We start from the raw sequence: 115,343 nt of genomic DNA, 5'->3' as shown, positions 1-115,343 counted from the left end.
CTTGTTGGCGGCAACGGCAGCAGTCACGGCGTCCAGATCGGACATGTCCACCGGTGTGTTGCCGATGCCCCAATCACCCAGCACACGGTTGATCAGGCGGTAGGTGCCGCCGTAGGCGTCGTTGCCCAGCACAATGTGATCTCCGGGCCGAGCAACTGCGCGGATCAGTGAATCCTCAGCTGCCAAGCCTGAGCCGAAGGAGAACGCAGCCGTGCCACCTTCGAGGGCGGCGAGCTGCTCCTGAAGGGCGTCGCGGGTGGGATTGCCGCCCCGGCCGTACTCGTATCCTGAGCGAAGGTTGCCGATGCCGTCTTGGGCATACGTGGTGCTGAAGTGCAGCGGAGGCACCACAGCGCCGGTCACAGGTTCAAAAGCCTGTCCGGCGTGGACAGCGCGCGTGTTGAACCCGGCGTTGTTGGTGGCAGACATGGAAGCTCCTCTAGGTTCGTTCAACGGGTAGGCTCGTTCAGAAATTCTAGTGATTGGATCAGCGCGGGACGCTTAGCTGCTCAGGTAGGCCAGGAGGTCATGGCGAGTCAGGATGCCCACCGGCGCGCCAACAAAGGTCACCATCACGGTATCGACGTCGGATAGCAGCTCGCGCGCGGCGGAAATGGTCTCCAGTGAGCCGATCACGGGCAGTCGGTCCCCCATGTGCTCGGAGATCTTGTCCGTCAGCTTCGCTTCTCCGCGGAAGAGCTTGCTGGTAAGGCTGCGCTCGTCCACGGCACCCATGACCTCACCCATGACCACCGGTGGCTCCTGAGAAAGCACCGGGATGTGGGAGACGCCGAACTCGTTCATGATGTTGATGACATCGCGGACAGTTTCGTTCGGGTGGATGTGGACCAGGTCCGGCATCTCGCCCGTCTTGGATTTGAGCACCTCGCCCACGGACGCTTCTTCGCCCCCGGCAAGGAAGCCGTAGGAGCGCATCCATTGGTCGTTGAAGATCTTGGCAAGGTAGCCACGCCCGGAGTCGGGCAGGATCACCACCACCACAGCGGACTCGTCCAGGTCCCTGGCAGCGTGCAGCGCCGCAACCACGGCCATGCCGGAGGAACCGCCCACCAGGAGACCCTCCTCACGGGCAAGGCGGCGGGTCATGGAGAAGGAGTCGGCGTCAGACACAGCGATCACGTCATCCGGCACGGCGGGATCGTAGTTGCCGGGCCACATGTCCTCGCCCACGCCCTCCACGAAATAGGGCCGGCCGGTTCCGCCTGAGTAGACCGAACCTTCCGGGTCCGCGCCGATGACCTTGACCTGGCCGCCGTCGGACTCCGCGCGGTCCGCCGAGACCTGCTTCAGGTAGCGGCCCGTGCCGGTGATGGTGCCGCCGGTTCCGGCGCCGATAACCACGTGAGTGACCCGGCCGTCAGTGTCCTGCCAGATTTCCGGGCCAGTGGACTCGAAGTGGCTGCCGGGGGCGGCGGGATTGGAGAACTGATCCGGCTTGAAGGCGCCCGGGATCTCCTTGACCAAGCGGTCGGAGACGCCGTAGTAGCTCTGCGGGCTGTCGGGCGCAACGGCGGTGGGCGTCACCACAACTTCGGCGCCATACGCCTGAAGCACCGCGCGCTTGTCCTCGCCCACCTTGTCCGGAACCACAAAGACGCACTTGTAGCCCTTTTGCTGGGCAACAAGCGCCAGTCCCACTCCGGTGTTGCCCGACGTCGGCTCAACGATGGTTCCGCCCGGCTTGAGCCGGCCGTCCTTTTCCGCGTCTTCGATCATCTTCACGGCGATGCGGTCCTTGATGGATCCGCCGGGATTGATGTATTCGAGCTTCACGAGGACGGTGGCTTTGATGCCCTCGGTGACGTGGTTGAGCTTGATGAGCGGCGTGTTGCCGATGAGGTCCAACACGGACTGGGCGTACTTCATAGGTACAAAGTTACCGTCTGGTCGCTTCGGGGTTGACCCGAGGCAGTTCGGACCCACCCGTCGGCAGGCCTCAGGTCAGGTGCCGGCGGAGGTGTCGTTCTGCCACACGCCCAAAACGTTGCCTTCCGTGTCTTTGAAGTAGGCGTACCAACCCATGGTCGGTATGGCATCCTTGGCCTGCACCACTGAGCCGCCAGCAGACTCCACCCGTTCGAGCGCGGTGTCGAGGTTGTCCACGTCGATGGTCAGGATGGGGGTCTTCAGGGCGTCGGTCCGCGGGAAGAGCGCGCCGTTGATGGCTCCCGGCTCGTTGGGGGCACCCGTGTCCTCGTTGGTGGGCGCCGTGATCGCCGCCGTGTATTCCATCCCCTCCATGGGCCTCAGGGTCCAGCCGAAGGCACTCTGATAGAAGGTATTGGCCCGCTCATTGTTGTCCGCGGGGATCTCAAAATGCACCACTCCACCCATAATTCGCGCTCCTTGATTCTGGGATAGGTTTTGCTCGGACATGGCGCGTCACACCCGCGCCACATCAGGGAGTCTAGACCCGGGTGGTTGCCGCCGTAAGGGGTCAGGCTGCAGATTGTCAGTCGGGCGTGGGACCATAAAAACATGACCATAGCAGACGCCCCGCCCGTTGTTGCGGCCGCGGCTGATGCGGCCGTCCGGTGGCATCCGGGTAGTTCATTCCGCCTGGACCAGACCATGTTTCCGCTCATGCGAGGCAACGCTGACCCTTCCTTCGCCGTGCAGTCCAGCGGTTTTTGGATGGCTTTCACAACCCCCTCCGGCCCGGTGTCGCTGCGCCTCTCGGGTGGCGGGCTGGGGGCCGGGTCCTTCGTGGATGCCCAGGCTTGGGGACCGGGGGCAGAGGACGCGGTGGCCGGTGTGCCCAGGATGCTGGGCGCTCACGACGATTGGTCCGGTTTCGACGAACCCGATTTCCACGCCACTCTCCCGCGGCTGGTCACAGAATCACGACGCCGGAACCTGGCTCTCCGGCTGCCTTCCACCGGGCGGATGGTTGACTCCCTGGTGCCCACCATTTTGGAGCAAAAGGTCACCACTTTGGAGGCCAGGCGAGGCTACCGGTACTTGATGTATCGCTATGGAACGCCGGCTCCGGGTAAAGCCCCTGCCGGGCTGTTGGTCCCTCCTACTGCGATTCAGTGGCTGGCCGTCCCCTCATGGGAGTGGCACAAGGCCGGGGTTGGCCCACAGCGTTCGGCCACAGTGATGCGGGCGCTGCAGTCCGCCGTCGCGCTTGAACGTCTGGCGGAGCTGGACTCGGCGGAGGCCGGTGCCAAACTGCAGACCATACCGGGCATCGGCATATGGACTGCTGCAGAAGTAGTCCAACGCACCCACGGGTGTCCGGACTCAATTTCTGTAGGCGACTACCATTTGGCCGCTTATGTGGGGTACGCCCTGACAGGTCAAAAGACCGACGACGCCGGGATGATCGAGCTCCTTGAACCATGGCGCGGACAGAGGCAGCGGTTGGTCCGGATGCTGTACCTCAGTGGCTTCCGTAAGCCCACTTTCGGGCCCCGGATGACGGTCCAGGATCACCGCAGGCACTGACTCTTTAAGCAACGCGGGGTCACTTATGGCCCCCTAGAAGGCGCTGAAAGGGCCACAAGTGACCCCGCGTTTGTTTTATGCGGCGCGCAGTTTCGCTTTCTTGATTCTCCCGATCGCTCCGGCAAATCCATCAGCCAGGTCGTCCGCGTTGAGCTTGAAATAGCTCCAACCGGCGCTGAGAAACGCCTCATCCCGCCGATTGTCGCGCGACTGTTGCTGTCTCGTCAGGTGATGAGCGCCGTCATACTGGATAGCTATGCGGTAGCGCCGATATCCAAGATCCGCTGTCGGAGACCAAGGGTCTTCGGGATTCAATTGCACTTGTAATTCCGGTTCGGGGAGCCCGGCATCGCACATAGCTAACCGCAAGAAGGTTTCAGGGTACGAGTCAGCCCCAACGCGCATCTCATCCAAAGCAAGGCGGGCTTTCTCCACGCCCTGAAGGTTGGGGTGCTGACGGATCAATAGCCTAAGACCGGACGGGTAGGCGTATGGCTCAATACGTAACTCCAAAGCTGGCCTGGGCTTGCGGATCAGTTGGTCTCCCATGGCGATCACGTACGGAAGTGGCAGTGACTTCGCCAAATCCAGCCAGGTGCGTGGACGCACAGAAATCGGGATGCCGTCGAAGTCCATGACTTCCCCTGGAATGACGTGAACCCTGTGCCCCGTGACGCCTGCCCTGCGGACACGCGGCAGATGGTGTGGCTTGCTCAGATGAACAGTTTGCTGGTCCGCCATCCACGGTGGGAGCCCCAACCCCGTCAGGAGAGCGGCCGTTTGGTGTGATACCCAGGCGGAGGGTGTCGCTGCTGCAAGTATTCGTGCCCGTTCACCCAGCTCCAGGTCGCGTGCTCTTGGCACATAGATCAGCCGGCCACCGGTGTCCAGGTCATTAGCCCTCAGACGCTTTCGCGGCACGCCCTCAGCGCGGGATTCGTAGATGGTGAATGGCCTGTTCTCGAGCCCTTCCGGCAACGATGTGTAACGAACCATGCCCTCAAGTCTGCAGGTAAAACGTGTGCTGCATGGAGTTATCCACAGGTCAGCCGGCATCCAGAGCAACGCGGGGTCACTTACGGCCCCCTCAGCCGCGGTTAGGGGGCCATAAGTGACCCCGCGTTGCTTTAGAGGTGCAGGCGGGAGACCGCGTCCCGCCGCATGTCCACTTTCCGTACCTTGCCCGAGACGGTCATGGGGAACGACTCGCGGATGTCGACGTAGCGCGGAATCTTGTAACGGGCCAGCTTCCCGTGGCAGTACTCAGCCAGATCCTCGGCGGTCAGGGACGGAGCGCCCGGCTTGAGGATGATGCACGCCATCAGCTCTTCACCGTACTTCTCGTCAGGCACCCCAATGACCTGCACGTCCTGGACGGAGGGGTGCCGGTAGAGGAATTCCTCGATCTCGCGCGGGTAGATATTCTCGCCTCCCCGGATCACCATGTCCTTGATCCGCCCCTCGATCACCAGGTAGCCGTCCGCATCCATGCGGGCGAGGTCACCGGTGTGCATCCACCCCTCTGCGCCGATTGCCTCCGCAGTCTTATCCGACTGGCCCCAATAGCCCTGCATCACTGAGTAACCCCGCGTGCAGAGCTCGCCGATCACGCCACGCTCCACAACGTCCCCCGAACCCGGGTCAATGATGCGGCTCTCCAGGTGCGGCATGGTCCTGCCCACGGTGCCGGTCCGCTGTTCCAAGGTGTCGCCCGCCCGGGTCATAGTGGACACGGGCGAAGTCTCGGTCATGCCGTAGCAAATGGCAACGTCCACCATGTGCATCTCATCGATCACGCGGCGCATCACTTCGATGGGACATAAGGACCCCGCCATCACTCCTGTCCGCAGCGAGGAAAGATCATAGGAATCGAAGTCCTCCAGCGCGAGCTCTGCGATGAACATGGTGGGGACCCCGTACAGGGACGTCCCGCCGAAGTCCTGCACCGCTTCCAACGCCGCCGAGGCATTGAAGCCGCGGCCAGGAATGATGGTGGCCGCGCCGAAGCTCAGCGCATTCAGATTCCCGATCACCATGCCGAAGCAGTGGTAGAACGGCACGGGAATCACCACCCGATCATGCTCGGTGTAGTTCAGGAGCCGGCCGATCGAATGCCCGTTATTGAGGATGTTGTGGTGCGTCAATGTGGCGCCCTTGGGGAATCCCGTGGTGCCTGAGGTGTACTGCAGGTTGATGGGATCGTGCGGGTCCAGTTCCGCCATGCGGTCCCGTAGCGCTGAAGGCCCGACGCCGTCTGCCCGGGTCAGGAGTTGGCCGTAGGTGAGTTCATGGTTGGCTTCCGGAACGCCCACGGTGAGCCCCAGCTCCGGCGCTCCCGGAAGGAAGACGACTTCCCGGAGATCGGGACAGCTGCGGGCGGCATCCCTGGCCATGCCCACGTAGTCGCTGTTCTTATCCGAGGGCGCTGTCACCAGCGTCCGCATGCCGTTCTGTTTCACCACGAACTCCAGCTCGTGGCTCCGGTAAGCCGGGTTCACGTTCACCAGCACCGCGCCGATCTTGGCGGTGGCGTACTGAAGGATGGTCCACTCGGCGCAGTTGGGACTCCATATGCCGATCCGTTCGCCTTTGGCCACGCCCATGGCGAGCAACGCGCGGGCAAGGTGATCGACGTCGTCGTTCAGCTTTTGGTAGCTCCACCGGCGGGCGTCACCGCCTGGTGAAGCAGCGGCCTCGATCAGCGCATCCCGCAAGGGGAACTGCGCCGCGATGCGCTCAAAATTAGCACCAATGGTCTCTTCGAGCAGCGGGACGTCAGTGTCTCCGGCGGTGTAGGACAACATGACGGAACGCTACCAAGGGACTGCCCGCAACAGAACCGTAACCACCTCCAGCGGTGCCGTGTCCTGCCGGTAGGGTTGGAACCATGAGTGAACCCATCGACCTGCAGGCCACGTTCATCCCCAACGAAGGCGAGTTCTTCCGTGTGAAGCTCGCCTTGGAAATCGCGATCGACGAGGTGGTCAACGAGCCCGGCTGCATCCGTTACGAATTGACCGAAGCCACCGAGGAAAAGCTCGTCCTCACTGAGCGTTGGGAATCCGAGGAGCTTCTGGAGAAGCACTCCAAGGGCATCGCTGTCCAGGACTTGAACGAGTCCCTCAGCGCACTGCTCGCCGAGCCGGCCAAGCTCGAACGGCTCTAGTTACCGTCGTCAGGCGAAATCGCCGCAGGACAGCGAGAACGCCTTAAAAGCTTCGAGGTCGCCGGAATTCTCCGGCGACCTCGAAGCTTTTCCGGCGGTTTCGATTTTTCGAAGCCGCCGGGTGGTCTTAGTTTTCCTGAGCCTCGGCACGTGCCTTGGCAACGTGGGCGTGGACCTCTTCCATGTCCAGGCCCTTCACGGCCTCGATGACCTGCTCCAGCTGCGGGCCATTCAGGGCTCCCGGCTGCGAGAAGACAAGGACCTTTTCGCGGAAGGCCATGAGCGTTGGGATGGACGTAATCCCGGCTTCGGCGGCGAGCTGCTGCTCAGCCTCGGTATCTACCTTCGCGAACACCACGTCAGCGTGCTTCTCTGAAGCGGCCCCATAGGTGGGGGCAAACTGACGGCACGGGGCGCACCAGGCTGCCCAGAAATCCACCAGGACAATGTCATTGTCCTCGATGGTCGATGCGAACTGTTCTCCAGTGATGTCAACTGTAGCCATGCTTCCACGGTACGCGACCCCGCCCGCGAAGTCCCGTGGAGGGGTCCCCTGTTCGCTGTCTGCGTCACCGGGAATAAACGCTCATGAGGTGATTTTCGAGCACCCCTTGTCCCGGATTGAACAAGTGTTTAATGTGTGAAACATGCGTTCAATCGCAGAGGATTTGACCACACGGGCCCGCATTCGCGACGCCGCCATAGGGCTTTTCGGTCGCGATGGATTCGCCCGCGCCACCGTCCGGGCTGTGGCCTCCGCCGCCGGTGTAAGTCCCGGCCTGGTCATCCATCACTTCGGCAGCAAAGCCGGGCTCCGCGATGCTTGCGATCAACATGTCCTCTGGCAAACAGCAACACAGGGCCGGGAAAAGACAGATCCGGGATCTACGCGGCAGCTGATCCAGGACTACTTGAACCACCCGGACCAGTACGCCGACGAAATCACCTACATCCGACGCGCCCTCAGCGATGAGTCCGAGGCGGGCGACGCATTCTTTGACGCCGTCGTGAAGCAAACCCAGGACATCATCCTTGCCGGAATGGAAGCCGGAACCATCCGGAAGTTCGACGACGTCCCGTCCACCGCCGTCGTCATCGCTTCCAACAGCCTGTCGATCCTCATGCTGGGCCGGCACCTCTCACGGACGCTGGGGACTGTGGGCCCGGAGCCCCACGGCATCGGCCCCGAACTCCTCCGGCAACTGACCCTGCCCGCCCTGGAAATCTACACGCACGGCTTCTACACCGACGCGCGGTTCCTGGACGCAGCCAGCGAAGCCATCAACCACAACACCAACTCCGGAAGGGAGCATGCCCCGTGACCCAGGCAATCGTCGTCGAGGGTTTACGAAAGAAGTTCGGGTCCCGGGAAGTCCTGCACGGACTTGATTTCGCGGTGGAACCCGGCAAGGTATTCGGCGTCATCGGGCCGAACGGAGCGGGCAAAACCACTACCATGCGCTGTCTGCTGGATATTATTCGGCCCAGCGCGGGGTCCATCTCCGTCCTGGGACAGGATCCGCGTACGGCCGGCACGAGTCTTCGCCGCAGGATCGGCTACCTTCCCGGGGAGCTGCATTTGGAGAACAGGACAACGGGCCGCCGCATGGTGGAGCACTTCGCGGCGATCAGCGGGCCCGTGCCGCCCAAGCACGTCAACGAACTCGCCGAACGGCTGAACCTCGATCTGGATCGCCAGACCCGGAAACTCTCCAAGGGCAACAAGCAGAAACTGGGGCTGCTGCAGGCCTTCATGCACAAGCCTGAACTCCTGGTGCTGGACGAACCCACCAGCGGCCTGGATCCCTTGGTTCAGCAGGTGTTCCATGCGATGGTTCGCGAAGCCGTAGATGATGGCGCCACCGTGTTCCTCAGTTCGCACGTCCTCAGTGAAGTACAGCAAGCCGCCGATGCCGTAGCCATTCTCCGCGACGGCGAAATCGTCACCGTCTCCACCGTGGAGACGCTCAGGACCGCAGCAGTCCGGCGGCTACGGTTCAACAGCAGCGGGACGGAAGCGCACGACGTCGGCGCGCTGCTGGCCCGGGTGCCCGGGGTCGCCAACGTAGCGGTGCGGGAGCTCAAAGCCGACGGTCACACTGCCGGAACAGTGGAGGCCACAGCGACGCTCTCCGGCCAGGTTCAGCCCTTGGTCCAGGAACTGGCCAGGCTGAACCTGACGGATCTGGTCCTGGAAGAACCCGATCTGGAGGAAGCCGTGCTCACGCTCTACACAGCCCCATCTCCTCGGATTGGCCAGTCTCCGGGGCCCGGCCAACCTGCGGGAAATGGTCCTGAAGTTGGTCAGGCAACTGGCCGGCACGCGGAAGGAGCACACCGTGCCTAAGATCCTCCCCTTGTTCACCAAGGCCCTGACCGACTCGTGGCGTTCTACGCTGGCCTGGGCAGTGGGTTTGTCAGCGGCATGCATGCTGTACCTGCCGCTCTATCCCTCCATTGGAGGCAGCGCTCAGATGCAGGACCTGATCAATGCGCTTCCGCCCGAAATGACCAAAGCCCTGAACTACGACCAAATCGCTTCAGGACCCGGCTATACCCAGGCCACCATGTTCGGGCTGATTGGTTTCCTGCTGATGTCCATGGCGTCGGTCGGCTGGGGTGCCGCAGCCGTGGGTGGGGACGAAGAATCCGGCTTGCTCGAACTCACACTCGCCCATAGCGTCACCCGCGTACAGGTAGTCCTCGAGCGTGCCCTGGCAATCGTGGTTCGTATCGCGCTGCTGTCTCTGCTCGTCTTCCTGTTGGTGCTGGGACTGAACGGGCCCTCCCAGCTAGGCATCGACGTCGGGCATCTCGCGGGAGCGGTGCTGCTGTTTGCCGCCTTGGCGCTGCTCAGCGGGACTGCTGCGCTCTTCGCCGGCGCGCTGAGCGGAAGGAAGGTGTACGGGATCGCTGCGGGCGCCGCAGTGGCTGTCCTGGGGTACGTGTTCAATGCAGTGGGACGGCAAAGTCCCGACGTCGAGTGGTTGCTGAACCTTTCGCCGTACCACTGGGCGTACGGCAATTCTCCGGTAGCCAACGGCGCTGATTGGGGAGCTACGGCGGGTCTCTACGGCATCTCGGCGGTACTTATTGTGCTGGGAGCAGTGGCGCTGCAGCGACGCGATGTGGGCGTTTAGCGCCAAACGTGCGGCGCTGGACGCCGCGCTCCGGGAAGGGCATTGTTTTCGCGCCACTCGTGGATCCACTCGGGGAGCTCGAGGTCAACCGGTGGCGTTCCGAACTCAGCGATGATTTCTTCCTGAGTGACCGGCCTGCCCTTGTTGACCAGGCGGGTGGCGATATGTGCCCGCGCATAAATTTCACCGTCCACCACCATGCGCTGTTCAAAGTAGATGGCCTTGGTGTCCAGCCCGATGATGCGCGTCTCGATGGTGTACCGCTGCCAAAGTTGCAGGGACTTGCGGAAGGCAATGGTTTCACCGGCTGCCACTGGAGTCCAACCCCGCTTGCGCATCCTGGTCCAGATGCCGCTGCGGACCATGAGGTCGAAACGGCCGAGGTCCATCAGCGAGAAATACATGCCGTTATTGACGTGCATCGCGATGTCGATGTCAGTGGGCAGAACCCGCAGGGGCAGCGACGATTCCTCCCAGACACCGAGCGGCGAGCGCTTGGATGACGTGAACAGCAGCATGAGGGTGCGCAGAAGCAGATGCATGGCTCAATGTTACCCGCCAGTAACTACAGGGGGAATATGGGGACCGCATAGTGGACCCGGTTCTTGGGGACGCCGGTTTATGTCCAACGTTTGCACTAACGTTTACCGCCGGTTCATCAAAGACGTGCACAATATCTGAAACTCATATTGATGAAACACACAAGGGGGACCCCTTTGAGCACGCTGCAAACCACCAGGCCACAAGGCGACGTTTGGCCTGAACTATCCCGCCACCAGCACGTGGTCCTCCAGGATGCCCGCGGCAACCGGATCGAGGGAACCATCGACGGCATGACCGACGATCGCAGCACGCTGTGGATCCAGCTCAAGGGTGGCCTGGGGCGCCAGCTGATTCACCACCTGGACGGTTACTGGCTGGAATCGCCGGCCTCCTGAGCGCTTCAGTCTGACAGGGTCCAGGCCTGACCGGTCCCGTCCTTGGACTGTCCGGTCCTGTTCTTGTACTGTCAGGGCTTTCGCTGTGGCTAGTATTCCCGTATGACTCAAGCGCGATACAGGGACCTGGTTGAATGGCCCCTCATGGCCACGGCATTGATATTCCTCACGGCCTACGCGTGGCAGGTCATCGGTCGCGTCAGCGGGGCAGAGGCAATCCCCTTCGAAGTGGTTCTTTGGATCACATGGGGAATCTTTGCGTTGGATTACTTCGTCAATCTCTGGCTTGCCGAGAACCGCATGCGGTGGTTCCTCTGGAATCTTCACGAACTCCTGATCGTGGTGCTCCCGTTCTTCCGGCCACTACGGCTGCTGCGCCTGGTCACGTTGCTCTCCGTCCTGCAGCGGACGGTGGGCGAAACGCTGCGCGGACGCGTGGCCACCTATGTTGCCGGTGCCGCTGCAATGCTGATCCTCATCGGGGCACTGGGCGTGCTGGACGTGGAGCAGAACGCTCCTGACGCCAAAATCCTCACCTTCGGGGACGCTGCCTGGTGGGCCATCACCACCATCACCACCGTGGGGTACGGAGACCTATACCCTGTGACACCCATCGGCAGGATGGTAGCCGCCGCCTTGATGATGAGCGGGATCGCAGTCCTGGGTATTGTCACAGCCTCCATTGCCTCCTGGCTCCTGCAACGCATTGAGGAGAACGCCGAGGGCGTGGCCGCGGCAGCGGAAGTCAAGGCTGCCGCGGCCGAGGAGCCGGTTCGCGCCGAGATGGCTGACCTCGTGACGGAGATCGCGGCCCTGCGGATGGAGATCGCGGAACTCCGGCAAGCCACGGAGCATCAACAAGCCACGGAACTGAGGCAGGGACGCGAGGCGTAGCCCGGCCTCCCGTTCCAGCCCGTACCCTCACCACCCACTTTGAACACTCGGGGGTGATGACACGCCCTGGATTGCGGCGCGCCACTCAGCTCGCTGGTTCAAAGTGGGTGGTAGCCGCACACCTGAGGCCTGGGCCTACCCACTCGCACCAGTACGAAACCCCCGCCGCACAGGGGTGAGCCGGACGAACTACTGCGGGGATCCGTCGGCAGGAAGTTGCCGGGGCAGGAAAGTTTGCCGGGGCACACGAAAAAATCCCCGGAACCAGTGGTTCCGGGGATTTTCCTTGGGTGGCAGATGAGGGATTCGAACCCCCGTAGGCGTTGCCAGCTGATTTACAGTCAGCCCCCTTTGGCCGCTCGGGTAATCTGCCGAACTTCAAAAGAAGATCACTTCCGGAGACCGTTTCTTTTAGATCCGGTAACCGAAGGCAGAGACAACCTTACAGAACTTTCTGCGAAGAATCTAATCGGCGTGGGACGCTTGGGATTGCGCGGGATTTCAGGCTTCGCCGAGGATCCTGCCAGCCAGTTTGGCCTCGAACTTTTCGGCCTGCTCGGCAGTGATCTGGTTTAGCTGCACGGCTCGCAGCAAGTCCGCGTGCACGCCATCCATCCGGGAGGCAGCGTCGGGAACCGGGCTCAGGACGATCGACGCCGCAACAGCCGCGGCAGCTACAGCACTTGCTGCGGCAACTGCAGCCGTACCAATGGAGCCTGCCGCTGCGGAAGCGGATTTGCTGATGGACTGGACGGCCTTGCTGCTCATGCTGATCCTCCGTGGATGCGTTCTTCCAACTGGTACAACTCTCAACCGGCAGCCTCAGTTCCAGCCCTGCATGCGCTGTGAGCGAACTGTGAAAGAACTCCCCGGCCCCAACCCACGCCTTCCGTACTAGGCTGGATGGCAGACCAACCCGCCCTCACAGGGCCCCCAACCTAAGGAGAGTCATGGCAGGCGAATCCACATTCGACGTCGTAAGCAAAGTAGACAAGCAAGAGGTTGCCAACGCGCTCAACCAGTCCCAGAAGGAAATCGCCCAGCGGTACGACTTCAAGGGCGTTGGTGCGGAGATCGACTTCAGCGGCGAAAAGATCCTCATGAAGGCCAACTCCGAGGACCGCGTCCTGGCTGTACTGGATGTCTTCCAGTCCAAGCTCATCAAGCGCGGCATCTCCCTGAAGTCCCTGGACCAGGGCGAACCCTTCCCCTCCGGTAAGGAATTCCGCCTGGAGTGCACCATCAAGGAGGGCATCGCCCAGGACATCGCCAAGAAGATCAACAAGATCATCCGCGATGAAGCTCCCAAGTCGGTCAAGTCCCAGATCCAGGGCGACGAGCTCCGCGTCACCTCCAAGTCCCGTGATGACCTCCAGGAGACCATGAACATCCTGAAGAAGTTCGAAGAGGCCGATCTGCAGTTCGTGAACTTCCGCAGCTAGCACCCTCGCACAAAGCGCCGAGGCGCCAAGAGCTGCAAAGCCGGGACGCACCCCTGAAAGGGGCACCTGCGTCCCGGCTTTTTGCTGTCCTCAACTACATCGATTGTCGTAATGAGCGAGCGCATTAGCGCATGATTAGTTTGCGTAATAGTCAAGTCAAAGTATCCTTTTTCCTTAGGTGAGCCTAAGTACGGTTCCCTTAGCGAAAGAAAACCATGACCGCCAATTACCTGATCGGCCTGCGCGAAGGCCTTGAGGCATCACTGATTGTGGTGCTGCTGATGGCCTATCTCATCAAGACTGGCAGGCGTCACCTGATCCCTCGAGTGTGGATGGGCGTCGGCCTCGCAGTTGCGATATCGCTTGGCTTCGGCGCAGTGCTGACTTTTGGCCCCCGCGGCCTGACGTTCGAGGCCCAGGAAGCGATCGGCGGCAGCTTGTCCATTGTGGCCGTTGCGCTGGTGACCTGGATGGTTTTCTGGATGGCGCGCACCGCCCGCAGCCTCGGCGGCGAACTCCGCTCGCAGGTGGATAAAGCGGCCGACGGGGCCGCTTGGGGCCTTGTGGTGGTGGCGGCACTCGCCGTGGGCCGGGAAGGCCTCGAAACCGCACTGTTTATCTGGGCCGCAGCCCAAGCAACGGGTGAAACCACGCTCCCCCTGCTCGGCGCACTTCTTGGCCTGTTGACGGCAGCCGGTCTGGGATACCTGTTGCACAGGGGTGTCCTCAAAGTGAACCTGGGCCGCTTCTTCACTTGGACCGGAGTAGGACTGATCATCATTGCCGGCGGAGTTCTGGCCTACGGAATCCACGACCTCCAAGAAGCCGGCATCCTGCCGGGCCTGAACAACCTGGCCTTCGACGTCTCCGCCGCCATACCGCCGTCGTCCTGGTACGGCACCTTACTCAAGGGCACCCTGAACCTTTCCCCCGCCACTACCTGGCTCGAGGCCGCCGCGTGGCTGCTTTACGTAGTCCCGGTGCTGTTCCTCTACATCCGGGCCAACCGTTCTGCGCCGCCCAAGGTTTCCAGTACCGCTACAGCCCCGGCCGTCGCAACACAGGCCTAGGCCACCAAAGTCTCGCCGGGTAACTCCGGTCTCGCCACCCCTTCAACATAAGGACCCATCATGCTCGGATCCCCCAAACTTCGCAGGACCCTTGCCGTCATCGGCGCTGCAGCAGCCGTGCCCCTGGTGCTTGCAGGCTGCACTGACAACGCAAAGGCCACGGATGCGGCAGATGGTCCCATCCAGGTCAGCAGCACAGCCAACGAGTGCAAGGTGTCCACGGGCACAGCGCCGAGCGGCAACCTCACCTTCGCTGTGAAGAACGAAGGCACGGAGGTCACCGAGTTCTACCTGCTGGCTGAGGACGGCCTGCGGATCCTGGGCGAAGTGGAGAACATCGGTCCCGGCATCACCCGCAACCTGGTGGTCACCGCTCCGGCCGGCAAGTACAACACCGCCTGCAAGCCGGGTATGCAGGGCGAAGGCATCCGCGCCTCTTTCGAGGTCACCGAATCCGGCAACAAGCCCAGCGTTGACGCTGACTTCCAGAAGCTCCTGGACAACGGATCCCAGCAGTACGCGGCCTACGTGAAAGACCAGACGGAGCAGCTGATCGTGGGCACCAAAGCCTTCGCCGAGGCATTCGCTGCCGGGGACGCCGCCAAGGCCCGTGAGCTCTACGCCTCCACCCGCATGCACTGGGAACGGATCGAACCCGTAGCTGAGTCCTTCGGCGACCTCGACCCCAAGTTGGATGCCCGCGAGGCAGACCTTGAGCCCGGACAGGAATGGACCGGCTGGCACCGCGCCGAGAAGGACCTCTTCCCGCCGGCAGAGTACACAGCCTTGACGCCGGCCGAGCGCACCGCCATCTCCACGCAGCTGGTAGCAGACACCGAAGACCTCGTCACCCGAACCCGCACGGTTGAAATCACCCCGGACAAGCTCGGCAACGGCGCCAAAGAACTCCTGGACGAGGTGGCCACCGGCAAGGTCACCGGAGAAGAGGAAATCTGGTCCCACACGGATCTTTGGGATTTCCAAGCCAACGTGGACGGTGCACGCATCGCCTTCGAGAACCTGAAGCCTGCGCTTGAGCAGAAGGATCCTGAGCTCGCCAAGTCCTTGGATGAGAAGTTCACGGCGCTCCAATCAGAGCTCAAGAAGCACGCCAAGGGCGACGGCTTCGTTTACTATAACGAGCTGAGCCAGGATCAGGTCCAGCAGCTCGCTGCCTTGGTGGATTCGCTGGGTGAGCCCCTCTCCAAGCTCACCGCAGCCGTGGTGCTATGAGCGGCTGCCCCTTCGGGCACACCGGCGATCCCGCTGATCACGACCTTGGCCGGGTGGGCACTGCCGGTGACACTGCCGCCGTCGTGACCTCCCGGGAAGCGGCCGACGGCGGTACAGCAGCTGCCGCCGAAAGCCGCCGCAAAGGCGTCTCCCGCCGTGGCCTGCTCTCGCTCGCGGGAGTAGGCGGCGCGGGCGCGGTGGCTGGCCTGGCTGCCGGATTCCTGGGACATGACGCACTATCCGCTGCTGCTGCTTCCACCACGGACACCAGCGCCGGCGAAGCAGTGGTTCCGTTCTTTGGCGACCACCAGGCCGGTATCACTACCCCGGCCCAGGATCGCCTGCACATGGCCGCTTTTGACGTCACCACCGAGGACCGCAAGGAACTCATCAAGCTCCTCAAGGACTGGACTTCCGCGGCTGAGGCCATGACAACCGGCATCCCGACGGGTAAGACGGGCGCCGTGGACGGTCCGTACGATGCCCCGCCGGAAGACACCGGCGAGGCATTGGATTTGGCTGCCGCAAAGCTGACGCTGACGTTCGGTTTTGGCGCGGGGCTGTTCGAGAAGGATGGGAAAGTCCGCTTTGGTCTGGAGGGGCGCCGCCCGGAAGCCCTGATCGATCTTCCGCATTTCCCTGGAGACGATCTTCAACCGGGCCGCACGGGCGGGGACATTGTTATCCAAGCCTGCGCTGATGACCCCCAAGTAGCAGTGCACGCTATCCGGAACCTGGCAAGGATCGGCTTCGGCAAGGTCCGGGTGCGTTGGTCCCAGCTGGGGTTCGGACGCACGTCGTCCACATCCCGGGCTCAGGTGACTCCACGAAACCTGTTCGGGTTCAAGGACGGCACCAACAACCTCAAGGTCGAAGACACCGCACTGCTTGATGAGCACGTGTGGGTAGGCTCCGGATCTGCGGGCGAACAGTGGATGACCGGCGGCAGCTATCTGGTGGCCCGGAGGATTCAGATGCACATTGAAATCTGGGACCGGACGTCACTGCGTGAACAGGAAGGGCTGATCGGCCGCACCAAAGGAGCCGGCGCTCCGTTGTCCGGCGGGGAGGAGTTCAGCCCGCCCGATTTCGCCATGGCCGGCCGCAACGGCGATCCTCTCATTCCCATGGACTCCCACATGCGCCTTGCCCACCCGGACCAAAACGCCGGGGTGCGGATGCTGCGCCGTGGCTACAACTTCACGGACGGCTCGGACGGGCTGGGACACCTCGACGCCGGGCTGTTCTTCATCGCATTCGTCAAGGATCCCCGGACCCACTACGTACCCATGCAACTGGCGTTGGCCAAGAGTGACACCCTGTCCGTGGAGTACTTGAAGCACACCGGCTCGGGTCTCTTTGCGGTGCCTCCTGGGGTTCAGGCAGGCGGCTTCATTGGCGAGGGATTGTTCGCCTAGCCTGGTTTAGCAATCTAGGAAAGCGGGCGCCCGGCCATCCGTTCCAGTCGGCTGATCCGTTCCTTCATGGGCGGGTGCGTGGAGAACATGCGTCTCATGCCGCCGCCACGGAACGGGTTGGCGATCATCAGGTGCGAGGCATTGACTAGCCGCTGGTCCTGCGGGAGCGGCAACTGGGTAACCCCACCTTCAATCTTGCGCAGGGCTGAGGCGAGCGCCAGTGGATCGCCGGTGAGTTCCGCGCCGTCCTCGTCGGCGTCGAATTCCCGGGTGCGGGAGATGGCCATCTGAATCAGCGACGCCGCGAAGGGCGCCAGCAGTGCCATCGCGATGGTGGCCAACGGGTTGGCGTTGCGCCGGTCCCCGCTGCCGAAAATCAGCAGCATCTGCCCCACGGAGGTGATGACGCCGGCCACGGCCGCGGCCACCGATGAGGTGAGGATGTCCCGGTTGTACACGTGCATCATCTCATGCCCCAGGACGCCCCTGAGTTCTCGGGCATCCAGCAGATGGAGGATGCCCTCGGTGCAGCACACGGCCGCATTCTTGGGATTGCGTCCCGTGGCGAAGGCATTGGGCGTCATGGTGGGTGAAAGGTAGATCCGGGGCATGGGTTTGTTTGCACGCACAGACAGCTCCCGAACAATCTGGTACAGCTGCGGTGCTTGCGCCTCGGTAACGGGGTAGGCGGCCATGGAACGGATGGCAATCTTGTCGCTGTTCCAGTAGCCATACGCAGTGGTCCCGACACCGATCAACGCCATGATCCAGATGGGAGTGGTGCTGCGCGTCCCGGCCGCGATGATGGCGCCCAAACCCAACAACACCGCCCACAGCACACCGAAGAGCGCCGCAGTCTTGAGTCCATTGTTGTGTTTATGCACGGTTGGTCTTGTCGCTTTCCTCGGCTTTTGCAGGGGTTTTACTCAGATTAACGCCGACGCCGCTAGTCATGTTCCTTGTCAGCCTACGTTGGAGGGAGGCCGGCATGGTCCCCGGCAAAGTACCCGGCAAGTCAGGGCACCGGATGCTTTGCGTCGTATGCCACGAATCCGGGCTGCATTCGCGAAGCCACCCATGCAAGGACAATGCAAAGAAGTCCGCCAAGGAGCAAGACCCCGCCTTCACTGAGGAACTGGGTGACACCGCCGGCCAGCATGTCCCCCACCCGGGGCCCTCCGGCCACCAGCACAATGAACACCCCCTGCAGCCGGCCCCGCATGTGGTCCGGAGTGGCTGACTGCAGGATGGTGGTGCGGAAGACCGCGCTGATGGAGTCGGAGATCCCGGCGAGGGCACAGCAGAGGGCAGCCGGGATCAGCCAGGGAGTGACGCCGTCGCGGCCTGAATCCCCGGCCAGCAGCACCACCAGACCGAAGCCGGCAATCGAAGCACCCCAGCCAATCACCGACCACACGACTGCGCTGCCCTGCTTGCGTACCCTCCCCAGGGGCCCGGAAAACAGCCCGGCCAGGAAAGCACCCACGGCCGTGGAGGCGAGCAACACGCCCACTGTGGTTTCGCCTCCGCCGATCATCACGGCCCCTATCGCAGGCATCAAAGCCCGGGGTTGGGCGCAGATCATGGCGATGAGGTCGATGATGAACGTCATGCGGACGTTTGGCCGTGTTCCAAGAAACCGAAAGCCCTCAACCACGGAACGCAGCCCTGGACGCACGGCATCCTTGGACGGCGGCAGGGGCGGGAGTCTGAAGAGCCCCCACAGGGCGAACGTGAAACTGATGACATCAATGGTGTAGGTCCAGCCGAAACCGATGGTGGCCACAAGAACCCCTGCCAGGAGTGGGCCGGCGGTCATGGACAGGCCAAAGGTCAGCATGCTCAAGGCGTTGGCCGCGGGCAGCAGATCCTTACGGACCAAGAGGGGAATGATGGCGCTGCGGGCCGGGCCGTTGATGCCCTGGGCGCCGCTTTGGACGGCCACCAGCGCGTAGAGGAGCCAGATGTTGCCGATTTCCAGCCAGGCCTGCAAGGCCAGCGCGGCAGTGGTAGCCCAAAGAACCAGCGAAGCGATGAGGGCAACTTTGCGGCGATCGTACGCGTCAGAAACGGAACCCCCGTAGAGACCCGCGATGACCAGGGGCACTAGTGCAAAGATGCCGAGGAGGCCCACGTAGAAGCTCTCCTGCGTGAGCCGGTAAACCTCCAGACTGACTGCCACCAGAGTCAGTTGGGTTCCGATTGCGGCCACCGAAGCCCCCAGCCAGAGCCGCCGAAAGGCCGGGCTCTCCTTCAAAGGGGTGATGTCTGCCAGTAGTTTCGCCACCGTCCTACCTTAACGAGCATTGCGGCAACCACTCTCCACTCTCCCTGGCTGCGGGAGGTCCTTGGTAGGCTCACCCCGGGGAAGGAGTTGACATGGGCTTGGAGCGACGTTTGCTGTACCGTTCGGGGTTTTGGGAGATTGCCCGGCCACGCCATCCCCTTACGGCCGGGCACATCCTGATCCGGCTGTCCGATCCCTCCACAGAGTTCGCACAGGCCTCGGCGTCCGATTGGCTCTTCTGCCACAACCTCGTACGCGCCGCCCTCCATGACGTCTTGGGGGCAAACCGCTACGCAGTGATGTTCGCCCACCGCTGGCATCCTCTGGGCTCCGCAATCGGCGAGCCCGTGGCTGAGTCTTCGACACCCACGTTCCATCTGTTCGGCCGCTGGGACGGAGAAACCACGACGCCGGGAGCTCAGCTTTCGCTGCCGGCTCACCGTCGTCCCGGGGAGCCTGATCATGACCTGGAAGCTACCGATGCCGCCGTCCGTGAGGCGCTGCGGCGGAGGCGGCCCGAGGCCGCCGTGAGTTCCGGACCTGTGGCGGGCGGCGCCGTCGAGCCTTCCATTGTCCCTGGCCCGTTGGTGCGGGCGGTGCACGCGGGGCCCCGCCATACGGTGTTCGAACCTGTCCGGGCTGTGGCGTCCGTCCGAGAGATTCTGCCCGCGGAACTGCTGGCCATGGGGGCCACCTTGGCTGAGCTTCCCCTGAACGGCGGCCTGAGCGGATTCAGTTGCCTGGCATTGGATTCGGAGACAGCAGGTACTCCGCTTCGGGTCCATGCGCTGGGCCGATCCGCCGCTGAGGTGGTCAATCCGCTGGAGAATTTGCTCCGTTTACCGGAAGTTAGCCTTGCCTTATTGTGAACTCCTCAAAATAAGTGTTTCAATGAATGCATGACAGATCACACAGCCGAGCAAGCAGAATGGGCAGCCGCCCTGCATGCCCACGGCCGGCGTGTGACCAAACAGCGGTTGGCAGTGCTCGCCGCAGTCCAGCACCATCCGCATTCCCCGGCAGAAGGCATTCTTGCCGCTGCCCGCAAAGAGCTTCCTGAACTGACGGCGCAGTCCGTTTACGTAGTGCTCAGCGACCTCACGGACCTGCAGATGCTGCGCCGCTTTGAGCCTCCGCACTCCCCGGCGCTCTACGAAACCCGGGTGGGTGACAACCACCATCACGCCGTATGCATCAGCTGCGGCAAGGTGGAGGACGTGGATTGCGCCGTGGGCCATGCCCCGTGCCTCACCCCGCATTGGGATGAGAATTCCAAGCCCATGACCATCCAGATCGCAGATGTCCTGTACCAAGGCGTCTGCCAGGACTGCCAGTCCAAACAACAGCTTCCCGTAACTTCCGTAACTCAGAAATAAGAAAAAAGGAGAACAATGACTGCCATTTCAACAACTCAGTCAGGTGCCCCCGTTACCTCCGACGCGCACTCCAAGTCCGTCGGCGCTGACGGTGCCATCATCCTCACGGACCACTACCTGGTGGAAAAGCTTGCGCAGTTCAACCGCGAGCGGGTCCCGGAGCGTGTAGTGCACGCCAAGGGTGGCGGCGCATTCGGTACGTTCAAGACCACCTCGGACGTTTCGGCCTACACCAAGGCCGCGTTCCTGCAGCCGGGCGTCGAGACGGACATGCTGATCCGTTTCTCCTCCGTTGCCGGCGAGAGCGGTTCTCCCGATACCTGGCGCGACCCCCGCGGTTTCGCCGTGAAGTTCTACACCTCTGAGGGCAACTACGACCTCGTTGGCAACAACACCCCCGTCTTCTTCATCCGCGACGGCATCAAGTTCCCGGACTTCATTCACTCCCAGAAGCGCCTCCCGGGCAGCCACCTGCGTGACGCTGACATGCAGTGGGACTTCTGGACCCTCTCCCCCGAGTCCGCCCACCAGGTCACCTGGCTCATGGGCGACCGTGGCCTCCCGGCTTCCTGGCGTGAAATGCAGGGCTACGGCTCGCACACCTACCAGTGGATCAACGCCGCGGGCGAGCGTTTCTGGGTCAAGTACCACTTCAAGTCCAACCAGGGCGTCAAGACCATCACCGGCGACCAGGCAGAGCAGCTTGCCGGCTCGGACGCGGACTTCTACATCCGCGACCTCCAGGAGAACATTGCCGACGGCAACTTCCCCTCCTGGGAACTGCATGTCCAGGTCATGCCTTACGAGGACGCCAAGACGTACCGCTTCAACCCCTTCGACCTCACCAAGGTTTGGCCGCACTCTGACTACCCGCTGATCCACGTGGGCACCATGGAGCTGAACAAGAACCCGGAGAACTACTTCGCGCAGATCGAGCAGGCCACCTTCGCGCCGTCGAACTTCGTACCGGGCATTGCCGCTTCCCCGGACAAGATGCTGCAGGCCCGCATCTTCTCCTACGCTGACGCACACCGTTACCGCGTGGGCACCAACCACGCACAGATCCCGGTGAACCAGCCCAAGAACCAGGTCAACAACTACAGCCAGGATGGCCAGGGGCGTTTCCTGTTCAACTCCCCCTCCACCCCGGTTTACGCACCGAACTCGGTGGGTGGCCCGGCTGCTGTTGAGCCCACGTCGCCTGCCGGTGGCTGGGAGAACGACGGCGAGCTCACCCTCTCCGCCCACACCCTGCACGCTGAGGACGACGACTTCGGCCAGGCCGGTACCCTGTACCGCGAGGTTTACGACGACGCCGCCAAGGCCCGCCTCCTGGACACCATCACCGGTGCTGTTGGCGGCGTGAAGCACGCCGACATCAAGGAACGCGCCATCCAGTACTGGACCAACGTTGACTCCGAGCTTGGTGCCAAGCTCCGCGCCAACCTCGGTGCAGGCCAGACCGAGTCCGACGCCGAAGCAGCCAACAAGCTCTAAGCGTTTTTTGCTCTACTGCTTTCCCAGGAACACCCCGTTGCGGATCTTCTCCGTGGCGGGGTGTTCTTTTTGTTTTCCACATAGCTCGCCCCGGCTATGGCTGGGCCGGTTGTGCCGTCCTTAGGATCCTTCCATGAGCACATTCGAAGGCATCCCTACTGCCGCATTCCGTTTCTACGCCGAGCTTGAAGAGAACAACAACCGCGAGTGGTGGCTGGAGCACAAAACCACGTACGACGCCGAGGTGAAGGAACCGCTGGTTGCCCTCCTCGCCGAGCTGGAGCCTCAGTTCGGACCGGCAAAAATCTTCCGGCCACACAGGGACGTCAGGTTCTCTCAGGACAAGTCGCCGTACAAGACAGCACAAGGTGCTTTCGCTGCCGGCCAGGAAGGTGTGGGCTTCTATCTGCAGATCAGTGCGGACGGCCTGCTGATCGGCGGCGGATACCATTCCCATACCCCCGCCCAACTGGCACGATTCAGGGCTGCCGTGAATGCTCCCGAGAGTGGCTTGGAGCTGCAGAAGATCGTGGAAGGTGTGGCGGCGGCAGGCTTCGCCATCCAGGGCGAGAAACTCAAGACCGTTCCGCGGGGCTTCGACAAAGACCATCCCCGCGGCGAGCTGCTCAAGCATAAGTCCCTCTCCGCAGGCGAGGAGATCGGCCAGCCGGACTGGCTGTCCACTCCTGCAGCCAAGGACCGGATTGCTGCCCGTTGGGAGGTACTAAGGCCGCTGGTGGAGTGGGTCGGGGAGCATGCGGCGCCGTAAATTGTCCAAGTACTGGCGGCACCACGCGAAAGCGCCCGGAAACCGTTGGTTCCCGGGCGCCCGTAACAATAATGAGGCGGCTAATACATCAATATCAGGCAGCTGTCTGACAAGCTGCTCACATTGGTCTACACCTTGGTGAAGGTATCTGCGTCCTCATCACCCTTGGAACGGCCACTTGCGGCGCCGCCGTCAACGGAGGCCCTGGCCGCGGCGAACTTCTCGTTGAGCCGGGAGTGGCGCTGGCCGTAGGCGAAGTAGATGCCCATGCCAATGACCAGCCAGATTGCGAAGAAGATCCAGGTTTCAACGGCAAGGTTGGTCATGAGGTAGAAGCACAGCACCGCGGAGACCCACGGTAAGACCTTGCCGAACGGCACACGGAAGGCGGGCTTCAGGTCCGGGCGCTTCTTCCGCAGCACCAGGATGCCCAGGCTCACCATCACGAACGCAGAGAGCGTTCCGATGTTGATCATTTCCTCAAGCAAGTCCACCTTGGTTACGCCTGCCACCACGGCCACAGCTGCGCCGCAGATGATCTGCAGACGGGCCGGCGTGGAGCGCTTTTCGCTGGTCTTGGACAGTGAGCGTGGCAGGAGTCCGTCGCGGCTCATGGCAAGTACCACGCGGGACAGCCCCATGAGCAGCACCATGATCACGGTGGTCAAGCCCACCAGGGAACCGAACGCGATGATCTTGGCAGCATCCGTATTGCCCACGGCCTCGAAAGCTGTGGTCAGGGTGGGGTTCTTCACCTCGGCCAATTGCGTGTAAGAGACCATGCCCGTTAGTGCAAGGGAGACCAGGATGTAGAGCAGCGTGACCACTGCCAGGCCACCGAAAATACCGCGGGGAAGAGTCTTCTGAGGGTTCTTCACCTCTTCAGCGGACGTTGCCACCACGTCAAAGCCAATGAAGGCGAAGAACACCAGGGCTGCACCGGCGAAGACACCGAGAGTTCCGTATTGCGCCGGAGCGGCGCCGGTGAGGAAGCCGAAGAAGGACTGCTTCATGACGTCCGCGGCACCGGAGTCGGTGGGCTCAGAGGCAGGAATGAACGGGGTGTAGTTGGAGAACTTCACGTAGCTGAAGCCAACAACGATCACGAAGAGCACCACTGCGATCTTGATCAGGGTGAAGACGTTGCCAACGCGAGCGGACAACTTTGTCCCCAGCACCAGCAGGACCGTGAAGATCGCAACAATCAGGAAGGCACCCCAGTAGAGGTCAACGCCGGCCACTTGGAACGACGGTGGCATGTCCACGCCCATCAGCCCGAAGACCGTGCTGAGGTAGATGCCCCAGTACTTGGCGATCACGGCTGCGGCGGTGAAGAGTTCAAGGATGAGGTTCCAGCCGATGATCCATGCCAGGACCTCGCCCATGGTGGCGTACGTAAACACGTAGGCGGAGCCCGCAACGGGAATCGCCGTGGCGAATTCGGCGTAGCACATGATGGCCAAAGCACATGTGACAGCGGCGATGGCAAAGGAGATGGTGACGGCAGGGCCGGCAAAGTTTGCAGCAGCCTTGGCACCGACGGAGAAGATACCGGCGCCGACAGCAACGGCGACGCCCATGATCATCAAGTCCCAGGTACTGAGGCTGCGCTTCAGTTTTCGCCCGGGCTCGTCGGCATCGGCGATCGACTGCTCGATCGACTTGGTCCTGAAAATGTTCATAAAAATGCCACATTCTGGATGGGAGTGGTATAGGACTCATCAAGAATAGTGTCCGGTCAATGGACGGCCATATTTATCCCAGATAGTGAGACGGCCTGTGAGAGGCGAGGCGCGGGTGGGACTGGTGGGACGCGGACGGGTTGGCCCCGTCACACCAGTCATCTGCCCCTAAACGCTTGGCACATCCCAGTCCATGAGAGTGGAGCGGATCAGGAATCGCTTGCCCTCGGGCGCCTCCACAGAGAATCCACTACCGCGCCCAGGGACCACATCAACTGTCAGATGGGTGTGGGACCAATAATTGAATTGCTCCTTGGACATCCAGAACTCCAAGGGCTGCGGCTCACCTCCACCTCCAATATCGAAACGGCCCAGCAGGACATCGGAGTCACCGGTCAGGAACTCCCCCGCCGGGTAGCACATGGGTGCGGAGCCATCGCAGCAACCACCAGACTGATGGAACATGAGCGGACCGTGCTGCTCCCAGAGCTTTCGGAGGAGTTCCACGGACACCGCGGTGAGCGCCACCCGGGAGAAGTTCTCCCCGGACAGCGTCACCGCGGCCTCCAAGCCGATGTTGTTCATCAGAACTTCAGCACCACACGGCCGTCGATCTTGGCGTGCTTCATCTCGTCAAAAACCGCGTTGACTTCGGGGAGTTCGCGGGTAGAAACTGTTGGCTTGATCTTCCCCTGTGCGTAGAACTCCAGTGCTTCTTCAAGGTCCTGGCGCGTGCCCACAATCGAGCCGCGGACCGTAAGTCCCTTAAGGACGATCTCGAAGATTGGCGCAGGGAAGTCTCCCGGAGGCAGTCCATTGAACACGATGGTTCCACCACGGCGCGCCATGCCGATCGCTTGTCCAAAAGCCGAAGGATGCACGGCCGTCACCAAGACGCCGTGGCAACCGCCCGTTTCGCGCTGGATGACCTCCGCCGGATCCTCATGCAGTGCATTGACCGTCAGTTCGGCGCCGTGCTCGCGTGCCAGCGCCAACTTGTCATCGGCAATGTCCACTGCCACAACCCGGAGCCCCATGGCCACTGCGTACTGGACAGCAATGTGCCCCAGTCCGCCGATGCCGGAGATGGTGACCCACTGTCCGGGCCTGGCTTCGGTCATCTTCAGGCCCTTGTAGACCGTGACTCCGGCACACAGCACCGGCGCAACCTCCACAGGGTCCGAGCCTTCAGGGATCCGGGCGGCAAAGCGCGTGTCCACCAGCATGTACTCCCCGAACGAGCCGTCCACGCTGTAGCCGCCGTTCTCCTGGGACTCACACAGGGTTTCCCAGCCGGTCCGGCAGTATTGGCAGTCTCCGCAGGCAGACCACAGCCACGCGTTGCCCACCAACTGGCCAATGGCAACGTCCGTGACGCCTTCGCCCAAGGCCACTACTTCTCCCACACCCTCATGGCCTGGAATGAACGGTGGTGTCGGCTTGACGGGCCAGTCGCCTACGGCGGCGTGGAGGTCGGTATGGCAGACGCCCGAGGCGATGAGGCGGACCAGCGCCTGGCCGGGACCCGGCGTCGGGCGTTCCACCTCCATGATGGTTAGGTCGGTTCCGAATTCCGTAACTACTGCAGCTTGCATGGTGTTAGTCACTGACGATCTCCTTTGATCGGTACGAATGATGGAAGTTTTGTACAGCTAGTGCCCTTAAGACCGCTCCATGGGGGCATCTGCTGTACAAACTCCTAGAAGAAGCCGAGCTTGTTCTCGTTGTAGCTGACCAGGAGGTTCTTGGTCTGCTGGTAGTGGTCCAGCATCATGGCGTGGTTCTCACGGCCAATACCTGAGGACTTGTAGCCACCAAAGGCGGCACCTGCCGGGTAGGCGTGGTAGTTGTTGACCCACACACGGCCGGCCTGGATTTCCCGGCCTGCCCGGTAGGCCACGTTTCCATTGCGCGACCACACGCCGGCACCCAAGCCGTAGAGGGTGTCGTTGGCGATGCCGATTGCGTCGTTGTAGTCGCTGAACTTGGTCACGGACACTACCGGGCCGAAGATCTCCTCCTGGAAGATCCGCATCCGGTTGTGGCCTTCGAAAATGGTGGGCTGAACGTAGTAGCCGCCCGCCAGCTCGCCGGACAACTCTGCCCTGGCACCACCGGTGAGCACCTTGGCGCCCTCCTGCTTTCCGATGTCGATGTAGGACAGAATCTTCTCCAGCTGGTCATTGGACGCCTGGGCTCCAACCTGGGTCTCGGTGTCCAGCGGGTTGCCCTGAATGATGCTGTTGGTACGGGCCACCACATCCGTCATGAAGGAGTCGTAGATGCCTTCCTGAACCAGGGCACGGGACGGGCAGGTGCAGACTTCGCCCTGGTTGAAGGCAAAGAGCGTGAACCCCTCCTGGGCTTTGTCGTAGAAAGCATCGTTCTGGTCGGCGACGTCATCGAAGAAGATGTTGGGGCTCTTGCCGCCAAGTTCCAGGGTGACGGGAATGAGGTTGTTGGACGCGTACTGGCTGATCAGGCGACCAGTGGTTGTTTCGCCTGTGAAGGCGATCTTGCGGATCCGTGAGCTCGAAGCCAGCGGCTTGCCGGCCTCCACGCCGAAGCCGTTGACCACGTTAATCACACCGGCCGGAAGGAGATCGCCAATGAGTTCCATGAGGACCAGGATGGACGTGGGCGTCTGCTCGGCCGGCTTGAGTACTACGGCGTTACCGGCAGCGAGCGCCGGTGCCAGCTTCCAGACGGCCATGAGGATGGGGAAGTTCCACGGGATGATCTGACCAACGACGCCCAGCGGTTCTTTGAAATGGTAGGCGGTGGTGTCCTCGTCCAGTTGGGAGAGGTGGCCTTCCTGCGCGCGGACCGCGGAGGCGAAGTAGCGGAAGTGGTCGGCTGCCAAGGGAATGTCGGCGTTGAGGGTTTCGCGGACGGGTTTGCCGTTGTCCCACGTCTCAGCGACTGCGAGGAGTTCCACGTTCTCATCGATGCGGTCGGCGATCTTGTTCAGGATGGCTGCACGCTCCGTGGCGGAGGTCTTGCCCCAGGAGGGTGCAACCTTGTGGGCGGCGTCCAGCGCCAGCTCGATGTCCTCGGAGGTGCCCCTGGCAACTTCGCAGAAGGCTTTGCCCGTGACGGGAGTGATGTTCTCGAAGTAGGCGCCCTTGACTGGGGCGACCCATTCGCCGCCGATCCAGTTCTCGTAGCGGTCCTTGAAGGTGATCTTCGAGCCCTCGGCACCCGGCTGTGCATAAACGGTCATTGCTAGCTCCTTTGCTGCGAATCACGGTGGCTGTCGCCATTGATCCGAGCCTAGGAGCCGGGAGGTTGCAGCTACGTTGCAACCGTGTGAGTCAGCTCACGTTGTCATGTCCGTTTCGATCCGCTCAAGGTCAGCCACGACGGCCGCCCGCTTGGGTGAGCGCGGCGGCAGCAGCTTCAACACGGCAAGGCGGAGGTCGACGTCGTACTTCGCCTCGGGCAGCTCAGCGTACTTCAGGAGCGAATCAACGCTGCCGTCACTGAGAAGCGCCTCGCGGAGCAGATGCGAGACCCTCTCACGCAACTGCACGACGCCGGGCGCCTCCGAGCGCGGCAACAGCCCACCTTTGTAGATTTCCAAGGCGATGCGGTGGGCGCCGCGCTGGAGGCAACTCAGGACCTGGCCGGAGTCGGGCAATAGCTCAACCGGCAAACGATAAGGACGGGACCCGGGGACAGCGTCCGGACTGAGTTCGTGGATGACTTTTCGGAGCCGCACCATTTCCGCGCGGAGGGTCACGGCAGAACCATCCCCGGGATACAGCTGAGCGCAGAGGTCTTCAGCACTGAGTCCGGCGGGGTGACTGCTGAGGATGGCCAAAATTTCGCTGTGCCGGGCAGACAGGGAAACCGTCCGGCCGTCGATGCTCAGCAGGGCATGGTCACGGCCCAACAACTGCAAACTGTTCCGATACAGGGCATGGCCTGAGGCAGCAGCCGCGCTCCGGCGTCGAGGTTTGTCCTTGACAGCGGCGGCAAGGGTCAGGCGTTCAATGCGCAGCTGAGCCTGAGCTGCAGCAACCGTTGCCTCCACCAAGGAAAGGGTGTGCGCGGCCACGGCAGTTTCCGTGCCCGTGATATCAACAACGCCCAGAACTGCCCCGGAATCGGGATCATGGAAGGGAACAGCCGTGCAACTCCAGGGATGCACCGAGCGCTTGAAATGCTCCGCGCCGGAGATCTGGATGCTACGGTCCAGAGCGAGCGCGGTGCCCGGTGCGCTGGTGCCCACCGAGGCTTCGGACCAGTCAGCGCCCGCCACGAACATCATGCCCTCAGCGCGGCGCTGCATCACCGGATCGCCATCAACCCACAGGAGCCGACCGACGTCGTCACCCACCGCCACCAGCAAGCCGCTGTCATGGCTCGGCTGAACCAGGAGCTTCTTGATGACAGGCATGATGGTGGCCAAGGGATGCTGCCGGCGGTACTCCTCCAACTCATCGCGGTCCATAGCAAGAGGCGCTTCGGCCACATCCGGGTTGGCTTGCAAGCTCGCCGACCGTTGCCACGACTCACGTACCAGGCGGCGCAATCCGACGATGTCCTCAGGTGCCCCACCACGCAGGGAGTCCATGCGTTCGTGGCCAACCAAGGCATGCTTCTGAAGCAGCTCCGCGGCATCGCTGCCTGGAACGGGCGGATGGACTGGATTCCTCATTGAACTCCCTGATTGTCCGCAATGACAGTGCGCTGCACGTGTGGTGGGCGGGACAGTACCGTGAAGTCTAGTTCGGGGAAGGGGGAATGTCAGCCGCGGGAGACCCGGATCATTTCCTCGCGCGGAACAACCTTGATGCGCTCGCGGACCACACCGTTGCCGTTTTCCTCACCGCCGGACCACGCGGTGCCCAGGGCGGCTTCGTGGGCATCGAGCCGGTTCCAGCCCTCCCAGGTGGTGTATTCGATGCCACGTTCCTCAAGGAGCTCGATGATAGCCTGCGGATCCGGGTTTTCCGCCGGAGGAAGATTGAGCCTGTCCTCCAGAAGGAAGCCAATGGTCTCCAGGGCGTCGCCCTTGGTGTGCCCGATCAGCCCTACGGGTCCCCGCTTGATCCAGCCCGTGGCATAGATTCCCGGCACGGGCTCGCCGTCGGCATCCAGGACGCGGCCGCCGTCGTTCGGTATGACGCCGCGGCGGGCATCATACTCCAGCTCCTCCAACGGCGAACCGTGGTAGCCGATGGCCCGGTAGACCGACTGGACCGGGTACTCGATGAACTCTCCCGTGCCTTTGACGTTGCCCGTTCCGTCCAGCTGCATGCGCTCGAACTTGATGCCGGAGACCTTGCCGGGCGTCTCAGGGGAGTCAAGAATCTCCACGGGACTGTGGAGGAAGTGCAAGTGCAGGCGTCGCGAAGAAGGCTGCTCCGATTCTGCGTGCTCCTCCACCAGCCAGTTGGTCATGGTGTTGACCATGGTCTTGATCTGGTTGTTGGCTTTGATCGCTGCATCCGAAGCTTCGTCGAACTCGAAGTCCTCCGGGTACAGGACAATGTCCACGTCCTTGCAGTGGGACAACTCGCGAAGCTCCAACGGCGTGAACTTCACCTGGGCGGGGCCACGACGGCCGAAGACATGGACGTCCGTGACCGGCGACTTCCTGAGCCCCGCGTAGACGTTGTCCGGAATCTCTGTGACCAGGAGTTCCTCGGGGTGCTTGACCAGCATCCGGGCCACGTCCAAGGCCACATTGCCGTTGCCGATCACGGCGATTTCCTTGGCATCGAGCGGCCAGTCGCGGGGGACGTCCGGGTGCCCGTCGTACCAGGACACGAAATCAGCGCCACCAAAGGAGCCCTCCAGCTCGACACCCGGGATGTTCAGGTCGGCGTCCTTGATGGCGCCAGTGGAGAAAATCACGGCGTCGTAGAACGCGCGGAAATCGTGGAGCGTGAGATCCCGGCCGTAGGTCACGTTGCCGAGGAAGCGGATATCGCCGCGGTCCAGAACCTTGTGCAGTGCATTGACGATGCCCTTGATCCGCGGGTGATCCGGGGCCACGCCGTAGCGGATCAGGCCGTACGGAGCCGGATACGCCTCGAAGAGATCGATGCTGACCTCTACGTGCCCGTCCTTGACCTCGTTGGATTTGGTCAGGATGTCCGCGGCATACACACCTGCGGGTCCCGCGCCAACGATCGCAACGCGAAGCGGACGATTGGGGGTTGTTGCGGCTGAGTTGGACACCGTTAGCCCTTCCGAAGCAGTGAGCCACGCCATTGTTGGGGCGCGCAGATTCCAATTCTAGATGTCCACCCAACACCGGACCGCTTATATGGCAGGAGTCACAGAAATTGATAAAGATTGCGGAATATTGCGGGGTCCGGTGGTGTTGGCGACAATGTGTCGACTCCGGATCAGATAGCTGCCAACCCGCCCTCTTCAAACCAGCCCACGACGACGACGGTCGGGGGCGGCGGTACCGGCGGATCCCCTCAACCGGGCGGCAAGCCCGTGAGGAGCGAATCGACGGCGGGAATTCTCTTTGGCATCGGCGCCTACGGCCTGTGGGGTCTGCTCCCGCTGTACTTCTTTATCCTCATGCCCGCCAGTGCTGTTGAGATCGTAGCCAACCGGATCGTCTGGTCCTTGCTCTTCTGCGCATTGCTCATCACCATCACGCGGGCTTGGAGGGTTTTCGGCGCCGCAGTGAAGGACCGTACTGTTTTCGGCCCTCTGGCGCTGGCCGCCGTGCTGATTGCCATCAACTGGCTCACATATACCTTTGGCGTCACCACCGGCCACGCCGTGGAGACATCACTGGGTTACTTCATCAACCCGCTTGTCTCCGTTTTGCTCGGAGTTTTCGTCCTCAAAGAAAAACTACGTCCCCTGCAGTGGGCGGCCGTTGGCATTGGGTTCGTGGCCGTGGGCGTCCTGACGTTCTCCTATGGGCAGCTTCCCTGGATTGCCCTGATCCTGGCCTTTAGCTTCGGGCTCTATGGCTTCGTGAAGAAGCGTGTTGGTCCCAAGGTGGACGCCCTCACAAGCCTCAGCGTGGAGACCGTTGTGTTGGCGCCCTTCGCTGCCATCACCATGGTGGTTCTGGGCGCGACCGGCGTACAAACCCTCACCACTCTGGGTGCGGGCCACTTCTGGCTGCTGGTGGCTTCCGGTGTCATCACTGCCGTGCCTCTGCTGTTCTTCGGCGCCTCAGCCCGCCGCCTTCCCATGACCACCATCGGCTTGCTGCAGTACTTCGCCCCGGTCCTCCAGTTCATTGTGGCGCTGACCGTGTTCAACGAAACCATGACCACTGCCCGCTGGATCGGCTTCTGCGTGGTGTGGTTGGCTCTGGTGTTGCTCACCATCGACATGCTTCGGACCACGCGGAAAAACTCGGTCCTCAAAAAACAGGCCCGGCTGGCCGCTGCCCAGTAATACTGCAACGCGGGGTCACTTATGGCCCCTTTGGAGGGGAATAAGGGGCCATAAGTGACCCCGCGTTGCTTTAGTCCAGCACGTCCGGGTTGGGTTCCTTACGGGACACGGGACCCGCCTTGGCACAGGTTTCCGTCGCGAAAACCAGCGGCCCGGTGCTCAAGGCAGCCCCCAACTCCACCTCGAACAAGGAGTCGGCCAGCCTCTTGTACGGCTGCTCACTGGAGGCGGAGCCCAGCAACCGGAGCTCCACAAGTTCCAGGCCCGCGGGCAGTTGCAACCGGATCCGCCCGGACACCGGCACACGGGTGACTATCGCAAAGACATCGCCGTTGGTAGAGCAGGTGAAGTACCCCCACCCTGGGTGATCCCAACCCTCAGCGAAGCCGCATCCGTAGATCGCGTCGCCGTTGACTGCGAGCCACTCCCCTACGCGGGTGGCGATCTCCACCTCGGCGGGCGCCATTGAACCGTCGCCGCGGGGTCCGAAGTTCAGCAGGAAATTGCCGCCAAGGGACGTGCAGCGGGCGATCATGTCCACCACATCCCAGGGGTGCTTCAGCGTTGACTGCGCCCATGGTCCCTGGTGGTACCCCCAGCTTGCCTGCGGGATGGTCATGCAGGCTTCCCAGTCCCGGGCGGCCACGCTGTGGTCCCACGGCTCGGGCAGCCTGCGTTCGTAGCCACTTTCGTAGTCGCCCATGAGCAGCCCGTTGGAATCGATGTGACGTGCGCCGAGGTCGTCCGCCCGGAGTCGGCTGTTAACCATCACCCCGGGAATGCGTTCCTTCAGCATCCGTTCCACTTCCCAGGTCCACCATCCATTGGCTTTCACGGATTGGTCCCACGTGCCGTCGAACCAGAAGCCTTTGACGGACGGGTACCGCGCAGCGAGTTCCTCCAACTGCTTCATCGCGAAGTCCAGGTAGCGCGCAAAAGCCGTATGGTCGGCGTCGTTCTCCAGCGTGAAGCGCCAGTCCGGGTGCCGCCAGTCGAGCACTGAGTAGTAGAAGTTGACGTCAATCCCCCGGGCCTCATACGCCTCTATGAGCTCCGCCAGGACATCGCGACCCGACGGCGTGTTACCCATGTGGAAGTCCGTGTAGGCGCTGGGCCAGAGGCAGAAGCCATCGTGATGTTTGGTGGTGATGGTCATGTAGCGTGCCCCCAAGGCCACCGCCGTATCCGCCCACTGCCCGGCGTCGAAATCCGCCAGAGTGAAGTCGTTGGCCAGCGCTTCCCATCGCTGCTGCGGAATCTTGGCCACCCGTGGCAGGAACTCGGCCGCGAAGTCCACGTCCTTGCCTTCCCAGCGGCCCGCCGGGAGCGAGTAGAGACCCCAGTGGATGAACTGCCCCACCCGATGCCCGCGGAATCGCTGCATGGCGGCGTCCTGGCGCGGTTCCACCCGGGAAGCCCCGTACTTGAGCTCGATCACTTGCCCACCTGCCCGTCCCACGGTACGAACGTGCGGAGGTCAAAAGCCTGCGAAGCGCCGCTTGCCCACGTGACGGAAACTTCCGTACCGGAAACCACGACGGCGGCCGCTGCCTTGAGCGTCCCAGGCGCCGGAGCCATACCCCGAGTCAGCGCGTGCAAGGCGACGTGGACCGTCATCTCCGCATCGCGCCGCGCAGAGAGGTACGGCACTGCTGAGTACGCGCCCATGGCATTGGCCCCGGCGTAGCGGGTGGTGCCCGGATCCTCCCAACCGTGCAGGGCCGTGACCGCCGCGAATACGTCGCCATTGCTGACCCATGCGGACCCCGCTGTCAGCCCTACGTCCACGGGGCGGGAGCCTGCCACGGCATGTCCACCCTCACGCACGGAATACTCCACCGATCCCCGGACCAAGTGGCAGCGAAGCTCGTGGATCCCGTCCACCACAGAAACGGTAGTGACTGCTGTACCCGGCACGGTCTTCCCATACAACTGCGGAACGTGCACGGATCCGCTGACGAGTCCGTCCGTGCGGGTGGCGCGGAGGGCGCACCGGCGGCTCGCCACGCCGTCGGACCCCAACAGCGCAAGGTGACCGTCCACATTGTCCTCCCACGCAGGTCCCGTACCCGGCGCCGTGTGCGTTGAATACGAGAACTTGGCATAGTGCGGATCGTCAGGGTCCGTACCGCCACCCACGGGCAGACCACAATGGTCGCTGCCGTGGTTGGTCAGACGAACCAAACCTCCGTCAGTGCTAAGAGTCCAGCCGGCATCGGGCAGTGGACGCACCCCAGCCGGACCATCCGTGGGCTGGGCCTCTTCGGCGTCCTGCCAGACCCTGTGCTCGGGTGGTAAGGCCAAGCCAAGGAACCCAATGCCTGCCAGATACGGCGAACCAAAGCCGCTGTACGCCTGGCAGGATCCCAAGTGCTCGTCGTACCAGCCCAGGTTAGGCGGTCCATCAACGCCAACGCCCTTCGCGGTGAAGTTCGCTAGTACCCCCGATGCGAGCCGTCGCGTGGCACCTGGCGTCAGCGGATTCACCCCCGAGATCTCAGCACACCACAGTGCCGCGAGGACAGCAGTGCGGTACGTCAAGGAACGCCCAACATGCAGCACTGCGCCATCGCTGGCGAACATCAGGCTCTGCGTCCCCACGAACTCACGCAAGCGTTCCAGGTGACGGCGGCCTTCAGGGGTGTCCTCCCTGCCTGTCATCTTGTACCAAGCCCACAAATAGGGGTGGATGGCCCACGCGTTGTAGTAATCGATGGCATGCTCCGGCCCGTCCGTGTACCAGCCGTCACCCAGATACCAGGACTCCACCCGGGCCACGTTCCGCGCACCGGTACAGCCCGACACGTCCTCGCCCACCGAACGCAGGAAACCCTCCGCCATTGCGGGGAAGAGCTGCCAGTTGTTGCCCCACACCTCAAGCCGGGCATGGTGCCGAAGCCACGCGGCAACCTGCTTCTTCTCCGTCGCAGCCAACGGCTCCCACAGCCACTCGCGCCCAATGAAAACGGAGAAGGCAATGTTGGCGGCCTCCACAATCGAGTTGGTCACCCCCAACAACGGAGACTTGCAGGTGACCCCCAGCGGCCAACGCTCCGCGCCCTCAGGATCCGTGCCGGCAATCAAGGCCTCCCGGTACCACGCCGCCAACCCCAGCCGATCCCGGCCACGGGCACCGGCGATCCGCGGCGCAGCCATCAACAGGCTCCGGCCAATGGTCTCCATGCCTTCCCTGCGCTCACCGTCCCGGGTTACCGGACCAGGCAGGCGTGGACTGGCTTTGAGGGGGCTGGAATGGGCGCGGATGTGTTCCAGCCAATGGTCGGCAGTGGCTTCCCAGTGGCTGCGCGTCCAACCTGTGAAGGAGGACAGGACGGGATCGGGGGTGGGCAGCCAAGGGAGACCCGGCTGGCTGGTCGCGTTGGGCAGGGACTGAGTCACGGTGTTCGGATCCTTGAAGAGTGGAGGGTGAGCTATTTGGCCAGTGCCGATTCGTATTCGCCGCGGATGGTGTCGCCACCGTTCTTCTTCCAGTCCGCCACGGCACTCTTGAGTGCGTCCATGGTTCCACGGCCGGCGATGACTGCCGTAGCAGCATCGGAGACTGGCTGACCCAGTTTGGCGCCCTTGCTGGCGTTCGTGGGGCTGAAGAGCGTGCCGCATGGATCCTCGACGCCCAAAGGAATGAGCTTGGAATACGCGTTGTGCATGACGTCCACAATGTCCTTGTTACTGGGGTCGTACACCACTTGCTGAGGTGCAGCGAGATACTTCCACGGCACGGCGTTATCCAGCAAGGCCCGCTCGGTAACCACCGGGTTGCCGCTGGAATCCAGGGTGTAGTCGGCTCCCTCGGCGCCGTAGTTGAGCAGCAAGTACTCTTCGCTGCCGAACGGTGCCGCCAGGAAGTTTGCAACCGCCAGGACTTCCTTGAGCTTGGCTTCGTCCGCTTTCTTCAGCATGACGGTGGCGAACGTGATGTTGTCCAGCCACGTCTGTGCCTTCCCGCCGTCGTGGCCCACGGGGATGAAGGGCACGGCCTTGTTGGCCTTGTTAGCAGCGGGGATGCTGCGGCCATAGCCGGTGGGTCCGATGTACGCCGGGAGTCCGTCGTAAATCATGGCTACTTTGCCGGAGATGAAGGAGTTCACCATCTGCGACTTGGTCCAGCCCTCGGAACCCGGCACGTACAGGCCGTCCTTGTAGAGCTTGGCGGCGAATTCGATCGCGGCCATGTATTCGTCCGTCTCGAAGGCCCTGGTGAGTTTGCCGCCGTCGTTCTTCCAGACGTTTGGCGTCCGGAACATGTGGTGCAGCATGGTGAGCCCAAATTTGGTGCTGCCCAACGCCCACTGGTTCTTGGACGGGTTGGTGAGCTCCTTGGCCACCCGGTAGAAATCGTCCTTGTCCTTGATGTCATCCGTGGATTTGATGCCCACGTTCTCCAGCAGGGTTTGGTTCACAAAGCCCGAGCCGCCGGTGAGGTTGCGCGGGATGGGCAACGAGTAGAGCTTGCCGGCCTGGACGGTCTGCTTCCAGAACACCTCCGGGATGGCCGCCAGGTTGGGATAGTCCTTGATCTTGTCCCCGCCCAGCAACGGCGTGAGGTCGGCACACTTGGCTTGGAGGAACTCCACGATGTTGGGCACCGCGGCGCCGTCGTTGAGCATGAGGTCCGGCAGCTCGCCACCGGCAATGATCGTATTGAACTTGGTGGCGTAGTCATCCGAAGAGACCGAGGTGATTTCCACCTGACCGCCCAGTCGTGCCTCGATGGCCTGCCACGCGGGGTTGTCCGCCCGGGCGTTGGGAGCGGTGCCGAACAGGTTGGTGATGGCCGTGACCTTGCCGCCCTTGAGCGGTGCACTCTCCACACTTCGGAACGGCGCAGGGTACTTGTAGAAAGCGGACGGAACGCCCTCGGCCGTGCCGGGGATGTCCGCTGCGGCCGACTTCAGGGGCATGTGGGTTGGCAGCAATGCTTCGCTGGCGTTCGAGGCAACGCTGGTGGTGCGCTGGCCGCAACCGGCCATGGCTCCGCCGCTGAAGAGCGCGAGCGCGCCGATGCCTGCAACTGAGAGGAAGTTCCGGCGGCTGGGGCCGGCAGAGGGTACTGCGTTCATGGGGCTTCCCTTTCAAGAGTGGAGATTTTGACTAGCCTTTGATGGCGCCGGTGAGGACGCCCTTGGTGAAGTACCGCTGGAGGAACGGGAACACGATCACAATGGGGATGAGTGAAATCACGACGACGGCCATCTGGATCGCTTGCGACGGCACCGCGATCTCGGCTACGGCGGAATCGCCCATTGGCTGGCCGAGGAGTACGTACTGACGCAGGATCATGGACAGCGGCCATTTGTCGTCGTTCAGGTAGAGCATGGCGTTGAAGAACGCGTTCCAGTAACCCACCGCGTAGAAGAGCCCGACGACGGCCAGCACACCGCGTGAGAGTGGCAGCACCATCTGGACCAGGATCCGGAAGTCGCCTGCGCCGTCGATCTTTGCGGCCTCGAACAATTCCTGCGGCAGGTTCATGAAGAAGGACCGGACCACCACCAGGTTGAACGCGCTCATCAAGGTGGGCAGGACCAGCGCCGCATAACTGTCCAGTAGTCCGAGCTCCTTGACCATGAGGAAGCTGGGGATGATGCCCGGGCTGAAGAGCATGGTGAACAGCGCGGTCATCAGGAAGAAGCGCCCGCCCACCAGGTCCCTGCGGGTCAGGCCGTACGCCATGGCGACGGTGATTACCAGGGACAGGGCAGTGCCCACGGTGGTGATGACCAAGGACCGGATCAGCGCATCAGTGACTACGCCGCCGGCAAAGATGGTTTGGTAAGCGGCGAACGTTGGTTCTTTAGGGAACAGCACCAGACCGTTGTTGTTGGCGATCACGCTCTGGCTGGAGAGGCTCGTGGCCAGGACAGCCAGCAAGGGGTACAGCGCCAGGAAGCAGATGACCACCAAAGCGATTGCCTTGGAAACCTGCACGGCCGGCTTGGGTTTTTCCATCCAGACGGGCCGGGTGTCCTTGATTCTTGGGCCCATCTTTGGGCGACTCTTCGGGCCGTTCTCTGGACCAGTGTTTGGGCTGCTCTTTGGGTGGCCTGCGGCCACCGGCGTGCTACTTGGATTTGCCATTGGAATAGACACCTTCCTGTCCAAAGAAATGCGCGAGCTTGTTGGCACCCAGTACCAGGAACAGTCCAACGATTCCCTTGACGAGCCCCACGGCGGCTGCCGGACCCCATTGGCCGTCCTGGATGCCGTGGAAGTAGACGTACGTGTCCAGCACTTCGCCTGCACCGGGTCCCACGTTGTCGCGTTGCAGGACGATCTGCTCGAATCCGACGGACAGGATGCTGCCCAGGTTGAGGATGAGGAGCAGGACGATCACCGGCATGATCCCGGGGAGCGTGATGTGCCAAAGCCGATGCCGGGCATTTGCTCCATCCACTGCCGCAGCCTCGTAGAGTTCCTGGTCCACGTTCATGAGGGCCGCCAGGAAGATGATGGTTCCCCAACCGGCGTCCTTCCAGATGGACTGAATGGTGACCAAGAACGGGAAGAACTCCGGAGTTGTCATGGCATCAAAGCGCGGCAGGCCCAGGTTTTCCAGCAGGTGCGGAACCGCTCCTGTGGCACCGAGGACCTCGGAGAATACCGCCACGATGATGACCCACCCGATGAAGTGCGGCAGGTAAACAACGCTCTGCACGAACTTCCGGATCTTGTTGGACACGATGCTGTTGAGCAGCAGGGCCAGGCAGATGGGAACTGGGAAGAAGAGGGCCAGCTGTAGGCCCGTGATCACCAGGGTGTTGCGGAGTGCTTCCCAGAAAGCGCCGTCCTGGAACATGGCAGCGAAGTTGTCCAGGCCCACCCAGACGCTGTCAATGAAGCCCAGGTACGGCTTGTAGTCGAGGAACGCGATGATGTTGCCGGCCAGCGGGACGTAGTGGAACACCACGAAGTACAAGAAGCCGGGGGCGATCAGCAGCAACATCACTTTGTCGCGCCGGATTCTTGCCATGAGGCTCTTCTTGCGGGATTGCCGTGAGGCGGAGGCCGCCGGTGAGCGACGCCGACGGCGACCTTCCGCCACCGTTGCCGGCCCGCCGACGTCGGGCGTCGCCTGCGGCGTGAGTGTATGGCTGTTGCTGCTCATGTATTTCCTCTGTCTGCGCCGCGGGGGGCGGATGTGGAGTGGCCCGGCGCCTGGGAGCGCTCAGTGGCTAGAAATAGTAAGCGTTTACTATGGACAAGAAGCTACCCAGTCGCAAGGTGTGATGTCAATAACATGCTAGAAGCCATATAAATGTTGATTCCGCAGGATTGACAGGATTTCGAATGACCGCCTAGGGTGACTGGAAATAGCAAGCGCTTTCTATAGATTTCTAGTGACGAACCGGACGGACCCGCAGTGACCACCAACCTCCAGCAAGCCGGTACCATCAAGGCTGCGTTCGTGATGGGCCGCAACAACCTGCGCACCCTATTCAGCGGCGAGGACCTCGCGCGTCTCCGCGGAATGGTTACCCTCCTGGACGCAGAGCCGGTTGCTGACTTCTCAGTCCCCGGTTCCTTGGAGAAGCTCGCCGAGGCGCAGCTGCTCATCACGGGGTGGGGCGCACCCATCATCGATGCTTTCGTGTTGGACCGCCTGCCGGAGCTGCGCTGCATCGTCCATGCCGCAGGTACTGTCAAGACCTTCCTGTCCCCCGAGGTCTACGCCCGCGGGATCGAGGTGTCCTCTTCGGCTGCAGCCAACGCCGTGCCGGTAGCCGAGTTCACCTTCGCCGCAATCGTCATGGGCCTTAAACGGGCTCGGCGGTTCAGCGAACAATTGCGCACCACTGGGGCATCCCGCAACGCCTCCGGCTTTCCCAGCATTGGAACCAACGGAGTTACCATCGGGCTTGTGGGCGCGTCACGTGTGGGCCGCCTGGTGGTTGGGCTGCTCAAGAACCTCGATGCCAGGGTGCTGGTCTACGATCCCTACCTCACCGCCGTCGAGGCTTCAGCGCTGGGCGTGGAAACCGTGGGGCTGAACCAGCTGTGTGCATTGTCCGACGTCGTCAGCGTCCACGCCCCAGACATTGCAGAGACAAAGGGCATCATCGGCGCGCAGCAACTTGCCCTGATGAGGGACGGAACCTTGGTCATCAATACAGCCCGCGGCGCTCTCATCGATGCCGCGGCGCTGACCGCGGAACTCGTCTCAGGACGGCTCGACGCGTATCTTGACGTCACTGACCCCGAACCTCTCCCCGCCGGTTCGGTACTGCACACGCTGCCCAATGTTGTACTGACGCCCCACATTGCGGGGGCGATGGGCAACGAAATCCACCGTCTGGGCAGCCACGCTGTGATGGAAGTCCGCCGATTGAGTGAGGGCTTGCCCTTGGCTTATCCGGTATTGGCGGCGGATCTTGCGAGAATCGCTTAGTGACTGAGAAAAGCTCCCGCACAGAACCGATCCATGCCCGCGGCGGCAGTGGTGCCACCATTGCCGACGTCGCGCAGGCGGCAGGCGTGTCAGTGGCCACCGTTTCAAGGGCCCTGAGCGGCAACTACCCGGTGGCCAAAGCCACCCGGGAACGCATCTTCCGGTCCGTGACCGACCTCGGCTATGTGGCCAACGCGCATGCCCGTGCCCTCGCCGGGGCAACAACGCGGACCGTGGGCATCATCATCAACGACGTCGCCGATCCCTTTTTCGCCTACATCGCCCGCGGGGTTGAACGGCAGGCGAGCGCAGAAGGACGAATGTGCCTCATCACCGCCACGCACGGGGACAAGGAACGGGAGCTTGCGCTGGTGGACCTCATGCGCGAGCAACGCACCGATGCCGTGATCCTGGTGGGCGGCGCTTCGGATGACGCCCGGTACAGGAAGCAAATGGCCGACCGCGCACGTGCGCTCGATGCGGCCGGCTCCTCGCTGGTCCTGTGCGGCAGGCCGTCCCTGGGGCCGGGAGTGCCCACCAAGATGGTCACGTACGACAACGAAGGAGGCGCCTTCGCGATCACGGACTACCTCATCTCCCAGGGGCACCGAAGGATCCTTTACGTCGGGGGGCCGCGCGATTTCTCGACGACGGCGTCGCGGCTGGCCGGTTTCTACCGCGCCTTGGATGCGCGCGGAATTGAGCGGGACCCGGCACTGGTCCATGAGGGCGCCTTTGGCCGCGGTTTTGGGTACAGCCGCATGCGGGAACTGTTGGACCAGGACGTGGACTTCACCGCTGTTTTCGGCGCCAACGACCTCGTGGCAGCGGGCATCCTGGAAGCGCTCGAGGAGCGCGGCATCCGCGTTCCACAGGACGTCTCGGTAGTTGGTTACGACGACGTTCCGGTGGCCAGCGAACTGCGCCCCCGCCTCACCACGGTTCGGGTTCCGCTCGAGGAACTGGGGCGGGAGGCCGTGCGTCTGGCACTGTCCCAGTCACCGCACGACGCCGGAGCCTCCTCTGACAACACCCTCACCGTTGGTACGCACATAGTCATCCGGGACTCGGTTTCGCCTCCCAGCAAGCCCTGAGCAGTTTTGTTCATTTCTGTTGAGATGCCCGGGAACCGGACATAAAGTTGCGGAAACTTTCACCGCAATGTCCACCCCATCACGCCTGGAACAGTTTTGAACGGAGCAGCTTTGAACGTCAATGGACCCACAATGAGCCGCAGGACCCTTTTCCACGCAGGAGGTGCGGCAGCCCTCGCCGGGGCCCTGCTCTCCCAAACAGGCCCCGCTTTCACCGCTTCCGAGGCCGGATTACAGGAGCTTATTGATCGACGCCGGCTGGTCCTCACCGGAGGCCGGAGCGCCACAGACATCCCCGAGCTCGCCTCCCAGCTTGAAGGCATGGGCGAGACCACAGGGAAATGGTGGACTTCCTTGGACAAAGCCCCGGCGCGGACTTCGCTGTGGAACGATATCCCTTTGACGGGCATCGGACAGTCCGCTGCTGCTACCGGCAACATGGGGCTGCACTTCAACCGTCTGTACGACATGGCTTTGGGGTACACAGTCCCCGGCAATCCGTACGCTGGAAATCCGGACCTGGCCGCCGACATTGTTGCGGGCCTTCAGCTCCTCAATGACACGGCATACAAACCGTCCATCAAGGCAGCCGGCAACTGGTGGTTCTGGGAGATCGGCGTCCCCCGGAAGACCGTGGACATCCTCACCCTCCTGCATGCTGAAGTTCCCCAAGCCCTGCGGACATCCCTGTTGGCGGCCGTCCGCTGGTTCGCCCCCAATCCGAATTGGCGCGGACGTGCCACATCTCTGGCAGAAACCGGCGCTAACCGCGTGGACAAGTCACTGGCCTGCTGCATGCGGGGCATCCTCGACAACAATCCCAGCGAGATCGCGCTGGGCCGCGATGCCCTGAGCGATACTATCCGCGGTGGTACCAACAGTGTCTTCACCTACGTCACCAGCGGCGACGGCTTCTACGCCGACGGGTCCTATGTGCAGCACTCCTACCTCCCTTACGCAGGAACCTACGGCGTGGTGGCCCTGGCCGGCATCGCCGAGATCATCGCGATGCTGGGTGGAAGCACCTGGGCAGTGAACGACCCCAAGCGTTCTGTCCTCCTCGATGCCGTGGAGGAAACCTATGCGCCGTTCGTCTGGGACGGCGGGATCATGGACACTATCCGGGGACGTGCAGTCTCCCGTCAGCGGGAACCCGACTATGTCAGCGGCTTCGGACTGATTTCAGCTGTCCTGTTACTGGCGCCGGGCTGCGAGGAGCTGTACCGTTCCCGTTTCCTGGCGTTGGCCAAAGGCTGGCTTGAACGCTGCGCCGACCAGAAACTCGTGGGGCATCCAACGCAGAGCCTGGCCAAATCCTTGCTCTCCCTGGGCGTCCTGTCCGATTCCGCCGTCGTTGCTGCACCGGCACCGGTCTACAGCCGCATGTTCGCCGACCAGGACCGGTTGGTTCACCACCGCCCCCAGTGGGGGTGCACGGTCAACCTGTCCTCCAAGAGGATCGGCCGCTACGAGTGGGGCAACAGCGAGAACAACCTCGGCTGGTACCAGGGCGATGGCATGACGTTCCTCTACACCCGTCAGGATCCGTCCCAGTTCAGCGCCGACTTCTGGCCGACCGTTGACCCCTATGCCCTTCCCGGAACCACCGTCAATGACCAAGTTCGGGCGAGCGGCGCTGGCGGGGCAGGCACCGGCATCCCCCGCGGTTTCCAGGCGTTCGCCGGCGGACTCACTGTGGACGGCCGCTGGGGCGTGATCGGCATGGACCACCTCAACCACAACAAATCCCTGTCCGGCCGGAAGTCATGGTTCTTCCTGGACGACGCTGTGGTCTGCCTCGGTGCGGGTATCACCGGCACCGGTGGAGCTGCGGTACAGACCACAATTGAGAACAGGGCGTTTGCTGTGGGCTCAGTGCCTGACCTCAGAACGGATTCCCGGAACCGTACGTTGGCTCCCGGTGACGCTCCTGTGGTCTTGAAGCGTTCCCTGCACGTTGAAGGCCACGGCGGCTACGTGTTCCTTGATGCTCCGGGAGTGTCCGGAACACCCGAAGTCTCCGTTGTCCGCAGGACGGGCAGCTGGTTCGACATCAATTCGGGGGCGGACACCGGTGGCACCACGGATCCCGTTACTCGAGACTATGTCACCATCACCCATCGCCACGGCGCTGACCCGGTAGCCTCAGGCTACGCATACATGGTCCTGCCCGCGGCAGCCCCTTCGGACACGTTCTCCCAGTCCGCCAACCCTGATGTGAAGGTGTTGGCCAACTCCGCGGAGGTGCAGATGGTGGAGGTAGCCAAGGAGAAGCTGGTTCTGGCCAACTTCTTCGCTGCAGGAACTTCCGGCGGATACGCAGCGTCCGGGCCATGCACCGTGGCCGCGCAGCAGACCGGGGACAAGCTCACCCTGTCCGTGGCAGATCCATCACGGACGCAGCCGTCTGTGCGGATCACACTCATTGGCTCTGCTTGGGGCACTTTGGTGAATTCCGACCCCGGGGTGGCCTTGGTCAACGTCAGCCCTCTGGTCATCGAGGTCCAACTCGACGGACACGGCCACCAGAAGAACCTGACGCTGGGCAGCTAGCCGAGGGCCGCCGTCGTACGCTCCGCGCTTCCGCCCCCTCGAGATCGCGGGAACAGTGCGAGAACACCCGATTAGCTCCAGCGAACTCGACGGGTTCCCGCGAACTCGGCGGGGGCCCGTTAAACCCGCTAAACACACAAGGAGGGCCGGGATAATTCCCGGCCCTCCTTGGTGTTTGAAGCGTGGAGACTTACGCGTGAGCCTTGATGGCTGCGGCGAGGACCTCGAGGCCGTCGATCAGCAGTTCGTCGCTGATGACCAGCGGCGGGAGCAGGCGGATCACGTTGCCGTAGGTGCCACAGGTCAGGATGATGACGCCTTCCTTGAGGCAAGCGGCAGCAACGGCCTTGGTGAGCTCAGCGTTCGGCTCCTTGGAACCGGGCTGAACGAGCTCGATAGCCAGCATGGCGCCACGGCCACGGATGTCGCCAACTACGGAAACTTCGTTAGCCAGTTCGCGGAGCTTGCCCAGGGCCAGCTCTTCGATGTGGCGGGCACGGCCGTTGAGGTCGTGCTGCTCCATGGTGTCGATCGCTGCGAGTGCTGCTGCACAAGCAACCGGGTTGCCTCCGTACGTGCCGCCAAGGCCGCCCGGGTGAACGGCGTCGAGAAGGTCGGCGCGGCCGGTGATGGCGGACAGCGGGAGACCGCCGGCGATGCCCTTGGCCATGGTGATGATGTCCGGAACAACACCTTCGTGGTCAACGGCGAACCATTCACCTGTGCGGCAGAAGCCGGACTGGACCTCGTCAGCGATGAAGACGATGCCCTTTTCCTTGGCCCATGCGGACAGTGCCGGCAGGAAGCCTTCGGCCGGGACAATGAAGCCACCCTCACCCTGAATGGGTTCGATGATGATCGCGGCAACCTGGTCGCCACCGATCTGCTTCTCGATCATGGTGATGGCGCGCTTGGCGGCCTCTGCACCGGTGATCTCCGGGTTCTCTTCACGGAACGGGTAGCTCATGGGCATGCGGTAGACCTCGGGCGCGAACGGGCCGAAGTTGGTCTTGTACGGCATGGCCTTGGCGGTCAGTGCCATGGTCAGGTTGGTGCGGCCGTGGTAGGCGTGGTCAAAAGCTACGACGGCGTCGCGGCCCGTTGCCAGGCGTGCAACCTTGACCGCGTTCTCCACAGCTTCTGCGCCGGAGTTGAACAGCACGGTGCGCTTGGCGTGGTCGCCCGGGGTGAGGCGGTTGAGCTGCTCGGCAACTGCAACGTAGCCCTCGTACGGGGTAACCATGAAGCAGGTGTGCGTGAAGTGTGCAGCGGCTTCCTGGACGGCAGCGACGACGGCGGGGTCGGACGCGCCGACGCTGGTCACGGCGATGCCGGAGCCGAGGTCGATGAAAGAGTTGCCGTCGACGTCGCGGACGATGCCGCCGTCGGCGTCTTCAACGTAGACGGGGACGCCCGAGGCGACGCCGGCAGCAACGACGGCGGCGCGGCGCTCGGCCAGTGCCTGCGACTTGGGGCCGGGGAAGGCGCCGTTGATGTTGCGCTTCTGCTCGATGCGGTACGAGAGTTCGTTCGCGGTGGTGGTCATGAGGTGGTTGCCTTTCTGGGAAATACGTACGGGTTACGCGACTGCGCTATGCGTCTGAGTTATGCATCGAGTGCACTCATGACGTGCTTGATGCGCGTGTAGTCCTCGACGCCGTACATGGAGAGGTCCTTGCCGTAGCCGGACTGCTTGAAGCCGCCGTGGGGCATCTCTGCCGTCAGGAGGATGTGGGTGTTGATCCAGACCGCACCGAAGTCAAGGTCGCGGCTCATGCGCATGGCCGTGCCATGGTCGGTGGTCCAGACGCTGGAAGCCAGGGCGTATTCGACGTCGTTGGCGAGTTCGAGCGCTTCTTCTTCAGTGCTGAACTTCTGGACGGTGATAACCGGGCCGAAGGTTTCCTTCTGCACGATGTCATCGGACTGCTTGGCACCGGAGATGATGGTGGGCTCGAAGAAGAAGCCCTTCTCCCCTGCCCGGTGGCCACCGGTTTCGATCTTGCAGTTGGCCGGCAGGTTGTCCACCACGGAGGTCACAGCGTTGAAGTGGTTCACGTTGTTGAGCGGGCCAAAGTAGTTGTCTTCGTCGTTCTGCGAACCGGTGTGCAGGGTCTTGGTGTGCTCCACCATTGCTGCCACAACGTCGTCGTGCACGGAGTCTTCCACCAGCACGCGGGTGATGGCTGTGCAGTCCTGGCCGGCGTTGAAGAAGGCGAACTCTGCGATGGCCGCTGCGCTCTTCTTGATGTCGGCATCCTTGAAGACGATTGCCGGTGCCTTGCCGCCGAGTTCCAGGTGGGCACGCTTGAGGCCCTTGGCTGCGCCGCTTGCCACGGCGATGCCTGCACGGACGGAGCCCGTGATGGACACCAGGCCGGGGACCTTGTGGTCAACCATCATGGCGCCGGTTTCGCCGGTTCCGAGGACAACATTGAGGACGCCGGCCGGGAAGATCTCGCCGGCGAGGCGTGCCAACACCAAGGTGGACTCGGGGGTGGTGTCCGAAGGCTTCAGAACAATGGTGTTGCCTGCGGCCAGGGCGGGCCCGATCTTCCAGATGGCCATGAGGAACGGGTAGTTCCACGGAGCAACCTGGGCTACAACACCGATCGGTTCGCGGCGCACGTAGGAGGTGTGGCCCTCAAAGTATTCGCCTGCGGACTTGCCTTCCATGATGCGTGCTGCACCGGCGAAGAAGCGGAGCTGGTCTGCGCCTGCAGCAACTTCCTCGGAGGCGATCAGGGAACGGACCTGTCCGGTGTTGCGGTGCTGGGCTTCTACGAGTTCGTCGCTGTTGGCCTCGACGGCGTCGGCGAGCTTGAGGAGCATCAGTTGGCGCTGGCCCGGGGTGGCCTTCTTCCAGGACTTGAAGGCCTGGTTGGCCGCGGTCATGGCGGCGTCCACGTCGGCCTGCACCGAAATGGGCGATTTGGCAACGATTTCCCCGGTGGCGGGGTTCACGATGTCCAGAAGACCCGTACCTGCCGGCGTAACGAATTCGCCGTTGATGAAGTTCTGCAAGGTTTGAACCACGGTGTGCAACCCTCTTTCGGAGTCTGGGCATGGGTTTAGCTGATCAGAGCCTATGCCAGGGAGGGTGCCCAAGGAATAGCCAGCTGCACACACAACAACCCCCCGCTTAGTGCGCTTGCCCAGTGCCGGGTTACGCTTTAAAGCATGGCAATGTCCCTCGCTTCGCTCGTCGCTGTCCCCTCCCTGAAACTCCGCCAGGCCGGCCTTGCCGAAACCACCCTGAACCAGGACATCAGCTGGGTTGCCGTGACGGAATTGGAAGATCCCCAGCGCTTCCTCAGCGGCGGGGAATTGGTCCTGACCACCGGTCTCCGCCTCAAGAGCGCCGCGGACCAGCGGCGGTTCGTCCGCCAGGCCCAGCGCGCCGGTGCAGTGGGGATCGGTTTCGGCATCGGCCTCACCCACGAGTCCGTTCCGGATGCACTCATCGCCGAAGCCAACCGTTGGGGTTTGCCACTGGTGGAAGTCCCCTATGAAATCCCGTTCATTGCCATCGGAAAGCTGGTGGCGGAGTCGCATTCAGCAGACCACTATTCCAATTTGGAGCGGCTTCTCGCCGGGCACCAGATCCTGGCGCGCTCGCTCCTCACCGGCGGCGGCCTGAACGAGCTCCTGAAGCAATTGGGCAGCATGCTCCGCACTGACGTAGTGCTCACTCAGTTCAGCGCGCAGCTTTACAACAGCGTGGCGGGGAAACCGGCCCCGACGGCGGATGGCTGGGCTTCGTATCCGATTCCCACCGGCCGCAGGGATGCCTGCACGCTATGGCTGCGGCAGCCCTTTGTTGACTCCGGAATCGTCAGTTACGCCCAAAACCTGATCAGCGTTGAGCTCAACAACATGGTCAAGCAGCGGCAGTCCCAGCGGGCCATGGCCGGACAGGTGCTGGACGACGTCATTCACGGCACACTGGAAACCATTGAGTCCGCGCGTCGTTTGGCCGGCGTTGGCATCAACAGCACCCGGAAGAACGTGGTGCTCGTGGCGGAGTCCGTGGCACACCACAAACAGCTGATCAGCATTTCCCTGCCCCAGGCGTTGGAAGCCGGCGTCAGCGCCGTCGTCGGGAAGGACCTGGTCACCGTCATCAGCGACGACGGCAGCTCGGCCACCGCTTTGGCCAGGAGCCTGAGCGATCACTTGCAGGAAGCCGGCATTCACGCAGTGATAGGCATCGGCGGCGCCTATACGAAACCGAACGGGCTGCGGTGGAGCTACTTTGAAGCGCGCGACGCCGTGGCACACGGCTTGCCGGTCAACGAGCCGGAGCGCCTGAGCCTGACGTCCCTATTGCTGGCCAGCGAGGATGTTCCGTTGGCGGATATGGCTAGCGAATCCCTCACCCCCTTGCGCAAGTTCGACGCAGCTCATGGTGCCGAATTGGTGGCCACTCTGGAAAGCTACCTGAACCACAACGGCTCAGTGGCTGCGGTGGCCGAAGCCCTCACCCTGCACCGCAATACGGTGCGATACCGTCTGGCCCAGATCACCGAGCTAACGGGTTACGACCCCTCCCAGACGCAGGACCGTGTACAACTTTGGCTGGCTTTGGCGGTTCAGCGGCTGGGTTCCCGAAACCCCAGATAGGCAGTCCGCGGAGAGCTTCACCACAAAACCCTAGACATTAGACGTCAAACGTCTAACCTTTAGATATGGCCGCGACGACTCCTCTCACCCCCAGCACTGGAAACATTCCTACTGTGAGCACCGCCCAGACTGCCCCTGCGGTCCGTGCGAACCCTGCGGACCCGGCCAGCTCAGCAGTCCCCAAGACCCGGGTCGTCGCCGTCGTCGGCCTTATTGCCGTGGTCCTCATCGGCCTAAATCTGCGTGCGGGTATCACCAGCGCCGCAGCCCTGTTCCATGACCTTCAGCAGGTGCTGGGTTACGGCGCTCTGGTGGCGTCCATCCTTCCGTCCATTCCGCTGCTGTGCTTTGCCGTTGCAGGCATGGGAACGTCCTGGCTGACCCGCCGCGTCGGCGTGGAGAAGGCGATCGCCATCGCTTTGGCACTGCTGGCCGGCGGCTTGCTGGTGCGGGGCGTTCCTGTGACGGGCGCCCTCCTTGGAGGCACAGTCCTGGCGATGTCCGGCCTGGCCGTGTGCAACGTGGCCATGCCGTCCTTCATCCGTGAGCACTACTCCGAGCGCACTTCCATGATGACCGGCCTCTACACGTTCACCATGTCCGGCGGAGCAACCTTCGCCGCAGTCGTCAGCGTTCCGCTGGCCCAGGAACTTGGTTCGCCGTCCATGGGCCTGGCTGCTTGGGGCCTGTTGGGCGTCGCGGCTCTCCTGGGTTTCCTGCCGGTCGTCCTGCACACGCACCGGAAGGCCACCAAGACCGATCGCCCGCGGGTGTCCATGTGGCCGCTGCTGCGCACCCGTTTGGGCCTTCTGATCACCGCGATCTTCACTTTCCAGGCTTTCCTCGCCTATGCCGTGATGAGCTGGTTCGCCTACATCCTGACGTCGCAAGGTCTCAGTGCCTCCGAAAGCGGCCTCCAATTCGGCGTGATGCAACTGGTTTCCGTCGCGGCCGGCATGATCCTGCTCGCCTTCGGTTCCCGGCCAGGCATGCTGCGCCCCGCATTGTATCTCGCCAGCAGCTCCACGCTGCTCGCCATTGCCGCCATGGTCTGGCTGCCGACGTCGTTGGCGGTTGTTCCCGCAGTGCTGTTCGGCTTCGGTTTGGGCATCTTCCCGCTGGTTCTGGTGATCATCAGCCGCAGCGGACGCTCGACGGCGGAAACCACCGCGCTCTCCACCATCGCCCAATCGCTGGGATACTTGATTGCGGCAATCGGCCCCTTTGGCATGGGCCTGCTCCACAGCGCCACCGGCGGCTGGGTGCTGCCGTTGAGCCTGCTGTCCATCGTGGCGGTGGCGCTCATGGTCACCTGCCACCTGCTCACCAGCAAGCGCACTGCCACCAAGACCGGACCGAGGACAGCATGACCCTGACCCCTTCGCATCGCCCGGCCCTTGCCGAGGAGATCACCGCAAAGCTGCGGGACATGATCAAGTCCGGTGAATGGCCTCTTCAGGAGCGAATTCCTGCCGAACCCGAGCTCATGTCCACCCTTGGTGTTTCGCGCGGAACCCTGCGCGAGGCCATCAAGGCGCTGGCACACTCGGGCATGCTGGAGGTCCGCCGGGGAGACGGCACGTATGTGCGGGCCAACAGTGAAATGTCCGGCGCGGCCCAGCGGATGTACCTGGAGCACACGCAGGAACACATTGTGGAGGTCCGTCTCGGCTTGGACACTCAGGCCGCTCGTCTGGCTACCAAGCACGCCACCACCGAGGATCTGGCTGAAATGCGCCGTCTCCTGGCGCTCCGCCACGATGCCTGGCAGGCCGAGGACTACCCCACGTGGGCCAGCGCCGACTGGGAATTCCACGAACGCGTGGCCCTGGCGTCACGAAACCCCTTGCTGCACCAGCTGTACGTTTCGTTCGGCGGAGTGTTCCACAACGACCTCCTCCGGCAGCAACGCAAGGGCGGCTTCAACGGCATCCCCCGCGAAGGCCATGACGAACTGGTGGACGCTTTGGAAGCCCACGATCCTGATGCCGCCATCCAGAGCGTGTACAGGAATCTGGATTACTGCTCGGATCAGGCGCCGCGGTAGCCCGGCTACTGTTTACGGCGTTGTTTCGACTCCTGCGCCGTCTGCGTCCTTGAATTTGGCGTTGATGAGCACCACGTCCAGTCCGGCCCGGTCCAGCAAACTCGCGGCGACACTTGCCCGGTAGCCCGTGGCGCAGTGCACCCAGATTCTGGCTTCCGGCAGCTCAGTGATTCTGCCGAGGAGCCCGTAAACGGGCAGGTTGAGCGCACCAGCCACGTGCGAGGCTTTGAATTCTTCCGGACGGCGAACATCCAGGACCACGTCCTCCGGCGTCCGCTCCCTGAGCAACAAACTCCAATCCCCGTGCGGGTACGCCGCCACGGGAGTGTCAGGCGCAAGGACACCGATGTCCAGACCCGTCGGGTCAGGCCCGACGGCGGCATCCGGGTTGTCGATGCCGATCCTCACCAGGTCGCGGATCGCCTTCTCAACCTCGCCGCGTGGTCCCAACAACGTGAGCGGCTGGTTCCACGGGATCACCCAGCCAAGGTAGCTGGTGAAATTTTCCCCGCGGCCGTACTCGAAACTCACGCTGCCCTGGAGGTGAGTGTCAGCGAACGCCACCCGTTGCCGCAGGTCTACAACCCACTCCCCTGCACTCAGCCGTCGGCTCAGCTCCGCCGGATCAACCGAGTCCGGAACAGCCAGGCTTGCCTCACCCGGACCCGCGGCATTGAGTGGACTCATGTGGGCGTAGTACGCCGGATAAGCCGTGATGTTTTCCAGCAACTGCGAGACGAAGTGGTCCTCGTGGGGATCCGTCAGCGCGTGATTGGACAGTGCCTGCTCAGCAATAGTGGAGGCGTCCTGGTGACTCGCGGGGCCAATGGAGCAAAACGATCCAAAACCGTGGGTGGGGTACAGCGCAGCGTCAGGCGCCGCCGAGTCAACCAAACGCCGGACTGAGGAGTACTGATCATGGGCCAGCTTGGCGGTGTCATCTGGCGAGACCAGGTCCGTCCGCCCCACCGAACCGTAGAGCAAGCTGCCGCCGGAAAACACGGCCTCAGGGCCGTCGTCGTGCGCGTCATCCCGCACCACATAGGCGAGGTGCGTATGCGTGTGGCCCGGGGTGGCCACCACTGTGACAGCAAGCCCGCCAACCCGAAGAACCTGGCCGTCGGACACGGGGACGCGAGCAAAGGAAACATCGTCCTCGGCGTGCACCCAGTAGTCAGCGCCGTGCTTCACCGCCAGGACCAAACCGCCCGTGACGTAGTCATTGTGCAGGTGCGTTTCGGCCACATGAGTGATCCGGACGCCAGCTTCAATGGCCGCAGCCTCCACGCGGTCGATGTCCCGTTGGGGGTCGATCACCAAGGCCACGGTGCCGTCATGCACCAAGTAACTGCGATCACCCAGCTGCGGAGTTTCAATGACAACGACGTCCATACCCACAGACTAAAACAACGCGGGGTCACTTATGCACCTTCCGGGCGGCCGGAAAGGTGCGTAAGTGACCCCGCGTTGCTGTTAGACCTGTGCGGCTACGCCATCGCGGGAAATGTTGACCATGTCCTCGCGCGGCACCACCTTGATGCGCTCACGCTTGACCTCAACACCGTGGGAGGTGCCGGCCTCGGTGGCTGCTGCGCCGAGCGCGAGCTCGTGGGCGTCAAGGGCCAGCCACCCTTCCCAGCTGGTGAACTTCACACCGCGGGCATCGAGAAGATCTACTACGGCATCAGCTGCGGGAACCTCAGCAACCGGCAGGTTCTCCCGGTCTTCCAGAAGGTAGGTGACGGTTTCGAGGGCGTCGCCCTTGGTGTGGCCGATGAGGCCTACCGGACCGCGCTTGATCCAGCCCGTTGCGTACAGGCCCGGTACGTGCTGGCCGTCAGCGTCCAGGACGCGACCGCCGTCGTTGGTGACGACGCCCTTCTTGTGGTCGAACTCCACGTCCGGCAGGGCCGAACCGAAGTAGCCGATGGAGCGGTACACGGCCTGGACCGGGTAGTCGATGAACTCGCCGGTGCCGCGGGCATTGCCCGTGCCGTCCAGCTCGGTGCGCTCAAACTTGATGCCGGCAACCTTGCCCGGGCTTTCCGGGGAGTCCACGATTTCCACCGGGCTGTGCAGGAAATGCAGGTGCAGGCGGCGGGAAGCGGTGAGCTCGGAAAGGTCCTCCGGCTGCTCGGCGATCCAGTTGGTGAGCGTGCCAACCATGGTCTTGGTCTGGTTGTTCGTCTGGACCTGGCGGTCGGATTCTTCGTCGAATTCGAAATCCTCGGCGTAGAGGATGATGTCTACGTCCTTGGAGTGCGAGAGTTCGCGCAGTTCCAGCGGAGTGAACTTCACCTGTGCGGGGCCACGACGGCCAAAGACGTGGACGTCGGTGACCGGGGAGTTCTTCAGGCCGGCGTAAACGTTGTCCGGGATTTCAGTGACCAGGAGGTCATCGGCGTGCTTGGAGAGGACGCGGGCCACGTCAAGGGCCACGTTGCCGTTGCCGAGGACAGCGATTTCCTTGGCATCCAGCGGCCATTCGCGGGGAACGTCCGGGTGTCCGTCGTACCAGGAGACGAAGTCAGCGCCGCCGAAGGAGCCCTCAAGTTCGATGCCCGGGATGTTCAGATCCGCGTCCTTGATGGCGCCGGTGGCGAAGATGACGGCGTCGTAGTGCTTGCGGAGGTCCTCGATTGAGATGTCCGTGCCGTAGTCCACGTTGCCGAAGAAACGGATGTCACCGCGGTCCAGGACCTTGTGCAGGGCGTTGACGATGCCCTTGATACGGGGGTGGTCCGGCGCCACGCCGTAGCGGATGAGGCCGTACGGTGCCGGGTAGCGGTCGAAGAGGTCGATGCTGACGTTGAGTTCGCCGCTCTTGACGGCCTCGCTCTTGGTCAGGATGTCAGCTGCGTAAACGCCGGCCGGGCCGGAACCGATGACGGCGACGCGAAGCGGACGGTCCGCAGAACCTACGGGGGTGCTAATTGACACGGCTGTGTTCCTTCTTCTTCTCAGTTACTGCGGACGCGGGGACGATTTGGGGTAATAGTGCTGTAGTCAGCGGTCTTGAAGTGCTGCGGTGCAAAGGGGCTGACACGGACAACATCGCCGATCACAATGACCGCCGGGTTGGCCACGCCGACGGCTTCCGCCTGGTCCGCGATGGTTCCCAGAGTGCCGATGGTGACGCGCTGATCCGGCAAATACCCGTTCTCTACGATACCTACTGGTGTGTCCAAAGGCAGACCCGAGCCCGCCAACTCAGCCGCGGAATCGCGCAATTGCGCCACTCCCATGAGCAACACCACAGTGTGATCGGGGCGTGCGGGGACTTCGGACAGTTCTTCGTGGCCGGTCACCACGCTGAAGCCCTTGGCCAGGCCACGGTGTGTCACGGGGATACCGGCGGCAGCCGGAACGGAAATCGCCGACGTCACGCCGGACACCACTTCAACCTCGACGCCGTTCTGCCGGCAGAATTCAGCTTCCTCGCCGCCGCGACCCAGAACGTAGGGGTCGCCGCCTTTGAGCCGGACCACGCGGTTGCCTTTGAGGGCTTCGTCCACGAGGATCCTGTTGATCTCAAGCTGCGGCACGGGGTGGTGGCCGGGCGTCTTGCCGACCTCGATCACACGGACATCCGGGGCGAGTTCCTTCAGCAGCTCGCGCGGGCCAAGACGGTCTGCAACCACGACGTCGGCCTGGCCCAGGAGGCGTCGGCCGCGGACTGTGATGAGTCCCGAATCGCCGGGACCGCCACCCACCAGGGCGACCGAGCCGATGGGCGTCTTGCCATCGGTGTCCGGCTTACGGTGCCGGCGGAGTGGAAGGTCGCCCGTTTCCAACGCAGTGGCCACAGCGTTGCGAAGGGCCATGGCGCGGCGCGGGTCTCCCCCGGCGTTGATGGCGATCTTGACGTCGTCCACTACAGCAACGGCAGGTGTCCAGGCGGCTGATGCTTCGTGGTCCGAGGCGTTGACGCACCAGATGCGCTGCGCTTCGGCGTCGGCCGCTACCTGGGTGTCCACAGCGGCTGTGCCGGTGGCGGTCTGAACGAACCAGACGCCGTCGAGGTCTGAAGTCCGGTACTCGCGCTGTTCCCAGGTGAGGAGGCCGGACGTGGCCTGGCCGCGAAGTATTTCGGTGGCAACGGGTGACACCACGGTGACTTCAGCACCGGCGTCCAGCAGTCCCTTGGCGCGGCGCTGGGCAACGGGGCCGCCGCCAACCACCAGCACCGGGCGGCCGAGCAGCCGCAGCGCGGTGGGGTAAATGTCCTGTATTGCCATGAAAAAACTGTAGGGCGGCTCCGTAACATGCTTCAAAGGCTCGGAAACACCCGGTAACGCTGGGTAATCCAACGTCACATACTTCCGCCCTTAGTTCGGGGAAACACTGTCCCTGAGCCTCAGGTAATAGGCCCGCTGTTCCTTGCCCAGGTGTTCAATCGCGTAACGAAGCGCCGTCCGCGGCATGCTGGCTGCGTGCTCGTCCAGGAACGCCAACAAGCGCTCGCGGCTGCTCCGGCCGGCATCGCGGACCCAGCCACCTACGGCTTTGTGTATGAGGTCTTCCTCGTCATGAAGGAGGATGGCGGCGATCGCGAAGGTGTCATCCAATTGACCTTCACGGATGAATGCCGACGTCGCAACTATGGCTGTCCGCCGCTCCCACATGTTTTCCGAACGGGCCAGGTCATACAGCGGGTCGCGCGGTTTATCCATGAGCCAACCACCCACTACCCGCCCCGCACCCAAGTCCACCAGGTCCCAGTTGTTGATGCGGTCGTGCCTGCGCAGATACAGCTCGTAAAGTTCCCTGCGCCGATCTTCAGTGGTCTTCTTTTTCTGCGTTTGCAGGGCCATGATCTTCACAGCCCCGGCCCGGGCCTCGTGGATATCCTGCTCCAGGAGTTGTTCGATCTGTTCCGGGGGCATGGCCGCGAACTCCTTGCCAAGCGTGAAAACCTCGCCCATGCGTACACCCAGGAAGAAATCCCCCTCGGCATAGTCGCCCTTGCCGGTCTTGAAGTACCGCTGGTACTTGGCCTGCTCCACGTCTGACTGCCTCACCTGGAGCCGCGCGAGGAACTCGACGGCGGTGGGTTGGGTACCCGGGGCCAGCGCGGCTTTGGGTGCCTTGTCCGTTTTAGGCGCCTTGGCGCCCTTGGGTGCCTTGTCCGTTTTAGGCGCCTTCCCGGTCTTGGGGGTCTTTCCGGCCTTGGGGGTCATCCCTCAATAATGCGCCTAAAAGACCGACCAGCCAGTGCGGGTGGTGAATTCGTCCAGCGCGGCCACTCCGGCCACGGAGTTCCCGGACCGTCCCAGGCCAGGACTCCACACGCTGATGGAGCACTTGTTGGGAACCACGGCCACGATCCCTCCGCCCACGCCACTCTTCCCTGGAAGGCCCACGCGGTACGCGAATTCGCCGGCAGCATCGTACGTTCCGCAGGTGAGCATGACGGCGTTGATCCTCTTGGTTTGGGCCGGGGACAACAACAGACTTCCGTCAGCGCCCAAGCCATTGGAGGCGAGAAAGCGGGTTGCGAGCGCCAGGTCTTCGCACGTCATGGCGAGCGCGCATTGCTTTGCGTAGGAATTCAGGACTTCCTCGACCGGGTTTTCCAGATTGCCGCAGCTGGCCAGGAAATGCGCCAACGAGGCATTGCGGTGGCTGTTAGCCAGCTCGGAGCCGGCCACGTGGTGATCGGTGTCGATGCTTGCCTTGGTGGTCTCTTGCCGCATCAGATCCCTGACGGCGTGTGCGGCATTGCCGGTGATGGTGAGGAGCCTGTCCGTAACGACGATTGCCCCTGCGTTGATGAAGGGGTTCCGCGGAATGCCTTCCTCACTCTCCAACTGGACCAGCGAGTTGAACGGGTTGCCGGAGGGTTCCCGGAAAACGCGCTTCCAGATCCCGTCGCCGTCGAACGCCAGTACCAGGGCGAGCGCGAAGACCTTGGAGATGCTTTGTATGGAGAAGTCCACGTGGGCGTCGCCGGCTGAAAAGACCTCTCCGTCCCGGGTTGCAAGGGAGATACCGAATTGGTGGGGATCCACCGCACCGAGCTGGGGGATGTAATCGGCTACTTTTCCTTGGCCGACATGCGGCTGCACGGCTCCGACGATGTCTTCGAGAAGGTTCTGAATGTCCATGGTCCTAGCCCTTGGTCCCTGCGTAGGTCCAGAGCCTGATCTGAAGGTGGGCAAGCAGCCGTTCGTCCGCGGAGTGGAGGTCAAGGCCCGCCACTTCGCAGGCGCGTCGGAGCCTGTAGTGAACTGTGTTGCGGTGGACGGCCAGTTCTTCGGCGCAGCGGTTCACGTCGCCAAAGAACTCCAAGTAGGTCAGGAGTGTCAGTGCGAATTCCGGGTAGCGGGTGCACAACCGCGCGATTCCTTCATGCCGCAGGGTGGTCCGCGATTCCAGCAGCTCCAGCAATTCCTTGGTCAGCACAGTTGTTTCAACATCGCTGTACGAGGCCACGCGTACTGTTGGCGTCGCTTCCATGACTTTGAGGACGCTGCGGACGTGATCAAGAGTGGCATGCAGGGCATCCAGTCGCGGAACGATGGGTCCCACGGCTGCCTGTACTTGAAAGTGAAGGTGGGTGGTGGCGTCACGAACGATCGTGTTGACCAACCGGTTGACGGCGGGGAGGGACTTTAGTGGGTCCAGGTCGGGCAGGATGATGGCCGTTTCCATCCCGAGTGCGCCCACCACTGCGCCTGGCCGGTAGGCGGCAGCGTGGATCGATGCCACCTTGGAAAGCTCGCCCCGGCGGAGTTGGAGACCCGCGGCGCTCTGGCTCAGCCCACCGGCAGAGATCAGGATCAGGGCCGCTGGTTTTGACGGATCAATTCCTGCGGACTGGGCCTGCGAATGCACTTGGGCTGTGCCGCTTAAAAGGCTGGACACACGGTCCTCGCGCATCGACTGAGACTGCTCGTTGCGGTGCCGGACCAACTCGATCGCCGCGTGGCGCGCCGCTCCCACCATGATGCGGTCAGTGTTCGCGGCCAAGGGTTCGGCGCCCTCCTGCAGCCAGATGTACCCCATCACACGGCTGCCGGCATGAATGCCGATTGCCACGCGTTCGCGGAGCCCGGCATCCGGGTTTGCTTCCACGTGGATGGGTGCTTCGGTGGCCTGCAGGTGCTTGTAGACCCCGGATTCTTTCAGGAGTTTTTGGTACTTTTCAGGTCCCCGCCGCGCCAGGATGGACAGTCGTCGGAGCTCGTCAACATCATTGGACGCCGGCGAGTAGGCAAGCACCTTGTTGCCCGGATCTTCAATGACCACGTGGCCGTTGGTCAGGGTTGCGGTGGTTTGGGCGATCGCGAACAGGTCCCGATGCACTGCTGTGGGGCTGTCCCCGGGCACATCGCTGAAACGACCGTCGTTTACCCGGACACGGTTTTCGTGGACACGGTCCAAAGCGATGCCTTCAAATTTGTCCCACCGCAAGCCAGGAGCCACCGCCACCAGTCCGATTCCCGTGGGTTGCAGCAACTCTGCTGCGGCTTCCAACTCCCGTTCGTTGCCCTTGACTGCTATAGCCGCGGGACGGTGGGCAATGATCCGGCGCAGCGCCGGGAGCGCGGCCCGTCCCCGAACTCCGATGAGCATGACCAAAGTCCCGGGTCGGATTGCATCGTCGTCTTCAGCGTCAACAATGACGGTTTCGCGAACGTTTCTGTTGTCCTCTGCCGGGGCCAGCAGCAACCGCGCGTTATCGACGCCAAGGTCTTCAAGGACATCGCTCAATAAGGTGACGACGCCGTCGTCGTCAATTTCCAAAGCTTTCAACGAAGCTATCGCTTCCTCTCCTCATCGGTTCACAGCAGCCGAGCCTCCCTCGCCATTGAGGGGCTCCGCCGGTACATGTACGCAGGCGCGCACAGCGAGAAACATTACCGGGCCTTCAGAACACCAGTGTTGTCCCCACGGCACAAGAGCCGGGCCCTGAATTTGGTTCGCCAGCCAATTTGTTGGATGCGGTGGACACCTAGAGTTGGTGACTGTCCCAAACACCACAAAGACTGCCTGCAGCGCGGCCAATTTCCGGCGCAGCTGCACGGCAGTCAGCCCCACGTTTTGGAGTATTGAGCCACCCTTGGTGGCACCGGAGTCAAAGGAGACCCCCGAAGTGATACCCACCCCTGCGTCCACAAAAACCCTTCCCTCCCCAACAGACCTGGCTGCAGTTCCGCCGTCGAACGCTTTCGCTCAAGAGGAAGCCGGCTACCGGAAGACGCTCAAACCCCGGCAGATCCAGATGATCGCCATTGGCGGTGCAATCGGCACCGGGCTCTTCATGGGCGCCGGAGGTCGACTCAACGGATCCGGCCCTGCTCTGATCCTCGTTTACGCCGTCTGCGGATTCTTTGCCTTTCTGATCCTGCGCGCATTGGGCGAGCTGGTGCTGTGCCGTCCTACGTCGGGCTCGTTTGTTTCCTACGCCAGGGAGTTCTATGGCGAGAAAATGGCCTACACCGCCGGTTGGCTCTATTTTCTGAACTGGGCCATGACCTCCATTGTGGACGTCACCGCGGTTGCCCTGTACGTGAAGTTCTGGGGGCAGTACTGGGGACCCATCAACGACATCCCGCAGTGGTTGATCGCGTTGATCGCTTTGGTAGTGGTGCTCTCCCTGAACCTGGTGTCCGTGAAAATCTTTGGCGAGATGGAGTTCTGGTTCGCCTTGGTCAAGGTGGGCGCACTTGTGGCTTTCCTCGTGGTGGGCATTTGCTTCATAGTCTTTGGCGGCCGCACGGATATCGGCGTTCCGGGTTTCAACGTCATCACAGAGAACGGCGGCATGTTCCCCATGGGCGCCGTGGCACCGCTGCTGGCCGTCAGCGGCGTGGTGTTTGCCTACGCCGCCGTGGAACTGGTGGGTACCGCAGCCGGTGAAACAGCAAACCCGCACAAGGTGATGCCCAAAGCCGTGAATACCGTGGTGATCCGCATTGGAATCTTCTACGTAGGCTCAGTTCTGCTGCTCTCCCTCCTGCTTCCGTTCACGTCTTACAAAGCCGGCGAATCACCCTTTGTCACGTTCTTCTCGCACCTCGGCGACCCGCAGGCCGGCGCCATCTCCGCGTCCGTGATGAACTTCGTGGTCCTCACCGCAGCGCTGTCCAGCCTCAACGCGGGCCTCTACTCCACCGGCCGCATCCTGCGCTCCATGGCAGTGAACGGCTCGGCTCCGCAGTTCACCGGGCGGATCAGTGCGTCCGGTGTGCCCTACGGCGGCATCCTGCTCACGGCCGTCATCACCCTGGTGGGCGTCGGGTTGAACGCCGTCGTCCCATCACAGGTCTTTGAGATCGTGTTGGAAATCTCTGCGGTGGGCATCATCGGCGGCTGGGCCACCATCATGCTCTGCCACATCAAGCTCCAATCGTGGGTCCGCATCGGCAAGGTTGTCCGGCCCGCGTTCCGTCTGTTCGGAGCGCCCTTTACGTCCTACCTCACGCTCGGATTCCTGGCCTTCGTCCTGGTGACCATGGGGTTCTCAGAGACCGGCCGATGGGTGCTGGCCTCGTTGCTGGTACTGGCACCTCTGCTGGTTGCTGGTTGGTACGCGTACCGCGGCCGCATTCGCACAGCCCGGACACATCCCTAGTTTGAAAGTGGAACACATGAACGCCCCTTCCCCGTCCCTCAAAATCGGTACTCCCAGCCGTGCCTGGCGATCCCGTGCCGATGCTTGGGAGTTCCTGGGATACGCCCTCAGGCAGCTTGCCTCCTCCCGGCACCAGGAACCCGGTTTGCTGCCCCAGATCGATCGGACTTTTGCCCTCCTGGAGGCAGTGGAACCGTATTGGGCTGAACCCGGAGTCAGTGCCGTGGCACAGTTGCGCCAGTTAATCGACGACGGCGAACCCCAGGCCGCGTTCCAGCTTCTGGGCGGCTTGGCAAACCTTCCGCTCGCCTCTTCGGGGGAAACGGCCGCCGTGCCGCGCGGAGAGACAGTTGACGATGAGGCCATTGACCAAGCCGAACCAGCCGAGCGTCCTCGCTTTGAGGTCCTGGTGGTGGACACCGTTGAACCGGAAGAGGCCGAAGCGCTAAAGAACACCATGGCCGCCCAACGGCGTCCTTCCGATGCTTTCACCTACACCGTCAACGTGGTTCCCAGCTACGAGGACGCCTTGGTTGCCGTCATGCTGAATCCCGCCATCCAATCCGTGGTCCTTCGCCCGGGCTTCGCCATCAGCAGTTCTCAACTTTTGGGGAGCGACCTCCGGCGTTTCCTGGCCCGGCACACCTCCGCAGAGCTGCACGACTCGCGGCCCATCAAGCGGATTCTTGGCTTGGCCGAGGCTATCTCCGGGTTGCGCCCCGAGCTGGATGTCTATCTGGTGGCAGGGGTCTCCATCGAGTCATTGGCGGGATCGCTCACCAAGAAGTTCCGGCGAATCTTCCGGAGGCAGGATCATTTGGACCTGCACTTATCTCTTCTGTCCGGGGTGTCCGAACGGTACGAAACACCGTTCTTCACGGCGCTGCAGGATTACAGTCGTCGCCCGGCCAGCGTCTTCCATGCCCTGCCAATTTCCAGAGGCGCGTCCGTAGGAAGTTCCTCGTGGATCCGGGACATGGCAGATTTTTACGGGACAAACCTGCTGCTGGCCGAAACCTCAGCCACCTCCGGCGGACTGGACTCTTTGCTCGATCCCCACGGGTCCATCAAGCGGGCTCAGGAGCTCGCAGCCCGGGCCTTCGGGGCGCAACGAACCTACTTTGTCACCAACGGCACGTCCACGGCCAACAAGATTGTGCATCAGTCATTGCTTGCCCCGGGCGATGTTGTCCTGGTTGACCGTAACTGCCACAAGTCGCACCACTACGCGTTTGTGCTCGCAGGTGCCCGCGTTTCATACCTGGACGCTTATCCCCTGGACAAGTACGCCTTTTACGGCGCTGTGCCGCTGACCAGCCTGAAGCGCAGGCTCCTGGAATACCGGCGGGCAGGCAGGCTCCACGAGGTGAAGATGGTGACCCTCACCAACTGCACTTTTGACGGCGTTGTGTACGACGTCGAAAGGGTCATGGAGGAGTGCTTGGCCATCAAACCGGACCTGGTCTTCCTGTGGGATGAGGCATGGTTCGCCTTCGCGCGCTCCCATCCGGTGTACCGCCGTCGAACCGGCATGGCGGCCGCTGCCGCGTTGGAAGCCTCATTCGGCACCCCGGCCTACGCTGCCCGGTACGCGGAGCAGGCAGCGTCCCTGCATGATCCGGTCACCGGTGAACCCGTTGATGACGAAGTTTGGCTCAACACCCGCCTGATTCCGGATCCGGCGAAGGCACGCGTCCGGGTCTACGCCACACAATCGACCCACAAGACCCTCACGTCGCTGCGCCAGGGTTCCATGATCCACGTGTTTGACCAGGACTTCGCCGCTTCCAACCAGGAGTCATTCCGCGAGGCGTACATGACCCACACGTCCACCTCGCCTAACTACCAGATCCTGGCGTCCTTGGACATTGGTAGGCGGCAGGTGGAGTTAGAAGGTTTCGGCCTGGTTCAGAGGCAATCCGACCTCGCCGTGTCCGTGGCTCAGGCCGTTGCCCGGCATCCCCTGCTGAAGAAGTACTTCCGGGTGCTGACCTCACGTGACCTCATCGGCGGGCAGTTCCGCGAAACCGCCTCCAGCATGCCGCTGCGGGACGGGCTGGCTGAGCTGGAGGACGCTTGGCAGCGGGACGAATTCGTCATCGATCCCAGCCGCCTGACGCTGGACATCAGCAAAACTGGGATCGACGGCGACACGTTCCGCCACAGCTATCTCATGGACGATCACGGCATCCAAGTCAACAAAACATCCCGGAACACGGTGCTGTTCATGACCAATATCGGCACCTCCCGCAGCTCCGTGGCGTACCTGATCGAGGTCTTGGTGAAGCTCGCCGAAGGTTTCGAGAACCCGCATCCCACGGCACGGCGCCGGACACTTCCTGCCTCATCCGATGCTCCCCGCCCGACTCCCCCGCTCCCGGACTTCAGCACCTTCGCCGCTCGCTTCCGCGTCGACGACGCCTGCGAGGACGGGGACATACGGGCCGCGTACTTTGAAAGCTACAAGCCCGATTCCACGGTGTACCTATCTGCCGCGGTGGTAGCTGCGGCGGTGGCCGCGGGACAGGAAGTAGTCTCGGCAGGATTTGTCACACCGTATCCACCAGGCTTCCCCATCCTCGTCCCAGGTCAAGTGATCACCCGGCAAACCCTCGAATTCATGGCGGCTTTGGACACCCGGGAAATCCATGGCTTTGATCACGACCGCGGGTATCGGGTATTCGCGGAGACCGTGTCGTTTTCGGCTGCGAGGCTGGTGGCGGTGGCTTCCTAGTGCTTTCGTGAAGACCGGGGGCTTGGTCAGTGCTTGGCGGTCCACCCGAAGGCAGGGGCGATGTACTTCGCCACGTTGCCCAGCAGCTTGGCGTTGTAGTCCACGCCCAGCTGGTTGGGCACGGTGAGCAGGACGGTGTCAGCCGCTTGGACTGCGGCGTCCTTGGCCAGCTCCTCAGCCAGGGCGTCCGGCTCGCCGATGTAGCTCTTCCCGAAACGGGACAACGCGCCGTCCAGAACTCCTACTTGGTCCTGACTGTCCGCTTGGGCGCGGAGGCCGAAGTAGTGGTTGTCGACGTCGTCCACGATGGGGATCACGCTGCGGCTCACGGAAATCCGTGGTTCAAAGTCGTGCCCGGCTGCGGCCCAGGCTTCGCGGAACATCCGGATCTGCTCTGCCTGCAGCTCATCGAAGGGAACACCAGTGTCCTCGGTGAGGAGGGTGGAGCTCATGAGGTTCATGCCTTGCTCCGCAGCCCACACGGCGGTTTTCCGTGTTCCGGCGCCCCACCAGATCCGGTGCGGGAGGCCCGGCGATTGGGGCTGGATGGGCAGCAGGCCTGTGGCTCCGCCGGCGTAATGCGGATCCGCTTCGGCAACCCCGTGCCCGGCGATTGCTTTGCGGAACAGTGCAGTGTGGCGGCGGGCCATGTCGCCGCCGTCTTCGCCGTCTTCGGGGACGTAACCGAACTTTGCGGCGCCGTTCCGTGCAGGTTCGGGTGAACCACGGCTCACGCCGAGCTGCAAACGCCCATCGCTGATGAGGTCCGTGGCCGCTGCTTCCTCGGCCATATAGAGGCTGTTTTCGTATCTCATGTCGATCACGCCGGTGCCCATTTCCATCCGGCTGGTTCTCGCAGCTATGGCAGCGAGCAGCGGGAACGGCGACGCCTGTTGACGGGCGAAATGGTGCACCCGGAAGAACGCTCCGTCGACGCCCAGTTCCTCGGCGGCCACAGCGAGTTCGATTCCCTGATTCAGGGCCTCCCCCGCCGTTGGCACGAGGGAGCCCGGGACACGTGCCCAGTGTCCGAAGGAGAGGAAGCCGATCCGTTTGTTATGCATGTTGAGGACAACTACTTGTGGATGCGGAGAATTCCGGCCGGCCTCAACGGACTGCGCCACATCCCGCCGATCGCACCCGTAACCACTGGTGCGCGCGGCGCAAAAGGGTGCGCGGGGCGCGAGCTCAGTTCTTATCCAGCGCGTCGATAGTGCATGGCCATCGCGCCGTTGCTGAGCGGCTCCGCCAAGATCAGCTCGAGGCGCCGGGTGCCGGGCAGACCGCCCTGGTACAGCGTTGGGCCGTGGCCGGCGATCATGGGGTGGACGAGGAATTTGTACTCGTCGATCAGATCCAGCCGGTCCAGTTCCGTCGCAAGTTTGCCGCTGCCCACCAGCACCCCCTTGGAAGTGCTGTCCTTGAGTTCCTGCACCGCTGTGCGCAGATTTCCAACGAGGTGGTGGCTATTCATCCAAGGGAAGTTACTCCGCGTCGAAGATACGACGTACTTGGGCATTGTTTCCAGTGTCAGCGCCCACTCCCGCAACGCTGGCGGAGCGTCCACCTCACCGCTAGCGACCGAGGGCCAGTAGCTCTCCATCATTTCGTAGGTAGTACGGCCCCAGAGCATTGCCCCGCTCTGCTCCAGAAGGTGGGTGAAGTGGGCATGCGTCTCGTCGTCGGCGATGCCCTCCTGATGGTCGACGCAACCATCAAGCGTGACGTTGATGCTGAACGTTAGAAGGCCCATTGGACGATTCTAGGCTGCGTGAGAAGAAAGGGTTAGAGGGCTGCTGGCGCATCACTTTCCGTCAAATGCACCCGTAACCACTGGGGCGGATAGCGCGAAAGGGTGCGTCATCGACGCCGATCAGGTGCGGATAGCGCGAATGGGTGCGCCGCCACGGCCGCCCGCCACGACTTAGCGGCTGCTGCCCGCCAACAAACCCCGGCGCTGCAGCAGACGCTTCTCGATCGGCCCGAACACCAGGAGCTCGATCAGGATTCCCACGAACAGGATCAGCAGGATCGCGGACATCACGATTGTCATATCGGAGAGCAAACGGCCCTGGTCCAACAGCGAGCCCAAACCGAAGCCGATGGTACCGCCCACTGCGATGATTTCCGCGGCCATGAGGGAGCGCCAGGAGAAAGCCCAGCCCTGCTTCAAGCCGCCGATGTAGCCGGGAAGTGCGGCGGGCAGGACGATCTGCAGTGCCATCTGGAGCCGGTTGGCGCCAAGGACTGTGCCCACGCTGCGGTACTGCGGCGGGATCTGGTCCACACCGGAGATGAGTCCGTTGATGATGGACGGGATGGCGCCCATGAACACCACGAAGTAGACGGTGGCGTCGGTCAGGCCGAACCAGATGATCGCGGCGGGAACCCATGCCACGGAAGGGAGCACCTGCAACCCCGAAATGAGCGGCCCGAACGCACGGCGCAAGGGAGCTACCTGCGCCAGGATCAACCCCACGGGCGTAGCGATGACCACGGAGATGAGGAAGCCGATCACGCCACGTTGCAGCGATGTCCACACTGCTTCCTGGACTTTGCCTTCTCCCCACATCGTCACGAACTGGGTGAGGACGTCCAACGGCCCGGGAACGAGGTCACGGCGCTTGAACTCGAGGGAAACGTAGAACTGCCACGCGAGAATCAGGACCACGAGCGCCGCAACGGGCAGCAGTACCCGCTTCCACTCGATGCCGGCTTTGCGCCCGCTGTCGGACTGGAGGTTGTCCAGCCCCGCTTCAAGGTCCCGGAGTTCCGAGGCGTTGCCCTTCAGCGACGGCGAAGTGATGTGCTCTTTGGAATCTGTCACGGGAAGGGTCCGCTCTTCGGTGGTGATGGGGTTACTTGGCATGGCGGCGGATCTCCTCGCGAAGACGGCGGGTAATGACTCCGGTCAGCTCCCCAGCGCGGCCAGCGTCGGTTCGGTGTTCTTCGGTAACATCCCATTCGGCCACCACACGGCCGGGGCGCGAGGACAGCAGCAGTACGCGCTGACCCAGGCGAACGGCCTCGCGCACGTTGTGGGTAACGAACACAATGGTCCGGCCGGTTTCCTTCCAGATCCGCTCGAGCTCGTCATGCAGAAGGTCACGGGTGATCGCATCGAGGGCGGCAAACGGCTCATCCATCAGCAGCAACTGCCGGTCCTGAGCCAAGGAGCGAGCCAAAGCGACGCGCTGCCTCATACCGCCGGACAGTTCGTGGGGACGCTTATCCCCCGCACCGCCCAAGTGCACCAGTTCCAACAATTCGGTGGCACGGGCGCGCCGGCTCACCTTGGTGCTGGATTTGTCCGCGAGCTGCAATGCCAGCTCGATATTGCCACGCGCCGTCAGCCACGGGAACAGGGACGCGTCCTGAAACATGAAGGCGGCACCGTCGCTGGGTACTTCAAGAGCGCCCGACGTCGGCCGTTCCAGTCCCGCCATGATGTTCAGCAGGGTGGACTTGCCGCAGCCGGACGCACCGAGGAGGGCGACGAACTCGCCTTGCGCGATGGTGGCATTGACGTCGTCCAGCACCGGGGCGCCGCCGCCGAAGCGCTTGCCCAGGTTCTCGAGTACGACTGGCATGGTCCCGTCCTTCGTGTTGATTGGTAGAGCTGATACGGCCAAAGGCCGGCCCGCTCCCCGACCGGTATAGGGGGAAGCGGACCAGCCTGTTACTGCTTAGTCCTGGCCAAGTCCTGCAGCCGAGGTTTTCTTGCCTTCAACCTCGTTCAAGGTGCGGAGGTCGAAGATGCCGTTGATGACGGCCTGCTTGGTGGTGCCTGCCTTCACCCCGTCATCGAGGAGCTTGTTGTACGTCCCGGCCAGCGGGTCGGTGGTGAACTTGATGTTTTGCAGCGCCCGTTCGATCACGTTGGCCGGCAGCGGCTTGCCCGCAGTGTCCTTGAGGACCGCATTGATGGTGGTCGCCTTCTCCTCAGCAGAGGCCGAGTTGAGCCAGTTCACGGATTCCACGTGGCCCTTCAGGAGTGCCTTCACGGTTTCCGGGTGTTCGGCGGCGAACTTCTTGTTGACGATCAGGATGGTGGTGGTGAAGTCACCGTTTTCCCACAGGTCCTTTTCATCTACCAGGACCTTCGCTCCGGCTTCAAGCACCAAGCGGGAGGCCCAAGGCTCAGGCAACCACGCGCCGTCGAGCTTTCCGTCTTGGAAGAGCTTCAGTGACTGGGCGTTCTCGGTGGGGTTGATGTTGACGTCGCCGCTGCCATCGGTGTTGGTCTTGAAACCTTGGTCACCGAGCCATGCGCGGAGTGCGACGTCCTGGGTTCCGCCGAGCTGTGGCGAGCTGAGGATTTTGCCCCTGAGGTCGGCAGCGGAGTTGATCTCCGGCTTGACCACCAGCTGAGCGCCGCCGGAAGCTGCACCGGCGATGATGCTGATGGACTCGCCGTTGCTCTTGACGTAGGAGTTGATGGCCGGGTTCGGGCCGATGTACGTGGCGTCGATGGCGCCGGCGTTCAGGGCTTCAATCGCGGCGGGACCGGCGTTGAAGACCTGGGTGCTGAGCTTGGTATCGCCGAGTTCCTTGGCGATCAGGCCCTTGCTGGTGCCTACCAGCGCCGGGCCGTGGGTCACGTTGCTGAAGTAGCCGAGCTTGAGCTCAGCTGCAGGCGTCGTGGTGGGAGCCGGCGCAGCTTGGTTGTTCTGCGAAACTGCGGAAGCAACGGCAGCGCCTGCGCCGATCAGAAGCACGAGGCCGACAGCGAGGCCGATCTCTACTGTGCGGCGGCGCTTGGGCTTGGGTGCGGATTCACCCGCGACGATGCGGGTGGTGCCCGTGTTGGGCGACTCGGGTGTGTTAGCCATTGGGGTGGGTCCTTATGAATGTGGGATGCGAAGTGGGGGCGAAGATCAGGCCCCGTGACATCGCCCGTCGAGGGCAAGCAAGGACCATTCCGGAGAGGTCATGCCTTCACAGTAGGGACTGTCATATTTCCGCTTCAATCCCGCAGAAACCAAGGTTCACGAAGGTTCACGTGGCGTCATATTCGCCGCCAGGCCTTCAATGTCGCGCGGAGTTGTGCGGCAGCATCCACCTATGAGATGGGCGCCCCGGTCCTGCCAAACAGCGGCGTTGCCGGCCAAGGTTCCGCTGCCCTGAACACCCGTCGAAGGACTCCACGTCTTGGTTACCGCGTCATAGGTCTCGCCTGAATTCGGGTACGCCACCAGCGGCTTGTTTGAGGCTTGCTGCAGGGTGCCGAGCGCTTCGGTCACCAGGTCCAGCGGCACACAATTAACCCCGACGGCGGCTACCCGCGGTTCGGCGCTAAGCAGCGCAGCCACCTGCCCCAGCGGCGTCCCGTCACTGATGCGGCCGCTGTCCCGGAGCGTGAACGTGAACCAGGATTCGACGTCGAACTCCGCCACGAGCGCCAACAGCGCCTTCGCCTCGGCGTAGGACGGCAGCGTCTCGCACGCCAGGAAATCCGCGCCGGCCTCTACGAGCGCGGCAATGCGAGGCCGGTGAAAGTCCCGGAATTCTGCGGCAGAAAGCGTGTAGTCCCCGCGGTATTCAGAGCCATCGGCGAGGTATGCGCCGTACGGCCCCACGGATCCGGCCACCAGCAGAGGGCCACTCGCAGAACCCTCAGCCAAGGCTTCTTGACGGGCTTCGTCGGCCAGCCGGACACTCAACGCCACCAACTCCAACGACTCTTCAACGGACAACCCTCGCCGGGCGAAACCCTGCGGCGTCGCCTGGTAACTGGCCGTAATGGCCACGGAAGCACCGGCATCGAAATAATCCCGGTGAACCTGCTTGATCAGGTGCGGCTGCTCCAGCAGGACCTTGGCGGACCACAACGCGTCTTCCAGGTCGCAGCCGTGTGCCTCCAGTTCCGTGGCCAACGCGCCGTCCAGGACCAGGTCCATACCGGCGTCGAGGAGAGTGCTGAGCGAGGTGTTCTGTGGCATGGGTCCTTCCCCAAAAAGAAAACCGCAGCTTGTTCGAAAATCCCGCCGTACAACGTGAGGAGTCGCGAACAAGCTGCGGTTTTGTGACTACGTGTGACCCTAGATGACGTAACGTTCGTCTTCGTGATCGCCCGGGTGGTCCTTCACCAAACCGGCGGCAAGGGTGTTGCCGTCGATAGGATCGATCACCAGGAAAGCGCCAGTGCGGCGGTGGTGCAGGTAATTCTCAAGCGGCAACGGCGCGGACAGGCGCAGCTGTGCGTGTCCGATGTCGTTGAGCTCCAGATTGGACGCCGGCTCAACGTTGAACGTGGCCAGGTCCAGCTTGCCGGTGACGTTGCGGACCAAGGCCTGGACCGTGCGAGTACCGTGCTTCACCAGGACCTTCTGGCCTTCGCGGAGCGGCTTCGGCGAGAGCCAAGCCAGCGACGCATACAGGTCAGCCGTGCTTTCGCGGACCGTTCCCGCAGCAGCAATGGTGTCGCCGCGGGCGATGTCGATCTCGTCGGCCAAACGGATAGCCACCGACTGCGGAGCAGCTGCCTCCTCCAACGACTGGCCGGCGAAGTCGATGCCGACCACCGTGGTGGTGCGCGGCTCGTGGCCCGGGCTGATGACAGAAACTTCGTCGCCAACCTTCACCGAGCCCTCGGTGATCTGGCCCGCGTAGGCACGGTAATCGCGGTACGCCTCCACATCGAGCCCGGCAGCGACGGCATCAGGAGCCAAGGCACCCTGCGGACGGATCACCAGCTGGACCGGGAAGCGGAAGCTCTCCAGTTCAGCCTCAAGCTCGTCAGCAGCGGGGAGGGTTTCGAGGACCTCCAACAGCGCAGGACCGGTGTACCAAGGAGTGCGCTCAGATCGGTCCACCACGTTGTCGCCATCAAGGGCGGACACAGGAACCACCAGCAAATCCGCAACACCATCGGAACCCAAGCCAAGCTCGCGGGCAACTTTCTGCACATCGGCCTCGATGTCGCGGAACACCTGCTCACTGAAGTCCACCAGGTCGATCTTGTTCACAGCCACAATCACGTGGGCAACGCGCAGCAACTGCAACACCGACAAGTGCCGGCGGGTCTGCTCCAACACACCCTTACGGGCGTCAATCAGTACGACGACGGCATCCGCAGTGGACGCGCCGGTCACCGTGTTCTTGGTGTACTGAACGTGGCCGGGGCAGTCCGCCAGGATGAAGCTGCGGCGATCCGTAGCAAAGTAGCGGTACGCGACGTCGATGGTGATGCCCTGCTCGCGCTCGGCACGCAGGCCGTCGGTCAGGAGGGCGAGGTCGATCCCGCCCTTCTCGCCACCGAAGCCCCGGTCCGCGGAGGTGCGGGCAACGGCGTCGAGCGTGTCAGCAAGAATGGCCTTGGAATCGTGAAGGAGGCGGCCCACCAAAGTGGATTTGCCGTCGTCCACCGAACCGGCAGTCGCGAAACGGAAGAGGGTTGTGGGCAGGGCTGTTTCCAGCCCGGCAGCCAGTGTTTCGGTGCTCATTTAGAAGTAGCCGTCCTTCTTGCGGTCTTCCATGGCTGCCTCGGAGATGCGGTCATCTGCTCGGGTGGCGCCACGTTCGGTCAGGGTGGAGGCAGCGACTTCAACAACGACGTCGGCCACGGTGCGGGCGTCGGACTCGACGGCACCTGTGCAGGACATGTCGCCCACCGTGCGGTACCGGACCAGCTTGGTGATGACATCCTCGTTGGGCAGCGGCTGGGAAACTTCGCCCACAGCGCGCCACATGCCGTCGCGCGCGAAAACTTCGCGCTCGTGGGCGTAGTAGAGGCCCGGGAGCTCGATGTTCTCGCGTTCGATGTAGCGCCAGATGTCCAGTTCGGTCCAGTTGCTGATGGGGAACGCGCGGACGTGCTGGCCCACGGTGTGGCGGCCGTTGTACAGGTTCCACAGCTCGGGGCGCTGGTTGCGCGGATCCCACTGGCCGAACTCATCACGGAGGCTCAGGATGCGCTCCTTGGCGCGGGCCTTGTCCTCGTCACGGCGCCCGCCGCCGAATACGGCGTCGAACTTGTTGCGCTGGATAGCGTCCAACAGCGGAACGGTCTGCAGCGGGTTGCGGGTGCCATCGGCGCGCTCTGCCAGTTCGCCGCGGTCAATGAATTCCTGGACGGAGCCGACAACCAGCTTCAGGCCCAGGCGCTCAACAGTGCGGTCGCGGAAGTCGATAACCTCAGGGAAGTTGTGGCCCGTGTCCACGTGCAGGACGGGGAAAGGAACCTTGCCCGGCCAAAACGCCTTGGTGGCCAGGTGCAGCATGACCACGGAGTCCTTGCCGCCGGAGAACAGCAGCGCAGGCTTCTCGAACTCGGCAACAACCTCGCGGATAATGTGAATGGCTTCGGACTCAAGGGTGTCCAGGCTGGAGAGACGCTCCGCTGAAGGGGCGTCGACTGCCGCTGCAACTTCCACCGTGGACTCCTCTGTTGTGTAAGTGCTCATGTGTGTAGTCCGCATTCTGTCTTGTCGGATCCTGCCCAGCGGCCGGCACGGGGGTCTTCACCCGGGGCTACCTTGCGGGTGCAGGGCTGGCAGCCGATGGACGGGTAGCCCTGGCTCAGGAGGGGGTTGACGGGAAGGATGTTGTCCTCGGAATACTCGATCAGCTGATCGAAGGTCCAGTCCACCATCGGGTTCACCTTGACCAGGCCGAAGCCCTCATCCCAGGTGACCACGGGCGTATTGGTGCGGGTGGGGCCCTCATCGCGTCGGACTCCGGTGAACCACACCTCGTAGCCGGCCAGCGAGCGGCGCAGCGGCTGCACCTTTCGCAGCGCGCAGCACTGTGCGGGGTCGCGGGCGAACAGGTCCTTGCCCAGGAGACGGTCCTGCTGCTCCACGGTGTTTTCCGGAAGGACGTCCACCACGTTGACGCGGAGATTCGCTGCGACTTCGTCGCGGGTCTCGTACGTTTCCTTGAAGTGGTAGCCAGTTTCCAGGAACAAGACGTCAACGCCGGGAAGCTGGTCCGCCACCAAAGCCGGAAGGACGGCGTCGGCCATGGAGCAGGCTACTGTCACCGTGGGCAGCTCGAAGTTGCGGGCTACCCAGGCGATGATGTCCCGGGCGGGGGCGTTCCAGCCGAGCTCAGCGGCGCCTTGTTCAGCCAGTGCCTTGAGCTCATCGTGGGAACGCAGCACGGGTCGGGCTGCTGCGCTGGCGAGGTTGGTAATGGTGACGGGATCTGTCATTGGAGATCTCCTTCATCTGCCGAGTGTGCCCACTCTGCGAAGGTCTGGCCCTCGGCGCCTACGGCGACGAACTTACGGACCACGCGCTCCACGTAATCGGGCAGGTCTTCCACCGTGACCTTGAGGCCGCGGACGGTTCGTCCCAAACCGGCTTCCTCGCGCTCGTTGTTAGCCAGCCCGCCACCGAGGTGGACCTGGAAACCCGGGGTGGGGTCGCCGTCGGGCGTTGGCAACATCATGCCCTTCAGGCCGATATCGGCCGTCTGGATACGTGCGCAGGAGTTCGGGCAGCCGTTGATGTGGAGGGACAGTGCCGACGGCAGCTGCTTGGTTTCCACGAGATCCACCAAGCGGCGCTCCAGCTCAGCGATTGCCGTAGCTGCCGTGACCTTGGTTTCAACGATGGCCAGCTTGCAGAATTCGATGCCCGTGCAAGCGATGGTGCCGCGGCGGAAAACGGACGGACGAGCCGAGAGGCCCAACGTGTCCAGTTCGGCGATGAGCGGTTCAACCTGTTCCTTGGTCACGTCCAGGATGACCAGCTTCTGGTGAGGAGTAGTGCGCAGGCGGTAGCTGCCGTGCTTCTCCAAAGTGTCCGCCAACGTGACAAGCGCCTCGCCGGACGTGCGGCCCACGGTGGGGGTCACGCCGATGAAGAACTTGCCGTCCTTCTGCTCGTGAACGCCGATGTGGTCGCCGGGAGCCGTGGGCTTGGGAGCGGCAGGACCGTCGGGAAGCTTGAAGCCGAGGTACTCGTCCTCCAGGATCTGGCGGAACTTGGCCGGGCCCCAGTCGTTCATGAGGAACTTCAGGCGGGCCTTGGTGCGCATGCGGCGGTAGCCGTAGTCGCGGAAGATGCTGGTGACGCCGAGCCATACCTCAGCGGCGACGTCAGCGGAGACGAACACGCCAAGGCGTTCAGCGAGGCGCGGGTTGGTGGACAATCCGCCGCCAACCCAGAGGTCGTAGCCGGCACCGAACTCAGGGTGGATTACGCCAACCAGTGCGAAGTCGTTGATCTCGTGCACCACGTCCTGGGACGGGTGGCCCGTGATGGCGGTCTTGTATTTGCGCGGCAGGTTGGCCAGCTCGGGGTCGCCGATGAAACGCTCGGCGAGCTCGTGGATGAGTGGCGTGGGATCGATGATCTCGTCCTTGGCGATGCCCGCAACCGGGGAGCCGAGGATGACACGGGGAACGTCGCCGCAAGCCTCGGTGGTGGACAGTCCGATGCCTTCAAGGCGACGCCAGATCTCCGGGACGTCTTCTACGCGGATCCAGTGCAGCTGGATGTTCTGGCGGTCCGTGAGGTCGGCCGATCCACGGGCGAAGTCCACGGAAATCTGGCCGATAACGCGAAGCTGCTCGGTGGTCAGCGCGCCGCCGTCGATGCGAACGCGCAGCATGAAGTACTTGTCTTCGAGCTCGTGGGGTTCAAGCGTTGCGGTCTTGCCGCCATCGATCCCGGGTTTGCGCTGGGTGTAGAGGCCCCACCAACGGAAGCGGCCATGAAGGTCCGTGCCGTCAATCGAATCAAAACCTTCTTTGGAGTAGACAGACTCAATCCGCTCACGGACGTTCAGCCCGTTGTCTTCCTGCTTCCAGGTTTCGTTGGCGTTCAGTGGAGCGGTGCCGTCAACCTTCCACTGGCCGTGGGGCTTGGCGGCAGGGCGGGTGCGCGCCGGACGCGAGGGGACTGCGGTGTCCGCGGACGCACCGGCTACAGCTGTATCTGTCATACATCGACTGTAGGTCTGGCCAGTTTTCGCCAGCAAAGGTCCGGAAACGCGAAGTCACCTAGGGAAACATTTCGTCACGAACACGCCAACGGCCTTGTTTCAACGGACACCTTTATGCTGTCGCGGAACTGCGTTTTTGCGCGTGAATAAAGGTTAGGAGGGCCTTTCCACCACTGCGTCGTACCGTTCCAGCGCGATCTCCGCCAACACAGGAGACGGCAGCAACGGCGCCGCCACAACGTCCGCGCCGGCCTTCGCCAGCTGGTCGTGGAAATAGCCCGTAGCCAGCAGGTAGGAGGCGATGAAGACCCGGCCTGTCCCACCGTCGGCGGCGAGTTCTTCACGCAAGGAGGCGACGCCGTCGGGCACTGTTGGCTGGGCACTGGCGCCATAGGCGACCCGCACTTTGTTCGGCAGCAGCTCACCGAGGAGTCGTGCCTGCTCTTCTGAATCAACCGAGCCGTCCGGAAGGGACGATCCCGCGGCAGCCAGCAGCACGCCGTCGTTCTCCTGCAACCCAGCCGCACGCAGGTGGCTGGCTAACAGCTCAGCCAGCCGCGGGTCCGGACCCAACGGACTGGCGGCCACTACCTCAGGCCGGCACTTGATGGCTTTGGGCACGTCCACTTTGATGTGGAAGCCAGTTGAGAGCAAAAGCGGTACGACGACGGCGGGAGTCCCCTCAGGCAGGCCCTCCACCACGCCACCCAACTCGGGTTCTTGTACGTCAACGTACGCCTCAACAACGCGCAAACCGGGGCGGAGAGCTTCGATTTCTGCCATCACGCGGCGGATGGCAGCTTGGCCTTCAACGTTGCGGGTTCCGTGGGCACAAGCGATCAAAACGGGGCTGTTCATGGGAGCTAGCGTAACGTTGAGCCAGCACCTGTTGTTGAGCGCGTTAAGAAAGAACCGTCCACTTGATTTCCTTTGACATTGTTCTTCTTTGGCTTGACCTCATCGGCGTGTTCTTTTTTGCTGTGTCAGGCTCGTTGTTGGCAGCCCGGAAGCAGTTCGACTTTGTGGGCTCCATACTTCTCGCGTCCATCGCGGCCCTGGGCGGTGGCGTGATCCGTGACATCGTGATCAATGCCGGTCCCCCTATCGCTTTCACCAACCCCGCGTACCTGGCCCCGCCATTGCTGGCCGCGCTGCTGGTTTACTACTTGTTCTCCTCAGTGCAGCGCTTCACTTCTCTGCTGACTCTGTTCGACGCCGGCGGGCTGGCCTTGTTCTGCATCACTGGCACGCTGAAGGCAATCGGCGCGGGCATGAATCCGGTAGCCGCGATCCTGCTGGGGGTCACCACAGCCGTGGGCGGAGGCCTGCTCCGTGACATCACCGCCAACGAAATCCCTACCTTGTTCAACAACCGCGACATCTACGCGCTGCCAGCCTTCGCGGGCGCCGGCTTGACCACGTTGTTGTGGAACCTTGGCCTGTTCAATGGGGTTACTGCTTGTGTCATTGCGGGTGTTGTTTTCGCTTTCCGGGTGACCGCGTGGCGGCGCAGTTGGTATGTGCCGTTGGCTGTGCGCGGATGGCATCGCGCAGCCACCGGTGGGGGCGCAATTTCCGGTGCCCGGGATTAGCTAGGATAAGAGCATGACTGACATGTTCCTCGAGAAGTTCCGCGCGCTGGTCCCAAAGTATCTCGAGGATGAATGGCAGGAAGAAGACGGCCTCACGCCGGACGAACTGGACGACGCCCTCTCCGATCACTCCTTCACCATCCCCCTGGTTCTGCGCGAGTTTTACCTCGCAATCGGCGGCTGCGAGGACCTCATGGAGGCCTACCACTACTTCTGGGACCCAGAGGAACTGGAGGTGGACGACGAAGGCTTCCTCATGTTCCTTGAGGACGAGGACGAACAATTCACTTGGGGCTTCCGCACCGCCGATCTCAGCATCCCGGACCCCATCGTTTGGCGCCGCAACAATGCCCGCGGCCAGTGGAAGAGCGAAGAAGGCACGTTCTCCGAGTTCGTGTTCGACATGTTCGAGTGGGCGTTCAACGACGACGAAGACTAACTTCCAAGGTTTCAAGCAGCCCCCTTCCTGACCTTTGGCCAGGGCGGGGGCTGTTTTTTGTGAGACGGCGTGCGGCCACCACCCACATTGATTGCGGAGCAGCCCTGACACGCCGCTCGCGGGGGCGTGTCGCCGGAAGTCTGCGGCCAAAGTTGGTGATGGCGGTACAGCGGCAGACGGAAGGTCACGACGGCGGAACCCACCAAGGCGCGTACCTCGCCGGCGCAAAGCGGCCGACTTCCCTGTTGCGCAGGACTGTCAGGACTTCACCCACCATGCGTTCCGGCTGGTGAACGACGTCGTCGTAGTAGTAGTGGAGAGTCAACAGGCCTCCGCGCATGCCTGCGTTGTTCCTGTATTGGTCCTTCTTGACCTGTTTCGGCTCCAGGTGAGTGCCGCCGTCGAGTTCTACAATCAGGCATTCATTGACCAGACAGTCCACCTCTCCCACACCGGGTACATCCACGTGCATACGTACCCGGAGACCTGCTCGTGTGAAATGTGCATGAGCCAACACTTCCAAAAGGGAGTCCGCCCGAGGTAGAACCAGATCCAGGGTTTCGCGAACCTTGCCGTTCCGGTTGCCCGGCAGCTTTGACCTCAGGAAGTCCGTAACCAGGAGTGCTTGACTAACCGCGCTCTGCACCATGACGAGTGCTTCAAGTTCCGGCAGGCATCTGAGGGCGTGGATCAGGACATCGGCCACTCCCGCCACAGGAAGATACGGGTGAGCCGGGTGTAGGCAGGCTCCGTGATGGACTACACCCCGTCTCGCTTGGCCCGTACTGCAGCTCAAATGGAGAGGGCCGGAGTCCCTAAGGCTCCACAGACGATAGAAGCGCGCTGCCGAGATGCAGGTCAGTAGTCCATCGGCTCGAAAGGCGGCCACGACGTCGGGATCTGGTTCCTTGGACGTGTAAACGCCACGATGAAGGCGGTTCACTCGGCCGTCCATTACCGCATTTGCGACCATGCGGCGAGTAAAGCCGGCATTAAGCAGGGTCCGAGTGGTGGCTGCTCCGAGCCGGCTCCGGAGGAAATTCTCGATGTTCATACAGCCATGCTGTGTTCCTCAGGGGCCCAGCCGTTGTTGAGAAGTTCCCTATGTGGACAACTGCGCGAACCTCCACCACCGGCTTTGCTGGCCCGGAACGTTGCGACACACCGTGCGTCCGGCGAGTCCATCATTTTCCAGATTCAAAGTCAGTGGCAGAGGATCAGCGCTCGGCTGTAAATCGTGCTGCAGCTTAGAGAAATCCCTTGACCCACAGAGTTGCATATGTGACACGGTTGTCATAAACTTTTCACGGATCCACTAAATGCCTCCGGTGGGTCTGATGCGAACGGAGATTGTGGTCCCGGTTCGGTGCAGCGTATGACTCGTAACGTTGCAGCGAGCCGGGGCCATTCCGTTTTTCCCGGAGGTTGCATCTTGGGCGCGTGCGGCCACCACCCACTTTGATTCCCCATACCGCCCAACACGCCGCAATCACCGGCGCGTCATCTCGCTCAGGCCCTCAAAGTGGGTGGTCTAGGTGCAGGCCCAAGACCGCCAGGGGCCAAGACGCCGCACAAAAAAGCAGGCGCCCGGACTATGAAAGCCCGGACGCCTGCGGAAACAGGGAAACCTAGCTGCTGCGGTCCACCACAGCATGGGCGAAGTTGGTCAGCGAAGCCTTCACAACGCCCTCGGGCAGCGGATCCAGAGCCGCAACGGCCTCGGCTGACCACTGGCGGGCGATCTTCCAGGACTCATTGGTGACAGGGTGCTCGCGCAGCCCGGCCACGGCCTCAGCCAGAGCCGAGTCGGAGGACAGGTCGCCGTCGATCAATTCCAGCAGTGCAGCAGCGGAGTCATCCCCCGCAGCAGCATCCCGTCGAAGCAACAGGACGGGCAGGGTGGGAACGCCTTCGCGGAGGTCGGTGCCCGGTGACTTCCCGGACTTAACCTTCACACCGGTGACATCAATGACGTCGTCGGCAAGCTGGAAGGCCACGCCAACCTTCTCGCCGTATTCCACCAGCAGGTCCTCATAAGACTCGTCGGCACCGGCGAAGATCGCGCCCAGCTGGCCGGAAGCTGCCACCAGGGAGCCGGTCTTGTCAGCGATGACGGAAAGGTAGTGCTCCACGGGATCTTCGTCTTCGCGCGGGCCCACGGTTTCGTGGAGCTGGCCGAGGCACAAACGCTCGAAGGTCCGCGCCTGGATGCCCAGCGCACGGGAACCGAGCTCGGACACCAGGATGGAGGCGCGGGCAAAGATGAGGTCGCCGGTGAGGATGGCCACCGAGTTGCCCCATACTTCGTGGGCGGTGGGAGCACCGCGGCGGAAGGGCGCGGAGTCCATCACGTCGTCGTGGTACAGCGTGGCAAGGTGCGTCAGTTCCACAACAACAGCGGCTTGGACAACCTCGGGACGTGAAGCATCACCAAGGTGGGCACACAGCAGGGTCAGTAGCGGACGAATGCGCTTGCCGCCGGCTTCCACCAGGTGACGGGACGTCGCGTCCACCAACGGATCGGAGTTGGAGATGGCTTCGCGGAGCTTCTTCTCAACCCGGGCAAGGTTGGTGGTGATGGCCGGACCGAGCTCGGCATCGCCGGCAATCGCGGCGAATCCGGCGGGCAGTTGGAGTCCCGTTGCGATCGCAGTGGTGTTGGGAGCAGGCTCAACAGTCTGCGGCAAGCCGTGCCCGGCATGCGTCCAGCTGTGTTCGGCAGAGTTCGTCACGGGTTAACCCTAACTAGTTGTTGCGGAAACCGCGGTGTTGGAGCCTGCCGGCGTAAGGGCGCGGGCAGCGGAAGTGTTGGAGGTGGCCGGAACCAGCATCTCGAGGACGCGGATAACACGATCTTCGAAGCCCTTCGCGGAAGGATCCGTGAGGTTCGCGAGCATTCGAACCACAAAGCGCATGAGCACAGGAATGGGCATCCCCGTGCGCAGTGCCAGCTTCATCACGGCAGGCTTCCCAATGAGAGAGGCAAACATGCGGCCCAGTGTGAAGTGTGAACCCCACTGCTCCCGCACATAGTCCGCGTACCGAGAAAGGTGGGCATCGGCGTCGTGCGTGGACCAACCGGCGGAAGTCGAGCGCGACGAAGCGTCAATCAAGAACTCAGCCGCGAACCGGGCAGATTCCATCGCGTAGGAAATGCCCTCGCCGTTGAACGGGGACACCATGCCACCGGCGTCGCCCAACAGGAGAAGCCCGGGTGAGTAGTGCGGCGTGCGGTTGAAGCCCATGGGCAGCGCTGCGCCGCGGATCTCCCCCACTTGGTTTTCCGGCGTAAAGCCCCATTCGGAGGGCATCCCGGCGGTCCATTCGCGGAGTACCTGCTTGTAGTCGAGCTTGCCGAATTCCTTGGAAGAATTCAGGATTCCCAGACCCACGTTGGACGTTCCGTCGCCAACCCCGAACACCCAACCGTATCCGGGCAGCGGCTTTCCGGACTTGCCGGGGAGTTCCAGCCAGCCTTCCATCCAGTCGTCCTCGTGCCTGGGCGAAGTGAAGTACGTGCGCACCGCGACGCCGAGGGGCCGGTCATCACGCTTGTGCATACCCAGCGACACGGCGGTTCGTGTCGAGTTTCCGTCAGCGGCGAGTACGACGTCGGCGTGGAAGTCGCGCGTTTCGCCCGTCTTGCGTCCGGACTCGTCCAGGATGGAAGCCCGGGCACCGATCACGCGGCCGTCTTCTGCAGTCAACGCGGAGGTGACGCTGTGGCGTTCAAGTACGACGGCGCCCGCGGACTGGGCGTGACGGGCCAGGTCCTCGTCGAAACCGAGTCGGATCCGGATCAGGCCGTAGGTGGGAAAGTCTGCGACCTCGGGCCATGGCAGTTCGATGGTGCGGCCACCGGCAATGAGGCGAAGACCCTTGTTGCGCCTCCAGCCCTCCGAGACAGCGTGAGGCAGCCCGAGCTTCTGAATTTCGCGGACGGCCCGGGGAGTCAGGCCATCGCCGCAAACTTTTTCACGAGGGAAGGAAGTCTTTTCCAGCACCGTGACATCGATGCCCTGCTGGGCGAGGTAATACGCAGCGGTGGACCCTGCCGGGCCCGCGCCAACAATCAGTACTTTCACGACGTCCTAATCAACAGGCTGTGCTGGTTAGCCGGCTTGGTGGTGCGGCTTGATCTGGCGGCGGAGCTTGGCCACGGGAACACTTTCGCGGTGTTCGGCGGGCTTCTGCGCACGGTGCACGGCAACAATTCCGCCGCTGAGGTTGCGGTAGGTGACATCCGTCCAGCCGGCATCCTGGAGCCACTGGGCCAGGTGGTCCTGGTCCGGCCAGGCGCGGATGGACTCGGCGAGGTACACATAGGCGTCCGGGTTGGAGGAGACCTTGGTGGCGATGGCCGGGAGCGCGCGCATCAGGTACTCGGTGTAGAGGTTGCGCCACAGCGGAACTACTGGGTGCGAGAACTCGGCAATGACCAGGCGGCCGCCGGGCTTGGTGACGCGCAGCATTTCCTCGAGGGCCTTGCGGGGTTCAACCACGTTGCGGAGGCCAAAGGAGATGGTGGAAGCATCGAAGCTGTTGTCAGCGAACGGCAGGTTGGTGGCGTCACCGGCAATGAAGTCGATGTCCGGGCGGCGGCGCTTACCTACCTTGAGCATGCCCAGGGAGAAGTCGCAGGCCACTACGTCTACGCCTGCATCGGCGTAGGGTTCGCTGGATGTTCCCGTTCCGGCGGCGAGGTCAAGGACCTTCTGACCCACCTTGACGTCCATGGCATCAACTACGATCCGGCGCCAACGCCGTGTCTGCCCCATGGACAGGACATCATTGACGACGTCGTATTTTGGGGCGACATCATCAAACATCGTCGCAACTTCGTCCGGACGCTTTTCCAAGGATGCTCGGTTCACCTTGTAATTGTCTCAGACATTCAACCGACTTTGCTGCGCTGTAGAAGTCGGCTCAAATTCTGGCTGAGCACGGGAGTACTGTTGTTCCATCATGACGAGCACGCTCCGCACCTTGACAGTCCCCCTCGATGTTGAATCATCCTCAGGGGGGCTGCCGTCGTTTCTGGTGCGGGACGACGTCCTCTGCTGGTCCCGCCGCGAGGCCGGCCTGGTTGGCTACGGCGAGCTGACCCGCTTCAACGCCACCGGCCCCGAGCGATTCCTAGAGGCCGACATCTGGTGGCGGCACCTCATTATTGAGGCGGAAATCACGGATCTGGTGGAGGTTCCGGGCACTGGCCCGGTGGCTTTCGGCTCCTTTGCCTTCTCCAAAACCTCCCCTCACGTTTCCCGCTTGATTCTCCCCGAGCTGGTGATTGGCATCCGCGATGGCCGCGCCTGGGCCACCCAATTAACGTTCGACGACGGCCCCCTCACCGAGGCCGGCGTCCTCGCCGCCGTGGACCACTGGCTTACTGAGCCGGAGCCCAACGGCGAGGGTCCAGCCGCCGGAGGGCCCGACGTCGGACTCTCACCTGACGCTATTGCTGCGAACGGCTCGGCTGGTCACCTGAGCCGCGGATCCCTGAGCGAGGCCGCTTGGATGGAGGCCGTTTCCAACGGCGTGGAGGAAATCCGCGCCGGAAAGTTGGAGAAGCTCGTGTTGGCGCGCGACGTCGTCGCTAACCTTCCAGAGGGCGTCAACGCTGCCGAGGTTCTTCGCCAGCTTGCCGCGAGGTACCGCGAATGCTGGACGTACGGTGTAGACGGGTTGGTAGGTGCTACGCCGGAGATGCTGATTCAGGTGGAGGGGCGCACTGCGCAGGCGCGCGTGCTGGCCGGGACGTTGGATCGCCGCGATGCAGACGGCATGGACGGATCCCCCATGGAATATGCGGAACGGGTCCTGGCCGGTTCGGAAAAACAACGCCATGAGCACGAGATCGCCATTGATTCACTGACCCGGCAGCTGGCTCCCTTCTCGGAAGCCATGAATTCCCATAGCGAGCCCTTCATTCTGGAACTGCCCAATGTGTGGCACCTGGCCTCGGATGTGAAGGCGGAGCTGGCGGACATCGAGGGACATGTCCCCACCTGCCTGGCCCTGATCAACGCGCTGCACCCAACTGCGGCAGTCTGCGGAACGCCCACGTTGGTAGCCGGTGCCCTTATCCGAAAACTCGAGCATTTGGACCGCGGCCCCTACGCCGGGCCAGTCGGTTGGCTGGACGCCGCCGGCAACGGTGAATGGGGCATCGCACTCCGCGGGGCTGTCATCGAGGACGCCAATACGGTGCGCTTGTATGCCGGCTGCGGGATCGTGGAAGGCTCCGTACCGGAAGCCGAATTGGCCGAAACGTGGGCTAAATTCCGGCCTATGCTGGAAGCCCTGGGCATCAAGCGCTGATTCTGGGATTCCAGACAGGACCCCTCTTGGCGGGCTTGATAAGTGAGTAAACTTGTTATCCAATAGTGAAACTTAGTTTCCTGTGATGCACATCTCACGTTCGGCGCTACACTAAAACCGACTCAGTTCAGCATCCACCGCAACAAAAGGTAAACAACATGCAGATCTCCCGTTCGGTTCTGTCCGGCACCAAGATTGCCGCCGTGCTCGCAGCAGGCGCCTTGGCCCTGACCGCCTGTGGTGGTTCCTCCACTCCGGCCGCGTCCTCGGACTCGGGCCTCAAGCTCATCAACGCCGGCAAGTTCACGGTGTGCTCGGACGTTCCCTACGAGCCTTTCGAATTCCAGAAGGACGGCAAGATCGTAGGCTTCGATATGGACATCGCCGCCGAGATCGCCAAGGACGTCAAGGCAGAACTCAACGTGGTGGACAGCTCCTTCGAAGCAATCGAGACCGGCACGGCACTGACCGGCTGCGATGTCTCGATCTCCTCGATCTCCATCACGGATGTCCGCAAGAGCGTCATGGACTTCTCCACCCCGTACTTGGACGACGACCTGACCCTCGTAGCTACCTCGTCCTCCGGCATCAGCAACATTGACGGCGCCAAGGGCAAGAAGGTGGGCGTCCAGCAGGCTACCACCGGTGCACAGTACGCCAAGGACAAGGGAATCGACGCCCAGCAGTTCGAGGACTCCGGCCTCCTGGTCCAGGCCCTCAAGGCCGGCACGATCGATGCCGCAGTGGGTAACCAGTCCGTGCTGGGCTACGCCATCAAGGACGATTCCAACCTCAAGCGCGTTGAAGACTACGCAACGGGCGAGAAGCTGGGCATCTCCATCAAGAAGGGCAACACCGCCATGGCGGATGCCGTGAACGCCACGCTCAAGCGCATCACCGATGACGGCTCCCTGAAGAAGTTCGAGACCACCTGGTTCGGCGAAGCCACCAAGTAGTCCGAGCTCCGGCTCCCAAGATCACGTAGGCGGGCCCCGAAACGATCTGTTCAGGTCCTTTCGGGGCCCCACCTGCGCAACATGAATGTGAGAACCCCATGGCAATGACTGCACGTCAACGAGCCAAAGTCAGTTTGTACGTCCAGGCCGGAATCTTCGTAGTGGCTGTGGTCGCAGTGATCCTTGCTGTGGACTGGAAGACCATTGGTACCAGCGTCTTCAACTTCTCCAAGATCGGGCCGATGTTTCCGGACATCTTCCTGGTGGGCCTCAAGAACACGCTCATCTACACGGCGCTGGCTTTCGTGGTGGGTTTGTCAGGCGGCCTTCTGCTTGCCCTGATGAAGCTCTCCTCCTTCCCGTTGTACCGCTGGCTCGCCACCGGATACATCGAGTTCTTCCGTGGAGTTCCCGCGCTGCTGGTCTTCATCGCTTTCGGCTACGGTGTTCCCCTGGCGTTCGGTGTCCAGTGGGACGTCAACATCGTGGTCATGGTTTCGCTGGGCATGGTGGCTTCGGCCTACATCGCCGAAACGTTGCGCGCCGGCCTGCAAGCTGTGCCCAAGGGCCAGATGGAAGCAGCCCGTTCCCTAGGCATGCCGCAGTGGCGGGCCATGATCTCAATCGTCATCCCGCAGGCATTCAAGATCGTCCTGCCGCCGCTGACCAACGAGATCATCCTGCTCACCAAAGACTCCTCGCTGATCTACGTCCTGGGCCTCACCGCCTCCCAGTACGAGCTCACCAAGTTTGGCCGCGACGGCATCTCCAGCCTTGGTGCAGGCCTCACGCCACTGCTCGTGGCTGGTGCCTTCTACCTGGTCATCACCATCCCGTTGAGCCTCCTGGCACGGAAGTTCGAAAGCCGCTCCGCGCGGACTAAGCGATAGGCAGGACAGTCATGAATAACTCCACTGGGAGCACGTCCACCGTTCAAGCCGCCGGCGTAAACATCAAGGATCTCCGGAAGTCCTACGGCAGCAACGAGGTCCTCAAAGGCATCTCGCTGACCGTAGAACCGGGCCAGGTTGTTTGCTTGATCGGGCCTTCGGGCTCGGGTAAATCCACTCTCCTCCGCTGCGTCAATCTGCTCGAGCAGCCCAACGGGGGAACCATCAACGTGGGCGAGTTCGAGGCAACAGACCCGGACGTGGACCTCAACCGCATGCGCCGGAACGTCGGAATGGTGTTCCAGCACTTCAACCTGTTCCCGCACCTGAGCGTCTTGGACAACTGCACCATCTCCCAGATGAAGGTGCTCAAACGGTCCAAGTCGGAGGCCGCTGGGGTGGCGCGCCACAACCTGGAACGCGTTGGCTTGGGACACCTTGCGGACCGTTTCCCGGACCAGCTCTCCGGTGGCCAGCAGCAGCGCGTCGCCATTGCCCGCGCACTGTCCATGGACCCGCAGCTCATGCTTTTCGATGAGCCCACGTCCGCACTCGACCCCGAAACCGTGGGCGATGTTCTGGCCGTCATGCGCAAGCTGGCCCAGGAAGGCATGACCATGTTGGTGGTCACCCACGAGATGGGCTTCGCCCGCGAAGTTGCCGACCGCGTGGTGTTCATGGACGCCGGTGTTGTGGTGGAAGAAGGGCCGGCGGAGAACGTCATCAGCGCCCCCACCCAGCCGCGTACCAAGGAATTCCTGCGCCGCGTCCTCGACCCCACGCACATCGACGTGGTGGAGGACTGACCCTCTAGTTCGTTCTAACGGGCGGGCGGTACCCCTCTCTGGGGTGCTGCCCGTTCTTTTTGCGTTGGGCACGCCCGTGGGTGCGGGAGCGCCCCTGTTTCCGCCCGGCGCACCCCTCGGTCGCCGGCAGCGCACCCTTACGCGTCATTCGCACCAACGGTTACGGGTGCGATCGGCGGCAACGGTAGCGATGCCCCACTCCTCCGCCGCCAACCCACGAAGTCGCGCACGTGCACACCCGCCGGGCGCACCCGTTTCCGCACGGAGCACCCCTCATTCGCCCGCAGCGCACCCTTACGCGCCATTCGCACCAACGGTTACGGGTGCGATCCGCGGCAACTGTAGCGAAGCCCCACTCCGCCGCCAACCCACGAATTCACCGCACGTGCACACCCAGCCGGGCGCACCCGTTTCCGCCCGGCGCACCCCTCGTTTGCCCGCAGCGCACCCTTACGCGCCATTCACACCAACGGTTACCGGTGCGATCCGCGGTAACGGTAGCGCCCAACCCACAAACCACCCGAGGCCGGGGTCTAGCCCGCCGTCAGGACCTGGCCTACTGCGGCCGAGATGGCTTCCTTGATCCGTGCATGGAGCTCGCGTAAATCTGCCCGGTCCACGCGCACTTCAACAATGGTGCGCCCCTTCAGCGGTGACTTGAGGGCCGCGGTGAGTTCCGCCGTCGTGGTTACCGCTTGGTGTCCGACGCCGTAAGCCGCCGCGAGTGCCGAAATGTCCACTGTGTGCGGGGTAGCAAAGAGGCGCTCGACGGCGGTGCCGTAGGCTCCTGAGTCCTCGACGGCCCCGTGTTCGAGGAGGCTGAAAATGGCACCGCCGGAGTCGTTGAGCACCACGATCCGGAGGTCGGGCACGGGTTCTCCGTGGCCGAGGAGCAGTCCACCGGCGTCGTGAAGGAACGTGACGTCACCCAGAAGAACCGTGGTCTCGCGGCCGCTGCCCAAGGCGATGCCGGTGGCCGTGGCGATGGTTCCGTCGATGCCAGCGAGACCGCGGTTGGCGTAAACCGTGGCGATGGGCTCGGGGTGGGGTTGGCCGGCGAGGTCGACGTCGCGGATGCCGTTGGAGGAACCGAGCACCAATTGTCCGCGGGAATGCTCCCAGACTGTGGCCCCGACCGATGGGCCCTTTGCGTGGATCTCCCCCGCGAGCACGCCGTCGAGGCCGTGCTGAGCTGCAGCGCCTGCGAGGAGCCACGAATCGAGCCAATCGGCAGAGCCGCGGCCTGCGAATTCGGCGAGTTCCGGCAAGGTTTCGATAGGGGTTTCGCGGCGTCGGCCAGCCTCGTACCAGGCAACAGGGACGGGCTGGTAGATCGCAGATTCAACAGACTCACGGGCCAACAGGGCAGCCACCGGACGCGAGAGAGTTGCCCTTCCGAACAGAACGACGCGTTCAATTGGCGTGGGCGAGTCAGGACCGAAGTGTGCCAGCAAGACGCGGTATGGCCCTACGACGTTCGGCCCGAAACGTGCGTTGGATGAAGGTTCAGCAAGCAGGGGCAGGCCGTGAGCGCGGGCAAAAGCTTCGGCTACGGGCCCGGCGTCGTGGCCTGCGAGGACTACGGTGCGTCGCTCGGCGAGTTCGCTTGATGCTGCAGGAAGGTCCAGCGCCTGCGGACCGGCGACGTAATGGAACACGCCGCGACCCGCCGCTTCCGGAAGGGCGTCGCCGCCAGCGGGAACCAAGGGATCCCGGAAGGCGAGGTTCACTTGGACGGGCCCCGGAGGGGTATCTTCGAGGGCGCCCGTGGCTGCGTAAAGCGCAGTGGCAACAGCCTTTTGTGGATGGTCACCGGCCGGGACGGCGACGGCGAATCTTACGTGTTCGCCGAAAAGGTCCAATTGGATGGTGGTTTGGTTCGCCCCGGTTCCGTGAAGTTCCTCGGGACGGTCAGCCGAGATCACCACCACGGGAACGGCGGAATGATTGGCTTCCATCACCGCGGGCAGGAGGTTGCCCACCGCCGTACCGGACGTTGTCACTACTGCCACGGGAGCCTGGGTGGAAAGTGCGAGTCCCAGCGCGGTGAAGCCAGCGTCACGTTCATCGATGCGGACGTGGATCCGAACGCGACCGGCGGCTTCAGCTTCCGCGAGCGCGTAGGCCATAGGCGCTGACCGCGAACCTGGTGCTACCACCACGTGCCGCACACCGCCGTCGAGCAGTGCGGTAACGGCGATCCGTGCGGCGCCAATGGATGTCAGAGAGTCCTGGGAAGTCACCGTCCCAGTCTATTGGCGCTCCCGGACCCGAACGCTCGCTCACATCCCTAGCCCTTCGGGCCAACCGTCTTTCACATCCCTAGCCCTTCCGGCCAACCGTCTATCACCCGGGTGCCGTTTGGGTTCCTTGACGCCCAGAACTACCTCGTTATGGCGGAGGAACCAAGGCTTGAAGGGAGGGTCGAAGCGCGCGAACCTGGGCGAACCGAGCGGTGTCAGATCAGCCAGCTGAAGGGCCTCTGTCTGCGCAACAGTGGCCCCAAGCACGCGGGATGTGAGAGAACGATGGCCCCAAGCACGCGGAATGTGAGAGAGGGACCGGCCCAAGTACGCGGGATGTGAGAGAACGACGGGAGACGAAATGCTCCCCCACCCGTGACCACGGGCGAGGGAGCATTCGTCAGTATCGAATGAAAGCAGGCGCTACTTGCGGAAGACCTGCACTACTGAGGGCCGAGGTGCCCGCACAGCACCGGCGGCCGGCGTGGCTCCGGCCGGGACGTAGTCAGGGAAGAAGGAGTTCTGGGCTGCGAACGATCCGTCCTCACCGGGGTGCTGAACGGCGACGAAAACGGTGCGTTCTTCGTCGTGGATGATGGGACCACAGGTCTCGGCGTCGCGGGGAACTGCGAGGAACTGCTCCACCTTGCCGCGCTCAGGTCCTTCGAGGGTGACCTTGAACAGGCCGTCCGCGTAGCCGATGGTGCCGGGGGCGCCGTCGGTGGAGATCCAGAGGTTGCCCACGGAGTCGAAGGCCACGTTGTCCGGGCAGGAAATGGGCGAGACCTTGTTGGCCGGGAATCCGGAGAAGTAGGTGGAGGTGTTCTTGGCGGGATCGCCTGCAACCAACAGGAGGTTCCAGTTGAACTTGGTGCCTGTCTGCTCGCGCCCTTCGGTAATTTCCACGACGTGGCCGTCACGGTTCAGGTTGCGCGGGTTCACCTCGGTGGCGCTTTCCTTGCCCGGCTTGCCGCGGTCCGTGTTGTTGGTGCAGGCCACGTAAACCTTGCCCGTCCGCGGGTTCGGTTCAACGTCCTCGCAACGGTCCATCTTGGTGGGGCCAACCTTGTCAGCTGCGAGGCGGGTGTAGACCAGAACTTCGGGCACGGTCATGCCCGGCACGGCTGAGGTTCCGTTGACCACCAGGGGAAGCCATTCACCGGTTCCATCAAAGGCGCGGTCGGCGGGGAGCTTGCCGGTACCGTCGATGTCCGCGGGAGAGTCACCCGTGAAGCGGGCCACGTAGAGGTCGCCCTCGGAGAGCAGGTTCATATTGTTCTTGCGGGCTTCCTTGGAGTCGCCAGCCTGGTACTTGCCCTTTGAGACGAACTTGTAGAGGTAGTCAAAGCGCTCGTCGTCGCCCATGTAAGCCACTACGCGCCCGGAAGGAGCGACGATGACGTTGGCGCCCTCGTGTTTGAAGCGGCCCATGGCGGAGTGCTTCCTGGGGGTGGAGGTGGGATCGAACGGGTCTACTTCCACGATCCAGCCAAAGCGGTTGGTCTCGTTGGAGTAGCCGGAGTTGCGGGTATCGAAACGCGGCTCGTCGAGTTCCCACTGGCGCGTGGTTGCCTTCGCGGAAATTCCGTAGCGCTTGTCGCTGTCGCTTGTGCCCGGGGCCGCGAAGTAGCCGTTGAAATTCTCTTCGCCGGAGAGGATGGTTCCCCAAGGTGTGGTTCCACCAGCGCAGTTACCTAGTGTGCCCTTGATCCAGCGACCGGCGGGGTCGTCAATGGTCTTGACCAGGTTGGTGCCGGCGGCGGGTCCGGTCAGCTCGTAAACAGTGTCCGTGAGGAAGCGTCGGTTCAAGGGGGCGCCCTGGACGTAGCTCCACGGCTTGTTCTTGTTCTTGCGCTCGAGTTCCACCACGGCCAATCCGTGCCCTGCGCGCCCGATTGCCCGCGCTTCGGCGGGGTCGAAGCCTTCCGGGAGCATGATGTTCTCATTGGTGTACTCATGGTTGCTGAACAGCACGGCACGGCGATCCTTGGAACCGGGAATCGGCAAGATGTCCGTGTAGTCGTTGTTGTAGCCAAATTGGCGGGCCTGCGCTGCAGCGGTCTGAGCGTTGAGGTCAAAGGCCGGCGAGTCGGCGAAGAGGGGGTCGCCCCAGCGGATGATCGGCTTCCAGTCGAACCCCTCGGGCACGGTGAAGGCATCCACCGCTGCGTCTACGGGCTTGATGGCGGTGAACTTGAGCTTGGACTTCTCGAAGCCCTTCTTCGCGGCATCGGAGAGCCCGTTGCCCGGGTCAGCCACGGCGGTGTCGCCACCAGTAACAGCGCCACCGAGGACGATCGCCAGCGCGCCTGCGGCACCGAGCCCCAAGGCCGCGCGGCGGGACATAGCGGTTGAGGCGATGTCGCGGAAGTATCCGTTGGCGCTGGTGTTGCAGACATCGCCCGAGCAGGCGTTGTCGCACTTCAAAGCACACGTGACGGCACTGCGCTTGCCTTTTGTGTGGCCAAGCATGGGGAGCAGCGGAAACGTGCGTCCGGTGGTTTCAGACATGGGGGTAGACCTTCCAGAGGATGTACGAGGTTCCCGCTGAGCCTTTCAGCGGAATCCAAAGCTGAGAGGTCTCCCTGGTTAAGACCCGGTGAACAAACCGTGCTGGTTTCGCGCCAACACTGCGTGGACGCGACGTAGCCGTTCCATCCACCAGTCCCGGCGCTCCCCCGCTGCCGCATACTGCTCAAGCAGTCCGGGATCGGGGACGGCCTCGCGTAACTGGATGGCGCCGTCGTCGGCTACCAGCGGATCCAGCGTGATGTCCGAAGCGAACAGCGAAACGGTGCCAAGGCCGCAGGCATAGGGAAGGGACGGCAGCGCTGCTGCGAGAGCCAGCCCGGCACGGATTCCCACCGAGGTGTCCAAGGCAGAACTTACGACGGCGGGCAGCCCGGCCCGCTCCACAATGTCCAGGGCGCGTGCGACTCCTCCGAGTGGCGCGACCTTGACCACGATGAGGTCAGCCGCGCCGGCCCGGGCAACGCGAAGGGGGTCCTCCTCCTTACGGACGCTCTCGTCCGCAGCGATGAGGACTGGTGTGCCTGCTGCGCTTAGCCGACGGCGGACCTCGGCCAGGCCCTCGATGGTGGGAACGGGCTGTTCGGCGTACTCGAGGCCAACTGCGGAAAGCTTGCCCAAGGCTTCAACGGCTTGGTCTATGTCCCATCCCCCGTTGGCATCCACCCGGATGGCAGCATCAGGAAGGGCCTCGCGTACTGCATTTACCCGGGTGACATCGTCGGCTAGTTCCTGGCCCCGCTCTGCGACTTTGATCTTGACGGCATCAACCCGCCCAAAGCGAGCCAGCACGTCAGGCACCCGGTCTGCTGCGACGGCAGGAACCGTGGCGTTGACCGGAATAATGTCCCGCAATGGCGTGGGGGACCCCAGCCAGCCCGCTTCCAAGGCTGAGGCCAGCCAGCGGGAGGATTCGTCGTCGTCGTACTCGGGGAAGGGACAGAACTCGCCCCAGCCCAGCGGTCCCCGTAAGAGGAGAGTCTCGCGCTCCATGATGCCGCGGAATTTCACGCGCATTGGCAGCGAGACTACGTGGGCGGAATCGAGGAGTTCTTCGAGGGAGGGAAGTGCAGGCATATTGCCACTGTACCGGCGGCCTCCCATCCGGAATGCAGGCCAATTCGGCTATGTGGAAAAGCTACTCGTCCCAGTACTTCCGCACACCCTCCAACGCTTCAGTCAACTGCTCGCGGGACAGGACGAGCGAGCTTTCCGGTATTCCCAATGCTTGCCATCGCACCACCAGGGTGGTGTCTTCCATCGGCAACGGCCACAACCAGTACCTGCCGGTGAACTGGACAAACTCGGAGTTGTTGCTGCCGCCACCGCCTCCCAAGGTTGTCAGCACAGGGCCGATGACGTCAGCGTCGTCGAAGGCCGACGACCCGTGGATGGCCGCCACAGCCTTGCGTCCGTCCGCAAAACTGATACCCACTTCCAGTCCCGTCCGGGTGTCCAGGCTTGACCGCGGATGGTTGTAGCTCTCCTCCACCACCTCTCGCCATTCCTGGTCCGATTCGCTGCCCCGCTGCGCTGTCCACACCAGATCGAACAGGCAACCCGTGGAGTACACCTCCCCAAGTTTCAGCACCACCACTATCTGCTGGCTCTTGTACACAAACCCGCCAACGCGTGCAATGCCGGGCAGCTCGTCCGACGGCGGGCCGAACCATCCGGGCTGGGCAGGCTGCGGTTCGCGCGGCCGCGCGGGCTGCTCGGGGAGGTCATCGAAGAAGCTCATGCTCCATCCTTACACCGGCACAACAGGACCGGGAGGGGCTCAAGGCAAGCAAGAGGCCGCAATCACGATATTCTCAGAACCACGACTCAATGCGGGGGAATAATGACTCAATCAATGCCCGGTTCCACAACGCCTCCCGGCTGGTACCCGGACCCTTCGGACCCGCGTTTCGTCCGGTGGTGGGACGGACGCGCGTGGACAGCGCAACAAGCGCCGGCTCAGTTTCAGGCTCAGGGCCAATTCCAGGCGCCCGTTCAGCAGCCACGTCGCGAGCTCAGCCCGGAGACGCCGGTGTACAACCCGTTCATCTGGGCAATCACCTTGTTGCCGCTGCTCTCCGTCCTATTCCTGCTGACCTGGCAGCCGGAGTTCCGAATGATCACCACCCGGCAGGGCGTTACCACCATGGACCCCTTCTCCATGTACACCCCCGGCTATTTCTTGCTGATGGGCTCAAGTTTTCTGTCCTACGGCCTCTCGGTGCTGTTCGCGTTCCTTGACCGTCAACGCCTTCTCAAGTCCGGCGTCGTCCGTCCTTTCCACTGGGCTTGGGCATTCCTTAGCGCGCTTGTGTACGTGATCGGCCGCTCTGTGATCGTCAACAAAGTGGCGCCCAAGCGTGGGCTGTGGCCTGTGTGGGCCACCATCGCCGTGTTTGTGATCAGCATGGTGATCACCGGCATCTGGATGTCCAACTTCATGCAGTCCATGTACTCGCAGTTGGCGTACGCCGTGGCGACATAGCACCGGAGCCAAAGCGTCGAGGCGCAGCCTCACACGCGTTAGGTAGACTGCTGACAATAAGGACGGAAGGACTTCCCATGAACCGCAAGGCCACCGCACTGGACGTCGCCAAGAGGGCGGGCGTGTCCAGGAGCGCGGTCTCGCTGGTTCTGAACGGGCGCGGCGACGGGAACGTGGCCAAGGAAAGCCAGGACCGGATCCGGCAGGCTGCGGTGGAGTTGAACTACTCCCCCAATGCCATAGCCCTGAGCTTGCGCAACCAGCGGTCGCGGGTAATCGGGATCCTGTCTGACGAAGTAGTGGTCAGCCCCTTTGACGGCAACATCATCGGCGGCGCCGACGACGTTGCCCGCGCCCGCGGCTTCGTCACAGTGGTGATGGACACCGAACGCGATACCGCCAGGGATGCGAGCGCCATTGAAACCCTCCTGGATCGGCAGGTTGATGGGCTCATGTATGTGACTGTCGGTCTGAAACCCATCGAGATTCCGCACGGCATGCTCCGCGTCCCTTCGGTCCTTGCCAACTGCTACGACGACCACCCCCAACCACAACTGCATCACGTCATTCCGGACGAGGTCACTGGCGGCAGGGTGGCCACGGAGCACTTGTTGGAGCTTGGCCACCGGGACATCGCGCTGCTTGCGGGCTTGGAGGATTCGCCCGCGGCCCCGCTGCGTGTTCAGGGCTACCGGGACGCTCACGCCGCGGCTGATATCCCGGTCCAGGAGGACCGGATCTTTATGGCCGGTTGGGATATCGACGCCGGCTTCCGCGGCGCTATGAAACTGCTCGACGGCGTGTCCCCTGCCGATCGGCCCACGGCCATCATGTGCGCGAACGATCGCTTGGCCGTTGGTGTAACCCTCGCCGCGGCGCGCCTGGGACTTAGTGTTCCCGAGGACCTGTCCATCATGGGCTATGACGACGAAACCCGGATCGCCGACACCATGGTTCCCTCCCTCACCACCATGGCGTTGCCCCTACGCGAAATCGGGCGCGCCGCCATGACAACGCTGCTGGACGCGATCGAGGGCACGAACGAAATCGAAGGTGCGGCCAAAGCAGGAAAGGGAACCACCGTAGAAACGATGGTCCCTTGCCGGTTGGTGGTGCGTGAGTCCACCGGTCCCGCGCCCACGCGCTGACACAGCTCGTTGTGAGGCCCACTCTGCGCCCCAACCCACACGCCAAGCACACACAACAGGCCCCACAGCAAGCGCACGACGCCGGCCTACCGCCTACGCCGGGAGCGTCAACTCCCACACGTCGGCAGTCGCGCCGGCGGGCAAGGCGAGCTGCCATTCCTCCCCCGGAGCCGGGTAGGCCCGGAGGGTCGTGGCGACGGAGCCCGAACGGTATACCTCTACAAGGGATGCATCGATGAAGATCCGCAGTTCCTCGCCCGGAGCCAGGGAGCCGGAGTAAACCGGCTGAGCGTCGGCTCCTGAGCCAAGCACCAACTCCACGGAACCGGAACCAGGGCCAGTGCCGCCACCGTCACCAGCAACAGAAGCACCCCTCACCAATACCTCAGCGAATCCCGGAACCACCACCGAACCGACAGCACCCGTAGCCACAGCAGCACCCCGGTACGCATCAACTTCAGGCACGGGAGAAACGGCGAGCGCCCCGTCAACCACAGACACAACGCGGGGATGCGTCAACACACCCGACCATCCGGCGTCGTCGATTTCTTCTTGCGTACGGCCCCGGCGACCGTCGCGCCCGGGCCCTTCGTTGGCCCAACCCCACAGCAGCGCCGCAGGAGAAGAACCAGCCGAACTGTAAGCGAGCTGCATCATCTGCGGGGCATAGAAGTCGCGGCCAAGATCGGACTTCCCACCGGAGGAAGGCGCAAACACCGGCAACCCGGACACAGGGTCTGCGGACAGGGATCCAATGAGGTGCCCTACGCCGTTGACGTGCTCGTGGTCGTCGCCGGAGAGCCACAGGGAGAACATCATGACCCAGGCGGAACCACCCGAAGCTACAGGCACCTCCACCAGCTGCGGGCATTCCCAGATCTCGGCCGGCGTATGAGCCGCAGCCACGGGATCGGCAGTGGTCAGCCAAATCCCCTGGTACTTCCAGTCGTCAAGGGACTCCACTGTGTACAAGAGCAACGCCGCGCGCCCGTCGGAGAGGCCTGCTCCTTGCATGGCGTATCGGGCGCCGTTGAAGCGGAAGATGAAGGGGTCCCGCACTGCGGTTACCAGCGGATCCGCGGGCATCGAGGCGGCAACGTGCCCGTCCTGCTTCCACGAAACCAGATCGGCCGATCCACGGGCAATCACCACCTGCGAGTGACCGCCGTGGTCCTTAATGCCGGAGTAAGCCGCGGTGGGCACGCCGTCGTCGGAGGTCACCACGCCAGTCCAGCATCCGGCGGAGTCGGGGCCGCCTGTTTGAGGCGAAAGTGCCACTGGGTGCTCTTCCCAACGCACCAAATCGGGAGAGCTTATATGGCCCCAGTTGATCTGCGAGTGCCGCGCGGACGAAGGGTTGTACTGGAAGAACACATGGTAGCGGCCGTTGATGTAGCTGATGCCGTTGGGGTCGTTGATCCAGCCTTGTGCCGGCCGCGAGTGGAAGCGCGGGAATGCGGGATCCGGGTGCGTCGCCGCCATGGCCAGAGAGGAAGAGAGTGCAAGGTCCGTCATTGGAACCCCTTTCAAAAGAGTTACTTGCCCGTGCCTGCGGTGAGCCCGTCCTGCAGCGCACGCTGGCCGAACATGAACACCACCAGCGCGGGAATCATGGAGAGGACAACGCCGGCCAGGACCACCGAGATGCTTCCGGTGCCGAGGTTGCCTTGGAGCGAGACCAAGCCCAGCGGCAGGGTGAAGTTCTGCTCGGAAATGGTCATGATCAGTGGCCTGAAGAACTCGTTCCAGTGGAAGTTGAACGCCAGGATGCCCACGATCGCCAGGCCCGGCATGGCCAGCGGTGCGTACACGGAACGGAACGTCCGCCACGGCGAGGCGCCGTCAATCGCGGCCGCTTCAGCGAGCTCACCCGGCAACCCCATGAAGTACTGGCGCATCAGGAAGGTGCCGAACGCCGTCGGGATGGCCGGAATGATCAGCGCCAGCAGCGTGTCTGAGAGCCCTACGCCGCGGATCAGCATGAACACGGGAACGATCGTGACCTGTGCGGGCACCATCATGGTGGCCAGCACTATGGAGAACAGAGCGCCACGCCCCCGGAACTTAAGGTGCGCGAAGGCGTAGCCGGCCAGCGCGGCGGTGATCATCTGCCCCACCGCGATCAAGCCGGTCACCAACGCACTGTTCACCACCAGGGCCACGATGTTGAGCTGCTTGAACACTTGCTCGTAGGAGGTGAGGTCCGGGTTCAGCGGCAGGAAGGCGGGCGGCAGCTGGAACGATTCCGACGGCGGTCGCAGCGAGGTGGACAACGTCCACAACACAGGGCCGAGAACAAAGACGGACGCGATCAGCAAGACAACGACGCGGACGGCCACCGACCAGTCGCGCTTCTTCCGCTTCACTACAGGCGCCGTGGTGGTGACACGTTCTTGAATGGTAGTCATGGCGGGCCTTACTGGTAGAAGACGAATCGTTTGCTGAGCCGGAATTGTGCGGCGGTGATGGCCATGATGATCAGGGTCAGGATCACGCCGATTGCCGAGGCCTCGCCGAACTCAAGCCGTTGGAACGCGGATTCGAAGATCACCATCACGGCTGTTCGCGTTGAGTCTCCGGGTCCACCTCGGGTGAGCACGTAGGGCTGGTCGAACACTTGCAGCGCGTTGATGATCGCCATGACCGAGGCCACCAGGGTGGTGGGGCTCAGCAGGGGCAGCGTGACGAACCAGTGCTTTCGCCAACCCGTCGCGCCGTCAATCGACGCGGCCTCGTAGGTCTCCACCGGAATGGAGGCGAGGCCGCCGATGAACAGCAGGAACGAGAACCCGAAGTTCTGCCACACATACACAAGAATCACGACGGCGGCAGACCCGGTGGGCGTCGTCAGCCACGGGACCGCTGGGATGCCAACGATGGAAAGCAACCAGTTCACCACGCCGAATTGTTCGTTGAAGAGGTACCGCATGAAGATCGATACCGATGCTGCGGACAGGATCAGCGGGAAGAAGAAGGCCGAGCGGAAGAACACCCTGAGCCAGGCCGGGAGTTTCTCCTGCACCATGATCGCCAGGCCGAGTGCCAGTCCGAGTTGGAGGGCTACAGCCACCACCACGAACACAATGGTGTTCAGGAATGACACCCGGACGGTGGGATCCTGGACTACCTCGGCGAAGTTGTCGAAGCCCACAAACGTTGGTGCGGAGATGATGTCCCAGCGGAAGAATGCCAGTGCGATCGAAGCGACGATCGGCAGCAGCGTGAAGATGCCCATGCCCGCGATGGTGGGTGCCAGGAAGGCCCAGGGAAGCCAGCGTTGCTGCACGCGGCCGCGCTTGGAGACTTGCCCGTTCTTGTGGGCGGTTTGGCGACGGCCCGGCTCGCTCCCCGTCCCCGTTGGCGTACTGGTTGCGGTGCTCATGGCTGCCTCCTCAGGGCCAGTTCAAGATCGCGCTGCATGGAACTGAGGGCGTCTTTGAGCTGACGCTCGTCTCCGCTGACAGCCAGACTTACGTTTTTCATGAGGGCGGTTTCGACGGCGGCCTGCTGGGGCGGTGCTGGAATGGGACCTGTGGTGGGGAACCTGTCCAGGGTGTCGTAGAAGACCTTCCAGTTGCGTGGACCCGTTCCCGCATAAAGCTGTTTGTTGACCATGGATCGACGAGCGGGCGTGGTGTTCGGTGTGGGGAACACGATCTGCATGGCTTCACGGCTGGAGCTGAACTTCACCCATTCCCAGGCGGCGTCCTTATCCTTGGCGGTCTTCATGATCGCGTAGCCTGCCGTGCCGAACTGGTGGCGCTGGCCCCGCCACTTCGGGAAGAACTGGACGTCGAAGTCGTTCTCCGTCATACCCGCCTCGTGGAGGCCTTGGACCCAATAGCCGCCCGCCGGCGTCGTACCTATCCTGTTGGAGGCGAAGAGGCCGATCAGTGCGCTGCCGCCGCCTTCCTCGGGCCGGACACCCAGCCCGTCCTTCACGAGTCCGCGGAGGTAGTCGAAGGATTCGAAGACCCTGGGATCATCAGCGTTGGGTTCAAGCCACTGGTAGCCACCGGAGCGAAGGCTGCGCGAGGAGTCGTTGGCATAGAAGCCGTCCCACAGCCATTCGCCACCCGGGGACTTGGTTTCCTTGAGGAAGCTGGTGTCATTGGCGTAGAGCCACGGCACCACTCCACCGAAGAGGCGGTTGGTCCAGTAGTACGGGGTGAAGTCCTTGGGATTGGCCTTCTTCATGGCCGCGAGGGTGCTGCGGAAGTCCGTGTGCGTCCAGTTGTCGGAGGGCCGGTCCAGTCCCGCTTTACTGAGCGCGGTGGTGTTGTAGTACATGTTGGCGGCGTTCCAGTCGATGGGCAGCTGGAACAGGCTGCCCTTGTACATAAACGCTTCCACCAGGCTGGGGTGGACGTCTTCGAAGTACTCCCGCATGTGGTCGGCATCGCGGCGCAGGTACTCATCCAAAGGGTGCGCCAATTTCTCGGCAAAGAGTTGGGCGCCTTCCGTTGCTACGTACACGACGTCCGGCGGCGTGCCTGCTGCAACCATGGTGAGGATCTTGGTGAAGAAGTCCTTCCAGTCAACAGCCTGGATGGCCTGGACCTTGACCTTGATTTCGGGGTGGACCTTGGCGAAAGCGTCGATGACCTTCTGGCGGGCTGCGGCGTCTGCGGCGGTGCCCATGATGGCGATGCTGAGGCTGTTGTCTCCGCGACCTGGAATGTCGGCCCCGGTCAGGCGCGGCCACGACGCCGCGGTGACTCCAACAATTCCTGCGCCGAGGGCTGTGAGGGCACTCCTACGTGTGAATTCACGCAAAGCTCCGTTGGTTCCCGACATGTAGATTTCCTTCCCTAACACGTGTTAGGAAGCCTATTCTCATCACCTAACACGTGTCAAGCGTCACAGGAATGTTGCCGAGGTCTAACCGCCCCCGTCAGGCATGAGGGAGACTCACACGAGCCGTCCAGAGAACTGTGGCAGTCTAGTCAGAATGAGTTCCCAGCAATTCCGCACCAGCGGGAGGTCGAGCAAACGGCCGCTTCAAGGACGCGACGCAGGTACAGGCACAGGATTCCTGTTCTGCCTCGCCACTATTGCCAGCGCCATTGGCCTGGCTGCGACGTACTACTTCTTTGTGCGCACCACTGCAGGCCAGTTCATCGACGAGTCCGCACTGGTTGAAGCTACCGTGCTGGCCGGAGCAGCCGGCAGGGCCTCCACAGAATTCCTGGACATGCTCCCCATGCTCTCGCTGGCCATCGCCGCCGTCATGGTGCTCTTCGTGACAGTCGCCCGCAAACGCTGGACCGCCGCCGGAATCGCAGTGGCAGCGTGCATCGCCGCCAATGCGGCCACGCAAATTCTCAAGCTCCTCATCCCGGACCGGCCCGACCGCGGCGTCCAAACCCTGGAACTGAACTCACTACCCTCCGGACACACCACGCTGGCAGCATCCGCAGCAGCAGCAGTGTTCCTTATGGTTTCGCCCCGCTGGCGCCCCTTGGCAGGCTTCCTCGGCAGCACCTTCGCCGTAGCAACAGGCGTCTCCACGCTCATCAACCAGTGGCACCGCCCGGCCGACGTCGTGGCCGCATTCCTGGTGGTGGCCGGCGTGATGCTACCGGCAGGATGGCTCATCCTGCGCACCGGCAACAGCTGGAACGTATGGAAGGGGTACGGCGAACACTGGGCCGCCTCGCGCTTATGGGTTTGGCTCACGGTTGCGGCGCTGGTGATCGCTGCTTTTGTTGCGGCCTACTCGCTGCTCCAAGTCATGCCGGGCCTCAGCACTGACAGCACCATCGACTATTTCTGGGCCGGCACCGCCTTCATTGTGATCGTCGGGTACCTGTCAGCACTCGGCGGCACGTGGCTGTTCGGTCTGGCGGCACGCAAGGGCTGAAGCGCTCGGTGGGGCGACCGCTGCGACCGTGACGGCGCACCCGCTCGCGCCCACGCACCACTTACACGACGACGGCGCACCCGCTCGCGCCCACGCACCACGTACACGACGACGGCGCACCCGTTCCCGCCCCACGCACCAGAGGTTACGGGGGCGATCGGCGCTTAAGGGAGCGCCACCCCGGGAGCCTAGTCCTCCGGGCCAACCGAGTCGAAGAACTTGGGCTCTTCCGCGGATGCCGCCCCGCTCCCGTGCGCCTGCTCCTGGATGAAGTGACGATCCTCGTCAGTAAGCGCCGTACCGCCATGAACGTCCGCGGTGTCGCTCTCCCCTGTTTGGCCATTGATAATCGCGGTGACGGTCCGCGGCACAATCATGGTTCCCGGGTTTTCGATGAGCCATTGCTGCGTGTCCGGAGAGAGTTGGTCCCAGAATTCTTTGATGTGCACAACGATCAGCACTGCCCTTCATTGGTGGGGGGTGGATTCGCAAAACTGCGCCATGTGCGCCGGGGAGGCACTCGGTTGATCGTGGACGGGGGTCCTCTCCTAGGCTACGCCCGGCGACGCCGATCCCACCCCGTAAGCAACAGGGTTTCTGAGGATTACGTGACTGCCCGCTTTTCATGCGTTACTGTTAGTCCAATCGATGGATAAACAGCGGCTAAACCCAGGAGCTTCCATGTCATCTACCTTCAGATCCACCTCGCGCCGGAGCAACGCCCCGTTGGTCGCTGCGCCCGTCTCCCGCGATCTTGTGGTCGACTTCATCCGCGTAGCCTGCATGTTTGCCGTGGTTGCCGTTCACTTGCTCATGATGGGCATCAGCGTTGGTGAATCCGGTATCGGAGTGGGCAATCCCCTGACATCCCTGAGCTGGTTCGCGCAAGGTACATGGTTTGGCCAAGTCATGCCGTTGTTCTTCATCGTGGGCGGTTTTGCTTCGCTCACGTCATGGCGCAGCCTGAAACGCAAGGGCGGCGATGGCGGTGACTTCCTCAGGAGCCGGGTGCTGCGACTGGTCCGGCCTACAGTCGCCCTGTACATCTTCCTCGCCATTGCCTTGTGGACTGCGACGGCGGCTGGTGTCCCCGCGGACTTGCTTGCCGTTGTCGCTGCGGGCGCCGGAGTGCAGCTGTGGTTCCTCGCCGCGTACCTGATCTGCCAGGCAATGGTCCCCACCATGGCCAGGTTCCATGAGGCAGCGCCGTACCGGACCATTGCAGCGCTGGCCGCGGGCGCCGTCGTCGTCGATGTTCTTCGTCTGGGCTTGGAGCGCAACCCGTGGGGCTTCGATTCGAACCCGATCGGCCTGCTGAACATGGTGTTCGTGTGGGGCCTTCTGCAACAGCTGGGGTTCTTCTACGCCGACGGGTTCTTTGATCGTTTCGCCAAGTGGAAGCTCGTTCTTGCCGCTGCCGGCTGCTACGCCCTGATGGTTCCGCTCACGCACGCCGGGCCGTATCCGGTGGACATGCTGACCAGCCAGAACCCGCCCATGTTCCCGCTGATCCTGGTAGGGCTGGCGCACATCCTGTTGGTGAAAGCCGCGTATCCGGCGCTGCAGCGATGCGTCCACGTTGGCTGGGTGCAGAAGGTGATGTTCGTGGTGGGGAGCCGGGCAATGACCATCTATCTATGGCACCTGCCATTGATCATCGCCATGTTTGGCATTGCCCTGGTCCTTCGCCTGCCGTTCCCGGAACCCGCCGGCACCGAGTGGTGGCTCAGCCGTCCGCTGTTCTACGTGGCTGCTTGGGCGCTGGTGCTGCTGGTTTCCACCCCGCTGGCCCGGCTGGAACTAGCCAGCACTGCACTGGCACCGGGTGCGGTCCGACCCGCCATGTGGCGAATTGCCCTCGGGACCGTGCTGGCCATCGTCCCGCCGTTCGTCGTGATGAGGTCGGCGCTGGACGTTGCGAACGCGACCTGGGGGCTGGTGCTCTTGGTGATCGCCGTCGAGCTGGTGTCCGGCAGGCTTCCGGACCGGGCCTGGAAGACTCCTCGGGTTGTTTCATCGGGGTCGGCGGCTTCCTGAGCCTCACTGAAAACCGAACGGCCGCAGAACAACCTGATGGGGGATGTTCTGCGGCCGTTCTCTTGTTCAAACAAAGCTACCGCTGGAAAGAAGCTAGTAGTTTCGCCGGTGCTTCAGCCGCGGAATTGCGACGGCGAACACCGCAGCCGCTGCGAAGCCCAGTACGCCAGTGGCCCAGACGCCGGCCGACAACGAGAATGCAGCCGTTAACCCGGAGAGCAGCACAGGTCCTCCAGTGCCACCCGAGTCGGCCATGAATCGCCAAATTCCCAGGAAGTGACTCCGCCCGTTGTCCGGCGAGAAGTCAGCGCCGAGCGTCATGATGAGCCCTGAACTGATGCCGTTACCGAACCCGATGAGCAAGGCAACCAAGAGGAGCGGGACGAACCCGGCAGTGAACGGAACCAGAAGCAGCGCGGTTCCCATGATCAGCGTTGACGGGATGGCAACCCATTGACGCCCCTTCCTGTCCATGAGTTTCCCGGCAGGGTAGAACACCAGCATGTCGATCGCTCCCGACAAGCCGAAGATCAACGAAGCGTGTGTGGCGTCGAGTCCCACATGGTCCGCCCACAGCGGGATGACTACCTGTCGCGATGCACGCAATGCACTCAGCAGAAGGATGCCGAAGCCAACCGTCAGGAACACCCGGGCATGCGAAACCGCGACGCTCCGCAAGCTGGACGCGGGAGGCCGGGGGCCGCCGTCGGACGTCCCGGGGGCAACCAGATCCGGGATGGTGAGTGACAAAACGGCAGCGGCCAGCATGCCACCAAAGCCCACCCAATACGCACCGCTGATACCGGCAAACTGCATCACGCCAGCACCCACAAACGGCCCGATGAAAAGCCCGATCCTGGTGACACCGCCCAGGGTTGAGAGGGCACGCGCGCGGAACATCACAGGCACAGCCTCGGTGAGGAACTTTTGCCGCGCGAGGTTGAAGACGCTGGCCGACATACCCACCAGGGTCATGGAAGCGGCCAGCAGCCACAGTCCATGCTCCATTTGAGGGGCAAACGCCGCCGCGCCGAGGGCAATCGCACCCACAGCACCTGCTCCTACGATCGACCACCGCTCACCGAACTTCTCGGTGATGATCGACGCCGGGATGTTGAATAACCACGAGCCCAAGCCGATGAGCGTGACGATCAATGCCGATACCGCCACGGATGCGCCGAGCTCGCGCGCTGAGAGGGCAATGACCGGTAGGACAGCTCCCTCGCCGACACAGAAGAGTACAGCTGGCCCGAATGCCGGTAGCGCTACGCTGCGGAGGCTGAAGTTTTTGTCTGCTTGGGTGGTGGTCATCCCTTTCATCCTATGACCGCCGTCGCCGGGTGGAGGGCCGCACGACGTTAGGTGCTCGCGCTAAGGGTCGGGCTCGCACCTGTTGCCGCCTGGCGCACCCTTTCGTAGTCGGGATCGCACCTCTTTGCGCCATTCGCACCAGAGGTTACGGGAGCGATCGGCGCGTACGGTAGCGACGGAGTGTGGTGAGTGGTTGAGGTTGCTCGGTGGGACGGAGTGGTACCGATTCCTGCGGCGCACCCGTTGCCGCCTGGCGCACCCTTTCGTGGTCGGGATCGCACCCCTTCGCGCCATTCGCTACAGAGGTTACGGGAGCGATGGGCGCGTACGGTAGCGACGGAGTGTGGCGAGTGGTTGAGGCTGCTCGGTGGGACGGAGTGGTACCGATTCCTGCGGCGCACCCGTTGCCGCCGGGCGCACCCTTTCGTGGTCGGCGTCGCACCCTTTCGCGCCATTCGCACCAGAGGTTACGGGGGCGATCGGCGCATACGGTAGCGACGGAGTGTGGTTAGTGGTTGAGGCTCATTGTGGGACGGGTGGCGCCCACCGATTCCTGCGGCGCACCCTTTCGGCCTGGCGCTCCCGTTAGTGGTCGGGATCGCACCACTTCGCGCCAAGCGCACCAGAGGTTACGGGAGCGATCGGCGCGTACGGTAGCGACGGAGTGTGGTGAGTGGTTGAGGCTCATTGTGGGACGGGTGGCGCCCACCGATTCCCGCGGCGCACCCGTTGCAGCCTGGCGCACCCTTTCGTGGTCGGGATCGCACCACTTCGCGCCATTCGCTCCAGAGGTTACGGGAGCGATCGGCGCGTACGGTAGCGACGGAGTGTGGTGAGTGGTTGAGGCTCATTGTGGGACGGGTGGCGCGTACCGATTCCCGCGGCGCAACCGTTGCCGCCTGGCGCACCCTTTCGTGGTCGGGATCGCACCACTTCGCGCCAGTCGCACCAGAGGTTACGGGGGCGATCGGCGCGTACGGTAGCGACGGAGTGCGGGAGTGCGGGAGTGCGGACGGATGCTCGCAGTTGTTGCGGCTCCGGGAAGCCGGAACCGCAACAACTACATGCGAAGCGAGATTACTTCCTTGGCTTAGCGGCGGTTGGCTGCTGCCTTGCGGCGCCCGAGTGCTGCAAGCACCAGGCCCATCAGGAGCAGGGCTCCTGAAACGAGAACCAACTGATCGTTCAGGCCCGTCTTAGCCAGGGTGTTGGCACTACCGACGGCGGTGGAGACCGACGCGGTCCATGCACCTTGGGTGGCACCTTGGGTCACTACGGTACCGGCTTGGGTGGCAACACCGGTGTTGGTGGTGCTCGCAATGGGTTGGGTGGCGGCAGGCGGGTTAACCACAGGAGGGTTCACGACCGGAGGGTTCACGACCGGAGGGTTTACAACCGGAGGGTTCACAACCGGAGGATTGACCACCGGAGGATTCACGACAGGCGGGTTCACCACCGGAGGATTCACGACAGGCGGGTTCACCACCGGAGGATTCACGACCGGAGGGTTCACAACCGGAGGATTCACGACAGGCGGGTTCACAACTGGAGGGTTAACCGTGGCTGTCGACCCTCCACCAATTCCCACCGAGGTGGCGCCAAGGCTGACGGGAGCCGTGATCGGGATGATCAGCTGAGTGCCGGAAAGAATTCCGTCGCTGCCGGAAGTGGTGCTGCCGGACGTTGTGCCAGCCGGGGCAGATCGCCGGTGGTGCCCGTGTTAGTTGCGGACGAGTCACCCAGCAGACCAGCCGAAGTAGCACCCAAGCTGATCGGCACAGCCACAGGAGCAACAACCTGCGTGCCCGAACCAATGCCATCCGAACCGGAAGTGGTGCTGCCGGACGTTGTGCCCGAAGGGGCAGTTCCGCCGTTGGTGCCGGTCGTGCCCCCGGTGCCCGTGTTCGTGGCCGAGGAGTCACCCAGCAAACCAGCGGAAGTCGCACCCAGGTTAATCGGCACAGCCACAGGAGCAACAACCTGAGTGCCCGATCCAACGCCATCCGAACCGGAAGTGGTGCTGCCGGACGTTGTGCCAGCCGGGGCAGATCCGCCGGTGGTGCCCGTGGTGCCCGTGTAAGTTGCGGACGAGTCGCCGCCAACACCCACGGCAGTGGCTCCGACGTTAACAGGGACCGAAATCGGAGCCACTACCTGAGCGCCGGACGCGATACCCTCTCCCCGCGACGTCGTTGCCTGCGCCGGAGCCGGCGCCGAAGCGGGAGCCTGGGCCGAAGCGGGAGCCTGGGCCGGAGCAGGAGCTGAAGATGTAGCAACCGAGTCGCCAAGTACACCGGCGGACGTCGCTCCCAGCGTGACAGGAATCGTTACGGGCGCAACAACTTGGGTTCCCGAGGCGATACCGTCGGAGCCGCTGGTGCTGGCTGCCGGCGTCGAACTTGTTGCCGCGGCAGGAGCGGCAGGTGTGGCTGAGCTCGCCGCAGTGGAGCCCCCCAGCAGACCCACTGATGACGAGCCCAGGTTTATGGGCACCGTTACCGGAGCGACTATCTGCGTTCCGGAGCCGATGCTGTTGGAACCGTTGGTGCTGGCAGTCGGTGCTGCAACGGACCCTGAACCTGCAGCAGGTGCCGGCGCGGACGCCGTAGCTGCTGAATCCCCCAACAGTCCAAGTGATGTTGCCCCGACGCTGATCGGCGCTGTTACCGGCGCCACCACTTGCGTGCCGGAAAGGAGTCCGTCCTTGCCGCTGGTGGCGTCCGCGGCGTTTGCCGCAGTGGCGCTGAGGACGATCATGCCCCCGGCAAAGCATGTGCCGATGAGGCACTTGCGTATGGTCGTGTTCATTGTGATTCTCTCCTGAAGGCGTTGTTCCCATGGGCGTCCGAGGTGACGGATCGCCTGATTGACCGTCTGCCGCGAAGAGCTGCGCGGCTGGGTGGGGAACTAGTCAGGAGAGGAGCCGGGGTCTGAGCAGACCGGCTTTGGATGTTGTTCATTGTCGGCCATTGCAAGGCCGGGAAGAGCGTCGACGGGCATGATCAGGGCGCGCTGCAGGAATGCTGCTGCGGGGCTGGGCGGACCGTTTTGGGAGTTTCCGGAGCCGGCTCCCGTGAGGCTGCCGGGCACCGCTGCGGGGCCGGAAGGCAGGTCTGCAGGTGACGCGGGATCGGCGGCTGAGGAGGCGCCGCCGAGCACCGCGGTGATCCCCGTGGGACCGAAGTTCCGAGCAGGATTCTGCAGCGCTGACGTGCCGGCGTTCACCCCTGGCGGAGTGACACGGGAGTGAAGCTCAGGAACGGTTGGGTCGGTGGAATGTACGACGCCGGTAGTCACCGAAGTGCCAGGCTCCGCCGTCGCAGGGTCAACAGCCAAGTCAGTTCCCGGCACGCCGGGAGCCGCGGGTGCTGCGACGGGTGACTCAACCACCGGCAGAACCGCTACCGGCGCTGGCGGGACCGCTACCGGCGGAGATACTACTGGCGGAACCACGACTTCGACGGGCGCCAGCACGGTGTCCACCACGCCGACAATCGGATCAACAATCGGGGTGACCACGTCCGTGACAGACTCCAGCCGAACGGGTTCCAGAGCCTGGTTCACCGGCGGAACAACTACGTTGACGGTGTGATCCACCGTGTCAGTGACAGGAGCCACCACCGTGTTCACCACAGTTCCGGCAGTGTCCGGTGAAACCACGTGGTTGACCACCGGCACCGCTGAAACCACCCGATCAACCGTGCCTCTGATGTGTTCCACAAGGGGTGTCACAGCAGGCACGTGGACGTTGATCTGGTTGTTGGGTACTAGTCCTTTGACCACATTGGGCAGGGGCACGTACGGCACCGGAACACGGACCGATGTTGAGGACGTGACACTGCCCGAAAGGTTGTTGCCGGGGGTTCCGGTATCTGCACTCGCGGCTGTAGCGGAGAGTGCCATCCAGATTGCGGTTCCAGCGCCAGCGACCATGACAGAGCGGAGAATGCTGGTAGCACGCGGAAACACGCGTGAACCCTTCATCTCGACACCCCCAGGTAGTCGCGAACCAATGATCGCCTTCATCCTAGGACGGCGTCACGCGGTTAGTCCATGGGTGGGAGTAAACAATGACAAATTTGTAAGGAACCTTGTTTTACGCGGGATAAAAGCCTGTCTTTTCCGGCCCGAAGTCCGGAGTGGCCAAAGAAGAACGTCCTTGGGCGTTGGTTTCCTGAAGCCTCTTAATGAACCAGCGTGATTGTTCGGGGCCATAAGGCAGCACGGGAATGGCCTTTGTGGCGTCGGATGGCATATCGCGAATCGACTGCGTTGCCTGCCTGACGGCGGTACCCATGGTGTCAGCCATGGTCTTGACGAACTCGTCGCTGGCAGGTTCGCCGTGCCCCGGAACCAGGAATTCGTAGCGGTGGCGCAGAGCCGAGATGTGCCGCAGGGCATCCGCCCATTCCTCCGGATACGAGTCCTCGAACGACGGATGCGCGCCCTGCTCCACCAGGTCACCCACGAACAGGGTGGAGCTGGTGCCAACCAGGAGGTCACCGTCCGTGTGGGCCCGGCCCAGGTAGAAGAGCGTGGCGGTGATACCGCCGAGGTCAACGAGGACAGGCTGGTCGTGGACCAAGGCGTTGGGGACAACGATGTCGACGGCGTCGCCCTCCCCCGCTGCCATCTCGGGTTCGTTGGTGGCTACGAAGCGTCGCTGGTTATCGGCGTCGCGTTCGATAGTGGCCGCACAGTTGGCGTGCGCCCAAAACTCCGTGACGCCGTCGTCGGCAAATACTGCGTTGCCGAAGAAGTGGTCGTAGTGGGCGTGAGTGTTCACCACTACCAGCGGAAGTTGGGTCTTTTCGCGAACTGCAGCCAGGATCTCCCGGCCTTGGCGCGGGCCGCAGCCGGTGTCGATGACCATGGCGAGCTTTGAGCCCACCACGAGCCCGGTGTTGAGTAACGATCCCTCGGTTTCCAAGACGTAGTTGTCCGGTCCGAGTTCTAGCCAAGCTGACAATTCGTGCTCCGTATCCACTGCAATCCGGCGATGTTCAGGCCTCTACTCTACCCACGGAACCCGTGCGGATGCTGGAAGGAAACGGAAACGGCCCGGAAGCAATCAATGCTTCCGGGCCGTCGCATCCGGTATTACAGGAACGCGTTCATGGTGTTCCAGCCGACGCCAACCTGCCCGGAGTACAACCACCAGCTGTAGCCGTTGCCGGCGTACAGGACCAGTTCTCCGCTGCTGGTGCGTCCAAGAACGTCCACCTTTCCGTCGCCGTCGAAGTCGCCCGGGGCTTCAATGGCGTTGAAGATGTTCCAACCGACGCCCACCTGGCTCGCTGCAAGCCATCCACCGGCTCCGTTGCCCGGGTAGAGCAGCAAGGCGCCTGATCCGTTGCGGGCAATGACGTCAGCTTTGCCGTCGCCATTGAAGTCCCCTACGCCGTCGATGGCTGTCATGACGTTCCAGCCTGCACCGATCTGGCGGGGCTGGAGCCAACCACCGGTGCCATTGCCCGGATAAAGCCACAGAACGCCATTCCCATTGCGGGCAATGACATCCGCCGTCGCGTCCCCGTTGAAGTCACCCGTTGACTTGATGGATGTCATCACGTTCCAGCCGGCACCGATCTGGGTGCGGCCGAGCAAGCCACCCCATCCATTGCCTGGGTACAGCCACAGAACGCCGTTGCCATCGCGGGCAATGACGTCCGCATAACCGTCTCCGTTGAAGTCGCCGGGCGCTTCGACGGCGGTCATGGCGTTCCAGCCGGCGCCGATCTGGGTGCGGCCACCCCGCCAGTTGCCGTAGCCTGTGCCTTTGTAGAGCCACAAAGCGCCGTTGGAATCACGAGCGATCACGTCACTGGTGCCATCACCATTGAAATCGGTGAGCTTTTGGTGGGGCGCTTGAAGAGGAGCGGCACCACCGAACTTTTTCAGCGCCGCGGTGGCGTCTACCAAGCCCGCACCGCAGCCAGCGGAGCATCCGGCAGGAAGCGGCCGGGCTGATTCCATGAGTTGCTGTTCCAGCAACTGGGGCGTGAGGGTGTTACCTTCAGCCGCGAAGAGGAGAGCCGCGATGCCTGCCACGTGGGGAGAAGCCATGGAGGTGCCCTGCATGAACGCAAAAGCGGGCTCATCCGGCGTGGTGGTTCCGTAGTTCAACGTGGACAAGATGCCGCGGGTGACATCTGTTGTCATGTCGCCGCCGGGCGCCGTTACGTCAATGGCGCTTCCGTAGTTGGAGTATTCTGCCCGCGCGCCGGACTTGGTACTTGCCGCCACGGTGATGACGTTCTCGCAGTTGCCGGGGCTGATGTCCGACGCAGGGCGATTGGAATTTCCTGCAGAGACCACTACCGCCGCACCTGCGTTGTACGCAAAGTTGATGGCGTTCTGATAGGTGGCGGAGCACGTTGCGACGCCGCCGAGGCTGATGTTGATCACCTTTGCCGGGTTGGGGTTGACGGGAAGGTCAGTCACCACGCCGCCCGCGGCCCAGACGATTGAGTCAGCAATGTCGGAGCTGTAACCTCCGCAGACTCCCAGCGCCCGCACCGGAAGAATTTTTGACTTCGGCGCGACGCCACTGATCCCTATGCTGTTGTTTCCAACTGCGGCCACGATTCCTGCCACGTGGGTACCGTGCCAGGAAGAACTTTCAGCGGGGCTCCCCGCCTCACATTCTTCCGCCGGGACCCAGTCACCCTGGTCAGTGGGGTCCGGATCCCTGCCGTTTCCGTCCCGCGCGTCAGCTGCACTGGAGATCATGTCGTAGCCGGGCAGCACATTCCCGTTGAGCTCGGGGTGGTTGGTGATGCCGGTGTCAACGATCGCCACCACAACACCTTCGCCCTGGTTATAGTTCCAGGCTGCGGGGGTACGGACGCCGGAGAAGTTGTCCCACAGGTTCCACTGCTCCGTGTAGCCGTAGTCTTTCGAATGGGCTGTGGGATGCATGATGGCGTCCGGCTCTGCGTAAGCGACAGCCGGATCAGCGCGGAGCGTCTCCACGAAAAGCTTGGCTTCGGACGTCGTGAGGGCCTCGTCGAGCTTGATGACGTGGCCGCCCGTGGCGTTTTGGCGAGAGCTTTCCGCAGAGACACCGAGCTTGGTTGCTGCCTGGTCCGCCGCGTTTTCGGCCTTCACCGCAGCTGCTTGGGCGGCGTTGTCCCGCATGCCAACAATGAATTGGTCCGTAGCCGTTTCGGGCGTTGGCTGAAGCACCTGCGGGGTGCTTGGGACGATGTCGTTAAGATCTGCGGCGGCCGCCGGCTGAACAGCCAGTCCCCCGCTGATAAGAAGTGTGGTTACCGCTATGCCGATGGAACTCAGCGAGCGCAGCCGGGAATTATTCACCATGTTCGGGCTTTCTAGGGAAAGCGCGAGCAACCTTAGAACGGCTGATCGCGCGCAACTGGAGACCACCAGCTGACCCCCAGGAAATTGTAATCTGACTCTCGGCTGCAACGCGTACGAGACGCGTTTATGACAGCCTCAGCGAACCTTCGGCACCGCGAACTTAGCCGACCCGCTCAAACACCATGGTGGCCTGAATGCGGTCACCGCCGCCGATCACTCCCTTACTCCCGCTGCTGGCAGTGGTGATGGTGTGGAGCCGGTAGCCCTTTGCGGCTTGATCGTTGATGGCCTTTTCCAGGGAGGGAAGGTTGCCCGAACCGGCGCCCCACATTTTCTCTTTCAGGATCACTTGGAGAACAACGTATTGCTGCATTGCACCACTTCCTTCTGTTGTTGGCCGGCCTCGAGTTGCTGGACGCCCGCGTTGTTGGCCGATTGCGTGCAAGGCTACTCGACGCCGGTGGGGAACCTTTGGGTTTTAGCCCAGTTGGCGCAGTCCGACGTTTTCAAGCGTGCATTCTTGCGCCTTTGACGATCCGGTCAACCACGTTTTTAGGACCGCGGAGGGCGATTCCCACCAGGTCAAGGTCGTGGGCAGCAACTGCCGCTACTGCTGCACGGTTCGCTTCGTCGTGGCCGGTGGAGAAAAGGTCCCGTGTGTATAAGGCAAGGCGGATCTCGCGAGCAAGCGCCCGCTCCCGTGCTGCTGCCAAAAGTTCTTGCCCCGCCGTGAGAACCAGAACTGGCTGGCGAAGCATGGGAAGGTAGTCATTCCCATCCCGATCCTGGTAGGGCTCTCCCGTCAGACCCGGGGCACTGGTGGCGATGGCGCTCATGAGGAATGCTGTCACGTTCAGCTCTTGCCACGGCAGAAGGTTGTCGCTAAGGACCACCACCACTTTTGTGTCGAAGCGAACGGTCGCGGAGGAAGGGGCATCAATGGTTGCCGTGGAGTTTTCTTGCATGAACCCCAGCATGGCTGCAGGCAGGAACAGCGGTCTTGTACATTTCTTGCATGGGTAACTCAGTGAGGGCGTGGCATCCGGCCGTGCCTTATGTGCGCGAGGTACTGCATGCAACGTTCGAGGATCACAGCTACCCGTCCCATACCCATGAGGATTGGACTGTCCTTCTGATCGACAAAGGTGCCGTGACTTACGATCTTGGCCGCACCGAGCATCAGGCAGTTCCTGCCTCAATCACCCTGCTACCCCCGCATGTCCCGCACGACGGTAGATCCGCCGTCGGGGGTGAATCATTCCGTAAGCGAGTCCTGTACCTGAGTGAAGCCTGGCTGCCCGCCAAAGCAACGGACGCAGCGATAGCGCAGCCGCTGCTTTTGGATCCGCAGACGGTGGCAACCGTGGAGGGCATCCATACGGCACTGTCCATGCCGGCTGATGCGATGGAGGCCGAATGCGGCGTTCTGGCTCTCCGGGAATCCGTGCGATCGCATCTGGGAACGCCGTTGTCGCCAGCGCGGGACGCTCCCCCGGCCCGCCAGCTGCGCGAGATGCTGGATGACCGACTCTTTGAGTCTTTACCATCGCCGAAGCGGCTCAATTACTGGGTGCGCATCCGAGCCATTTGGTGCGCGCATTTTCCAAGGCTTACGGCATCGCCCCCTACCGCTATGTCACGGGGCGCCGCGTGGACCGCGCCCGACGCCTGCTGCTGGACGGTCGCCCGGCTTCTGTTGCAGCGGTAGAGGCGGGCTTCCATGATCAGTCGCACCTCACCAGGCATTTCCGGCGCGTCCTCGGAACAACTCCGGGGACGTTCACCGCTTGACCGCTCACGCTGGCAAGCGACTAGGCGCGGTCGTGAAGCGTCACGTGGTAGCCGTCGGGGTCGGCGAAGGTGAAGGTGAGGCCGAATGGACCGTCGATGGGGGCTGTGACAATGGTGTGGCCGTCGCCAACCAGAGCGTCATGGATGTCTTGGACATCGGTGGCGTGAAGCCAGATCGCGGCGCCGATTCCTGGCTGATTAATGGACGACAGGTCCGCCCCGGGGGCAATGGTGCGGAGCGCGAAAGCGATCGGCGTCGTGTCGAACACGACGGCGTGGGGCGGCCCTGCTGGCGAGCGGACAAGGCCGAGGTACTGCTCGTAGAACGCTTGAGAGGCGTCGAGATTGCGTGCTTGGAGTGAGATGAAGTCGGGGCCGGTGACGGGCATGTGATGCTCCTTCGGTTTCTTTGTCAGTTATCTGACATGAACAACTTATGTCAGAATACTGACATGAGTCAACGCGGAATCGACCTCACCACGTCACTGGGGTATCTGCTGAAAGAAGCATCGAGCGCCCTGCGTGCTTCCATGGAAGCAGCGCTGCGGCCACTCGGAATGACCATCACCCACTACTCCTGCCTGGAACTCCTGGCGCAGCGCCCCGGTCTGTCCAATTCCGAGCTGGCCCGCGGAGCGTTCGTCACCCGGCAGTCCATGAACGTGCTGCTCCAAGCCTTGGAACGCGACGGCTACGTGACCCGCCCGGAGGAGGCTCGCGTAGGGAAAGTCCTTCCCGCGCAGCTCACGCCGCTGGGTCGAAGCAGCCTTGAGAAGGCGAGCGCTGCGGTCCGCGCCGTTGAGAACAAGATGCTCGGCGGCATGACGCAGGACGAACAAACCACCGCGTTCAAGGCGCTGCAAAGCATGATCCACTCGTTGCGCGACGACACACAGGATGGCACCCATGAGAATCAGTAGAACCACCGGGTTCGGCGTCGCCGCTATGGCAGTAGTGGCACTGCTGAGTGGCTGCACCATTGAGAATCAAGCCACTCCCCCGGCGACCTCCGCAAACGCCGTTGCATCGCGGTCCACGTCGGCCGCGGAGGCAGCAGTAGCCCAGATCCCGGGAGCAGATCTTGAGGCGGCCCGCGCGTGGGACGGCACCACCGCATACGTCATCGCGACCCTCTCCGTGACGGACGCCTTCACCGGTGACCCAGCAGCTCTCATTGACTACTCGTTGGCGCAGCTCGCTTCCCAGGATGAGGTGGATCGCGGACGTTTTGTGCGCTTCAGCTTCAAAGGGCCCGGGCAGCCATTAGAGACAAGCAAGGCGTTGTTGGCATCGTTGGGCATCGAGTCGGCACAGTACGCGGGCGGGTCCTCGCTGGAACTTGCCAATCAGGATCTGGATGACCTGTACGGCACGTGGCCCGCAGCGGTTCCCGACGTCCCGGCGTCGCTCATTACTAAAGACTGAATCCCGGATGGATTGCTGTGCCCATCGCAGCCTCCCGTCTTCACGCCTAGGGTTGAAGGGGCCCGGGAAAAGCTCGGGCTACTTGGGGGATTTGATGCGCAGCACAGCTTTACGACGTCGGCACCACCGATTGCTTTCAGCTACCACGGTGGTGGTTCTCGCCGCAGTTGCGGCCGGCGGGCTTGCGGGGTGCCGGGTTGTAAAGCGGCCAGCGCCGCCCTACCCGGCAGTGGAGTGGCAGGGTGCCGCTCCCAGCGGAGCGCTTGAGGCCGACCCTTGGGTACAGCCACGAGGAAGTTTCTTGAGGCAGAGCCGTGGCACGGAACATCAACGATTTCTCGATACCTGAGTTGGTGAAAACGGCCAGTAGGGACGTGCGGAGCCGTGCTGCCAGGCCGGCATTCGATGACGTGAAACAGAAACGGCGCCCGGACATTCTCCCCGGCCCAACACCGTTCTTGCCGCTCTCCGTGACGCCCAATTTTCGGGGCAATCCAGAACGGGCAGCCGTGCGGGGCTGCAAAGCAACGGAATGGTCCTCGGAGGAGGGGGAAGTCCCCGCCGAGTTGAAGGGCCACGGCGTGGAGTATCGGATGGAGCGTCTGCCTGACGGAACCATGCGGGTTGAGTCCACCGCCGGGATCTCTGGTTTGGAATGTTCGGACGTCACCCTTCCCCTGGCCTTGTTTGAGCCAGCGCCGGAACCGTCGGACGTTACGGACGTTGTCATTGCTGAGCGTACCGACATCGCCAAAACCCCCGGCGTCACGGCGCGTATAGGCAGGGCATACGACGGCCCAACCCCGTACTTATCCGTGAATGTGGAGCTCTCCGAGGCCTTCACTGGTGATGAGGCCGCACTTCTGGACTCCGTCTTGGCGCAGGTGTGGTCCCAGGACGAGTATGCGCCGGAGAAAGGTGCGCGTTCGACCATCCTCCACCGGACATCAAGGGTGTGTCCCCCCGAACCACCGTCTCACGGGCGCTGACAGAGGCTTTACCCTCACGTAACGTGAGGCTCTACGGTCCTTTGGAGTGGTCCACCTTTCCATGACTATTTCGATTTTGGACACGAAGGATGGGATGGAAGCCGTGCTGGAGGCTCCTGAAGTCGCCCGCCCTAAAGCTCTCCGTAGGGTGTTGGCTCCTGTTCCACGGCATCAGCCAGCAGGGGAAACGCTCTGGGCCAAGGCCCCTGGCGGGCCCTGGTACACCTCTAGGATGCTTTTCAGTCCGTCAAAGGTTCAGAGGATGCGCCGGGCTGGGTGGCGTCCCGCGGGCTGAACGCGGTTCGAAGGATCGCGCAGGGTGAATTTATGATTTTGGGATGGTAACTCTCAGCCAAGCCACTGCAACGGCCCTTGCGTGTGTAGTGCTCATCGCCATCCCCGGGCCGAGCGTGCTCTTCGTGATCGGTCGGGCCCTGAGCCATGGCCGTGCGAATGCCCTGGCCAGCGTGATGGGCAACGCCATCGGCTGCTACACGGTTGGCGCCGCGATTGCCTTTGGCCTTGGTCCTTTGCTGGAGCGCTCGGAACTGCTCTTCCAGAGCATCAAATGGGTGGGAATTCTTTACCTGTTCTGGCTGGGGTTCCAGGCAATCCGGCACGCGGGCCCGGTCGCGGACGGTCCCGAGGCCAGTGTTCGGATTGAAACTCCTTTCGCAGCGGTGCGCGCAGGCACGATCGTGGGCCTGACCAATCCCAAGAGTTTCGTGCTCTTCACCGCGATCGTCCCGCAGTTCATTACCCCTTCGGCGGGCAACACCAGCGCGCAGATCCTCATCTTGGGAATCGTCCCGCTGCTTATCGGCCTGATCACCGACACCGCCTGGGCCTTGGCGGCCGGCCGCGCCCGCAGCTGGCTCGCGAAGTCACCGCGCCGAATGACGACCGTTGGCCGGGTTGGCGGGCTGTCGATTATCGGCGTCGGCATCTCCGCGGCAGCGACCGGCAACCGGCACTAACAACCTCCGCAGCACCTGCTAGCCATGGACAAACGCCATGAAGCTGCAGCCGCTACCCCGTGCAGCGGCTGCGTGAGGACTGCGCAGCAAAAAGCTAAATTCACCTCCTGGAGGTCGTTGGTCCCAACCGCAGAGGGTTGCTCTGACCTGCAGCAGCGCCCGGTGAAGGAATCCTTTACCGGGCAGCCTTGACGCGAAATGAGACGCGCACCGGTACAGCGCCTTCGGGTCTCAATGGGTAGTGGGCCTTGGGCTCAACCAAGAAAATGGACCCTTGTACCAGGCAGATCTTAAACGGTTTGGGGCGGGCAAGGAGTGCATAAGAATGCTCTCAACTTGCCCGCCCCGCGTTACAGATACTGCACTGGTCGTCTCAAGCTGTCCGACGATCAGGTACTGCTGGTGTTGCGCTGGCCGTCTCAAGCTGTCGACGACCAGGTACTGCTGGTGCTGCTGTGTCCGTCTCCTACTGCTCGACGGCCCGGTACTACTGATACTGCGCTGGCCGTCTCAAGCTG

Annotated in this window: 102 protein-coding genes, 1 tRNA gene and 2 pseudogenes (1 of these 105 only partly in view); 41 read left to right on the top strand and 64 right to left on the bottom strand. The window is 62.9% G+C overall.

The window, feature by feature from the left end:
* From J7I86_RS07860 to J7I86_RS07850, 3 genes are all read right to left on the bottom strand, one after another.
* A protein-coding gene (locus tag J7I86_RS07860; protein WP_214818830.1) for a cystathionine gamma-synthase crosses the window boundary here: on the bottom strand, positions 1–429 show its 5' end (the start). It extends 735 nt beyond the left edge of the window; only the first 429 of its 1,164 coding nucleotides appear in the window; it begins with the start codon at positions 427–429; its stop codon lies beyond the left edge, outside the window.
* 72 nt (positions 430–501) lie between these two features.
* On the bottom strand, positions 502–1,887 hold the full coding sequence (locus tag J7I86_RS07855; RefSeq protein ID WP_214818828.1) for a cystathionine beta-synthase: 1,386 nt from the start codon (positions 1,885–1,887) through the stop codon (positions 502–504).
* A 75-nt stretch (positions 1,888–1,962) separates the two neighbouring features.
* On the bottom strand, positions 1,963–2,355 hold the full coding sequence (locus J7I86_RS07850; RefSeq protein WP_214818826.1) for a VOC family protein: 393 nt from the start codon (positions 2,353–2,355) through the stop codon (positions 1,963–1,965).
* A 144-nt stretch (positions 2,356–2,499) separates the two neighbouring features.
* Between J7I86_RS07850 and J7I86_RS07845 the strand changes: the two genes are divergently transcribed.
* The gene (locus J7I86_RS07845; RefSeq protein WP_214818824.1) at positions 2,500–3,471 is read left to right on the top strand and encodes a DNA-3-methyladenine glycosylase; all 972 of its coding nucleotides are present in this window, start codon (positions 2,500–2,502) and stop codon (positions 3,469–3,471) included.
* A 75-nt stretch (positions 3,472–3,546) separates the two neighbouring features.
* On the opposite strand, the gene J7I86_RS23085 is transcribed toward J7I86_RS07845, so the two are convergent.
* Together J7I86_RS23085 and J7I86_RS07835 are read right to left on the bottom strand one after the other, a co-directional pair.
* Positions 3,547–4,107: a hypothetical protein gene (locus J7I86_RS23085; protein WP_309476691.1), complete on the bottom strand. Its 561-nt coding sequence runs from the start codon at positions 4,105–4,107 to the stop codon at positions 3,547–3,549.
* A gap of 491 nt (positions 4,108–4,598) precedes the next feature.
* Positions 4,599–6,275 (bottom strand): AMP-binding protein, encoded by a 1,677-nt coding sequence (locus tag J7I86_RS07835; protein WP_214818820.1) that lies wholly within the window; start codon positions 6,273–6,275, stop codon positions 4,599–4,601.
* 83 nt (positions 6,276–6,358) lie between these two features.
* On the opposite strand from J7I86_RS07835, the gene J7I86_RS07830 reads away from it, so the two are divergent.
* Complete coding sequence (locus J7I86_RS07830; protein ID WP_214818818.1) at positions 6,359–6,637, top strand: putative quinol monooxygenase; 279 nt, start codon at positions 6,359–6,361, stop codon at positions 6,635–6,637.
* A gap of 127 nt (positions 6,638–6,764) precedes the next feature.
* Here the strand turns inward: J7I86_RS07830 and J7I86_RS07825 are convergent, their stop codons facing one another.
* Positions 6,765–7,142, bottom strand: a complete 378-nt coding sequence (locus J7I86_RS07825; RefSeq protein ID WP_214818816.1) for a co-chaperone YbbN — start codon at positions 7,140–7,142, stop codon at positions 6,765–6,767.
* A 142-nt stretch (positions 7,143–7,284) separates the two neighbouring features.
* Between J7I86_RS07825 and J7I86_RS07820 the strand changes: the two genes are divergently transcribed.
* From J7I86_RS07820 to J7I86_RS07810, 3 genes are read left to right on the top strand one after another with little or no spacing between them, the layout of a single operon-like run.
* A complete protein-coding gene (locus tag J7I86_RS07820) occupies positions 7,285–7,959 on the top strand; it encodes a TetR/AcrR family transcriptional regulator (protein ID WP_214818815.1) in 675 nt (224 codons plus the stop codon).
* On the top strand, positions 7,956–8,984 hold the full coding sequence (locus tag J7I86_RS07815) for an ABC transporter ATP-binding protein (RefSeq protein ID WP_214818814.1): 1,029 nt from the start codon (positions 7,956–7,958) through the stop codon (positions 8,982–8,984). The genes J7I86_RS07820 and J7I86_RS07815 overlap by 4 nt, the downstream gene beginning before the upstream one ends.
* Positions 8,977–9,777, top strand: a complete 801-nt coding sequence (locus J7I86_RS07810; RefSeq protein ID WP_214818812.1) for an ABC transporter permease subunit — start codon at positions 8,977–8,979, stop codon at positions 9,775–9,777. The genes J7I86_RS07815 and J7I86_RS07810 overlap by 8 nt, the downstream gene beginning before the upstream one ends.
* Here J7I86_RS07810 and J7I86_RS07805 read toward each other — a convergent pair.
* Positions 9,774–10,319 carry a thioesterase family protein gene (locus J7I86_RS07805; protein WP_214818810.1) on the bottom strand — a complete coding sequence of 182 codons (546 nt, stop codon included), beginning with the start codon at positions 10,317–10,319 and terminating at the stop codon, positions 9,774–9,776. The genes J7I86_RS07810 and J7I86_RS07805 overlap by 4 nt on opposite strands.
* 174 nt (positions 10,320–10,493) lie before the next feature.
* Here J7I86_RS07805 and J7I86_RS07800 point away from each other — a divergent pair, with 174 nt between their 5' ends.
* On the top strand, positions 10,494–10,715 hold the full coding sequence (locus tag J7I86_RS07800) for a hypothetical protein (RefSeq protein WP_214818808.1): 222 nt from the start codon (positions 10,494–10,496) through the stop codon (positions 10,713–10,715).
* Positions 10,716–10,817: 102 nt separating this feature from the next.
* Positions 10,818–11,609 carry a potassium channel family protein gene (locus tag J7I86_RS07795; RefSeq protein WP_214818807.1) on the top strand — a complete coding sequence of 264 codons (792 nt, stop codon included), beginning with the start codon at positions 10,818–10,820 and terminating at the stop codon, positions 11,607–11,609.
* 291 nt (positions 11,610–11,900) lie between these two features.
* Here J7I86_RS07795 and J7I86_RS07790 read toward each other — a convergent pair.
* Positions 11,901–11,982: transfer RNA gene (locus J7I86_RS07790), tRNA-Tyr, on the bottom strand.
* Positions 11,983–12,110: 128 nt separating this feature from the next.
* Positions 12,111–12,377 carry a hypothetical protein gene (locus J7I86_RS07785; protein WP_017200186.1) on the bottom strand — a complete coding sequence of 89 codons (267 nt, stop codon included), beginning with the start codon at positions 12,375–12,377 and terminating at the stop codon, positions 12,111–12,113.
* Between the two features lie 182 nt (positions 12,378–12,559).
* Here J7I86_RS07785 and J7I86_RS07780 point away from each other — a divergent pair, with 182 nt between their 5' ends.
* The 4 genes from J7I86_RS07780 to efeB all read left to right on the top strand — a co-directional run bounded on the left by J7I86_RS07780 (position 12,560) and on the right by efeB (position 16,772).
* Positions 12,560–13,051: a YajQ family cyclic di-GMP-binding protein gene (locus tag J7I86_RS07780; RefSeq protein ID WP_017200185.1), complete on the top strand. Its 492-nt coding sequence runs from the start codon at positions 12,560–12,562 to the stop codon at positions 13,049–13,051.
* Positions 13,052–13,266: 215 nt separating this feature from the next.
* Positions 13,267–14,121, top strand: coding sequence for an iron uptake transporter permease EfeU (gene efeU, locus J7I86_RS07775; RefSeq protein WP_214818805.1), 855 nt, complete (start codon positions 13,267–13,269; stop codon positions 14,119–14,121).
* Positions 14,122–14,181: 60 nt separating this feature from the next.
* Complete coding sequence (efeO, locus tag J7I86_RS07770; RefSeq protein ID WP_214818802.1) at positions 14,182–15,354, top strand: iron uptake system protein EfeO; 1,173 nt, start codon at positions 14,182–14,184, stop codon at positions 15,352–15,354.
* On the top strand, positions 15,351–16,772 hold the full coding sequence (gene efeB / locus J7I86_RS07765) for an iron uptake transporter deferrochelatase/peroxidase subunit (protein WP_214818800.1): 1,422 nt from the start codon (positions 15,351–15,353) through the stop codon (positions 16,770–16,772). Before efeO ends, efeB begins: the two co-directional genes overlap by 4 nt.
* 14 nt (positions 16,773–16,786) lie before the next feature.
* Here efeB and htpX read toward each other — a convergent pair whose 3' ends face one another.
* Both htpX and J7I86_RS07755 read right to left on the bottom strand, forming a co-directional pair.
* A complete protein-coding gene (gene htpX, locus J7I86_RS07760) occupies positions 16,787–17,656 on the bottom strand; it encodes a zinc metalloprotease HtpX (RefSeq protein ID WP_214818792.1) in 870 nt (289 codons plus the stop codon).
* Positions 17,657–17,787: 131 nt separating this feature from the next.
* Positions 17,788–19,059 (bottom strand): MFS transporter, encoded by a 1,272-nt coding sequence (locus J7I86_RS07755; protein WP_214818790.1) that lies wholly within the window; start codon positions 19,057–19,059, stop codon positions 17,788–17,790.
* A gap of 92 nt (positions 19,060–19,151) precedes the next feature.
* On the opposite strand from J7I86_RS07755, the gene J7I86_RS07750 reads away from it, so the two are divergent.
* The 4 genes from J7I86_RS07750 to J7I86_RS07735 all read left to right on the top strand — a co-directional run bounded on the left by J7I86_RS07750 (position 19,152) and on the right by J7I86_RS07735 (position 22,701).
* Positions 19,152–19,928, top strand: a complete 777-nt coding sequence (locus J7I86_RS07750; protein WP_214818789.1) for a hypothetical protein — start codon at positions 19,152–19,154, stop codon at positions 19,926–19,928.
* Between the two features lie 30 nt (positions 19,929–19,958).
* Positions 19,959–20,435, top strand: coding sequence for a Fur family transcriptional regulator (locus J7I86_RS07745; RefSeq protein ID WP_089595887.1), 477 nt, complete (start codon positions 19,959–19,961; stop codon positions 20,433–20,435).
* Positions 20,436–20,450: 15 nt separating this feature from the next.
* Entirely contained in the window at positions 20,451–21,932 is a 1,482-nt protein-coding gene (locus tag J7I86_RS07740; RefSeq protein WP_214818787.1) for a catalase, read from the top strand.
* 133 nt (positions 21,933–22,065) lie between these two features.
* Entirely contained in the window at positions 22,066–22,701 is a 636-nt protein-coding gene (locus J7I86_RS07735; protein WP_214818785.1) for a DUF2461 domain-containing protein, read from the top strand.
* Between the two features lie 128 nt (positions 22,702–22,829).
* On the opposite strand, the gene J7I86_RS07730 is transcribed toward J7I86_RS07735, so the two are convergent.
* The 6 genes from J7I86_RS07730 to J7I86_RS07705 all read right to left on the bottom strand — a co-directional run bounded on the left by J7I86_RS07730 (position 22,830) and on the right by J7I86_RS07705 (position 30,575).
* Positions 22,830–24,383 (bottom strand): APC family permease, encoded by a 1,554-nt coding sequence (locus tag J7I86_RS07730; RefSeq protein ID WP_214818783.1) that lies wholly within the window; start codon positions 24,381–24,383, stop codon positions 22,830–22,832.
* A gap of 168 nt (positions 24,384–24,551) precedes the next feature.
* Positions 24,552–24,968, bottom strand: coding sequence for a DUF779 domain-containing protein (locus tag J7I86_RS07725; RefSeq protein WP_214818781.1), 417 nt, complete (start codon positions 24,966–24,968; stop codon positions 24,552–24,554).
* Complete coding sequence (gene adhP / locus J7I86_RS07720) at positions 24,968–25,978, bottom strand: alcohol dehydrogenase AdhP (protein ID WP_214819603.1); 1,011 nt, start codon at positions 25,976–25,978, stop codon at positions 24,968–24,970. The genes J7I86_RS07725 and adhP overlap by 1 nt, the downstream gene beginning before the upstream one ends.
* A gap of 104 nt (positions 25,979–26,082) precedes the next feature.
* Entirely contained in the window at positions 26,083–27,606 is a 1,524-nt protein-coding gene (locus tag J7I86_RS07715; RefSeq protein WP_214818779.1) for an aldehyde dehydrogenase family protein, read from the bottom strand.
* A 96-nt stretch (positions 27,607–27,702) separates the two neighbouring features.
* On the bottom strand, positions 27,703–29,046 hold the full coding sequence (locus J7I86_RS07710; RefSeq protein ID WP_214818777.1) for a GAF domain-containing protein: 1,344 nt from the start codon (positions 29,044–29,046) through the stop codon (positions 27,703–27,705).
* Positions 29,047–29,135: 89 nt separating this feature from the next.
* Entirely contained in the window at positions 29,136–30,575 is a 1,440-nt protein-coding gene (locus tag J7I86_RS07705; RefSeq protein WP_214818775.1) for an FAD-dependent oxidoreductase, read from the bottom strand.
* Between the two features lie 117 nt (positions 30,576–30,692).
* On the opposite strand from J7I86_RS07705, the gene rarD reads away from it, so the two are divergent.
* On the top strand, positions 30,693–31,769 hold the full coding sequence (rarD, locus tag J7I86_RS07700) for an EamA family transporter RarD (protein ID WP_214818768.1): 1,077 nt from the start codon (positions 30,693–30,695) through the stop codon (positions 31,767–31,769).
* Positions 31,770–31,839: 70 nt separating this feature from the next.
* Here the strand turns inward: rarD and J7I86_RS07695 are convergent, their stop codons facing one another.
* The 5 genes from J7I86_RS07695 to J7I86_RS07675 form a co-directional block, all read right to left on the bottom strand.
* On the bottom strand, positions 31,840–33,207 hold the full coding sequence (locus J7I86_RS07695; RefSeq protein ID WP_309476690.1) for an alpha-L-fucosidase: 1,368 nt from the start codon (positions 33,205–33,207) through the stop codon (positions 31,840–31,842).
* The gene (locus J7I86_RS07690) at positions 33,204–35,168 is read right to left on the bottom strand and encodes a DUF2264 domain-containing protein (RefSeq protein ID WP_309476689.1); all 1,965 of its coding nucleotides are present in this window, start codon (positions 35,166–35,168) and stop codon (positions 33,204–33,206) included. The genes J7I86_RS07695 and J7I86_RS07690 overlap by 4 nt, the downstream gene beginning before the upstream one ends.
* Before the next feature lie 32 nt (positions 35,169–35,200).
* The gene (locus J7I86_RS07685) at positions 35,201–36,850 is read right to left on the bottom strand and encodes an extracellular solute-binding protein (RefSeq protein WP_214818764.1); all 1,650 of its coding nucleotides are present in this window, start codon (positions 36,848–36,850) and stop codon (positions 35,201–35,203) included.
* Positions 36,851–36,881: 31 nt separating this feature from the next.
* Positions 36,882–37,775, bottom strand: a complete 894-nt coding sequence (locus J7I86_RS07680; RefSeq protein WP_214818763.1) for a carbohydrate ABC transporter permease — start codon at positions 37,773–37,775, stop codon at positions 36,882–36,884.
* Positions 37,776–37,851: 76 nt separating this feature from the next.
* Complete coding sequence (locus J7I86_RS07675) at positions 37,852–38,895, bottom strand: sugar ABC transporter permease (RefSeq protein WP_214818762.1); 1,044 nt, start codon at positions 38,893–38,895, stop codon at positions 37,852–37,854.
* A gap of 255 nt (positions 38,896–39,150) precedes the next feature.
* Here J7I86_RS07675 and J7I86_RS07670 point away from each other — a divergent pair, with 255 nt between their 5' ends.
* The 3 genes from J7I86_RS07670 to J7I86_RS07660 all read left to right on the top strand — a co-directional run bounded on the left by J7I86_RS07670 (position 39,151) and on the right by J7I86_RS07660 (position 43,823).
* Entirely contained in the window at positions 39,151–40,176 is a 1,026-nt protein-coding gene (locus J7I86_RS07670; protein WP_309476688.1) for a hydroxyacid dehydrogenase, read from the top strand.
* Positions 40,176–41,270 carry a LacI family DNA-binding transcriptional regulator gene (locus tag J7I86_RS07665; RefSeq protein WP_214818760.1) on the top strand — a complete coding sequence of 365 codons (1,095 nt, stop codon included), beginning with the start codon at positions 40,176–40,178 and terminating at the stop codon, positions 41,268–41,270. Before J7I86_RS07670 ends, J7I86_RS07665 begins: the two co-directional genes overlap by 1 nt.
* A gap of 132 nt (positions 41,271–41,402) precedes the next feature.
* Positions 41,403–43,823, top strand: a complete 2,421-nt coding sequence (locus tag J7I86_RS07660; RefSeq protein ID WP_286179472.1) for a polysaccharide lyase 8 family protein — start codon at positions 41,403–41,405, stop codon at positions 43,821–43,823.
* A 190-nt stretch (positions 43,824–44,013) separates the two neighbouring features.
* On the opposite strand, the gene gabT is transcribed toward J7I86_RS07660, so the two are convergent.
* A complete protein-coding gene (gabT, locus tag J7I86_RS07655; protein WP_214818757.1) occupies positions 44,014–45,369 on the bottom strand; it encodes a 4-aminobutyrate--2-oxoglutarate transaminase in 1,356 nt (451 codons plus the stop codon).
* A 59-nt stretch (positions 45,370–45,428) separates the two neighbouring features.
* A complete protein-coding gene (locus J7I86_RS07650; RefSeq protein WP_214818755.1) occupies positions 45,429–46,859 on the bottom strand; it encodes a gamma-aminobutyraldehyde dehydrogenase in 1,431 nt (476 codons plus the stop codon).
* Positions 46,860–47,003: 144 nt separating this feature from the next.
* Between J7I86_RS07650 and J7I86_RS07645 the strand changes: the two genes are divergently transcribed.
* The 3 genes from J7I86_RS07645 (at position 47,004) to J7I86_RS07635 (ending at position 50,493) form a co-directional block, all read left to right on the top strand.
* A complete protein-coding gene (locus J7I86_RS07645) occupies positions 47,004–48,446 on the top strand; it encodes a PucR family transcriptional regulator (RefSeq protein ID WP_214818752.1) in 1,443 nt (480 codons plus the stop codon).
* A gap of 65 nt (positions 48,447–48,511) precedes the next feature.
* Positions 48,512–49,816 carry an MFS transporter gene (locus J7I86_RS07640; protein WP_214818740.1) on the top strand — a complete coding sequence of 435 codons (1,305 nt, stop codon included), beginning with the start codon at positions 48,512–48,514 and terminating at the stop codon, positions 49,814–49,816.
* On the top strand, positions 49,813–50,493 hold the full coding sequence (locus tag J7I86_RS07635) for a FadR/GntR family transcriptional regulator (RefSeq protein WP_214818739.1): 681 nt from the start codon (positions 49,813–49,815) through the stop codon (positions 50,491–50,493). Before J7I86_RS07640 ends, J7I86_RS07635 begins: the two co-directional genes overlap by 4 nt.
* 12 nt (positions 50,494–50,505) lie before the next feature.
* Here the strand turns inward: J7I86_RS07635 and J7I86_RS07630 are convergent, their stop codons facing one another.
* From J7I86_RS07630 to J7I86_RS07605, 6 genes are all read right to left on the bottom strand, one after another.
* A complete protein-coding gene (locus tag J7I86_RS07630) occupies positions 50,506–51,885 on the bottom strand; it encodes a rhodanese-like domain-containing protein (protein ID WP_214818738.1) in 1,380 nt (459 codons plus the stop codon).
* Positions 51,886–51,966: 81 nt separating this feature from the next.
* Positions 51,967–53,433 (bottom strand): FAD-dependent oxidoreductase, encoded by a 1,467-nt coding sequence (locus tag J7I86_RS07625; protein ID WP_214818737.1) that lies wholly within the window; start codon positions 53,431–53,433, stop codon positions 51,967–51,969.
* Between the two features lie 20 nt (positions 53,434–53,453).
* A complete protein-coding gene (gene cobA, locus J7I86_RS07620) occupies positions 53,454–54,731 on the bottom strand; it encodes a uroporphyrinogen-III C-methyltransferase (protein ID WP_214818731.1) in 1,278 nt (425 codons plus the stop codon).
* Between the two features lie 90 nt (positions 54,732–54,821).
* Positions 54,822–55,673: a DNA alkylation repair protein gene (locus tag J7I86_RS07615; protein ID WP_214818729.1), complete on the bottom strand. Its 852-nt coding sequence runs from the start codon at positions 55,671–55,673 to the stop codon at positions 54,822–54,824.
* Between the two features lie 15 nt (positions 55,674–55,688).
* Positions 55,689–56,600, bottom strand: coding sequence for a glutaminase (locus J7I86_RS07610; RefSeq protein ID WP_214818727.1), 912 nt, complete (start codon positions 56,598–56,600; stop codon positions 55,689–55,691).
* Between the two features lie 4 nt (positions 56,601–56,604).
* The gene (locus tag J7I86_RS07605; protein WP_214818726.1) at positions 56,605–58,251 is read right to left on the bottom strand and encodes a CdaR family transcriptional regulator; all 1,647 of its coding nucleotides are present in this window, start codon (positions 58,249–58,251) and stop codon (positions 56,605–56,607) included.
* Positions 58,252–58,591: 340 nt separating this feature from the next.
* On the opposite strand from J7I86_RS07605, the gene J7I86_RS07600 reads away from it, so the two are divergent.
* Positions 58,592–60,073 carry an amino acid permease gene (locus J7I86_RS07600; RefSeq protein WP_214818724.1) on the top strand — a complete coding sequence of 494 codons (1,482 nt, stop codon included), beginning with the start codon at positions 58,592–58,594 and terminating at the stop codon, positions 60,071–60,073.
* Positions 60,074–60,089: 16 nt separating this feature from the next.
* Complete coding sequence (locus tag J7I86_RS07595; protein WP_214818722.1) at positions 60,090–62,807, top strand: aminotransferase class I/II-fold pyridoxal phosphate-dependent enzyme; 2,718 nt, start codon at positions 60,090–60,092, stop codon at positions 62,805–62,807.
* 26 nt (positions 62,808–62,833) lie between these two features.
* Here J7I86_RS07595 and J7I86_RS07590 read toward each other — a convergent pair whose 3' ends face one another.
* From J7I86_RS07590 to J7I86_RS07540, 11 genes are all read right to left on the bottom strand, one after another.
* Positions 62,834–63,871 carry an LLM class flavin-dependent oxidoreductase gene (locus J7I86_RS07590; protein WP_214818720.1) on the bottom strand — a complete coding sequence of 346 codons (1,038 nt, stop codon included), beginning with the start codon at positions 63,869–63,871 and terminating at the stop codon, positions 62,834–62,836.
* Between the two features lie 131 nt (positions 63,872–64,002).
* Complete coding sequence (locus J7I86_RS07585; protein ID WP_214818718.1) at positions 64,003–64,560, bottom strand: dihydrofolate reductase family protein; 558 nt, start codon at positions 64,558–64,560, stop codon at positions 64,003–64,005.
* 171 nt (positions 64,561–64,731) lie between these two features.
* Positions 64,732–65,676, bottom strand: coding sequence for an ABC transporter permease (locus J7I86_RS07580; RefSeq protein ID WP_011775722.1), 945 nt, complete (start codon positions 65,674–65,676; stop codon positions 64,732–64,734).
* Positions 65,666–66,397 (bottom strand): ABC transporter ATP-binding protein, encoded by a 732-nt coding sequence (locus tag J7I86_RS07575; RefSeq protein ID WP_214818713.1) that lies wholly within the window; start codon positions 66,395–66,397, stop codon positions 65,666–65,668. The genes J7I86_RS07580 and J7I86_RS07575 overlap by 11 nt, the downstream gene beginning before the upstream one ends.
* Positions 66,398–66,493: 96 nt before the next feature.
* The gene (locus J7I86_RS07570) at positions 66,494–67,639 is read right to left on the bottom strand and encodes an ABC transporter substrate-binding protein (RefSeq protein ID WP_214818710.1); all 1,146 of its coding nucleotides are present in this window, start codon (positions 67,637–67,639) and stop codon (positions 66,494–66,496) included.
* Positions 67,640–67,795: 156 nt separating this feature from the next.
* Complete coding sequence (mmuM, locus tag J7I86_RS07565) at positions 67,796–68,749, bottom strand: homocysteine S-methyltransferase (RefSeq protein ID WP_214818707.1); 954 nt, start codon at positions 68,747–68,749, stop codon at positions 67,796–67,798.
* Between the two features lie 99 nt (positions 68,750–68,848).
* Positions 68,849–70,252 (bottom strand): sulfate adenylyltransferase subunit 1, encoded by a 1,404-nt coding sequence (locus tag J7I86_RS07560; RefSeq protein ID WP_214818697.1) that lies wholly within the window; start codon positions 70,250–70,252, stop codon positions 68,849–68,851.
* Positions 70,253–71,212, bottom strand: coding sequence for a sulfate adenylyltransferase subunit CysD (gene cysD, locus J7I86_RS07555; protein ID WP_214818687.1), 960 nt, complete (start codon positions 71,210–71,212; stop codon positions 70,253–70,255). It lies immediately after the preceding gene.
* Entirely contained in the window at positions 71,209–71,961 is a 753-nt protein-coding gene (locus J7I86_RS07550; RefSeq protein ID WP_214818683.1) for a phosphoadenylyl-sulfate reductase, read from the bottom strand. Before J7I86_RS07550 ends, cysD begins: the two co-directional genes overlap by 4 nt.
* Complete coding sequence (locus tag J7I86_RS07545; RefSeq protein WP_214818668.1) at positions 71,958–73,700, bottom strand: nitrite/sulfite reductase; 1,743 nt, start codon at positions 73,698–73,700, stop codon at positions 71,958–71,960. Before J7I86_RS07545 ends, J7I86_RS07550 begins: the two co-directional genes overlap by 4 nt.
* 153 nt (positions 73,701–73,853) lie before the next feature.
* The gene (locus tag J7I86_RS07540) at positions 73,854–74,558 is read right to left on the bottom strand and encodes a sirohydrochlorin chelatase (RefSeq protein WP_214818654.1); all 705 of its coding nucleotides are present in this window, start codon (positions 74,556–74,558) and stop codon (positions 73,854–73,856) included.
* A gap of 62 nt (positions 74,559–74,620) precedes the next feature.
* Between J7I86_RS07540 and J7I86_RS07535 the strand changes: the two genes are divergently transcribed.
* Positions 74,621–75,292: a trimeric intracellular cation channel family protein gene (locus tag J7I86_RS07535; RefSeq protein WP_214818650.1), complete on the top strand. Its 672-nt coding sequence runs from the start codon at positions 74,621–74,623 to the stop codon at positions 75,290–75,292.
* Between the two features lie 13 nt (positions 75,293–75,305).
* Positions 75,306–75,731: a hypothetical protein gene (locus tag J7I86_RS07530; RefSeq protein ID WP_178997390.1), complete on the top strand. Its 426-nt coding sequence runs from the start codon at positions 75,306–75,308 to the stop codon at positions 75,729–75,731.
* A gap of 184 nt (positions 75,732–75,915) precedes the next feature.
* Here J7I86_RS07530 and J7I86_RS07525 read toward each other — a convergent pair whose 3' ends face one another.
* From J7I86_RS07525 to J7I86_RS07510, 4 genes are all read right to left on the bottom strand, one after another.
* Complete coding sequence (locus tag J7I86_RS07525) at positions 75,916–76,785, bottom strand: type IV toxin-antitoxin system AbiEi family antitoxin domain-containing protein (RefSeq protein WP_214818642.1); 870 nt, start codon at positions 76,783–76,785, stop codon at positions 75,916–75,918.
* A gap of 574 nt (positions 76,786–77,359) precedes the next feature.
* Entirely contained in the window at positions 77,360–78,463 is a 1,104-nt protein-coding gene (locus tag J7I86_RS07520) for a polyprenyl synthetase family protein (protein WP_214818630.1), read from the bottom strand.
* Positions 78,464–78,472: 9 nt separating this feature from the next.
* Entirely contained in the window at positions 78,473–79,816 is a 1,344-nt protein-coding gene (locus tag J7I86_RS07515; protein WP_214818615.1) for a geranylgeranyl reductase family protein, read from the bottom strand.
* Between the two features lie 27 nt (positions 79,817–79,843).
* Positions 79,844–80,605 carry a demethylmenaquinone methyltransferase gene (locus tag J7I86_RS07510; protein WP_214818600.1) on the bottom strand — a complete coding sequence of 254 codons (762 nt, stop codon included), beginning with the start codon at positions 80,603–80,605 and terminating at the stop codon, positions 79,844–79,846.
* A gap of 91 nt (positions 80,606–80,696) precedes the next feature.
* Here J7I86_RS07510 and J7I86_RS07505 point away from each other — a divergent pair, with 91 nt between their 5' ends.
* From J7I86_RS07505 to J7I86_RS07490, 4 genes are all read left to right on the top strand, one after another.
* The gene (locus J7I86_RS07505) at positions 80,697–82,052 is read left to right on the top strand and encodes an isochorismate synthase MenF (protein WP_214818583.1); all 1,356 of its coding nucleotides are present in this window, start codon (positions 80,697–80,699) and stop codon (positions 82,050–82,052) included.
* A 158-nt stretch (positions 82,053–82,210) separates the two neighbouring features.
* On the top strand, positions 82,211–83,008 hold the full coding sequence (locus tag J7I86_RS07500; RefSeq protein ID WP_214818574.1) for an ABC transporter substrate-binding protein: 798 nt from the start codon (positions 82,211–82,213) through the stop codon (positions 83,006–83,008).
* A gap of 98 nt (positions 83,009–83,106) precedes the next feature.
* Positions 83,107–83,898 (top strand): amino acid ABC transporter permease, encoded by a 792-nt coding sequence (locus tag J7I86_RS07495; protein WP_214818561.1) that lies wholly within the window; start codon positions 83,107–83,109, stop codon positions 83,896–83,898.
* 11 nt (positions 83,899–83,909) lie between these two features.
* On the top strand, positions 83,910–84,704 hold the full coding sequence (locus J7I86_RS07490; RefSeq protein WP_214818557.1) for an amino acid ABC transporter ATP-binding protein: 795 nt from the start codon (positions 83,910–83,912) through the stop codon (positions 84,702–84,704).
* Between the two features lie 533 nt (positions 84,705–85,237).
* Here J7I86_RS07490 and menD read toward each other — a convergent pair.
* The 5 genes and pseudogenes from menD to J7I86_RS07470 all read right to left on the bottom strand — a co-directional run bounded on the left by menD (position 85,238) and on the right by J7I86_RS07470 (position 91,217).
* On the bottom strand, positions 85,238–86,947 hold the full coding sequence (menD, locus tag J7I86_RS07485) for a 2-succinyl-5-enolpyruvyl-6-hydroxy-3-cyclohexene-1-carboxylic-acid synthase (RefSeq protein WP_214818554.1): 1,710 nt from the start codon (positions 86,945–86,947) through the stop codon (positions 85,238–85,240).
* 39 nt (positions 86,948–86,986) lie between these two features.
* Positions 86,987–87,184, bottom strand: a pseudogene (locus J7I86_RS22720) (hypothetical protein); the annotation flags it as partial.
* A 186-nt stretch (positions 87,185–87,370) separates the two neighbouring features.
* Complete coding sequence (locus J7I86_RS07480; protein WP_214818547.1) at positions 87,371–89,458, bottom strand: PhoX family phosphatase; 2,088 nt, start codon at positions 89,456–89,458, stop codon at positions 87,371–87,373.
* Between the two features lie 78 nt (positions 89,459–89,536).
* Complete coding sequence (locus tag J7I86_RS07475; RefSeq protein WP_214818545.1) at positions 89,537–90,553, bottom strand: o-succinylbenzoate synthase; 1,017 nt, start codon at positions 90,551–90,553, stop codon at positions 89,537–89,539.
* A gap of 61 nt (positions 90,554–90,614) precedes the next feature.
* Positions 90,615–91,217: a hypothetical protein gene (locus J7I86_RS07470; RefSeq protein WP_286179470.1), complete on the bottom strand. Its 603-nt coding sequence runs from the start codon at positions 91,215–91,217 to the stop codon at positions 90,615–90,617.
* Positions 91,218–91,331: 114 nt separating this feature from the next.
* Here J7I86_RS07470 and J7I86_RS07465 point away from each other — a divergent pair, with 114 nt between their 5' ends.
* Both J7I86_RS07465 and J7I86_RS07460 read left to right on the top strand, forming a co-directional pair.
* Complete coding sequence (locus tag J7I86_RS07465) at positions 91,332–91,961, top strand: DUF2510 domain-containing protein (protein ID WP_286179469.1); 630 nt, start codon at positions 91,332–91,334, stop codon at positions 91,959–91,961.
* Positions 91,962–92,038: 77 nt separating this feature from the next.
* Positions 92,039–93,109, top strand: a complete 1,071-nt coding sequence (locus J7I86_RS07460; RefSeq protein ID WP_214818539.1) for a LacI family DNA-binding transcriptional regulator — start codon at positions 92,039–92,041, stop codon at positions 93,107–93,109.
* Between the two features lie 93 nt (positions 93,110–93,202).
* On the opposite strand, the gene J7I86_RS07455 is transcribed toward J7I86_RS07460, so the two are convergent.
* The 4 genes from J7I86_RS07455 to J7I86_RS07440 are packed head-to-tail and all read right to left on the bottom strand — an operon-like array spanning position 93,203 to position 97,906.
* Entirely contained in the window at positions 93,203–94,624 is a 1,422-nt protein-coding gene (locus J7I86_RS07455) for a glycoside hydrolase family 32 protein (RefSeq protein ID WP_214818536.1), read from the bottom strand.
* 20 nt (positions 94,625–94,644) lie between these two features.
* A complete protein-coding gene (locus J7I86_RS07450) occupies positions 94,645–95,517 on the bottom strand; it encodes a carbohydrate ABC transporter permease (protein WP_214818532.1) in 873 nt (290 codons plus the stop codon).
* Between the two features lie 8 nt (positions 95,518–95,525).
* Positions 95,526–96,491 carry a carbohydrate ABC transporter permease gene (locus J7I86_RS07445; RefSeq protein ID WP_214818529.1) on the bottom strand — a complete coding sequence of 322 codons (966 nt, stop codon included), beginning with the start codon at positions 96,489–96,491 and terminating at the stop codon, positions 95,526–95,528.
* The gene (locus J7I86_RS07440) at positions 96,488–97,906 is read right to left on the bottom strand and encodes a sugar ABC transporter substrate-binding protein (protein WP_214818526.1); all 1,419 of its coding nucleotides are present in this window, start codon (positions 97,904–97,906) and stop codon (positions 96,488–96,490) included. Before J7I86_RS07440 ends, J7I86_RS07445 begins: the two co-directional genes overlap by 4 nt.
* A gap of 154 nt (positions 97,907–98,060) precedes the next feature.
* On the opposite strand from J7I86_RS07440, the gene J7I86_RS07435 reads away from it, so the two are divergent.
* Positions 98,061–98,972, top strand: coding sequence for a phosphatase PAP2 family protein (locus tag J7I86_RS07435; RefSeq protein ID WP_286179468.1), 912 nt, complete (start codon positions 98,061–98,063; stop codon positions 98,970–98,972).
* Positions 98,973–99,160: 188 nt separating this feature from the next.
* On the opposite strand, the gene J7I86_RS07430 is transcribed toward J7I86_RS07435, so the two are convergent.
* Complete coding sequence (locus J7I86_RS07430) at positions 99,161–99,433, bottom strand: hypothetical protein (protein WP_214818521.1); 273 nt, start codon at positions 99,431–99,433, stop codon at positions 99,161–99,163.
* A 220-nt stretch (positions 99,434–99,653) separates the two neighbouring features.
* On the opposite strand from J7I86_RS07430, the gene J7I86_RS07425 reads away from it, so the two are divergent.
* A complete protein-coding gene (locus J7I86_RS07425) occupies positions 99,654–101,009 on the top strand; it encodes an acyltransferase (RefSeq protein WP_214818517.1) in 1,356 nt (451 codons plus the stop codon).
* 93 nt (positions 101,010–101,102) lie between these two features.
* Here J7I86_RS07425 and J7I86_RS07420 read toward each other — a convergent pair whose 3' ends face one another.
* The 8 genes from J7I86_RS07420 to J7I86_RS07390 all read right to left on the bottom strand — a co-directional run bounded on the left by J7I86_RS07420 (position 101,103) and on the right by J7I86_RS07390 (position 110,620).
* Positions 101,103–102,320: an MFS transporter gene (locus tag J7I86_RS07420; RefSeq protein ID WP_214818515.1), complete on the bottom strand. Its 1,218-nt coding sequence runs from the start codon at positions 102,318–102,320 to the stop codon at positions 101,103–101,105.
* A gap of 1,090 nt (positions 102,321–103,410) precedes the next feature.
* Positions 103,411–103,683: an LPXTG cell wall anchor domain-containing protein gene (locus J7I86_RS22715; RefSeq protein ID WP_286179467.1), complete on the bottom strand. Its 273-nt coding sequence runs from the start codon at positions 103,681–103,683 to the stop codon at positions 103,411–103,413.
* A gap of 266 nt (positions 103,684–103,949) precedes the next feature.
* A complete protein-coding gene (locus J7I86_RS07415) occupies positions 103,950–105,128 on the bottom strand; it encodes a chaplin family protein (protein ID WP_286179466.1) in 1,179 nt (392 codons plus the stop codon).
* A 99-nt stretch (positions 105,129–105,227) separates the two neighbouring features.
* Positions 105,228–106,289: a hypothetical protein gene (locus J7I86_RS07410; protein WP_309476687.1), complete on the bottom strand. Its 1,062-nt coding sequence runs from the start codon at positions 106,287–106,289 to the stop codon at positions 105,228–105,230.
* A 127-nt stretch (positions 106,290–106,416) separates the two neighbouring features.
* Complete coding sequence (locus J7I86_RS07405) at positions 106,417–107,289, bottom strand: MBL fold metallo-hydrolase (RefSeq protein ID WP_286179465.1); 873 nt, start codon at positions 107,287–107,289, stop codon at positions 106,417–106,419.
* Between the two features lie 131 nt (positions 107,290–107,420).
* Positions 107,421–109,643 (bottom strand): S8 family serine peptidase, encoded by a 2,223-nt coding sequence (locus J7I86_RS07400; RefSeq protein ID WP_214818506.1) that lies wholly within the window; start codon positions 109,641–109,643, stop codon positions 107,421–107,423.
* Between the two features lie 160 nt (positions 109,644–109,803).
* The gene (locus tag J7I86_RS07395; protein ID WP_024817767.1) at positions 109,804–110,016 is read right to left on the bottom strand and encodes a DUF4177 domain-containing protein; all 213 of its coding nucleotides are present in this window, start codon (positions 110,014–110,016) and stop codon (positions 109,804–109,806) included.
* A 133-nt stretch (positions 110,017–110,149) separates the two neighbouring features.
* Positions 110,150–110,620, bottom strand: a complete 471-nt coding sequence (locus tag J7I86_RS07390; protein WP_214818491.1) for a DUF2000 family protein — start codon at positions 110,618–110,620, stop codon at positions 110,150–110,152.
* A gap of 38 nt (positions 110,621–110,658) precedes the next feature.
* On the opposite strand from J7I86_RS07390, the pseudogene J7I86_RS22710 reads away from it, so the two are divergent.
* Both J7I86_RS22710 and J7I86_RS22705 read left to right on the top strand, forming a co-directional pair.
* Positions 110,659–111,003: pseudogene (locus J7I86_RS22710) on the top strand (AraC family ligand binding domain-containing protein); the annotation flags it as partial.
* Between the two features lie 230 nt (positions 111,004–111,233).
* The gene (locus tag J7I86_RS22705) at positions 111,234–111,434 is read left to right on the top strand and encodes a helix-turn-helix domain-containing protein (RefSeq protein WP_309476686.1); all 201 of its coding nucleotides are present in this window, start codon (positions 111,234–111,236) and stop codon (positions 111,432–111,434) included.
* Between the two features lie 20 nt (positions 111,435–111,454).
* Here the strand turns inward: J7I86_RS22705 and J7I86_RS07380 are convergent, their stop codons facing one another.
* A complete protein-coding gene (locus tag J7I86_RS07380) occupies positions 111,455–111,823 on the bottom strand; it encodes a VOC family protein (protein WP_214818488.1) in 369 nt (122 codons plus the stop codon).
* Between the two features lie 63 nt (positions 111,824–111,886).
* On the opposite strand from J7I86_RS07380, the gene J7I86_RS07375 reads away from it, so the two are divergent.
* The 5 genes from J7I86_RS07375 to J7I86_RS07355 form a co-directional block, all read left to right on the top strand.
* A complete protein-coding gene (locus J7I86_RS07375; RefSeq protein WP_214818473.1) occupies positions 111,887–112,354 on the top strand; it encodes a MarR family winged helix-turn-helix transcriptional regulator in 468 nt (155 codons plus the stop codon).
* The gene (locus J7I86_RS07370) at positions 112,341–112,859 is read left to right on the top strand and encodes a hypothetical protein (RefSeq protein ID WP_214818472.1); all 519 of its coding nucleotides are present in this window, start codon (positions 112,341–112,343) and stop codon (positions 112,857–112,859) included. Before J7I86_RS07375 ends, J7I86_RS07370 begins: the two co-directional genes overlap by 14 nt.
* A 314-nt stretch (positions 112,860–113,173) precedes the next feature.
* Positions 113,174–113,848 carry a hypothetical protein gene (locus J7I86_RS22700; RefSeq protein ID WP_286179462.1) on the top strand — a complete coding sequence of 225 codons (675 nt, stop codon included), beginning with the start codon at positions 113,174–113,176 and terminating at the stop codon, positions 113,846–113,848.
* 338 nt (positions 113,849–114,186) lie between these two features.
* Entirely contained in the window at positions 114,187–114,825 is a 639-nt protein-coding gene (locus tag J7I86_RS07360) for a LysE family translocator (RefSeq protein ID WP_214818470.1), read from the top strand.
* Positions 114,826–115,161: 336 nt separating this feature from the next.
* Positions 115,162–115,343 (top strand): hypothetical protein (locus tag J7I86_RS07355; RefSeq protein WP_214818468.1); only part of this gene is annotated, 182 nt, incomplete at its 3' end.

Origin of the sequence: Arthrobacter sp. ISL-95, assembly GCF_018613695.1 — a bacterium.
Lineage (GTDB): Bacteria > Actinomycetota > Actinomycetes > Actinomycetales > Micrococcaceae > Arthrobacter.
This window is presented reverse-complemented; position numbering and strand designations above follow the sequence as displayed.

Excerpts from the sequence above, each read along its gene's own strand:
- J7I86_RS07855 (WP_214818828.1), bottom strand. The coding sequence starts at position 1,887 with ATGAAGTACGCCCAGTCCGTGTTGGACCTCATCGGCAACACGCCGCTC.
- J7I86_RS07850 (WP_214818826.1), bottom strand. The coding sequence starts at position 2,355 with ATGGGTGGAGTGGTGCATTTTGAGATCCCCGCGGACAACAATGAGCGG.
- J7I86_RS07845 (WP_214818824.1), top strand. The coding sequence starts at position 2,500 with ATGACCATAGCAGACGCCCCGCCCGTTGTTGCGGCCGCGGCTGATGCG.
- J7I86_RS23085 (WP_309476691.1), bottom strand. The coding sequence starts at position 4,107 with ATGGACTTCGACGGCATCCCGATTTCTGTGCGTCCACGCACCTGGCTG.
- J7I86_RS07835 (WP_214818820.1), bottom strand. The coding sequence starts at position 6,275 with ATGTTGTCCTACACCGCCGGAGACACTGACGTCCCGCTGCTCGAAGAG.
- J7I86_RS07830 (WP_214818818.1), top strand. The coding sequence starts at position 6,359 with ATGAGTGAACCCATCGACCTGCAGGCCACGTTCATCCCCAACGAAGGC.
- J7I86_RS07825 (WP_214818816.1), bottom strand. The coding sequence starts at position 7,142 with ATGGCTACAGTTGACATCACTGGAGAACAGTTCGCATCGACCATCGAG.
- J7I86_RS07820 (WP_214818815.1), top strand. The coding sequence starts at position 7,285 with ATGCGTTCAATCGCAGAGGATTTGACCACACGGGCCCGCATTCGCGAC.
- J7I86_RS07805 (WP_214818810.1), bottom strand. The coding sequence starts at position 10,319 with ATGCATCTGCTTCTGCGCACCCTCATGCTGCTGTTCACGTCATCCAAG.
- J7I86_RS07795 (WP_214818807.1), top strand. The coding sequence starts at position 10,818 with ATGACTCAAGCGCGATACAGGGACCTGGTTGAATGGCCCCTCATGGCC.
- J7I86_RS07785 (WP_017200186.1), bottom strand. The coding sequence starts at position 12,377 with ATGAGCAGCAAGGCCGTCCAGTCCATCAGCAAATCCGCTTCCGCAGCG.
- J7I86_RS07780 (WP_017200185.1), top strand. The coding sequence starts at position 12,560 with ATGGCAGGCGAATCCACATTCGACGTCGTAAGCAAAGTAGACAAGCAA.
- efeU (WP_214818805.1), top strand. The coding sequence starts at position 13,267 with ATGACCGCCAATTACCTGATCGGCCTGCGCGAAGGCCTTGAGGCATCA.
- efeO (WP_214818802.1), top strand. The coding sequence starts at position 14,182 with ATGCTCGGATCCCCCAAACTTCGCAGGACCCTTGCCGTCATCGGCGCT.
- efeB (WP_214818800.1), top strand. The coding sequence starts at position 15,351 with ATGAGCGGCTGCCCCTTCGGGCACACCGGCGATCCCGCTGATCACGAC.
- J7I86_RS07750 (WP_214818789.1), top strand. The coding sequence starts at position 19,152 with ATGGGCTTGGAGCGACGTTTGCTGTACCGTTCGGGGTTTTGGGAGATT.
- J7I86_RS07745 (WP_089595887.1), top strand. The coding sequence starts at position 19,959 with ATGACAGATCACACAGCCGAGCAAGCAGAATGGGCAGCCGCCCTGCAT.
- J7I86_RS07740 (WP_214818787.1), top strand. The coding sequence starts at position 20,451 with ATGACTGCCATTTCAACAACTCAGTCAGGTGCCCCCGTTACCTCCGAC.
- J7I86_RS07735 (WP_214818785.1), top strand. The coding sequence starts at position 22,066 with ATGAGCACATTCGAAGGCATCCCTACTGCCGCATTCCGTTTCTACGCC.
- J7I86_RS07730 (WP_214818783.1), bottom strand. The coding sequence starts at position 24,383 with ATGAACATTTTCAGGACCAAGTCGATCGAGCAGTCGATCGCCGATGCC.
- J7I86_RS07725 (WP_214818781.1), bottom strand. The coding sequence starts at position 24,968 with ATGAACAACATCGGCTTGGAGGCCGCGGTGACGCTGTCCGGGGAGAAC.
- adhP (WP_214819603.1), bottom strand. The coding sequence starts at position 25,978 with ATGCAAGCTGCAGTAGTTACGGAATTCGGAACCGACCTAACCATCATG.
- J7I86_RS07715 (WP_214818779.1), bottom strand. The coding sequence starts at position 27,606 with ATGACCGTTTATGCACAGCCGGGTGCCGAGGGCTCGAAGATCACCTTC.
- J7I86_RS07710 (WP_214818777.1), bottom strand. The coding sequence starts at position 29,046 with ATGAGGAATCCAGTCCATCCGCCCGTTCCAGGCAGCGATGCCGCGGAG.
- J7I86_RS07685 (WP_214818764.1), bottom strand. The coding sequence starts at position 36,850 with ATGAACGCAGTACCCTCTGCCGGCCCCAGCCGCCGGAACTTCCTCTCA.
- J7I86_RS07680 (WP_214818763.1), bottom strand. The coding sequence starts at position 37,775 with ATGGGCCCAAGAATCAAGGACACCCGGCCCGTCTGGATGGAAAAACCC.
- J7I86_RS07675 (WP_214818762.1), bottom strand. The coding sequence starts at position 38,895 with ATGAGCAGCAACAGCCATACACTCACGCCGCAGGCGACGCCCGACGTC.
- J7I86_RS07660 (WP_286179472.1), top strand. The coding sequence starts at position 41,403 with ATGAGCCGCAGGACCCTTTTCCACGCAGGAGGTGCGGCAGCCCTCGCC.
- gabT (WP_214818757.1), bottom strand. The coding sequence starts at position 45,369 with ATGACCACCACCGCGAACGAACTCTCGTACCGCATCGAGCAGAAGCGC.
- J7I86_RS07645 (WP_214818752.1), top strand. The coding sequence starts at position 47,004 with ATGGCAATGTCCCTCGCTTCGCTCGTCGCTGTCCCCTCCCTGAAACTC.
- J7I86_RS07640 (WP_214818740.1), top strand. The coding sequence starts at position 48,512 with ATGGCCGCGACGACTCCTCTCACCCCCAGCACTGGAAACATTCCTACT.
- J7I86_RS07635 (WP_214818739.1), top strand. The coding sequence starts at position 49,813 with ATGACCCTGACCCCTTCGCATCGCCCGGCCCTTGCCGAGGAGATCACC.
- J7I86_RS07630 (WP_214818738.1), bottom strand. The coding sequence starts at position 51,885 with ATGGACGTCGTTGTCATTGAAACTCCGCAGCTGGGTGATCGCAGTTAC.
- cobA (WP_214818731.1), bottom strand. The coding sequence starts at position 54,731 with ATGGCAATACAGGACATTTACCCCACCGCGCTGCGGCTGCTCGGCCGC.
- J7I86_RS07615 (WP_214818729.1), bottom strand. The coding sequence starts at position 55,673 with ATGACCCCCAAGGCCGGAAAGACCCCCAAGACCGGGAAGGCGCCTAAA.
- J7I86_RS07610 (WP_214818727.1), bottom strand. The coding sequence starts at position 56,600 with ATGGACATTCAGAACCTTCTCGAAGACATCGTCGGAGCCGTGCAGCCG.
- J7I86_RS07595 (WP_214818722.1), top strand. The coding sequence starts at position 60,090 with ATGAACGCCCCTTCCCCGTCCCTCAAAATCGGTACTCCCAGCCGTGCC.
- J7I86_RS07590 (WP_214818720.1), bottom strand. The coding sequence starts at position 63,871 with ATGCATAACAAACGGATCGGCTTCCTCTCCTTCGGACACTGGGCACGT.
- J7I86_RS07585 (WP_214818718.1), bottom strand. The coding sequence starts at position 64,560 with ATGGGCCTTCTAACGTTCAGCATCAACGTCACGCTTGATGGTTGCGTC.
- J7I86_RS07580 (WP_011775722.1), bottom strand. The coding sequence starts at position 65,676 with ATGCCAAGTAACCCCATCACCACCGAAGAGCGGACCCTTCCCGTGACA.
- J7I86_RS07575 (WP_214818713.1), bottom strand. The coding sequence starts at position 66,397 with ATGCCAGTCGTACTCGAGAACCTGGGCAAGCGCTTCGGCGGCGGCGCC.
- J7I86_RS07570 (WP_214818710.1), bottom strand. The coding sequence starts at position 67,639 with ATGGCTAACACACCCGAGTCGCCCAACACGGGCACCACCCGCATCGTC.
- mmuM (WP_214818707.1), bottom strand. The coding sequence starts at position 68,749 with ATGCCACAGAACACCTCGCTCAGCACTCTCCTCGACGCCGGTATGGAC.
- J7I86_RS07560 (WP_214818697.1), bottom strand. The coding sequence starts at position 70,252 with ATGAGCACCGAAACACTGGCTGCCGGGCTGGAAACAGCCCTGCCCACA.
- cysD (WP_214818687.1), bottom strand. The coding sequence starts at position 71,212 with ATGAGCACTTACACAACAGAGGAGTCCACGGTGGAAGTTGCAGCGGCA.
- J7I86_RS07550 (WP_214818683.1), bottom strand. The coding sequence starts at position 71,961 with ATGACAGATCCCGTCACCATTACCAACCTCGCCAGCGCAGCAGCCCGA.
- J7I86_RS07545 (WP_214818668.1), bottom strand. The coding sequence starts at position 73,700 with ATGACAGATACAGCTGTAGCCGGTGCGTCCGCGGACACCGCAGTCCCC.
- J7I86_RS07540 (WP_214818654.1), bottom strand. The coding sequence starts at position 74,558 with ATGAACAGCCCCGTTTTGATCGCTTGTGCCCACGGAACCCGCAACGTT.
- J7I86_RS07530 (WP_178997390.1), top strand. The coding sequence starts at position 75,306 with ATGACTGACATGTTCCTCGAGAAGTTCCGCGCGCTGGTCCCAAAGTAT.
- J7I86_RS07525 (WP_214818642.1), bottom strand. The coding sequence starts at position 76,785 with ATGAACATCGAGAATTTCCTCCGGAGCCGGCTCGGAGCAGCCACCACT.
- J7I86_RS07505 (WP_214818583.1), top strand. The coding sequence starts at position 80,697 with ATGACGAGCACGCTCCGCACCTTGACAGTCCCCCTCGATGTTGAATCA.
- J7I86_RS07500 (WP_214818574.1), top strand. The coding sequence starts at position 82,211 with ATGCAGATCTCCCGTTCGGTTCTGTCCGGCACCAAGATTGCCGCCGTG.
- J7I86_RS07495 (WP_214818561.1), top strand. The coding sequence starts at position 83,107 with ATGGCAATGACTGCACGTCAACGAGCCAAAGTCAGTTTGTACGTCCAG.
- J7I86_RS07490 (WP_214818557.1), top strand. The coding sequence starts at position 83,910 with ATGAATAACTCCACTGGGAGCACGTCCACCGTTCAAGCCGCCGGCGTA.
- J7I86_RS07480 (WP_214818547.1), bottom strand. The coding sequence starts at position 89,458 with ATGTCTGAAACCACCGGACGCACGTTTCCGCTGCTCCCCATGCTTGGC.
- J7I86_RS07475 (WP_214818545.1), bottom strand. The coding sequence starts at position 90,553 with ATGCCTGCACTTCCCTCCCTCGAAGAACTCCTCGATTCCGCCCACGTA.
- J7I86_RS07470 (WP_286179470.1), bottom strand. The coding sequence starts at position 91,217 with ATGAGCTTCTTCGATGACCTCCCCGAGCAGCCCGCGCGGCCGCGCGAA.
- J7I86_RS07465 (WP_286179469.1), top strand. The coding sequence starts at position 91,332 with ATGCCCGGTTCCACAACGCCTCCCGGCTGGTACCCGGACCCTTCGGAC.
- J7I86_RS07460 (WP_214818539.1), top strand. The coding sequence starts at position 92,039 with ATGAACCGCAAGGCCACCGCACTGGACGTCGCCAAGAGGGCGGGCGTG.
- J7I86_RS07455 (WP_214818536.1), bottom strand. The coding sequence starts at position 94,624 with ATGACGGACCTTGCACTCTCTTCCTCTCTGGCCATGGCGGCGACGCAC.
- J7I86_RS07450 (WP_214818532.1), bottom strand. The coding sequence starts at position 95,517 with ATGACTACCATTCAAGAACGTGTCACCACCACGGCGCCTGTAGTGAAG.
- J7I86_RS07445 (WP_214818529.1), bottom strand. The coding sequence starts at position 96,491 with ATGAGCACCGCAACCAGTACGCCAACGGGGACGGGGAGCGAGCCGGGC.
- J7I86_RS07440 (WP_214818526.1), bottom strand. The coding sequence starts at position 97,906 with ATGTCGGGAACCAACGGAGCTTTGCGTGAATTCACACGTAGGAGTGCC.
- J7I86_RS07435 (WP_286179468.1), top strand. The coding sequence starts at position 98,061 with ATGAGTTCCCAGCAATTCCGCACCAGCGGGAGGTCGAGCAAACGGCCG.
- J7I86_RS07425 (WP_214818517.1), top strand. The coding sequence starts at position 99,654 with ATGTCATCTACCTTCAGATCCACCTCGCGCCGGAGCAACGCCCCGTTG.
- J7I86_RS07420 (WP_214818515.1), bottom strand. The coding sequence starts at position 102,320 with ATGACCACCACCCAAGCAGACAAAAACTTCAGCCTCCGCAGCGTAGCG.
- J7I86_RS07415 (WP_286179466.1), bottom strand. The coding sequence starts at position 105,128 with ATGAACACGACCATACGCAAGTGCCTCATCGGCACATGCTTTGCCGGG.
- J7I86_RS07400 (WP_214818506.1), bottom strand. The coding sequence starts at position 109,643 with ATGGTGAATAATTCCCGGCTGCGCTCGCTGAGTTCCATCGGCATAGCG.
- J7I86_RS07395 (WP_024817767.1), bottom strand. The coding sequence starts at position 110,016 with ATGCAGCAATACGTTGTTCTCCAAGTGATCCTGAAAGAGAAAATGTGG.
- J7I86_RS07390 (WP_214818491.1), bottom strand. The coding sequence starts at position 110,620 with ATGCTGGGGTTCATGCAAGAAAACTCCACGGCAACCATTGATGCCCCT.
- J7I86_RS07380 (WP_214818488.1), bottom strand. The coding sequence starts at position 111,823 with ATGCCCGTCACCGGCCCCGACTTCATCTCACTCCAAGCACGCAATCTC.
- J7I86_RS07375 (WP_214818473.1), top strand. The coding sequence starts at position 111,887 with ATGAGTCAACGCGGAATCGACCTCACCACGTCACTGGGGTATCTGCTG.
- J7I86_RS07370 (WP_214818472.1), top strand. The coding sequence starts at position 112,341 with ATGAGAATCAGTAGAACCACCGGGTTCGGCGTCGCCGCTATGGCAGTA.
- J7I86_RS07360 (WP_214818470.1), top strand. The coding sequence starts at position 114,187 with ATGGTAACTCTCAGCCAAGCCACTGCAACGGCCCTTGCGTGTGTAGTG.